Origin of the sequence: Pseudomonas cichorii, assembly GCF_015471405.1 — a bacterium.
Classification (GTDB): domain Bacteria; phylum Pseudomonadota; class Gammaproteobacteria; order Pseudomonadales; family Pseudomonadaceae; genus Aquipseudomonas; species Aquipseudomonas serbiensis.
The window spans coordinates 115,344-230,686 of the sequence record NZ_BLVZ01000001.1; the positions used below are offsets into that span (position 1 = coordinate 115,344).

Sequence of the window (115,343 nt, forward strand, 5' to 3'; positions counted from 1 at the left end):
TTCTTGCCGATTGCTCGTCTTCGTTGCCGCGACCACCCAGCTGCCGCAGCTTGGACTCGGCCGCTCCCAGGCGGTTGGGGTAGATGACGGCGCCGACAATGCTCGGGAATGTCCCGGTTGCAGGGTCGTAATCCAGATCCACCGAAACCACCTTGCCAATGTTCACACCCAGAAAGTCCACCGGGGAATTGACTGCAAGCCCGCGCAGCGACTGGTTGAAGCGCATGCGTATATAGCGCGGCTCACCGTCCGGCGGTGCCAGGGCAGTGGCCTGGTCATCGAATATCTTGAACTCGGCGTTTTCGTCGGCCGGCTTGGATTCCGGGCTCCAGTTCGGCTCGCGGAATGCGATGCCACCGGAAAGGATCGAGGTCAGTGACTGGGTATTGATTTTCAGGCCCGCAGTGCCGACGGTCACGTCCACGCCGCTGGCATTCCAGAATCGCGTGTCAGTGGTGATGTACTGGTCGTTCGGAGAGTTGATGAAAATCTGGACATCGACACCTTTGCCGTCCCTGGACAGCTCATAGGCCACTACCTGACCAACCTGAATGCGGCGGTAATAGACCGGTGAGCCGATATCCAGCGAGCCCAGATCGTCGGTGTGCAGGGTAAAGCGCTTGCCTTTCTCGCCGAAGGTCACCGGAGGCGGTGTCTCGAGGCCGGTAAAGTCGTTCTTGGTTTCCTGCGAGTTACCCGCGTCGGCACCAATGAATGCGCCCGACAGCAAGGTGTCGACCCCCGACACGCCATGGGCGCCGATGCGCGGCCGCACTACCCAGAACTGGCTGTCCACCCGGGTGAAAGGCGTTGCGGTGTTGTTGAGATCGACGGACGCCAGTACGTGTGTGCGGTCTTCGCTCAGGGTGATGGAAGTCACCATGCCGATCACCACGTTCTTGTACTTGACCTGGGTCTTGTTGGCCTCAAGGCCTTCAGCCGTCTGGAAGCTGATGGTGATGCGCGGGCCTATGTTCATCCAGTCGTGAAAGGCCATGGACAGGCCTATGAGCCCTGCCACGATCGGCACCAGCCAGATAAGCGAAACACGCATTCGACGACGTTTGACTTCAGGACGAAGTAACGGCGAAGGGGGGACGTTATTGTCAGACATCTTCAACCTCTGCATCCCAGATAAGCCGGGGATCGAAACTCATGGCGGCGAACATCGTCATCACCACTACCAGACCAAAAAACAGAATGCCGATCATCGGCTCGATGGTGCTCAGCTCACGGAACTGTACAAGAGAGGCGACCAGGGCGACGACCAGCACATCGAGCATCGACCAATAGCCGATCAGTTCAATGAACCGATAAAGCCGCGCACGCTCAAGCATGGCCCAGCGACTGCGCCGCTGGCAGGTGATCAAGAGCATGCCCAGGACCAGAAACTTCACACAAGGCACCACGACGCTGGCGATGAAAATAAGCAGGGCAATATCCCATGAGCCACTTTTGAAGAACTCCACCACGCCACTCATGATGGTGTTCTGGCTGCTGTTGCCCAGCAGAGTGGTGTACATCACAGGCAGCACATTGGCCGGGACGTAGAAAATCAGTCCGGCAATCAGGAACGCCCAGGTCCGGGCAATGCTGTTTGGTTTGCGTCGATGCACGGGCGAGTCGCAGCGCGGGCACTGATGGGCTTCTTGCGGGCAGGCATAGCCGCAGGTATGACACAGGCACAAATTCTGTTCATGGGCGAAGGGAATGCCGTTCATCCTGGCTGGACTCCCAGTTCATCCCACAGGCGGCGGATATCCTTGTTGGCGATCAGCAGGATCAGCACCATCAGCATCGCCATGGCCCACAGGCCAAGGCCGGGATGAACATCGAGCATCCCCGAGAGCTTGATGATGGCCACCAGAATGCCGAGCATGCACACTTCCAGCATGCTCCAGGGGCGCAAATGTTCCAGTGCGCGCATGCAGGCCTTGAAGCCAGGGGCAATGACCCCGTTATGAGCGTGCAGCAGCAGCCAGAACAGCAGGGCGATCTGCAACAGAGGTGCAAGGATGATCGACAGGCCTGCCACCAGTGCAATGATCGTGATGCGCCCCTGGGCAAGAGCTTCCACCGATTCCCATAAGGTCACTTCGTTGGTCAGGCCCTTCATGCTGATGCTGATCACCGGAAAGAAGTTGGCGAACATGAACAGCAGGGCGGCGGCAACGGTCAGGGCCAGCAATTGCTCGATGGTCAGGCGATGGCCGCGGCCCAGCAATGCCTTGCAACGCAGGCAATGTGCCGACTCGCCTGCCTTGAGGGGCTGGGCTTCATACAGCGAGTCACAGTGCTCGCAGATAATCAGGTCCGACAGAGGTTTCATGGAATGCACAGTGGTCATCGACGCCGTTGATGCAGGATTTGCCGGGTTGAAAAAAACGAGGACGGGAAGATACCTCGTTAATGGCATTACGGCATGTTTTTCTGTGTAAACAGCTGTTCTTTTATAAACAGCCAAGGTGAACCATTGACCTCATGTATCGGTTGTCGTTCCCATGTCATTGCGCCATTATTTTGTAACGCTGTTGTCATCTGGAAGACAGCGTGGAGAAACATTTCATTACATGATGGCAAGTTACGCCCGGCTTCATGCACAGCCAGCCCTGTAGCGGCGAACAGGGCGTCGATAGGTGCAAGGCCACCCTGCGTCACCTCGACACAGCGCCTCAAACCCGAAGGCAGTAATGCTAGACTCGCGCCACTTCAGACGAGGAGCAGACTTACGTGCGCAAGACGGTAATGATTATGGCAGCGCTGACGTTGGTGCTGGCCGGATGCGATGCAGGAAACTCTCGGCCATCGGCCCGCGACAAGGCCGAGCCGACAGCTCAGGCTCCACAGGTGTCGACTCCGCAGTGGTTCATTCAGATGAACTCCAAAGAGGCGGTCAGCGATATCAGTGCCTGGTTGCTCGAACGTAGCTATGCGCCGGTAGTGGTCACCATCGACGGCAAGCAGCAGTTGTTGATTGGTCCGTTCCAGAGCCCCGAGCAGGCAGAAGAACAGCGAGTCGGCCTGTTGGCCAAGGTTGCCAAGTCTCACCGGTTGGCTGCGCCGGTTGTCATCGAGCGTAATCAGTAATGCGTTGAGCCAGCGCGACCCGTATTGACGGGCCGCGCTGGTGTGAATCAGCGACGTCCCAGCAACAGCCCTACCACCAGACCGAATCCGGCAGAAATGGCCACGGTCTGCCATGGATGCCCGCCAATATAGGTTTCAGTCGCTTCGACCACAGGCTTTGTGCGATCACGCACGCTGGAAACCGATTCCAGTGCCTGTTTGAGCTTCAGGCTCAATTGGGCGCGCAGGGTTTCCGCTTCTTCGCCTACCAGTGCAGCGCTGTCCTTGAGCAGTTTGTCTGATTCTTCGATCAGAGCCTGCAATTCGCTGAATGCCTGATCCTTGATCTGATCGGCAGTACTTTGCGCAGCGTTTTTACGAGCCATGATGTTTTCCTTTCAGTTGATGGCAGTGTTCCTCAATGGAGTCCTGAGTGTTGCGGAAAGTTGCAATTGCACAAGTCATCATTCGCAAAGGGCCCGGTAGACCCCATAAAAGATTCACTGCCAGGTATGCCGCCTCGCGAATGAATTCGCTCCTGCACAGCCTTCACGCTGCAAAAACTGTAGGAGCGAATTCATTCGCGAAGGACCAGGGTGTAAGATGCAGCCGTTTTTAGTCGTAGGTAGTAGGTGAACGCTATGAGTTTCAATCTGGCCAACCGGTCTCTCCCCGAACGCGCTGCCATTGAGGATGAGAAGTCCCGCTTGTTCGAACTCTGGCAGAGCAACCTGGGCAAGGCCAAAGGTGAAGCGGCTCGCCTGATGGGTGAAAGATCCAAGCGCAAGGGAAAGTGGTCGGAATGGGTTCGTTCTGAACTGGATGCCATGAGCCCGCCGGAATACGCCAACATGGTCCGCAGTGAAGTGAATCGCCTCATGGCGGCAGCCAAGTAAATTCAGAACAGCTCGATGATTGCCTCGCGTACGGCATCGACAGCCGGATCGGGCAGGGTGCCGGTACGCCAGCCAAGCTCTATCGGATAGCGCGGCATCGTCAGCGGGCAAGGCAACAAGGCAAGGTCGGTCAGTTGCGCAATTGCCTGTGCTGCGTGAGTGGGAATGGTGGACAGTGCCTGTGTGCCCTTGAGCAGATAAGGCAATGCCGCAAAATGCGTGGTCGACGCACACACTCGGCGGTCAAGGCCCATGCTGGCCAGCCGTTCATCAACCATGCCGATCAGCCCGCCGGATGAAATCAGAATCTGTTCGCGCTCGATGAACTCCTCGACGCTCAGGGTCGTCTGGCCGGGCCTCAGGCTGGCCGGGTCCACCAGACACGAATAATCGCCTTCACCCAATACTCGCCGGGTCAGCAAGCGGTTGGCAAACCCGCCAGAGGCAATCGCCAGATCGATAGTGCGGTCCAGCAGGGCGGCTGCGACGATCTGGCTGTGGGTCTGACGGAAAATCAGGCGCAGCCCGGGCGCGCGAATCCGGATTGCAGCCATCAGGCGTTTGCCCAATGCCATTTCAAAGTCATCCGACAGGCCTGTCACCACGGAACGTCCTTCGTAGTGGCCGGGCACCGGCGCAACCATGGCAAGGCTCTGCCGGCATTTGTTCAGGGCGTCGGTGACCACCGGTTTGAGCTGATCTGCCCGCAAGGTCGGCGCCAGGCCTCGCCCGGTGCGGACGAACAACTGATCGCCATATAGCTCCCGCAGACGGCGCAAGGCCGCGCTGATGGCCGATTGCGTCACGCCCAGGCGCAGTGCTGCCCGACTGGCGCTGGACTCATCGTGCAGGGCTTCGAAGACCTTGAGCAGATTGAGATCGATGGTGCTGATATTCATGCTGTTCATATCATTAAGCATTGAGATGGGGTTTATCAATGTTGGGCGGCCAGCCGAGAATTGGCAACATCAATAGCCAGAGGAGTCTCGCCATGTTCAAGTCCATCGTTGCCGCACTACAGATAGGCGCATTGCCGGGTGGCAAGTCAGACACCCTGGAACTGATCCTTTCCTACGAGCAGGCCATCATCGAATCCGGCGCCCGTGTCGTGGTCATGCCCGAGGCGCTTCTGGGCGGTTATCCCAAGGGGGAAACCTTCGGCACTCAACTGGGTTACCGCCTGCCGCAAGGGCGTGAAGCATTTGCGCGCTATTTCGAGAACGCCATCGATGTGCCCGGCGATGAAACCCGGGCACTTGCGCAGATGTCGGCGCGTACGGGAGCGAGTCTGGTATTGGGTGTGATCGAGCGCTCCGGCAGCAGTCTGTATTGCACTGCACTGCTTTTCGAGCCCGAAGGCGGTCTGGTCGCCACGCATCGCAAGCTGATGCCGACCGGGACCGAGCGGCTTATCTGGAGCAAGGGTGATGGCTCGACCCTGCCAGTGGTACCGAGCCGTGCCGGTCGCCTGGGGACGGCTATTTGCTGGGAAAACCATATGCCGCTGCTGCGTACCGCCATGTATGCCAAGGGCGTGGATATCTGGTGTGCGCCTACCGTGGATGAGCGGGAGATATGGCAATGCTCGATGCGTCACATCGCCCATGAAGGCCGGATGTTCGTCATCAGTGCCTGCCAGGTGCAGCCATCGCCACAAGCGCTGGGGATCGATGTTGCCAACTGGCCAGCCGATCGCCCGCTGATCAATGGCGGTAGCGTGATTGTCGGGCCGATGGGGGATGTGCTGGCGGGGCCGCTGGTGGGTGAAACCGGGCTGCTGGTGGCTGAAATCGATGTCGATGAACTGGTCAAGGCCCGTTATGACTTCGATGTGGTGGGGCACTATGCGCGGCCTGATGTTTTTGAGCTGGTCGTGGATGAGCGCCCGAAGCCCGGCGTGCGTTTTATCACAGGCTGAGTGTTACCAGTCGCCAGCGGCGGGCTGCGGCAGGCTCAGGGTGCCGCTGTCCCTGAAACGCACGGTGCCAAATACACCGCCCGCCAGCTTGCCGCTCAAGGTGTAGGGCAGGTTGTCCAGGCGTTGGCTTTGCGTCAGGCCAACGGCCTGGCGCAGCGCTGAGAAGGCCGAGATGCTCACCGGTACCACCAGCACGGTTTCAGAGAACCGTCCGATACTGCCTTGCTGGTCACTGACACCGGAGGCCAGCAGCTTGCCATTCACTTCCAGGTCCAGTGCCACACCGTTGTAGTCGATGGCGGTTTCATTGGGGTTCTGTAGGCGCAACTTGACTGCCATGCGCATCTCCAGACCCTGACCGGGCAAGGGTTCGATGCCGACCACATTGATATTGACCGGGTCGCGACCGGCAAACAGCGCACAGCCGCTCAAGGTCAGAATCAACAGGCTGGCGAGCAGGCTGCGCAGTGTGCGTGATGGCATCCGGGGACTCCCCAAAAATGGCGATACTGGCTCAGACCGCAGGCTCTGCAAGAGATTCGCCTGCTGCGACCTTTGCCTCGGAATCTACAAAAGTCGATGATTTCTGCTATTCCAATAACAACAGTACTCTGGAAATCAGCCATGTCCATCGAGAAGACCACCTCTGCCCAAGACCCCGTCGTCATTGTCAGCGCCGCACGTACGCCCATGGGCGGCTTTCAGGGGGATTTGAAAAGCCTTACCGCACCGCAACTGGGTTCGGCGGCCATTCGTGCTGCTGTCGAGCGGGCGGGTATTGATCCGCAGGATATCGAAGAAGTGCTGTTCGGCTGTGTGCTGCCGGCCGGGCTTGGCCAGGCTCCCGCACGTCAGGCGGCTCTGGGTGCGGGCTTGAGCACTTCGGCTTTATGCACAACGGTCAACAAGATGTGCGGCTCCGGCATGCAGACTGCCATTCTGGCTCACGACCTGCTGCTCGCCGGCAGTGTCAGCGTGGCCATCGCTGGCGGCATGGAAAGCATGTCCAACGCACCTTACTTGCTGGATCGTGCGCGCAGTGGCTACCGGATGGGGCATGGGCGGGTGCTGGACCACATGTTTTTCGACGGCCTTGAGGATGCTTATGAACCTGGTCGGTTGATGGGCACCTATGCCGAGGAGTGCGCCCAGTTGAACGGTTTCAGTCGTGAGGCGCAGGATGCCTTTGCCATGGCCTCTCTGACTCGCGCTCAGGAGGCTATCGCCGAAGGCTACTTCGATGCAGAAATCGTTCCTCTGCAAGTGACGGTGGGCAAGGAGCAGAAATGGATTCGTCACGACGAGCAGCCGCCCAAGGCGCGTCTGGAAAAGATTCCCACCTTGAAGCCGGCATTTCGTGAAAACGGAACGGTCACTGCCGCCAATTCCAGTTCCATCTCCGACGGGGCCGCAGCCCTGTTGCTGATGCGTCAATCCGAAGCCAGGAGTCGTGGCCTGACCCCGTTGGCGAAGATTCATGCCCATGCCGCCTTTGCCGACGTTCCCGGCCTGTTTCCTACTGCACCGATAGGGGCGATTACCCGCTTGTTGGCCAAGACCGGCTGGTCGGTGGATGATGTGGACCTGTTCGAGATCAATGAGGCCTTTGCAGTGGTGCCGCTGGTGGCCATGAGTCGTCTCGAACTGCATCACGAGAAGGTCAATATCAGTGGCGGTGCCTGTGCATTGGGGCATCCGGTGGGGGCGTCGGGTGCGCGGATCATCGTCACCTTGCTGGCGGCATTGCGCCGCAAACAGCTCAAGCGCGGTGTGGCTGCAATCTGTATCGGCGGTGGCGAGGCGACTGCTGTGGCGGTTGAATTGATGTAATACGAGGTAGGAACGAGTTCATTCGCGAAGGTATTTCAAACGACCAGTTTCTGTCGGTCCTTTCGCGAATGAATTGGCTCCTACGGAGGAATAACAATGAGTTACGAGACAATTCTAAGAGAGATCAAAGGCCGGGTCGGTTTGATTACCTTGAATCGCCCGCAGGCGCTCAATGCCTTGAATGCTCAACTGATCGATGAGCTGAATGACGTTCTGGACGAGTTTGAACGCAGTCCGGATATCGGCTGCATCGTGCTTACCGGCTCCAGCAAGGCTTTTGCTGCCGGTGCTGATATCAAGGAAATGGCCGAACTGACCTATCCGCAGATCTATCTCGATGATCTTTTCGCGCAAAGCGACCGGATTGCGTCGCGGCGCAAGCCGATCATTGCTGCCGTGGCGGGTTTTGCGCTGGGTGGCGGGTGTGAGCTTGCCCTGATGTGCGACTTCATTCTGGCGGCTGAAAACGCCAGATTCGGTCAGCCTGAAATCAATCTGGGCGTGCTGCCCGGTATGGGAGGCACTCAGCGCCTGACTCGTGCAGTGGGCAAGGCCAAGGCCATGGAAATGTGCCTGACCGGTCGTTTGATGGATGCCCGCGAGGCCGAGAGCGCAGGCCTTGTCGCAAGGATTCTGCCAACCGAGAAACTGCTCGACGAAGCATTGGCGGTGGCTGCCGTGATTGCCGATAAATCCCTGCCGGTGGCGATGATGGTCAAGGAAAGCGTCAACCGTGCGTTTGAGGTCAGCCTGACAGAAGGCGTCCGTTTTGAGCGCCGGATCTTTCATGCCGTCTTTGCCAGCGAAGACCAGAAAGAAGGCATGCAGGCTTTCATCGAAAAGCGTGCGGCCAGCTTCAAGGGCCGCTGAGTACAAACGCCTTGCGTTGCTCTTCGGTCCAGTTCTGCTGGACGTAATCCTGCAGCCTGATGCATTGGCCGGGGTGTATCAGGCACAGGCTGCCGGGCGTTTTCCTGTAGTGCGCCGCCAGTTGCTGTAACTGTTCCTGGCTCAGCCCGAGATAGCCCCATTCATTGGTCTTGCCTTCAAACAGAAAGTCCTCGGGTTCGATATGGGCCAGATGTTCCAGGCCGGGTTTGGGCATGCGCACGATGTACCAGGTGCAATTTGCCAGCGGCGCGCCCTGCAGGCCCGGCTTTTGTGTCAGGCGCAGGTCGGTGAGTGTCACTACGCAACTGTCCTGTTGTTCGGGCGGCGAGGCTTTCATGGTTCGCGGGCCGATGATGGAAATGCCTTGCGGGGCTATCTGCAATGCGCCTTGTGCGCCATGCAGGATCAGGTCCTCTCGGGTATCGATGTGCAAGTGTTGCCCGCTACCCAGGCAAATGCTCCCTGCATCAGGGGCCAGGGGTGTGCCGTCGAGCTGGATGCGTGGCTGGGCATTGACCTCGTTGCCCGGTAGCAGGCTACAGATCACGGGTTGGTCCGGGTCATTGTGCAGATGGCGGATCAATACCCTGGCTCCGGCTTGTACCTTGTCGAAACCTGACTCGTCGATCCGGGCAATGCGTGCCATGGGCCAGCGGCGGGTATTGGGCGAGGGCTGTGCAATCGTCTGCCAGTCGAAGCGGATGGGCAGACGACCTTGCTCATCGATTTCGCCAGCCTCCATCAGGGTTGCCGTGTGATAACCGCTGACCATCGGGCGGGCGCGTTTGAGTGGCGGGCGAAAGGGCATGGCCCAGGGTATGACGCGGAAACTATTGCGATACCCGTCATCGAGCGTATTTGCGCAGGAGGACATCGAGGTGTTGACGATGGCGGCGATATCGTGGGGATCGTAGCCCTCCATGAGATGACGCTGCATGCCCGTATGCTCGACCTCGGTCAACAGCCAGTGATCATTGAGCGTCGGCTCGGGATGATCGAGCACTTGCATGACCTGACCGCTGCACAATGCAGGTTGATCGCTGCATCCCGTGATGTGCCGTCGTTCGCAACGCAGGCGCTCCAGCCTGCGGGCGCTGCGCTGCCGCTGAAAGGCTTCGTCATGGTCCATGGGGCGAGAGGCGATGGACTCCTCGAAGGGCTGGTTGATACCGTGGCTCTTCTCGATTTCGATGTGTTGCGATGCAGCAAGCGCAATCGCTCCATCCCGGTGTGCGCTGTGGCTGCTGTAACCGGGGAAGATCGACAGGCATTCGGTCAGATGAGTAATGGCAGGCCTTGCAGAGGCCTGCTCATCATGCGCCCTGAACCGCATCGGCTGTGGTTGCTCTGGAAAGCGGGCCGGATCGTCGGAGAACACCAGCCGATGGCCTGTAATACTGTGCTCGAAGCGAAAGTGAATACCTTCTTCTTCGCACAAGCGTTGCAGCAGGTGCAGATCGCTTTCATCGTATTGCACGCACAAGGGACGGGCCGGATACAGGCCGATGGTTTCAAAACGCCAGGCATCTTCTTCAATGCCATGCTGCTCAAGGAGCCGGGCAATCAACTGGAGAGCGCTGAGGTCCTGATAGGCGCGCCGCTGCTGGCGTTGAGCAAGCATCTGCAAGCGTGGCATCAGGCTGACCCGGTAATGACTCAGGCAAGTGCCAGCATATGGCTGGCTGGCGTGGAATATCTGGCCATGTACGCCTTCTTGCTGCGGTCCGAAACTCAGGAAGGCGTCACGTTTCAAGAGGCTGGCGAAATCCAGGTGCGGGTCGCTGCAGATCAGGTCTATGTCGAAACGATACACTTCGTTCAAGGCGTCCAGGCCGGTAAAGCTGATGACATGCAGATCCATCTGGCAGTCGGCAATCGCCAGAAATATGGGCATTTGCGGGTCTTCGCACATTCGCTGGCTCTCTCACCATGAAATTCAGGCTGCGAAGGGTACGAAATGCAAAGCCTCAAGGGCATCGTTGCTGGTTTTTTCAGAAAAGGACTACAAGCCAAGGCGTGATCCTGGTAATTGCCAGTACGGAATTCAGAGCCACGCAGAGCTGTCGTTCGATCAATGACGCATATTCAGGGGTTTCATATGGCGCCATCGCGTATAAAATGCGCCCGGCGTCTCAGGCGCGTCATTATCGGTAACCATTTTTCAGCGCTTTGCCATTCCTGCGGCCTGCTTGCCTGGCAAGCCAGGCGGCAAGGCGCAATCGGATCAAGAGAGCAAACATGGGCGCACAGTGGAAGGTCAAGCATAAAGAAGCGGCAGCCAACGCCAAGGGGCGTGTTTTTGGCAAGCTGTCCAAGGAAATCATGATCGCTGCGCGCGCAGGTGCCGATCCGGATATGAACTCGCGTCTGCGACTGGTGGTCGAGCAGGCGAAAAAGGCCTCCATGCCTCGTGAAACCCTGGAGCGTGCCATCAAGAAAGGCGCGGGCCTGCTTGGCGAAAGCGTCAACTTCGAGCGCCTGACTTACGAAGGCTTTGCCCCGCACCGGGTTCCGGTCATCGTCGAGTGCCTGACCGATAACATCAACCGCACCGTTTCGGAAATCCGCGTGCTGTTCCGCAAGGGGCAACTGGGCGCTGCCGGTTCGGTTTCCTGGGATTTCCTCTATCAGGGCATGATCGAAGCCGTACCGGTTTCGCCGGATGCCGATCCCGATGAAGCCGCCATCGAAGCGGGCGCTCAGGATTGTGAAGCCGGTGAAGAGGGCGCCACCCTGTTCCTGACCGAGCCCACCGACATGGATGCCGTGTGCAAGAAACTGCCCGAGTTCGGTTTTACCGTGCAATCGGCGCAACTGGGCTATCGCCCGAAAAGCACCGTCGACGGTTTGAGCGACGAGCAGATGGCTGAAGTCGAAGCCTTCCTTGAAGCGATCGACAGCCATGACGACGTGCAGAACGTTTATGTAGGTCTGGCAGGCTGATCAGGCTGCGTGGGCTGTTTCAGACAGCCCACGCTTGCAACTGCTGACACACCTCTTGCAGTGCCGGTCGTTTCCCGACTTCGGCGTGCATGCATCGCTCTTGCAGCGCCTGCAACCGCTCCATGAGCGGCCCGTCCTGCGGCCTTGTATCGCAACGCTCCAGCAATTCTCCCAGCAAGATCCCGAAAGCCCGTGTTTCTATGCGCTCCAGCGCCACGCCCTGCTCGAAGGAGGGGTGGAATGAGGCTGCGCCAAAATCCCCCAGCAAGCTGTCGCCATTGCTGCGCAGCAGAATGTTGTGGGCGTAAAGATCGCCATGTGTAATCCCGCAGGCATGCAGATGCGCTGTGACCGAGGCGATTGAGCCCGCCAGATGCAGCAGCGTGGCGGGCGAGAAGCGAGTCTGGGGCGGGTAGATGTCCCGTGTGCAGGACTCCAGGCTGGGCGGCCCCGCGAGATTGGCGAAGTCGGGCGCAATCAGTTGCATCACCAGACCCAGTTGTTCGTCCGGGTGCCCGGTAACCTGGCCCAGGACCTCGATCAGATTCGGGTGACTGCCCGCAGCGATACAGGCCGCCATTTCATTGTGCGGCGATCCGTCACTGGTGACATCGCCCTTGTAGAGCTTGATGGCCACCGGCTCGTTGCCATTTTCGTTCTGCCACGCACCTTGCTGGATAACTCCGGAGGCTCCTTCACCCAGACGTTGCTGAATGCTCAGTTGTGGCCATGGAATCTGTCGGATGGATTGCTCTTCGCGTGCAGGGCACAGCGGATTGCCTGCGTAAGCCAGCCAGGCAAGAGCGGGCAGGCGAAGCAACCAGTCTGGCAGTTCCACAAGCTGGTTGGCGGCAATGCGGATCAGTTCCAGTTGGTGGCAATTGGCAAGGCTGGCAGGCAGGCTGCGCAGTTGATTACCCGCCAGCATCAGTTTTTGCAGCTCAGGCCGCTGCCCCAGTTCCTCCGGGAGCGACGGAATCCGGTTGTCAGTGAGAATCAGCCAGCGCAGGCGCGGCGGCAGTGCCTTGGCCGGAACATGGCCGATCCGGTTGGCCTTGAAACCGATGATGCGCAACTGCTGGCACTGACCAATGCACTCCGGCAACTCGGTGAACGGGTTGTCGGATGCGAACAGTACTTGCAGGTGCTTGAGCCGGCTCAGGTCATCGGGCAGGCGATCAAGGGCATTGCCGCTGAGATTGAGCACTTGCAGCGAGTCGGCCAGATCGAATATTTCCGGTGGAAACTCGGTGAGGCCACAGGACAGATCGAGTCGTGTGATGCCCGCCAGCTTGCCGGAACGTAGGTCTTCAAGGGTATGCATAGGTAATTTTCAGTCACATGCGTAGGAGCGAATTCATTCGCGAAAGCGGCATGAAGTGCACATTTTCGCGAATGAGTTCGCTCCTACCGAGTTGTGTGGTCAGCGCAAGGTCGGCGCAATTTCTGCGGTCACGGTCAGCACATCCCTGGCCAACTGGCCGGAACGCTTGCCTGACCAGCCTGTATTGGCATCCGGGGCGTTGTCGTTATCCTTGAACGGCATCTCCAGGGTCAGGGACAAGCATTTGAAGCGTTCGCCAACGCTGTTGCAGGCCAGAGTCATATTGGCCTGGCCGGGTGCGCTGCGGGGATAGCCATATCGTGTCTGGAAGTCGACGGTGATTTCACTGAGGCGGCGACGGAAATGTTCTTCCAGTTGCTGTTGTTGTGGGGTGTAGCCCGGATTGCCTTCGCAGGCGGCAGTGAAGACGTAAGGAATTTCTTCATCGCCATGGACATCGATGAACATGTCCACGCCATATTTTTCCATCTGCTGGCGGATGAAAAAGACTTCCGGACTTTTTTCTGCGGTGCTGTTCTGCCAGGCGCGGTTCAGATCGTTGCCCTGCGCGTTGGTGCGCAAGTGGCCATGAAATGCGCCGTCCGGGTTCACGTTTGGCACCAGATACAGATCCGCGCTGTCCAGCAGTTGCTTGATGACCGGATCGTCCTGTTCTTGCAGGCGCCCGATCAGGCCCTCCATGAACCACTCGGCCATGTGTTCGCCAGGATGTTGCTGGGCAATCATCCATACCTTGCGCTTGCCTTCATCGCCATTGCCATGGCGCAGAAGTTGAATGTCCCGGCCTTCGACACTTTTGCCGGTCGCCAGCAGGCGGGCGCCTGCCTTTTCCAGCGCCTGCTCGATCAGCCAGTCATGGCGCTCGCGGCTATAGGGCCCGAAATAGGCAAACCAGATTTGCGGCGCGGTGGGCGAAATACTGAAGTTCAGAGCCTTGCCATCGAAGCTGGAAGGGACGCGAAACCAGGTCTTGTGATCGTAGGAGGCCACGGCGTTATAGCCGCTCCAGGCACGATTGAAGGTGGACCCGCTGGCGTTGGTCAGGCTGAAGCCGTGTGGCTGGCCGACATTCAGGCCCTCGACCTTGAAGTGGAACCACTGGAAATGGGCGCTTTGGGTGTCAGGCGCAATTGCCAGTTCGATCCGGGCCGGATTGCTGGCATCGATGACTTGAATATTGCCGCTGTCGAAGTCGGCACGGATGGTGAGGGCCACGGTGTATTCCTGTGTGCGTAAGGCCCGTACTTTACACCGTTCGATAGCTTCTATGACGAGTTGAATGCTATCGGCGGCTCAGGAAAACGCTTCGGCCGTCATCACCAGGCCGCATACGAATGCGGTGAACAGACACCATCCCAGATACGCGCGGCGTTTGCGGCGATGCCAGCCTGAACTGCCGAGCAGGGCGGCGGGTGCTTGCAGGCGACGCCACAGGCGTTCGCTGGTCTGGAAGGCCGCAAGGTGTGCCGGATCGGCATCCAGCCAGTGGCGGAACTCGATGCGCTGGCTGGCAGTGGTGGCCGGGCTTTGCAGGTGAACATACCAGCGGTTGGCCTGTTCCTGAGCCAGGTCGCCGGGGAAGTCTGCCGGGCTGTCGTCATGTTTGTGAGCATGTTGCAGCACCCGGAACATGGCGCGCTCGACCTTTTCCAGATCGATTTCCAGAAAAGCGGCGATCTCGGCGTAGGAAATGCCATCAAGACGGCTGAGCAGGAATATCCGTTGGCGGCGGCGCGAGAGCTTGCCCAGGCTGCGGCTCAGCTCGGCGGCATGCGGGGCTACGGGAACATCGGGCTGCCGTGTGGGCAGATGCAATAGAGGCGAGAGCTGGCTACTCATGATGTATCGCTCGCTGATCTTCCATGGAAATCATCCTTGTGAGGTGAGGGGTGTCATCCGTGACTGGTGGTCAGATTAGTGAATACGAGAATCATTCTCAAGTGAAAAGTGACAACAATTACTATTTTTAATGAAAGTTGGAGCTAAAATTTATGACCCCGTTCGATATTGTTTTGCTATGATCCGCGCCATTCAGATACATAAAGACTTCATTAGCCTGAAGCAGCGAAAAAAAACCAAAAAAAGACCCGGCAAAAAGCCGGGTCAAAAACCGTGATTAGCCTGATGAGGAGATAATCCGGGAGTCGACCTAAGACTCCTGGGTTATCCGCCAGTCTCGCGACCAGCTGATGCAATAATAATCATTATCATTTGCAAGTCAAATGTTTTTCCTGCATCCATTGAAATAAATAATCCTTCCGTTATTCCGGTTTCCGATCCGAGCGATAGCCTTGTGGGCAAGCGCGTCCCTACGAATCCTGCATTTCCACCAGCAACGCTCCTTCACCGACCATTTCTCCTTCACGGCAGTGCAGGGCGCTAATGACTCCTGCCTGCGCCGCACGGATGCTGTGTTCCATTTTCATTGCCTCAAGTACCACCAGCTGTTCGCCTGCCTCAACCGTTTGGCCTTCCTCGACCAGTATCCGCACGATGCTGCCGTTCATGGGGGCGGTAAAGCCGCCTTGCTGGGTGTGGCTGGCGTTGACGGCGGCGATGGGGTCCATGCGCCTGATGGCGTGTACTTCGCCTTGCCATTTGAGGTAAAGCGTATCGCCCTGGCGGATTGCCAGATGCTGATGACGGACACCGTTGCACTCGACGATCAACCGGTCTGCGGCCCATGTCATCAGCGTTTCGCTGCTATGGCGTAGCTGGACAACCTTGGTCCGGGCTCTGCACTGCAAATGCAGGTCGATCTGCCTGGGCAGCCCAAGTCGCAAGCCCGTGGTTGCAGACCATGGCGAGCAAGGCTCAGCCGCACAAATCCGTGAAGGCTCACTCTGGATGAAGGCTTCGGCAGCGGCCTGCCAGAACTCGTCGGCCAGCTCATCGACTGCCGGCAGCAATTGTTCCTGATAGCGCGGGATAAAGCCGGTATCAAGCTCGGTGGCGGCAAAGGCCGGATGGCCAATGATGCGTTGCAAAAAGGTCAGGTTGGTTTTCACGCCGCCCACCGCAAACTCATCGAGCATGGTCAGCAGGCGCAGGCGTGCTTCTTCCCGGTTCTCGCCCCAGGCAATCAGTTTGCCCAGCATGGGGTCATAGAACGGCGAGATGCTATCGCCTTCGCTCACGCCGCTGTCGATACGCTGGCCGTGGCGGGGAAGAGGTTCACGATAAAGGTTGAGGGTGCCGGTCGCGGGCAGAAAATCGTTTTCCGGATCTTCAGCATACAGGCGCACTTCGATGGCGTGCCCGTTCAGCGGGACTTGTTCCTGGGTGAGTGGCAGTGTTTCGCCACGAGCGACGCGGATCTGCCACTGCACCAGGTCAAGCCCGGTGATGAACTCGGTGACCGGATGTTCGACCTGCAAGCGGGTGTTCATCTCCATGAAGAAGAACTCGCCCCGTGAGTCCAGCAGAAACTCCACGGTGCCTGCGCCCACATAGTCAATGGCTTGGGCTGCCCGAACGGCGGCTTCACCCATGGTCTGACGCAATTGCGGGCTCAGACCGGGAGCCGGTGCTTCTTCGACGACTTTCTGGTGGCGACGCTGTATCGAGCAGTCGCGTTCGTTGAGATAGAGACAATGGCCATGCTGGTCGGCAAAAACCTGAATCTCGATATGACGCGGCCTGAGCAGGTACTTTTCCACCAGCATCCGCGAGTCGCCAAACGAGGATTGAGCTTCACGTTGCGCCGAAGCCAGTGCCTCGGCCAGCTCACTGGCTTTCTCGACAACTTTCATGCCCTTGCCGCCGCCCCCTGCGGTGGCCTTGAGCAGCACGGGATAGCCGATCCGCTCGGCAGCAGCGCGGAAGGTGTCCAGATCCTGGGCGGCACCATGATAGCCGGGCACCAGCGGGACGCCGGCAGCTTCCATCAAGGATTTGGCGGCGGACTTGCTGCCCATGGCCTCGATGGCTGAAGCGGGTGGGCCAATGAAGATCAGCCCGGCGTTTTCAACGGCGCGGGCAAATTCGGCGCTTTCGGACAGAAAGCCATAACCCGGATGAATTGCCTGGGCATCGCTGGATCGGGCGGCGGCGATCAGTTTTTCGATTTGCAGGTAGCTTTCTGCTGCCTTGCTCCCGCCAAGGTCCACCCGAATGTCCGCTTCACAGCTATGACGTGCTTCCCGGTCGATGGCGCTGTGGACTGCGACAGTGGTCAGCCCCAATTGTTTGGCGGTGCGCATGATGCGGCAGGTGATTTCGCCCCGGTTGGCAACCAGCAGCGTGGTCAGAACAGGCTTGGCCGGGGCATTCATGATTGCGAGTCCTTCTGTTTGTCTGCAGGTGTCTGCCAATAGGGTTGGCGCTTTTCCAGAAAGGCCCGCAGACCTTCCTGGCCTTCGGCACTGGTGCGAATCCTGGCAATGGCGCTTTCGCAGTAACGGCGCAGGGATGGCGTCAGTTCGCCGCTGCCGACTTCGCGCAGCAAATCTTTGCTGGCGCGCATGGCGTGGGGGCTGTTGAGCAGCAGATTGTTGATCCAGCGCTGGGTTTCGCCCTCCAGTTCCGCTAGCGGGTAACACTCGGCAAGCAGGCCGATCTCTCGTGCGCGCAAGCCATCGAAACGCTCGGCGGTAAGGGCGTAACGCCGCGCTGCACGCTCGCCGATGGCCTTGACCACGAACGGACTGATGACCGCAGGAGCCAGGCCGATCCGTACTTCTGACAGGCAGAACTGCGCCTCTTGCGCGCCAATCGCCAGATCGCAGCAACTGATCAGGCCCAGTGCGCCGCCAAATGCCGCGCCCTGGACCACGGCCAGCGTGGGGATTTTCAGTTTGGCCAGGTTGTACATCAGTTCGGCCAGTTCCCGGGCATCGTCCAGATTGGTGTTGTAGTCCAGATCCGCTGCCTGTTGCATCCAGCTCAGATCGGCACCCGCGCTGAAATGTTTGCCATGGCCGCGAATCAGCAGGAAACGCAGGCTGGCATTGGCCTGCACCTCATCCAGGGCCAGGATCAGTTCGCGAATCATCTGCGCATTGAAGGCGTTGTGCTTTTCCGGGCGATTGAGCCAGAGAGTGGCAAAGCCGCGTGGGTCGTCGATCAGGGTCACGGTGGTGAAGGGCGTCATGGTCTATCCCCTGGTTACATGCGAAACAGGCCGAAAGTAGTGGGTTCGATGGGCGCGTTGAGCGAGGCCGAAAGCGCCAGGGCCAGAATGTCGCGGGTCTGGGCCGGGTCGATGACGCCGTCGTCCCAGAGGCGGGCGCTGGAGTAGTAAGGGTGCCCCTGATGCTCGTACTGATCGAGGATCGGCTGTTTCAGTTCGGTCTGTTGCTGTTCGCTGAAGGTCTGGCCGCTGCGTTCGGCCTGTTCACGCTTGACCTGCACCAGCACGCCTGCAGCCTGTTCGCCGCCCATTACACCGATCCGGGCGTTGGGCCACATCCACAGGAAGCGCGGGTCATAGGCGCGACCGCACATGCCATAGTTCCCGGCCCCGAAGCTGCCGCCGATGATCACCGTGAACTTGGGTACTCTGGCGCAGGCTACAGCGGTCACCAGTTTGGCGCCGTGCTTGGCAATGCCGCCGCTTTCGTATTTCTGGCCGACCATGAAACCGGTGATGTTTTGCAGGAACAGCAGCGGGATGCCGCGCTGACAGGCCAGCTCGATAAAGTGCGCGCCTTTCTGCGCGGCTTCGGCGAACAGGATGCCGTTATTGGCGAGGATCGCGACAGGATAGCCATGCAGCCGGGCAAAGCCGCAGACCAGCGTGGTACCGAACAAGGCCTTGAATTCATCCAGTACCGAGCCGTCCACCAGCCGCGCAATGACTTCGCGTACATCGAAGGGCTGCTTGGCTTCGACCGGAATCACGCCATACAACTCGTCGCTGGCATACAAGGGCGCAATGGGCGTGGTGATGTTCAGTTGGCCCTGCTTGCGCCAGTTGAGGTTGGCGACACTGCGGCGGGCCAGTTCAAGGGCGTGTTCATCATTCTCGGCATAGTGATCGGCCACCCCGGAGGTCCGGCAATGCACATCCGCGCCGCCCAGGTCTTCAGCACTCACCACTTCGCCGGTGGCAGCCTTTACCAGTGGCGGCCCGGCCAGGAAGATCGTGGCCTGTTGACGCACCATGATCGCTTCGTCGGCCATGGCGGGCACATAGGCACCGCCAGCCGTGCAGGAACCCATGACCACGGCAATCTGCGGGATGCCCATGGCACTCATGTTGGCCTGATTGAAAAAGATCCGCCCGAAGTGTTCGCGATCCGGAAACACTTCATCCTGACGAGGCAGGTTGGCACCACCCGAATCCACCAGATAAATGCAGGGCAGGCGATTCTGCTGGGCGATGGCCTGGGCGCGCAGGTGCTTTTTGACGGTTAACGGGTAGTACGAGCCGCCTTTGACCGTTGCGTCATTGGCGACAATCATGCATTCCACGCCCTCAACCCGGCCAATGCCTGCGATCACTCCGGCAGCCGGCACCTCTTCGTCATAGACGGTATGGGCCGCCAGTTGCCCGATTTCCAGAAACGGCGAGCCAAGGTCCAGCAAGCGGTTGATGCGCTCGCGAGGTAACAGTTTGCCTCGGGAAGTGTGGCGTTCCTGTGCCTTGCTGCCGCCACCCTCATGAACCTTGGCCAGCAGACGGCGCAACTCATTGACCTGCTCCAGCAGGGCCGCATGGTTGCTGGCGAATTCGGGGGAGCGCGTATTGATTCGGCTGGTCAGAATGGTCATGAAACACTCCGGAAGTCAGCGGGTCTCGTTGAACAGTTCGCGGCCAATCAGCATGCGCCGGATTTCACTGGTGCCCGCACCGATCTCGTACAGCTTGGCGTCGCGCAGCAGGCGACCGGCCGGGAATTCATTGATGTAACCGTTGCCGCCCAGAATCTGGATGGTATCCAGCGCCATTTGTGTCGCCCGCTCGGCGCTGTAGAGAATGATCCCGGCGGCATCCTTGCGGGTGGTCTCGCCTCGGTCGCAGGCCTGGGCGACCGCATACAGATAGGCGCGGCTGGCATTGAGCTGGGTGTACATGTCAGCGACCTTGCCCTGAATGAGCTGAAATTCGCCAATGCTCTGGCCGAACTGCTTGCGGTCGTGGATATAGGGCAATACCACATCCATGCAGGCCTGCATGATCCCGGTCGGGCCGCCAGACAGCACGACGCGCTCGTAATCCAGGCCGCTCATCAATACTTTCACGCCACCATTGAGCGGCCCCAGCAGGTTTTCTTCCGGGATTTCCACATCATCGAAAAACAGCTCGCAGGTATTTGAGCCACGCATGCCGAGCTTGTCGAACTTGTTGCTGCGGGTGAAACCTTTCCAGTCGCGCTCGACGATAAAGGCACTGATGCCATGTGCAGCTTGTTCCGGGTCTGTCTTGGCGTAGATCACATAGGTGTTGGCGTCCGGGCCGTTGGTGATCCAGGTCTTGCTGCCATTGAGTACGAAGCGGTCGCTATGCCGCTCGGCCCGAAGCTTCATCGAAACCACGTCGGAGCCGGCATTGGGCTCGCTCATGGCCAGGGCACCGACATGTTCGCCACTGATCAATGCGGGCAGATAGCGGGCTTTCTGCGCCGGGGTGCCATTGCGATTGATCTGGTTGACACACAGGTTCGAGTGCGCGCCATAGGAGAGGGCGACCGAGGCCGACCCGCGGCTGATTTCTTCCATGGCGACCACATGGGCCAGGTAGCCAAGACCTGCGCCGCCATATTCCTCGCTGACCGTGATGCCCAGGAGGCCCATTTCCCCGAACTTGCGCCACATATCGGCCGGGAACAGGTTGTCCCTGTCGATCTGCGCGGCACGAGGAGAGAGTTCGGATGCGACAAAGGACTGAAGCTGGTCGCGCAGCATGTCGATGGTTTCGCCCAGGGCGAAGTTCAGGCTGGGGTAGATCATGAATAGCGCTCCAGTTTTATTTTTGGCGGATTGGCTATGACCTTTACGTTAACGTAAACCTGTAACTGCCAAAGTGTCAATGCCGGAGGCGCGAGAGGAAGGAGAAGGGCTGTAAAGCTGAATATCGGAAAGCACGAAGGGGAGCCTGGGCTCCCCTTCAAGGTTTCTTTGCATGCTCTTTTTTGTTTTTCGGGAGGCCTTTTATTGTTTTTGGCGACCTGGCCCTTCACATCTTTTTTGAGCGATCCCCATTCGGGATCAAGAGCAAACGTATTTTTTTGAGCGCTGATGTGGCTTTTATCTTGTCGATCCAACCAGTACTGGAGCTACCTGAAGGTAGTTTTATTGTTCTCTGTCCGGTTGCGAGCACCCTTGGTTACAAGGGCCTCTGAAAAGCTATCCACTCCAAAAAAATCTGTTAGCTGCGCCTCTGTCCGTGTTGTTCTTGTTATGTCAGAGCCGATACATATTGTTTTTATTGGATTGCTGCGTTTTCTTGTTCTTGTTGTACAAGAGATATAGCAGAACCCGTGCCAGTTTTTATGAAGCCCTTTAAAACCGGGGCTTTGGCGGGATTCCGGAGGCTGATGGGCTGGCCCGTCAGTCTCTGAATGTTTCCGTGTTACCCGTTTTCACTGAACTGATCAGTGGTGAGGGTAACACTCTGTGACAAGTTGCCGCACCGTCTCGCCGACCAATGACCTTTCTCAGATGTGCAGGCGGGCCAGGGCCACTTTCGATCCGTTTCGGCGTTCCAGCACCGTACAGATTCGCTGACCAGCAGTGATCAGCAGGTCCAGATCGATACCGGTGTCGATACCCAGGCCGCCGAGCATATACAGCACATCCTCCGTTGCGACATTGCCGCTGGCGCCCTTGGCGTAAGGGCAGCCGCCAAGTCCGGCGACCGAGCTGTCGAATACCCCGATTCCCTCCAGCAGGCTGGCGTAGATATTGGCCAATGCCTGGCCATAGGTGTCATGGAAATGCCCGGCGAGTTTGCCGCGGGGAATCTGCCCGGCGACCGCGTTGAACAATTCCCGGGTAGCGCCTGGCGTGCCGGTGCCGATGGTGTCGCCCAGAGAAACTTCGTAGCAGCCCATGGCGATCAGTTCGTTGGCCACGGACGAAACCTGCCGGGGCGAAACCTTGCCCTCATAAGGGCAGCCCAGCACGCACGAGACATAGCCTCGCACCGCAATGCCATGCAGGTGGGCCGCGGCCATCACTGGCAGAAAACGTTCCAGGCTTTCACTGATGGAGCAATTGATATTGCGCTGTGAAAAGGCTTCGGAGGCTGAGGCAAATACCGCTACCTCCCGAACGCCGGCCGCCAGTGCATCCTCGAAACCTTTGAGGTTGGGTGTCAGGGCTGAATAGGTGACATCGGGCAGGCGATGAAGACGGGCAAAGACTTCGGCGGAGTCGGCCATCTGCGGCACCCATCTGGGCGATACGAAGCTGCCGGTCTCGATATGTTTCAGTCCTGCCGTTGCCAGGTCTTCGATCAGTTGCACCTTGTCATTGAGGCCGACCGGGCGTGCTTCGTTTTGCAGGCCATCTCTGGGGCCTACCTCCACCAGGCGAACACGTTGAGGTAAATGCATGGCGCTTGGACCTCATATTTTGTCGAGGTTTATCATTCAGATAATTGATCTGAAAGGGTTTTATCCAATGCGGCGCGGCAGCGTTCCTCTGCCGTATCCAGCTCCAGCTGCATCTGCTGGATGTCCAGAAGTTGCTGCTCCAGCTGGCCGCGACGCTCTTCGATCTTGCCTAGCATGGTGTGCAATTGCTTGTGATTGCCGCCGTGGGGGTCATACAACTCGATCAACTCCTTGCATTCGGCAAGGGAGAAACCAATGCGCTTGCCACGCAGGATCAGCTTGAGGGTGACTTTGTCGCGGGCGGAGTAGATGCGTTCAAGGCCCCGTCTTTCGGGGCTCAGCATGCCTTGCTCCTCGTAAAAGCGAATGGCGCGGGTGGTGATGTCCAGTTCGCGGGCGAGGTCGGAGATGCTGTAGGTCGGGCTGGTCATGGCTTTGCTCGGCGGGGAAACCTTTGGGGTAACCTAAGGCTGGCTTAACGTATACGTCAAGCCAGTGCCGCTGTGAGATGGCGAAGTTAAAGCTAGAAATAGCTTTAACTTAAAGATAAAAATATATATTTATCAGTATATTGAGTTATGTTGTTAATTCTCTTTTTGGGTTGTTTTCCTGCGCCGTTACCCGCTGGCACAGCTCAATAAGCTGCTCGCGCATCCAGCGATTGGCCGGGTCCTGGTCAGTGCTTTCATGCCAGTAAAGATGGGTTTCGACCGCAGGCACATCACTGACGGGCAAGCAAACGTAGTGCAGATCGTGACGGCGGGAAAAACGTTCGGGCACAGTCATGACCATATCGGTCTGCTGGAGCACCTGAGTTGCCATCAAATAGTGCTGGGAGCGCAATGCGATCTTGCGCTGGATACCCATCTTGCCCAGTGCCAGGTCCACATGCCCCAGGCCACTGCGGCGGCTGGAAATATGAATGTGCGCCTGTGCCAGATAATCATCCAGGCTCAGGGTTGTCTTGCCTGCCATAGGGTGGCCCTTGCGCATGGCGCAGACGTATTTGTCTTCCATCAGTTTGACGTGACGCACTTGCGGGTCGGTATTGAGTGGTGCATCGACAGCAAAGTCCAGGCGACCGGCAGCCAGTTCCTTGGTGGTTTCGCGACGCTTTGACAGGAAGCTTTCGATGGTCACCGCCGGTGCCTGACGACGTAAGCGCTGGAATAGCAGAGGCAGGATCACCGCTTCGGTCAGGTCGGTCATGCTGATGCGGTAATTCTTGATGGCCTGCAACGGATTGAAGATGCGGCTTTCCTGCACCGACACACGCAGCAGTGACAAGGCATTGCGGACCGGGCCGATGATGTTCTGGGCCATGGGGGTAGGCACCATGCCTTGGGCCGTACGCACGAACAACGGGTCGTTGAAGGTTTCACGCAGTCGCGCCAATGCATTGGATACCGCTGGCTGGGTAATGCCAACGATCTGGCCGGCTCGTGTCAGATTGGCTTCGGTATAAATGGCGTCGAAGACAATGAAAAGATTGAGATCAACCTTGCTCAGGTTCATTGGAGGGCGCCTCTTGTCGTTCTTGTAGGATCACTGCTTATGCCGCAGCGTGGCTCGATCATATATTGGTTATGAATGTTTATATACGCCGAGAATAGATTAGATAAATGCCGATGGGTTCTTTAGCATCCTTCCATGACCTCGATTCCCTTGAGAAGGTAGCTGCCCATGGACTTTGCCTATTCCCCGAAAGTGCAGGAACTGCGCGAGCGTGTCACTGCATTCATGGACACTTACGTCTATCCCGCTGAACCTGTGTTCGAGCGCCAGGTGGCGGAAGGTGACCGCTGGCAGCCCACGGCAATCATGGAAGAGCTCAAGGCCAGGGCCAAAGAACAAGGCTTGTGGAACCTGTTCCTGCCCGAGTCGAAGCTGGGTGCGGGCCTGACCAATCTTGAGTACGCGCCCCTGGCAGAAATCATGGGTCGCTCGCTGCTCGGGCCTGAGCCCTTCAACTGCTCGGCTCCGGACACCGGCAATATGGAAGTGCTGGTCCGCTACGCGACCCAAGAGCAGAAGCAGCAATGGCTGGAGCCTCTGCTGCGCGGTGAGATCCGTTCGGCATTCGCCATGACCGAGCCCGATGTGGCTTCCTCGGATGCGACCAACATGGCGGCCCGCGCCGAGCGCGATGGCGACGAGTGGGTCATCAACGGCCGCAAGTGGTGGACCTCGGGTGCCTGTGACCCTCGCTGCAAGATCCTGATCTTCATGGGCCTGACCAGTCCCGACGGCCCGCGTCATCAGCAGCACTCCATGATTCTGGTGCCTGCGGACACGCCCGGCGTGAAAATCGTGCGGCCGTTACCGGTCTTTGGCTATGACGATGCGCCTCATGGTCATGCCGAGGTGCTGTTCGAGAATGTCCGCGTGCCTTACGGCAATGTCTTGTTGGGCGAGGGGCGTGGTTTTGAAATTGCTCAGGGCCGTCTGGGGCCGGGGCGTATCCACCACTGCATGCGTTCGATCGGCATGGCCGAGCGTGCCCTGGAGTTGATGTGCCAGCGAGCGTCCAGTCGCGTTGCATTCGGCAAGCCGCTGGGCCTGTTGGGCGGCAATATCGACAGGATCGCGGATTCGCGCATGGAGATCGATATGGCGCGCCTGCTGACCCTCAAGGCCGCTTACATGATGGATACCGTGGGCAACAAGGTGGCCAGGAGCGAGATTGCCCAGATCAAGGTGGTTGCACCGAACGTGGCTCTGAAAGTCATTGACCGTGCCATCCAGATGCATGGCGGCGCCGGGGTTTCCAATGACTTTCCGTTGGCTTACATGTATGCCATGCAGCGCACTCTGCGCCTGGCTGACGGCCCGGACGAAGTACACCGTGCGGCAATCGGCAAGTTCGAGCTGGGCAAGTACCTGCCGCAGAAGTGAGTGTGCCGGGGAGCGGGTTCAGTTCACCCAGACTTCAACCCGCCGATTCTTGATCCGGCCATCGTCGGCGTCGTTGCCCGCGACTGGCATTTCATCGCCAAAGCCCAGTATTTCACGGAAGGTCACGCCGTTTTTCTGCAGTTCCCGGCGTACCGCCATGGCGCGCAGCCGGGAAAGCAGTGTGGCTCGCGCCGAGTCATTCTTGGCGTCACCAAACCCTACCAGAGTGACTTGCTGATTCAGCTTTTCGTGGGTTTTCAGGTAGTCCACCACGCGCCTCAAGTCGAGTTTCGCCTTGTTGTCGAGCCGGGCGCTGCCCTGGGCAAAGCGGAAGTTGACCGACAGGCGCTCGGCCTGACGGGTCAATGCCTGATAGTCCTCGGGCATCTGCGCTGTGGCCTGGACTTTCATGGCCTGAACGGTCTGCGCTACAAAACCGTTGCGGGCCACGATGTCCTGGCCTTCGGCGCTTTGCGCAAACTGAACCAGTGCCTGAGCCCATTCATGCTTCACCTTGGGCGGAACGTACAGATACAGGCGCCTTGAGAGCGGGTAATCCTCGGTCGCAATCAGGCTGACAGTCGGGAGCATCGCTTTTGAATCACCGTCGGCAACCGCCACGGCCTTGGCATGACGCACATAGGGCAGGCCGATGAAGCCAATTGCGTTGCGATCCTTGCTGACTTCATCGGACAACTGCTCGCTGGACTCGAAGCGCTTGGCCTGACGCGACAGTGTCTTGCCGTTTCTGGCCAGGACCAGTTCCTTGAAGGTTTCATACGTGCCGGATTTCTCATCGCGCACATACAGATGGATCGCTCCGGCCTTGCCGCCGACTTCTTCCCAGTCCTGAACTTCCCCCGAAAAGATGCGCGCCAGTTCCAGGGTGGAGAGCTGACGCAGCGGATTGCCCGGATGCAGGATGACCGCCACGCCGTCGATGGCGATCACTTGCTCGCCTTCAGGGCTTTTCAGATCGCCAAGATTCGCCAGATCCAGTGCTTCCTGATCCTTGATCGGCCGCGAAGACGCGGCAATATCGGCATTGCCAGCCTTAAGGGCACTGAATCCGGTGCCTGAGCCATGAGCGGCAATTTCTGTGATGACGGACTGCCCGGCAGACGTCATGCCTGTCACGCGGGCTTCGTTTTGCTGGGTTCCGGGCAATGTTTGCAGTGATTGCAGGCCTTGCTGGCGCATCAGGCCTTCGACCAGTTCCGGGCCCAGTTGCGCATCGATGGTGTTGGAGCCCTGGATGCGCAGGGCCGGGCGACCATCTGCCGGAACGGGCAACGCTGCCTGGGTCATGCCGGGCAGGATGGCGCAAGAGATCGCCAGTGCGGAAAGCAGAGCGCGCAGCATCTGCGTCACCTTGTATTGTGGAAAGTGTCGGCAGAATAAGACAGATAGATTGCTGAAATATGACGATTGGTGGGGTGACAGGACTTGCGAGAGCCGACTTGTCTTGCAAGCCGGCATCTCGGCATTTGTCAGCTCAATTCAAGCCAGATCGGTGCGTGATCCGAAGGTTTTTCCATGCCGCGCAATTCGTAGTCCACACCGGCGGCCTTGATGCGCGGTTGCAGGCCGGTGGAGGTCATGATCAGGTCGATTCGCAGACCGCGCTTGGGGCTGTCCTCAAAGCCGCGGCTGCGGTAGTCGAACCAGCTGAACTGATCGGCCACTTCCGGGTTCAGGTGGCGGAAGCTGTCGACCAGGCCCCAGTTCTTCAGGCGCTCCATCCATTCGCGTTCTTCCGGCAGGAAGCTGCATTTGCCGGTTTTCAGCCAGCGCTTGGCATTATCCGGGCCGATACCGATATCGCAGTCCTGAGGAGAAATATTCACATCGCCCATGACGATCAGTGGCTGATCATTACTGAACCGGTTTTCCAGCAGCGCCTGCAAGTCGCTGTAAAAGCGTTGCTTGGCGGGAAACTTGGTGGGGTGGTCGCGGCTTTCACCCTGAGGGAAGTAGCCGTTCATGATGGTGACCGGCTGGCCATTGCTGTCGGCGTAGGTGCCCCAGATGAAACGCTTCTGTGCCTCTTCGTCATCGCCCTCGAAACCCTTGTGCAGGGCCAGCGGCATATTGCGCGAGAGCAGGGCGACACCGTAATGGCCTTTCTGGCCATGGAAGTGGACGTGGTAGCCAAGGGCTTCGATTTCGGCCTGGGGGAACTGCTCATCGGAGACTTTGGTTTCCTGCAGACCAATCACGTCAGGCTGATGTTTTTCGATCAGCGCCGCCAGCTGATGCGGTCGGGCACGCAGACCGTTGATGTTGAACGAGACAATTTTCATAAAGCGGCAGTCCTGGATTCATGCAAAGAAGCGATGCTAGCCGACCCGCTGATTTACGGCCAGCATGCCGTCGGCTGCTACGCTGGATGGATTGCTGGAACTGTACTGGCGCCATCCACTCTCATCCGTGCGTTGCCTTGGCGCCAGGGCTTTGTAGAAATAGCCGAAATAATTGTGGGGCCTGTCCGAAAGCAGGCTTTTTTCTGACCATATCCTCAGGTTTTACCGCCTGTAATGACGTAAGGGATTGAAAGTTCGACTTATTGACGTGTTCCAGCGCACCCCGTCGGTCGTGTTAGCATCCGTGCCCATATGAAGTTTTTAACAACGCTCAGTAGCGTGCTGCTGATGTCCTTGAGTGCAACGGCCCTTGCCCAAGCCAGCCTGGATGTCAGGATCAAGCCCGCGAATCCGGAACTCAAAGCCAACGTCGAAGGATATGTGGGCAGCCTTGGCGAGCGTGACGCCGAAGCCTTGCAACACTTCAGCCTGGGCGCCGAAGAGCAGGCGCAGAAGGCGGCCCAGGCGCTGGGCTACTATCAGGCTCGAATCGACAGTCAGGTGACAGGCGACAAGGACCCGAAGCTGGTCATCAATATCCAGCCGGGTGAGCCGATCCGCCTGCGCAATGTGACGGTGCGCATCGACGGGCCGGCTGCTTCCCTGAAGGCTTTTCAGGTTCCGAAAAGCCAGGCGCTGGCGCCGGGTGCGGTGCTTAACCATGGTCATTACGAAGACGCCAAGCGTCTGATCCAGAATCAGGCATCGCGCTACGGCTTTTTCAGCGGACGCTTCACCAGCCAACGTCTGGCGATAGATCCGCGGGCCGGGGTGGCGGACATCGATCTGGTCTATGACAGCGGTCCGCGCTATTCCCTGGGCAAAGTGGTGTTCAGTGGTGACTCGCCCCTCGACGATGACCTGCTCAAGCGCATGGTGCCGTTCAAGGAAAACACACCCTATGACTCGCAACTGATCGCCGAACTCAATCAGGCCATGCAGGCCAGCGGTTATTTCGAGGGTGTCCGTGTGGACGCTGCACCGACTGCCGCCGTTGGGCAAGTCATCCCGGTGACCGTGCAACTGGAAACCCGCAAACCGCGCACCATGGGGCTTGGGCTGGGCTTTTCCACTGACGTCGGGCCGCGGGGCAAGGCCAACTGGACTCGTCACTGGGCCAATCCCCAAGGGCACAGTTATGGCTTCGAAACGGAGCTGTCTGCACCTCGGCAGAACGTGGGCCTGTGGTACGACGTGCCGCTCGATCCACCGCTGACCGACAAGCTGCGTTTTGCCGGTGGCTATCAATATGAAGAAATCGCGGGCACCGACAGCCTCAGCAAGCTGCTCACGGTCGGCCCTGAATGGCACAGCAAGTTGCCCAGCGGCTGGGAGCGGGTGGTTTCCCTCAAGTGGCAGCGTGAAGAGTACCGACTGGGCGATGACAGTGGCCTGAGCACCTTGCTGATGCCCGGTATCAGTTATTCGTTCCTGCGCAGTGACAATCGCATCGACCCAAGCCACGGCTACCGACTGCAGTTCGATGCTCAGGTGGCCAAGGAGGGCGTGATGTCCGACGCCAACCTGTTCCATGGCAACGTGTTGCTCAAGGGCCTGACCACTGTGGCGCATAATCACCGTTTTCTTGGGCGTGTGCAGTTCGGGGGCAACCTCACCAATGGCTACAAGTCCATCCCGCCGTCGCTGCGTTTTTTTGCCGGTGGTGACCAGAGCGTTCGCGGTTACGACTATCAGACCCTGTCGCCGACCAACTCCGATGGCGATCGTATCGGCGGCCGCTACATGGTGGCTGGCAGCGTCGAGTATCAATATTCCATCGCCGAAAAGTGGCGTCTGGCGACTTTTGTCGATCAGGGCAACTCCTTCAATAACCTTGAGCTGCCGAGCATGAAGACCGGCGTAGGCTTCGGTGTGCGCTGGGTTTCACCGGTCGGGCCGTTGCGTCTGGATCTGGCCCGTGCGCTGGACGATGACGGCGGGATTCGTCTGCACTTCTCCATGGGACCGGAACTGTGAAGCGTCTGAATATGAAGCGCGCGGCGAAAATGGCCGGCCTGAGTCTGGTTACGGTGCTGCTGTTGTTGGTCGTTGGCACATGGCTGGCGGTGGGCACGCAAGGTGGCAGTCAGTGGCTGTTGGCGCGGATGCCCGGTGTGCAGGTGGATAATTTCAGTGGCCGGCTGGGCGGGCAATGGCGTGCTGACACAGTGCTCTGGCAGCAAGGCGAGGATCGTGTCGAAGTCACTGCCGTCGAGTTCGACTGGACGCCTGCCTGTCTCTTGAAAATGACCCTGTGTGTCGAACAATTGCATGCCGCTCAGGTTCGCATGCACTTCACCGCCAGTGATGAGCCTGCCAACGAAGGTCCTCTGACCTTGCCACAATTGAAGCTGCCACTGGCGATTCGCCTGAATGACGTACAACTGGGCAGTTTGCAACTGGACGGCGTCGAGCAACTGAACAATCTGAAGCTGGCGGCGCACTGGACTGCCGATGGGCTGCAAATCGATTCGGCCCATTTGCAGCGCGACAGCCTGGTCCTCGACCTTGCCGGCCTGTTGACGCCCGAGGGCAACTGGCCGCTGACTGCCAAAGGCACCTTGCAACTGCCACCTCAGGACGGAAAGCCCTGGGCACTGGCGCTGGATATCACCGGCGAACTGCTCAAGACCCTGCACCTCAAGGCGGACAGCAGCGGCTACCTGCAAGGGCAATTGAGCGGTGAGTTGCAAGCGCTGGCCGAGCATCTGCCAGCCAGGCTGAACATCACCTCCGAGCGCTTCAAACCCAGTGCCGGACTGCCGGATACCTTGCAGCTTGAGCAGGTGCTGCTCAATGCCCAAGGTAACCTCGACAGTGGCTACCAGATAACCGGCAGCGCCAGCCTGCCAGCCGAGCAAGGTCCGGTCGCTCTGGCGCTGCAAGGGCGGGTCGATGCCAAAGGCGCGGATATCGCGGCGCTGCAACTGACGGCCAGTGATCAACAACATCTCACCCTCAACGGTCAGTTGAACTGGGAAAACGAGTTCAAGGCCGATGCGAAAATCGACTGGCTGGATTTCCCGTGGCAGCGGCTTTATCCGTTGGCGAGCGAGCCTCAGGTCAGCTTGCGCAAGTTCACTGGCGAGATTTCCTATACCGATGGCCAGTATCTGGGCAATTTCAGCTCAGACCTGGATGGCCCCGCGGGCGCTTTCAGCCTGGGTAGCCCGTTCAGTGGCAATTTGCAGCGGGTGTACCTGCCGCAACTGGCACTGGTCGCAGGGCAGGGCAAGGCCAGCGGTCATCTGAACCTGCAATTCGCCGATGGCATCGGCTGGGACACGGCTCTGGACCTGGCATCTCTCGATCCGTCCTATTGGGTTGCAGAGCTGCCGGGCACTCTGGCGGGTGCGCTGCGTAGCAAGGGGCAATTGAAAAACGAAAGGCTTGAGCTCAATGCCGACCTCGATCTCAAAGGCCGTTTGCGTGGGCAACCCGCTGTATTGATGGCCAAGGCCGATGGCGCGGGTGAGCAGTGGAACCTCAGTGCGCTGGATATACGCCTGGGTGATAACCGGATTCAGGGGAGCGGCAGTTTGCAGCAGCGCCTCGCGGGTCAACTGGACCTCAATCTGCCACGTCTGGGGCAGCTATGGCCTAGGTTGCAAGGGCGGCTCAACGGAAAACTGAATCTGGCCGGGACGCTCCAGGCTCCCCAGGGCCAGCTTGACCTGCAAGGCGCGCAACTGGCCTTGCAGGACAATCGCCTGCAAAACCTGACGCTGGCGGCAAAGCTCGATCAGGCCCAGCGGGCAACGGTCGACCTCAAGGGCAGTGGTATTCAGGCGGGTAACACGGCGTTGGGAACCTTGACCGTCAATGGGCAGGGCACGCTCAAGAACCAGCAGATGAAGCTCGACCTGCAAGGCCCGCTGCTGAAAATGGCCCTGGCACTGGATGGTGCTCTGGATCAGGGTAACTGGCGTGGGCGTCTGGCCAGCGGTGCCATTCAGAGCGGCGGGCAGGACTGGCAATTGCAGCGGCCAGCGAAGCTTGAGCGTCTGGCTGACGGCAAGGTCAACTTCGGTGCCCATTGCTGGGCGTCCGGACAGGCCAGCCTCTGTGCTGAGGATCAGCGCCTGCTGCCCGATCCGCGCCTGCGCTATCAACTGAAGAACTTCCCTCTGGAAAGCCTGGCTCAATGGCTGCCCAGGGATTTCGCCTGGAAAGGTTCGCTCAACGCGGATGTAAAACTCGACATGCCTGCGGCCGGTCCTGATGGGCAAATCACGGTCGATGCCAGTAACGGTACGCTGCGGGTTCGGGAAAAGGACCAATGGCTGGATTTTCCCTATCGAAGCCTGAAGCTCAGCAGCACCCTGAAGCCCCAGCGTATTGACTCGCGGCTGGATTTCGATGGCGAGAAACTGGGCAGGCTGCTGCTTGATGTGCGTATCGATCCGTTATCGCGCAACAAGAGCCTGAGTGGCGATTTCAGTCTGTCCGGTCTTGATGTGTCCGTGGCACGGCCCTTCGTGCCTATGGTGCAGAAGCTCAATGGTCGTCTGAGCGGCAATGGCCGTCTGTCTGGTGGCCTGCTGGCGCCTCAGGTCAATGGCAGCATCCGCCTCGATGATGGCGAGGTTTCCGGTCCCGAGCTTCCGATGGAGTTGCAGGGTTTGAAGGTGCAGGCCCTGATTGCCGGGGAAAGCGTGCAGCTCGATGGCGGCTGGAGAAGCGGCTCGAACGGGCAGGGAACCGTGAGCGGGCAGGTGGCCTGGGGGCAGGCCTTGCTGGTGGATATCAACCTCAAGGGCTCGCGCCTGCCGATTACCGTCGAGCCTTATGTCGCCGTGGAAGCGGCGCCCGATCTGAAAATCTCCATGCACAACGACCGGCTGGGCATTTCCGGCAAGGTACTGGTGCCCAAGGGCACGATCACGGTGCGCGAGTTGCCGCCGTCTACGGTGAAGTTGTCGGGCGATACGGTCATCGTGGGGCAACAGACCGAAGAGGGCGCGCCGCCGCTGGCCATGGCGATGGATATCGATGTCGAGGTCGGTCAGGAAAAACTGGCATTCAGCGGCTTCGGGCTGACAGCGAATCTTGCTGGTCATGTGCATATTGGCGACAACCTCGATACCCGTGGCGAACTGAACCTCAATGATGGGCGTTATCGTGCCTATGGCCAGCGCCTGACCATTCGCAAGGCCCGCCTGCTGTTTGCAGGCCCCATCGATCAGCCATATCTGGATATTGAAGCGATTCGCCAGACCGACGACATCATCGCCGGTATCCGGCTGACAGGCAGCGCCGAGCAGCCCACCACCGAAGTGTTTTCCGAGCCGGCCATGAGCCAGGAGCAGGCGCTTTCATATCTGGTAATGGGCAGGCCCCTGGGCAATACCGGTGAAGACAACAATATGGTGGCCCAGGCGGCCCTGGCGCTGGGGGTAGCGGGAAGTGCTTCCACTACCGGAAAACTGGCCGACAACCTCGGGATCAAGGACTTTGAACTCGACACCACGGGGACCGGCAACAAGACCAATGTCGTGGCCAGCGGCAAGATCACCGAAAAACTCAGCCTGCGTTATGGCGTAGGCGTGTTCGAGCCGGCCAATACCATTGCGTTGCGCTATATGCTGAGCAAAAGGGTATATCTGGAAGCGGCCAGCGGTATTGCCAGTTCGCTGGATATTTTCTATAAACGGGATTTTTAGCGCGAAGGCTCTATCTCGTACCCGTTTCGGAAATATCCGATATAGGTACTTGGTCACTTTCGTGGTTAACTTCCGGCTCTTCCAAAACTCTGTAAAAAGGACTTGGTTTCATGGCTCAAGTAACGCTCAAAGGCAACCCTGTACAAATCGCTGGCGATCTGCCGAAGACTGGCAGTGTCGCTCCTGCCTTCACACTGGTGGGTGCCGGCCTTGCCGATGTGACTCTGGCGGACTTCGCGGGCAAGCGTAAAGTGCTGAACATTTTCCCAAGCGTCGACACGCCGACCTGCGCGACTTCCGTGCGCAAGTTCAATGCTCAGGCCAATGAGGTGAACAACGCGGTCGTACTGTGTATCTCCGCTGACCTGCCATTCGCCCAGGCTCGCTTCTGTGGCTCGGAAGGTCTGGAGAACGTCCAGAACCTGTCTTCTTTCCGCAGTGCCGATTTCGGCAAGAACTACGGCGTTGAAATCGCCGATGGTGCTCTGGCTCACCTGACTGCTCGTGCTGTTGTCGTCCTGGACGAAAACAACAATGTATTGCACAGCGAGCTGGTTTCGGAAATCGCCGAAGAGCCGAACTATGAAGCGGCTCTGGCTGTATTGAAGTAATACGTTGCAACACTTCAGCGGCCTGAATCCGTTCAGGCCGTTTTTTTATTTGTGCTTCAACCGTTTAACAAAAGTAAGCGCTTGGTAAAGGCGCTTTGCTTGCAGCTCATCTGTGCTTATTGTTCAGCCTCCTGAAGAACCCCACCTGTAATGGTTGATTTATTCATGCAATCGTCTGGCCCCCGTAATTCCCGTCGCTGGTTGATCAGTCTGTTGGTCCTGTTGGTTATCGTCGGTTTGTGCTGGTGGTTCTGGCCTGCGTCCTCTTCACACAAGGGAGCCGAGGCTGGCAAGGCTCCTGCCGCTGGCGGTGCGGCCGGGCCGGGCAGAGGCATGGCGCGTCCGGGGTTCGGCGGTTCGGCGGTAGCGGTTCCGGTGCGGGTCGCTCCGGTAACCCAGGGCGACTTCCCGATCTATTACAAGGCGCTGGGCACGGTCACCGCGACCAACACCATCAATGTGCGCAGCCGGGTGGCTGGTGAGCTGGTCCGGCTTCACTTCCAGGAAGGGCAGATGGTCAAGGCGGGCGATCTGCTGGCCGAAATCGATCCGCGTACCTATCAGGTCGCGTTGCAGCAGGCTGAAGGCACCCTGGCGACCAATCAGGCGCTGCTGAAAAACGCTCAGCTCGATGTGCAACGCTACCGCGGGCTGTTCGCTGAAGACAGTATCGCCAAGCAGACGCTGGACACTGCCGAGTCGCTGGTCAACCAGTATCAGGGGACGATCAAGTCCAATCAGGCCGCAGTGGCAGAGGCCAGGCTCAACCTGGACTTCACCCGTATCAAGGCACCGATTGCCGGTCGTGTCGGCCTCAAGCAACTGGATGTCGGCAACCTTGTCGCCGCCAACGACACCACGGCACTGGTAGTGATTACCCAGATCCAGCCGATCTCGGTCAACTTCACCTTGCCGGAGAAAGAGCTTTCGGCAGTCATCACCCGTTATCGCAGTGGCGACCAGTTGCCCGTGGAAGCCTGGGACAGGGGTGACATCAAGCTACAGGCCACTGGCGTGCTCGCCAGCCTGGACAATCAGATCGATGTCGCCACCGGTACGCTGAAATTCAAGGCACGCTTCGAGAACCGGGACGAAGCGCTGTTTCCCAACCAGTTCGTGAATGTGCGCCTGCGTGCCGACACCCTCAGACAAGCGGTGCTGGTACCCACGGCTGCTGTGCAGTTCGGCACCAACGGTACCTTCGTCTATGCGATGGACGGCGACAAGAAGGTCAAGATCAATCTGCTCAAGACCGGCCCGAGCGATGAGAACTCGACGGTGGTCCTGGAAGGCCTGGCCGCAGGTGCGCGGGTCGTGCTCGAAGGTACTGACCGCCTGCGCGAAGGCGCCGCAGTGGAAGTGGTCAGCGACAGCAAGGACGTGCCGTCCACGCCGGGCCAGCAGTTACAAGGCAAGCCTGACAAGGCCACCGATAAATCGGCCTCGGCCGACAAGGCGGAAAAAACCCAAGCATGAACATGTCGCGCCTGTTCATCCTGCGTCCGGTAGCAACCACCCTGAGCATGCTGGCCATTGTGCTGGCCGGTTTGATTGCCTACACCTTGCTGCCGGTTTCTGCCCTGCCACAAGTGGATTACCCGACCATCCGGGTCATGACGCTATATCCGGGTGCCAGCCCGCAAGTCATGACCAGTGCCGTGACGGCTCCACTGGAGCGACAGTTCGGGCAGATGCCGGGGCTGGACCAGATGGCGTCCACCAGTTCGGGCGGCGCGTCGGTCATCACCTTGCGTTTCAATCTTGAAATCAATATGGACGTGGCCGAGCAGGAAGTGCAGGCGGCCATCAATGCCGCAACCAACCTGTTGCCCAACGACTTGCCCGCGCCACCTGTCTATAACAAGGTCAACCCGGCGGACACCCCGGTCCTGACCCTGGCGATTACCTCTAAAACCATGCTGCTGCCCAAGCTAAACGACTTGGTGGATACGCGCATGGCGCAGAAAATCTCCCAGATCAGCGGCGTCGGCATGGTCAGTATCGCGGGCGGACAGCGTCAGGCGGTGCGGATCAAGGTGAACCCCGATGCCCTGGCCGCCAACGGCCTGAACCTGTCGGATGTACGTACGCTGATCAGTGCCTCCAACGTCAACCAGCCAAAAGGCAACTTCGACGGGCCGACGCGGGTATCGATGCTCGATGCCAACGACCAGCTCAAGTCCCCCGAGGAATACGCCAACCTGATTCTGGCCTACAGCAACGGCGCGCCGTTGCGCCTGAAGGATGTGGCGCAGATCGTCGATGGTGCGGAAAACGAGCGGCTGGCAGCATGGGCCAACCAGAATCAGGCCGTGTTGCTCAATATCCAGCGTCAGCCCGGTGCCAACGTCATCGAGGTGGTGGACCGGATCAAGGCCTTGCTGCCCAGCATCACGGACAACCTGCCGGCCGGGCTGGACGTGATTGTGCTGACTGACCGCACCCAGACCATCCGGGCTTCCGTCACCGACGTTCAGCATGAGCTGCTGATTGCTATCGTTCTGGTGGTGCTGGTGACCTTCCTGTTCCTGCGCCGGGTGAGCGCGACCATCATTCCGTCGATTGCCGTGCCGCTGTCCCTGATAGGGACTTTTGGCGTGATGTATCTGGCCGGTTTTTCCATCAACAACCTGACACTGATGGCCTTGACCATCGCCACCGGCTTTGTGGTGGACGATGCGATCGTGATGCTGGAGAACATTTCCAGGCATATCGAAGAGGGTGAAACGCCCATGCAGGCGGCATTGAAGGGCGCGAAGCAGATCGGCTTCACGCTGATATCGCTGACCCTGTCGCTGATTGCCGTATTGATCCCGCTGCTGTTCATGGCCGATGTGGTCGGGCGTCTGTTCCGGGAGTTCGCCATTACCCTGGCTGTGGCGATCCTGATTTCCCTGGTGGTCTCCCTGACTCTGACCCCGATGATGTGCGCCCGTCTGCTCAAGCGTGAGCCCAGGGAAGAAGAGCAGGGCCGTTTCTATCGTGCCAGCGGCGCCTGGATCGACTGGCTGATCCGCATCTATGCCGACAAGCTGCGCTGGGTGCTCAAGCACCAGCCCCTGACTCTGCTGGTGGCAATCGGCACACTGGGATTGACCGTCGTGCTGTATATGGCGGTCCCCAAGGGCTTCTTTCCGGTGCAGGACACCGGCGTGATCCAGGGGATTTCCGAGGCACCGCAGTCGGTGTCGTTCAAGGCCATGAGTGAGCGTCAGCAGTCTCTGGCAGAGATCATCCTCAAGGACCCGGCGGTTGTCAGCCTGTCTTCCTATATAGGTGTCGATGGCGATAACGCCACGCTCAACAGCGGTCGCCTGCTGATCAATCTCAAGCCCCATGGCGAGCGCGACCTGACCGCCATGCAGGTCATTCAGCGCCTGCAACCTCAACTGGACGGTCTGTCGGGCATTCGCCTGTTCATGCAACCTGTGCAGGACCTGACCATCGAGGACAGGGTCAGCCGGACCCAGTATCAGTTCAGCATGTCGTCACCCGATGCCGAGCTGCTCAGCCTGTGGAGCGGCAAGCTGGTGGATGCGTTGAGCAAACGCCCCGAATTGACCGATGTTGCCAGTGACCTGCAGGACAAGGGCCTGCAGGTCTACCTGATGATCGACCGCGATGCCGCCAGCCGTGTGGGTGTCACCGTGGCCAATATCACCGACGCGCTGTACGACGCCTTTGGTCAGCGACAGATTTCCACCATTTATACCCAGGCCAGCCAGTATCGAGTGGTATTGCAGGCGGCTGCCGGCAGCGAGCTTGGGCCTAAGGCGCTGGAGCAGATCCACGTCAGGACCACCGATGGCGCTCAGGTCAAGCTGTCGAGTCTGGCGAGGGTCGAGCAGCGTCAGGCACAACTGGCGATTGCCCATATGGGGCAGTTCCCGGCGGTCATGATGTCGTTCAACCTCGCGCCGGATGTGGCGCTGGGCGAAGCGGTGAAAGTGATCGAGCAGGTGCAGAAGGACATCGGCATGCCGATTGGCGTGCAGACCCAGTTCCAGGGGGCTGCCGCAGCCTTCCAGGCCTCGCTGTCCAGTACGCTTTTACTGATCCTGGCGGCGGTGGTCACCATGTACATCGTACTGGGCGTGCTCTACGAGAGTTACATCCACCCGATCACCATTCTCTCGACCCTGCCGTCGGCAGCCGTGGGCGCCTTGCTGGCCCTGATGATCAGCGGTAACGATCTGGGGATGATCGCCATCATTGGCATCATCCTGCTGATCGGTATCGTCAAGAAAAACGCCATCATGATGATCGACTTCGCCCTGGATGCCGAACGCAATCGCGGCATCGACCCCGAGACGGCTATCTATGAAGCGGCGCTGCTGCGCTTCCGGCCGATCCTGATGACGACGTTTGCAGCGCTGTTCGGTGCCATACCGCTGATGCTGGCCACCGGTTCCGGCGCAGAGCTTCGTCAGCCGCTGGGGCTGGTGATGGTCGGCGGCCTGTTGCTCAGCCAGATCCTCACGCTGTTCACGACCCCGGTGATTTACCTGTATTTCGACCGGCTGGGTCGTCGCTGGAGCAGCAAGCCTGACGCTATACAGGTTGAAGCATGAATCTCTCCGCACCTTTCATCCGCAGGCCGGTCGCCACCGTCCTGCTGAGCCTGGCAATCATGCTGCTGGGCGCGGTCAGCTTCAGGCTGCTGCCCGTTGCACCTTTGCCGAACATGGATTTCCCGGTGATCGTGGTGTCGGCCAGTCTGCCGGGGGCCAGCCCCGAGATCATGGCCTCCAGTGTCGCAACGCCGCTGGAGCGCTCGCTGGGGACCATCGCCGGCGTCAACACCATGAGCAGCAGCTCAAGCCAGGGTTCGACCCGTGTGATTCTGCAGTTCGATCTGGATCGGGATATCAACGGCGCGGCGCGGGAAGTGCAGGCTGCAATCAACGCCTCGCGCAATCTGTTGCCCAGCGGTATGCGCAGCATGCCGACCTACAAGAAGGTCAACCCTTCCCAGGCACCGATCATGGTGCTGACGTTGACTTCCGATGTGCTGGAAAAGGGGCAGCTTTACGATCTGGCCTCGACCATTCTTTCCCAGAGCCTGTCCCAGGTGACCGGTGTGGGCGAGGTGCAGATTGGAGGCAGTTCGCTGCCGGCCGTGCGCATCGAACTTGAGCCCAACATGCTGGACCAGTACGGCGTGTCGCTGGACGAAGTGCGGACGACCATCACCGGTTCCAACGTGCGCCGCCCCAAGGGTTCGGTGGAGGATGGCCAGCATAACTGGCAGGTCCAGGCCAATGACCAGCTGGAAAAGGCCAAGGATTACGCTCCGCTGATCATCCGCTATCAGGACGGCGCTGCGCTGCGCCTCAAGGATGTGGCCAAGGTCAGCGACGCGGTGGAAAACCGCTATAACAGCGGTTTCTTCAATGACAGGTCAGCGGTGCTGCTGGTCATCAACCGTCAGGCCGGTGCCAACATCATCGAGACGGTGGCGCAGATCAAGGAACAACTGCCCGCCTTGCAGGCCGTCCTGCCTGCCAGCGTGAAACTGAACATTGCCATGGACCGCTCGCCGGTCATCAAGGCCACACTGCACGAAGCCGAGATGACCCTGCTGATCGCCGTGGTTCTGGTGATTCTGGTGGTGTTTCTGTTCCTGGGCAGCCTGCGGGCTTCACTGATCCCGACGCTGGCGGTCCCGGTTTCCCTGGTGGGCACTTTCGCCATCATGTATCTGTGCGGCTTCTCGCTGAACAACCTGTCACTGATGGCTCTGATTCTGGCCACCGGGCTGGTGGTGGATGACGCTATCGTGGTGCTGGAAAACATTTCCCGGCACATCGATGAAGGTGTTGCGCCCATGAAAGCGGCTTTTCTGGGTTCCAAGGAAGTCGGTTTCACGCTGTTATCCATGAACGTTTCGCTGGTGGCCGTGTTCATCTCGATTCTGTTCATGGGCGGTCTGGTGGAAAGCCTGTTCCGGGAGTTTTCCATCACCTTGTCGGTGGCGATCATCGTTTCGCTGCTGGTTTCCCTGACCCTGACCCCGATGCTCTGCGCACGCTGGCTCAAGCCTCAACAGCAGGAGCAGAACGCCTTTCAGCGCTGGAGTCAGCGGGTCAACGAGCGCATGGTGGCTGGCTATGACCGGTCCCTTGGCTGGGTGCTGCGCCACCCGCGCCTGACGCTGCTCAGCCTGCTGATTACCATCGTCGTGAATGTCGCGCTGTATGTGGTGGTGCCCAAGACGTTTCTGCCGCAGCAGGACACCGGGCAGCTGATGGGCTTCATCCGTGGCGATGACGGTCTTTCGTTTACCGTGATGCAACCCAAGATGGAAATCTTCCGCCGTGCCGTGCTGACCGATCCGGCGGTGCAGAGTGTTGCGGGGTTCATCGGCGGCAGTGGCGGGACCAACAACGCTTTCATGATCGTACGCCTGAAGCCGATTTCCGAACGCAAGGTATCCGCGACCCAGGTGGTCGAGCGTTTGCGCAAGACTCTGCCTCATGTGCCGGGCGGGCGATTGTTCCTGGCTCCGGATCAGGACCTGCAACTGGGCGGTGGTCGTGAACAGGCCAGCTCCCAGTATCAGTACATTCTGCAAAGCGGTGACCTGCAAAGCCTGCGCGAGTGGTATCCGAAAGTCGTGGCGGCCCTCAAGGCCCTGCCGGAGCTGACGGCCATCGACGCCCGTGAAGGGCGCGGTGCCCAGCAAGTGACGCTGGTGGTCAATCGGGACGCGGCCAAGCGGCTGGGAATCGACATGAACATGGTTACTGCCGTGCTCAACAACGCCTATAGCCAGCGTCAGGTTTCCACCATCTATGACACCCTGAACCAGTATCAGGTGGTGATGGAGGTCAACCCCCGATACGCCCAGGACCCGGTCACGCTGCAACAGGTACAGGTCATTACCGCAGACGGGCAGCGAGTGCCGTTGTCGAGCATTGCCCATTACGAGCGCAGTCTTGCCAATGACCGGGTGTCCCATGAAGGTCAGTTTGCATCGGAGAGCATTTCCTTCGATCTGGCCGAAGGTGTCAGCCTGGACACAGCGACTGTCGCCATAGAGCGTGCCATTGCCAGGGTAGGCCTGCCTTCCGAAGTCATCTCCAAGATGGCGGGTGCCGCCAGTGCCTTTGCTGCAACCCAGAAAGGGCAGCCATTGATGATTCTCGGGGCGCTGCTGGCGGTTTATCTGGTGCTGGGGATTCTTTACGAAAGCTATATCCATCCGCTGACGATTCTGTCGACCCTGCCATCGGCCGGTGTCGGTGCCTTGCTGAGCATCTACGTGCTGGGCGGCGAATTCAGCCTGATTTCCTTGCTGGGGCTGTTCCTGCTGATTGGTGTCGTGAAGAAAAACGCGATCATGATGATCGACCTGGCCCTGCATCTGGAGCGTGAGTCCGGGATGACGCCACAGGAATCGATCCGCAGTGCCTGCCTGCAACGTCTCAGGCCGATCCTGATGACCACGATGGCTGCCATTCTTGGCGCATTGCCGCTGCTGCTGAGCAATGCCGAAGGTGCGGAAATGCGTCGCCCGCTGGGCCTGACCATTATTGGCGGGCTGCTCTTCAGCCAGGTTCTGACCCTTTACACCACGCCTGTGGTTTACCTCTATCTCGACCGGCTGCGCCACCGTTTCAACGGTTGGCGTGGCGTGCGCACCGATGCTGCTTTGGAAACCCCGCTATGACCGACCATCCGGCAATCAAATCCAACCCGCAATGGCTTGTCCGGCCAGTGGCAATGGGGCTTTGTGTCCTGCTGCTGAGCGCCTGCACCGTAGGGCCTGATTACCACAAGCCGTCAGTGACCACGCCTGTGCAGTTCAAGGCTGCTGAAGGCTGGCGTCAGGCGACACCGAGCGATGCCATGGCGCGCGGCGCATGGTGGGAGGTGTATGGCGACACGGAACTCAATGCGCTGGTGGAACGGCTCAACAGTTCCAACCAGACGGTCGCGCAATATGAAGCCCAGTACCGGCAGGCCAGGGCATTGGTGCGCAGTTCCCGCGGTGCGCTGTTTCCCACACTGGACCTGACCACCAGCAAGACCCGCTCAAGCCAGGGATCTTCCAGCAGCAGTACCTCCAATGCCGACAGCATCAACAATTCCTATAACGCCCAGTTGGGTGTGAGCTGGGAGGCCGATATCTGGGGCAGGCTGCGCCGAGGCCTTGAGGCCGATACCGCCAGCGCCCAGGCCAGTCTTGCTGACCTGGCAGCCATGCAGTTGAGCCTGCAGTCGGAACTGGTGCAGAACTACCTGCAATTGCGGGTGCTGGATGAACAGAAGCGTTTGCTGGAGTCCACGGTTGAGGCTTACCAACGCTCTCTGACCATGACCCGCAATCAGTATCAGGCCGGTATTTCCGGGCGCGAAGCCGTGGCTCAGGCACAGACCCAGCTAAAGACCACCCAGGCCGACCTGATCGATCTGACGTGGCAGCGCGCCCAGTTCGAGAATGCCATCGCGGTCTTGATGGGCATGGCCCCGGCCGAGTTCAATCTGCCAGCGACTATAACTATCCCGGAGTTACCGCAGATTCCGGTGGGCATTCCTTCACAATTGCTGGAGCGTCGTCCCGATATCGCTGCCGCCGAACGCTCGATCATGGCTGCCAACGCCAATATCGGTGTCGCCAAGGCCGCTTACTACCCGGATTTCACCCTGAGCCTGAGTGGCGGCTATAACAGCAATTCGTTCTCCAACTGGATCAGCCTGCCGAACCGTTTCTGGTCGGTCGGGCCGCAAATGGCGCTGACACTGTTCGATGCGGGCAGACGCTCGGCGGAAGTCGATCGCATTGAAGCCGTCTATGACCAGACAGTTGCGCAATACCGGCAGACGGTCCTGAACGGCTTCCAGGAAGTGGAAAACTACATGGTTCAGCTCAAGGTCTACGAGGAGGAAGCGGCGGTTCGGCAGGAAGCGCTGGATGCCGCTCGCGAATCCCTGCGCCTGACCAGCAACCAGTACAAGGCCGGAGTGATCGGCTATCTGGATGTCGTCAATGTACAAACCACAGCACTGAGCAACGAGCGTTCTGTATTGAATGTCCTGCAAAGTCGCCTGATTGCCAGTGTTCAGTTGATTGCAGCACTGGGCGGTGGCTGGGATGGGCAGAGCGGTCTGCAACTCAAGGACTGATCAACCTCTGGAGGAGGGCGGAGAGCATCATTGTGCTGTCCATCTGAAATTAATAATTTATATATGGCCAATAGCCATTTTTTTACGTGTCTGACGGGACATTCTGCCGTTTTTGCGTAAACTCTCCTGCAACTGTTTGGCATGGATGCGTTAACTCGATCCATGTCACAGGAGCGCCCATGTTGACTGGTCATTACACGCCCTCACTGGTCTTCATTTCCATATTCGTGGCGATTCTCGCTTCGTATACCGCGCTCGATCTGGCAGGCCGCATTGCTTCTGCCAAGGGTCGTGGCGTTTACATATGGATGTGTGGCGGTGCCTTTGCCATGGGCATCGGTATCTGCTCCATGCACTTCATCGGGATGCTGGCTTTCAAGCTTCCCATCGAACTCGGGTTCGATATCCCTCTGACCTTGCTGTCACTGCTGATTGCCATGCTGTCTTCAGGCATCGCTTTATGGCTGGTCAATCAGGTGCAATTACCTCTGTCACACCTGGCGCTTGGCGCCTTGTTCATGGGCGGCGGCATCAGCACCATGCATTACACCGGCATGGCAGCGATGCGCATGCAGCCAGGCATCGAGTACGACCCTTTCCTGTTCATCATGTCCCTGCTTATCGCTGTAGGGGCTTCGGCCGTTGCCATCTGGATTGCCTTTCGCTTGCGTCATCAGACCTCCAATGTGTTTCTGGTTCGGGCTGGAGCGGCGGTGGTCATGGGCATCGCCATTGTGGGCATGCACTATACCGGCATGGCGGCAGCCAGTTTTCCCGAAGGCAGTTTCTGCGGCGCGCTGGGTAACGGGTTGAAAAGCGATGGTCTGGACAAGCTGGTACTGGTCACCAGCCTGGCCGTATTGACCATCGTGCTGCTGACCTCGATTCTCGACGCCCGCCTTGAGGCCCGGACGGCTGTTCTGGCCAATTCGCTGCTGGAAGCCAACCGCGAACTCACCCATCAGGCTCTGCATGACAGTCTGACCAGTCTGCCGAACCGTGTATTGCTGGCTGATCGCATCGAGCAAGCAATAAGGAAGGTCAACGATAATGGCGGCTGTTTTGCGCTGATGTTCATGGACCTGGACGGTTTCAAGCCGGTCAACGATGCATTCGGTCACCATATCGGCGATCAGTTGTTGCGTCAGGTTGCGTTGCGCCTGCGGGAAAACCTGCACCGGCATGACACCCTGGCGCGAATCGGTGGCGATGAGTTCGTTCTGTTGATGGAATCCCAGGATATCGATGACGCCCTGGCCGTTGCATCGCGCCAGGTCGGCGTGATTGCCCAGCCGTTCGATATTGCCGAACACACTCTGCAGGTTTCGGTCAGCATCGGCATCTGCATGTACCCGGGCAATGGCGAGACTCAGCATGAGCTGCTGATGAATGCCGATGCAGCGATGTATCACGCAAAGGCTGCGGGAAAGAACTGCTACAGCTTCTTTGAATCCGCGATGAACACCAATGCCCGCAATCAGATGCAGCTCTTGCAAGGGTTGCGGTCAGCCATCAAGAACACCCATTTCTGCCTGTATTACCAGCCCAAGTTCGATGCCGTCAGCGGCTTGCCTGTAGGGGCCGAGGCCTTGCTGCGCTGGAATCACCCGGAGCAGGGGCTGCTTGGGCCGGATACGTTCATTGAACTGGCTGAAAAGACCGGCCTTATTATTCCTATCGGTGAGTGGGTGCTCGATGAAGCCTGCCGTCAGATGAGCGAATGGTATGCCCAGGGTTACACCCACTGGCGTATTGCAGTGAACCTTTCGGCCTTGCAGTTCTGTCATGCCGGGTTGGTCACGACGGTCGCCAATACCTTGTCCAGGCATCGGCTTGAGCCCAATTGCCTGACCCTGGAGATCACCGAAACCACCGCCATGAGCAATGCCGAGGTCACCATGGAGGTATTGCAGAAGCTTTCGGCCATGGGTGTCGATATTTCGATTGACGACTTTGGCACCGGTTACTCCAGCCTGATGTACCTCAAGCACCTGCCTGCCAATGAGATCAAGATCGACCGTGGTTTTGTCCGTGATCTCGACCACGACCGGGACGATGCCGCGATTGTCTCGGCCATTGTTGCCGTGGGCCGTGCCCTGGATTTGCGAATCGTTGCCGAAGGCGTTGAAAACAGTGTTCAGCAAAACTTCCTGACCGATCTGGGCTGCAATGCCTTGCAGGGTTTCCTGCTGGGGCATCCGCTGCCTGCGCAACAATTCATGAGCCATATCCTTTCGGTCGAGGGCCGCACACTCCCGAGGGCAAGTGGGGTGATAGCTGAAATACAGGATGGCGTTCATGCCAAAACGCTGGCAGGATCGATTCTGCATGCGGGCGCTGTGGGTCCGCTAGGCTCTGTATGAGCAACGGATCGCCATAGCGATCCTTGGCCCCTGAAAACATACGAGAGACATTCATGGATAAAGTCCTCCTCATTACCGGCGGCTCCCGCGGGATCGGTGCAGCCACGGCGCTTCTGGCAGCTTCACAAGGTTATCGAATCTGTATCAATTACCTGTCCGACCATGCCTCTGCCGAGAAAATATGCGGCAAGATCAGGGAGTTGGGTGCGCAGGCCATCACGGTACAGGCCGATGTCAGTAACGAGGACGAGATCATTCGCCTCTACGCGCGTATCGATTCGGAGTTGGGACCCATTACCCATCTGGTAAATAACGCCGGAACCATTGCCCATACCTCGCGGCTGGACGACATGTCAGAGTTCCGTATGCTCAAGATCATGATGACCAATGTGGTCGGCCCGATGCTGTGCAGCAAACACGCTTTGCTGCGCATGTCGCCGCGTCATGGCGGCAACGGCGGCAGTATCGTCAATGTGACCTCGGCTGCCGCGCGCCTGGGAGCGCCGGGCGAATATATCGACTATGCGGCTTCCAAGGGAGCACTGGATACCTTCACCACAGGCCTGTCCCTGGAAGTCGCGGGTGAGGGCATTCGGGTCAATGCTGTAAGACCGGGCTTCATCTTCACCGACTTTCATGCCCTGAGCGGCGATCCGTTTCGGGTCAGCAAGCTTGAAGGGAACATCCCCATGTACCGGGGCGGTAAAGCCGAAGAAGTTGCCGAGACCATTGTCTGGCTGCTGTCGGACCATGCTTCATACGTGACCGGCACCTTCATCGATGTTGCTGGTGGTCGCTGATGCTCGATTGTCCAGCAACGAACGAATGATCCGTCCCAGGGTTTCCATGGCCTTCTCGGAGGTTGTGGTCCAGGGGCTGCCGTAGTTCAGGCGAATGCAGTTACCAAAGCGTCGGGTCGGCGAAAAGATCGGCCCCGGCGCAATACTGATCCCCTGAGCGAGCGCCACCTGGAAGACTTTCAGAGAGTCGAGCTGTTCTGGCAGTTCCACCCACAAAAAGTAACCGCCTACCGGCTGGCTGACTCTGGTCTGCGCCGGGAAGTGTCGACCGATGGCACTCAGCATGGCCCGCTGCTGATCTTCCAGTGCGTAGCGCAGCTTGCGCAGGTGTCGGTCATAACCGCCGTGCTGCAGATAGTCAGCAATGGCGGCTTGAGCAGGCATCGAGGCGCAAAGAGAGGTCATCAGTTTCAAGCGTTCGATCTTCTGCGCATAACGTCCTGCCGCAACCCAGCCGATCCGATAACCCGGCGCAAGGCTTTTGGAAAACGAGCCGCAGTGCATGACCAGCCCCTCGGTATCAAAGGCCTTGGCCGGTTTCGGGGCCTGAGGGCCGTAGTACAGCTCGGCATATACATCATCCTCGATCAATGGCACCTGATGCTCGCGCAGCAGTTCCACCAGTTCACGTTTGCGCGCCTCCGGGACCTGCGCACCGGTCGGGTTCTGGAAAGTGGTCATGCACCAGCAGGCCTTGATTGGATGTCGCTCCAAAGCCTGCTTCAATACGCCCAGGTCGATACCGTCACGCGGGTGAGTCGGGATCTCCACGGCCTTGAGTTTCAGACGCTCCAGCACTTGAAGGCAGGCGTAAAAGGCGGGGGCTTCGATGGCCACAAGATCGCCAGGCTCGGTGACGGCCTGTAGACACAGGTTCAGAGCTTCCAGCGCGCCATTGGTAATCAGCAGCTCCTCCATGGGTAACACCAGGCCATTGACCATGTAGCGCAAGGCGATCTGACGACGCAGTTGCGGATTGCCCGGCGACATATCGGTGACCACCATGCGCGGGTCCATCTCGCGAGAGGCACTGGCCAGAGAGCGGGAAAGACGCGGCAACGGGAACAATACCGGGCTGGGAAAGGCCGAGCCAAAGGGCACCGTATTGGGGTCCTTGATCGAATCCAGCACTGAAAACACCAGCTCACTGACATCCACTTCAGTGGATTCATAGACCTGAGTGCTGGCCTGCGGCTCGCTGAACGGTCTGGGTGGCTTGTCGACAATGCCGTTTACGAAATACCCGGAACGCGCACGCGCCCGAATCAGCCCGCGACGCTCCAGCAGGTAATACGCCTGGAACACGGTCGAAGGGCTGATACCGTGGGTCTGGCTCGCATAACGAACCGAAGGCACCCGCTGGTCCGGTCCCAGCACGCCACTGCGAATCAACTCGGCTACATCGTCGGCATACTTCTCGTAACGCTTCATGGCATCACCGCTAATGAGGTAGCCGGACTATAAAGGCGAGACTGTTTTCAGAACAGATGCAGGTTCATGCTGAAAAAGCAGATCAGATAAAGCCGGTAGGAGAGAATGCATTCGCGAAGAGTCAGTACGCCCGACAGAGTAATGTCGTTTGAAATACCCTCTCGCGAATGAATTCGCTCCTACTCTCTAACCGTGTGATGCCGCTTGTCCTGCGCACCTTGCACTGTCAGCGCATCGGCATCCGCCTCGGTTATCGGTACGTGCTGTCCATCTATCAGCGCCTCGGACATATGGGTCGCATCGTTGGTCGTGATGATCACATCAGCCACGAGGCTGCGCAAAATCGTATCGTGAAAGGTCACGGAGCAGGATTGGTGAGCGCTATCGAATTCCAGTGTCATGGCACAACTCCTTGAGGTGTGCGTCAAAACTCTCAAACATTTCTGCCCGGCACATTGACTCGGGTCAGGGTTCGACGAAGGAGAAATGCGAGCCGGCCGCAACCGCTCACATCCTCCCGATTCCGGTCACTGCGACAAGTCATCCATCAGAATGGCCGGCGGCTCCTGGGTCGGAGGGTCGCCTGCAGGCGGCTGGATCACCGGCGGCAGGGTCGGTGGCGGCTCTTCGGCTGGCGGCGGCACGGGCAGGGTGGGTTTATCGATATTCGGGTCCGGCGTTTCGGCCGGGATTGGAATGTTCATTGAGCTTCACCTCGATACCAGATAAGTGGTGTTCGTGATGTTTGACCGCCGAGCGCGTTCTGGAATTCAGACGATTTTGTTTTGCCAGGATAACAATGTGGAATGAATAGTCAGCTCATCTATTACAGGTTCTGAAGCTTCATGAGCTTCTTTCAGTTCTTTCAATACACTCCATAGTGGCTCTGATGTTTTTTCTTTTTCAACGCTCGGGTTTATGTTTTCAAAAAATAAAAGTTCGTAATTAAATATCTTGAGCTGCATGGTTGGCCTTTTTATAGATTTATAGAGGGTGTAAACCCGGTGCAAAGAATTTTTATGAGTTGTAGTTGCCTGTAGAGCCTTGCAGGGTAGGGTGTTCGTGCGTGGGATTGTGCTGAGGGATCTGTTTTTATTTGTTTAATATGTTCGAGTCAATATGGTTTGCATATGCCAGGTTTGATTGATTTTTCTGTTGTGGAAGCGTCTTACGTTTCTTTAAGAAACTTCGGTGTTTTTGCTGATGGTTACTTAAGGTCTTTGATTGTTGTAAGAGTTTTCCGTAGGTGTTATCGACAGGCTTATGCTCACCATCGAAAATATCTGATTTGAGAAAGTACTCACATTTTTCGGCTAATAGTTTTCCAGTGGTTCAACTCTGGGATCTTTATATGCTCCCCTAAAAAAGCCGACGAACGGTCGTCCGGGTTTTGGTTCGCATGCCCATTCAGGCATTTCCTGCTGTTGCATGGCTCAGCCCTGAGCGAACAGATTCGTCTACGCTGAGGCTCGTTCTCAAACTTTTTGAACTTTGCCTGTACAGGCGGCATCGGAAAAACATGTGACAGATATTCAGGCGAATCAGGATTGTCTTTGTCTGTCCGCACCGCATCGATACAAAACCTTTTTCTGCATGGATCTGCACAGGAGCGTCCCAGGGGCGTGAGGAGTGATGCTCGATGAATGTGACTGCTGATCAGCCATACGGCCCGGATTCTCTGGCCTCTGATGTTCCACACCCAACCCGTCCACTGTCCCTGACCCAAGCCCTGCAATTACCGCGCATCGTGATCGAAGACACCATGCCGGTGATCGATGGCGGGTTGTTTGCTGCCAAGGGCATCGTCGGGCAGAAGGTCACGGTGACCAGCAAGGTGTTTGCCGATGGGCATGACAAGCTGGCAGTGCGGGTCTGTTGGCGGGTGGACGGTGACGGGGAGTGGCAGGACGCTTTGCTGCACGACCTTGGAAATGACAGCTGGATCGGCGAATTCACGCCGACGTCCGTTGACCGTTACGTATTTCGCCTGGAGGCCTGGATCGATCAGTACGCCAGTTATCGTTACGAACTGGAGAAAAAGTACGGTGCCGGTGTGCCCATCGAGCTGGAGCTGGAAGAAGGGCGTATTCATCTCGTTCATGCGGCCGAGCGAAGCCAGGGCGCGTTGCGTCAGCAGATCGAAAGTGTTCTGGAGCGCTTGGGGCAACTGGATTCCGAAGGCCGGGTTGCCTTGCTCTTGCACAGTGAAACTGCGGCCTTGATGGTCCAGGCGGACAATCGGACGTTTCTGAGTCGCAGTATCGAGTTCCCGCTGGATGTGGAGCGTCAGTTGGCGCAGTTCGCCAGTTGGTATGAATTGTTTCCCCGCTCTATTACCGATGATCCGGCGCGGCATGGCACCTTCAATGATGTGCACTCACGCCTGCCGATGATTCGGGACATGGGCTTTGACGTGCTGTATTTCCCGCCTATCCACCCCATTGGTCGCGCCCATCGCAAAGGCCCGAACAATTCGCTGACCGCAGGCCCGGACGATCCGGGTAGCCCTTACGCCATCGGCAGTGAAGACGGTGGTCATGAGGCTATTCATCCGCAACTGGGCACCCGCGAGGATTTTCGCAATCTGGTTGCAGCGGCTGCGGAGCACGGCCTGGAGATCGCTCTGGATTTCGCCATTCAGTGCTCTCAGGATCACCCTTGGCTCAAGCAGCATCCGGGCTGGTTTTCCTGGCGGCCGGACGGGACCATCCGCTATGCAGAGAACCCGCCGAAGAAATATCAGGACATCGTCAACGTCGACTTCTATGCGGCCGATGCGATTCCCGGCCTGTGGCTGGAGTTGCGGGATATCGTGCTGGGGTGGGTCGAGGAGGGTGTCAAGATCTTCCGGGTCGATAACCCGCACACCAAGCCGCTGCCGTTCTGGCAGTGGATGATCGGTGACATTCGCAGCCAGCACCCTGATGTGATGTTTCTGGCTGAAGCCTTTACCAAACCCGCGATGATGGCGCGTCTGGGCAAGGTCGGCTATTCACAGAGCTATACCTATTTCACCTGGCGCAACACCAAGGCCGAGTTGTCCGAGTACCTGACCCAGCTCAACCAGCCACCGTTGCGCAATTGCTACCGTCCCAATTTCTTTGTCAATACGCCGGATATCAACCCGCATTTCCTGCATGAGTCGGGGCGCGCGGGCTTTCTGATCCGGGCCGCGCTGGCGACTATGGGGTCGGGCCTGTGGGGCATGTATTCGGGGTTTGAGCTGTGCGAGTCGGCACCGATCCCCGGCAAGGAGGAGTATCTGGATTCCGAGAAGTATGAGATCCGGGTCAGGGACTTCACGGCACCGGGCAATATCATTGCCGAGATCGCCCAGCTCAACCGTATTCGCAGGCAGAACCCTGCATTGCATAGTCATCTGGGTTTGAAGCTGTATGCGGCCTGGAACGACAACATTCTGTATTTCGGCAAGCGCTCGGACGATGGCAGTAACTTCATTCTGGTGGCTGTCAGCCTGGATCCGTTCAATGCCCAGGAAGCGCACTTCGAGTTGCCGCTGTGGGACATGGGCCTGCCCGACGATGCTGCAACTTCGGGCGAGGACCTGATGACCGGGCATCGATGGACCTGGTACGGCAAGATTCAGTGGATGCGGATCGACCCTTCGTATCAGCCATTTGGTATCTGGCGTATCCAGGCCGCGAATTGAAGAGGCAGGAGCCCGTAATGGCGAAGAAGAAAGCTACTAACGCCACATTCATCAATGATCCGCTCTGGTACAAGGACGCCGTGATCTATCAGGTTCACGTCAAGTCGTTCTTCGATTCCAACAATGATGGTATCGGTGACTTTGCCGGCCTGATCGACAAGCTCGATTACATCGCCGAACTGGGCGTCAACACCATCTGGGTGCTGCCGTTCTATCCCTCGCCCCGGCGTGATGATGGCTACGACATTTCCGAATACCGTGATGTACACAGCGACTACGGCACCATGGCCGATGCCAGAAGGTTCATTGCCCAGGCCCACAAACGCGGCTTGCGGGTCATCAGCGAACTGGTCATCAACCACACCTCGGACCAGCATCCCTGGTTTCAGAAGGCGCGGCATGCCAAGCCCGGTTCCAAGGCCCGGGATTTTTATGTGTGGTCCGATACCGATCAGAAGTATGAGGGCACGCGCATCATCTTTCTGGACACGGAAAAGTCCAACTGGACCTGGGACCCGGTGGCCGGCCAGTACTTCTGGCACCGCTTCTACTCCCATCAACCGGATCTGAATTTCGACAATCCCTACGTGATGGACGCGGTACTGGAAGTCATGCGCTTCTGGCTGGACCTGGGTGTCGATGGCTTGCGTCTGGATGCGATTCCTTACCTGATCGAGCGGGATGGCACCAACAACGAGAACCTGCCCGAGACTCATCAGGTACTCAAGCGCATCCGTGCCGAGATCGACGCCCACTATCCTGATCGCATGCTGCTGGCCGAGGCCAATCAATGGCCGGAAGATACGCAACTGTATTTCGGTGATACCCATGGCCCCAATGGCGATGAATGCCACATGGCGTTTCACTTCCCTCTGATGCCGCGCATGTATATGGCGCTGGCCCAGGAAGACCGCTTCCCGATCACTGACATTCTGCGCCAGACACCGGAAATTCCGGCCAACTGCCAGTGGGCAATCTTTCTGCGCAATCACGATGAACTGACCCTGGAAATGGTCACCGACCGTGAACGGGACTACCTGTGGAATTACTACGCAGCCGACAAGCGCGCCCGCATCAATCTGGGCATCCGCCGACGTCTGGCTCCGTTGGTGGAGCGTGACCGGCGTCGGGTCGAACTGCTCAACAGCATGCTGCTGTCCATGCCCGGTACTCCGACGCTGTACTACGGTGATGAAATCGGCATGGGCGACAACATCTATCTGGGGGACCGCGATGGCGTTCGTACGCCGATGCAGTGGTCCATCGACCGCAATGGCGGTTTCTCCCGTGCCGACCCGGCCAGTCTGGTGTTGCCACCGATCATGGACCCGCTGTACGGCTACCAGTCGGTCAACGTCGAAAGCCAGGAAAAAGATCCTCATTCATTACTGAACTGGAATCGTCGAATGCTGGCGGTGCGCAAGCAGCAGAAGGCATTCGGGCGCGGCACGCTGAAAATGCTGTCACCGTCCAATCGTCGCATCCTGGCTTACATTCGCGAATACACAGGGTCAGATGGACACAACGAAATCATTTTGTGCGTAGCCAACGTTTCCAGTGCGGCCCAGGCGGCCGAACTGGAGCTGTCGGCCCATGCGGGCACTGTCCCGGTGGAAATGCTCGGCGGCAGTGCCTTCCCGCCGATCGGGCAACTGAGTTATCTGCTGACGCTGCCACCTTATGGTTTTTACTGGTTTCTTCTCGCCCCGGAGAATCAAATGCCCAGTTGGCACGTGGAACCTGCGCAAAGCATGCCGGACTTTCCCACGCTGGTACTCAAGAAGCGTCTTGAGGAATTGCTCGACGAGCCGTTGCGCAGCACGATGGAAAACACTTCCCTGGCGGTCTATCTGCCCAAGCGTCGCTGGTTTGCGGGCAAGGACAAGGCCATTGAACAGGTCAACATCGCCTATGCCGTTCGCTTCGGCGACCCGGCGCATCCGGTCCTGCTCAGTGAAATCGAGGTCACTGCCGGTGGTCAGCCAGAGCGTTATCAATTGCCTTTCGGGCTGTTGGCCGAAGATGACATCAGCAGCGCCTTGCCCCAGCAACTGGCGCTTGCCCGCGTGCGGCGCGGTCGGCAGGTGGGGCTGATTACCGATGCCTTTACTCTGGAAACCTTTATCCGGGCAGTGATTCAAGGCATGCAGGATCAGACCGTACTGACCTGCAACGACGGCGAATTGCGTTTCGAGCACACGTCGGAACTGGCGCCCTTGGGGCTGAGTGACGAGTCTGAGGTGCGCTATCTCTCCGCCGAGCAGTCCAACAGCTCTGTTGTGGTGGGCAGCAGCCTGGTGCTCAAGCTGATCCGCAAGGTCAGTGCCGGTACTCACCCGGAGCTGGAAATGGGGGCTTATCTGACCAATGCCGGTTACCGGAACATTTCGCCCTTGCTGGGGGCCGTGACGAGGGTCGGCAATGACGGGCAGCCGCATCTATTGATGATTGCCCAAGGCTACTTGAGCAATCAGGGCGATGCCTGGGAGTGGACCCAGAACAACCTTGAGCGGGCAGTGCGCGATGCGCTGGCACATGGCGTGTCCGAGCAGGAGCAGCATTACAACGCGCTGCTGGAACTGGCGGATTTTTCTCTTTATCTGGGGCAACGACTCGGAGAAATGCACCAGGTTCTGGCAGCACCGACCGATAATCCGGACTTTGCGGTGCAAGTCACCAGCATCGATGACAGTCAGGCGTCGGCGAAAAGCATCGGCGCACAGCTTGAGCGTGCCCTGCAATTGCTCGATCAGCGCAAGGACGATCTGGGGCCGGAAGACCGGCAACTGGTCGATGACCTGAGTGCCAGTCGCCAAGCCATTCAGAACCATGTGCAAGACCTGGCCAGACGCTCGGTGGGCGGTTTGCGCATGCGGGTCCACGGCGACCTGCATCTGGGTCAGGTATTGGTGGTCAAGGGCGACGCCTATCTGATCGATTTCGAGGGCGAGCCTGCCCGCAGCTTGCCCGAGCGACGTGCCAAACACAGCCCGTTCAAGGATGTCAGCGGCGTTTTGCGATCTTTCGACTACGCTGCCGCAATGGCCGTGCGCAGTGCTCAGAGTGTCGACACCTCGGCCGAGGCCGGCGTGGCCCGCCGTCATGTAGCCGAAACCTACCTCGCTCAGGCCCGCGAGGCGTTTCTGGAGGGTTATCGCAAGGCAACACTCGGCCTGGCTCATGCCTGGAAAGACGAGAACGGAGAGAGCGCTGCGCTGGAGCTGTTCACCCTGGAAAAAGCCGCTTATGAAGTGATCTACGAAGCCGAGAATCGTCCGAGTTGGTTGGCCGTACCTTTGCAAGGCTTGCGTGGGTTGCTGGAACTGTCTGATGGAGAAACCAAATGAATTTGCCTGACAAGATCGGTACGGGCCGCCAACCAATGCCTGCTGCTGTCGATATGGATGCTTTGATCCGTGCGGAGCACAGAGATCCCTTTTCCATTCTCGGGCCACATGACGATGGCGCCCACGGGCAGTTCATCCGTGCGTACCTGCCGGGTGCATTGAGTGTTCGTGTGCTTGCCCAGAACGACGGACGTGATCTGGGCGAGTTGCAGATGAGTGAAGTGCCAGGTTTTTTCGTGGGGCATTTCGAGCAGGCACAGCCTTATCTGTTGAAGATCAACTGGGCCGGTGGCGAACAGGTAACCGAAGATCCCTACAGCTTCGGTCCGCTGCTGGGCGAGATGGATCTGTATCTCTTTGCAGAAGGCAATCATCGCGACCTGAGCAGTTGCCTGGGCGCACAGCTCACCAATGTCTCAGGTATCGATGGCGTGCGGTTTGCGGTCTGGGCTCCGAATGCTCGCCGGGTCTCGGTGGTGGGCAGTTTCAATAACTGGGACGGGCGTCGTCATCCGATGCGCCTGCGGCATCCCTCGGGTGTCTGGGAAGTATTCGTGCCTCGCTTGCAGGCAGGCGAGATCTACAAATACGAAATCCTGGGCAGCCAGGGCATCCTGCCCTTGAAATGTGACCCGGTGGCGCTGGCAACCACCTTGCCACCCGATACCGCCTCAAAGGTCGCCCAGCCGTTGCAGTTCGACTGGCAGGACCATGACTGGCTGCAATCGCGCGGCGCCCGGCATGCCCAGACGGCGCCGCTGTCGATCTACGAGCTGCATGCCGGTTCCTGGCAGATGGAGCAGAACGAAGACGGGACGCAGTGGCGGCAATACAACTGGCGTGAACTGGCTGACCGGCTGATCCCTTACGTCAAGGAACTGGGCTTCACCCATATCGAACTGATGCCGATCATGGAGCATCCATTTGGCGGCTCCTGGGGTTATCAATTGCTGGCGCAATTCGCTCCCACGGCACGTTATGGCTCGCCCGAGGATTTTGCGTTCTTCGTCAACGCCTGCCATCAGGCCGAGATCGGCGTGATCCTGGACTGGGTGCCCGCGCATTTTCCAACCGATACCCATGGCCTGGCCCAGTTCGACGGCACGGCGCTGTACGAATATGGCAACCCGCAGGAAGGCTTCCACCAGGATTGGGACACCCTGATCTACAACCTGGGCCGCACCGAAGTGCATGGTTTCATGCTGGCCTCGGCGCTGCACTGGCTCAAGCACTTCCATATCGACGGCCTGCGGGTGGATGCTGTGGCATCGATGCTGTATCGCGATTACTCGCGCAAGGCCGGCGAATGGGTACCGAACCGTTTTGGCGGGCGTGAAAACCTCGAAGCCATTGACTTCCTGCGTCACCTCAACGATGTGGTCGCGATTGAAGCGCCGGGCACCATGGTGATTGCCGAGGAGTCCACGGCCTGGCCGGGCGTCACTCAGAATACCCAGCAGGGCGGGCTGGGGTTCTCCTACAAATGGAACATGGGCTGGATGCATGATTCGTTGCATTACATGCAGCAAGACCCGATTCACCGCGCCCATCACCATAACGAACTGAGCTTTGGTCTGGTGTACGCCTGGTCCGAGCGCTTTATCCTGCCGATTTCCCACGATGAAGTGGTGCATGGCAAGCACTCGCTGATCGACAAGATGCCGGGTGACCGTTGGCAGAAATTCGCCAATCTGCGCGCTTACCTGACCTTCATGTGGACGCATCCGGGCAAGAAGCTGCTGTTCATGGGCTGTGAGTTCGGTCAGTGGCGCGAGTGGAACCACGACGAGCAACTGGACTGGTACCTGCTGCAATATGCTGATCATATCGGCGTGAAAAAGCTGGTATCGGACCTCAACCGCCTGTATCGCCAGGAAAAGGCCCTGCACGAGCGCGATGCCGAGCCGATGGGGTTCCAGTGGCTGATCGGTGACGATGCGGCCAACAGCGTGTTTGCCTGGTTGCGCTGGAGCAAGGAGGGTGAGCCGCTGCTGGTGGTCGCCAACCTGACCCCGGTGCCCCGTGAAAACTATCGTGTTGGCGTGCCATTCACCGGGACCTGGGTCGAACTGCTCAACAGTGATGCTGAAACGTATGCAGGCTCGAATCTGGGTAATGGCGGCGGGGTGCATACCGAAGACAGCCCGAGCCACGGGATGCCTGCTTCTGTTTCATTGAGTCTGCCGCCTTTGGCGGTGCTGATTCTCAAGCCTAAGGTCGAGGAATAGTGAACCGTCGCGGCCAAGGCCCCTCCCACATCTGCGTGGGAGGGGCCTTGGCCGCGACAGCAACCTACCAGCTCACTCTGACCCCCAGATTTCCCCGCAACCCATCCAGGTCATTGTCATCCAGATTGCTGCTGTAATCGGCGCTCAGGTAGAGGCTGATCTCACGGGATAATCGGGTTGTCAGCCCAACGCCCAGGTCAGCCGTCGTCGATTTGTGTTCCGTCTTGATCCGGTCGTTGTGATCGAAGGTCAGTGTGTCCGCACCATCAAAGTTGTGCCACAGGTTACCTTGTAAAAACGGCTCGACCGGAACTCCCCGCACTTGATAGCGGCCTTCAAGCCGTCCACCCAGGCGTGCGGTGGTGTAGGGCTGTGAGTCGAACGCGACGTGTGAGATTCCATCGTTCTGGCTATCGAGGTCGATACGTTGATGGACCACTTGTGCCTGAGGTTCGATAACCCAGTGTGGCGCCAGCGCAATGGGGTAACCCGCCTCGACGGAGAAGCTCAGGACATGGCCGTCAGTGTCGATACGAATCCCCCGGTCTGAACGGCTGTTGCCATCGAGTCGAGTACCCATCGCCACGGTATCCAGATACCAGCCTTGCGGGTCGATCAGGGTCCAGTAGATGCCGAGGCTGTCACCCTGGATTTTCAGCTTGCCAGTACGGCGGCCCTCGAAACCCTCGGCAAAGCCTTTGACGTGGCCGTCCAGTTGCGTGTGGGCAACGAATAGACCGGTTCGCTGGGTGCGTCCGCTGCTGGTTTGCAGGGCCAACAGGTCATGGCCGACCTGATAGCCCTTGAGCGATGCATCCAGGCCAGGAGCTACCGTGCCTGACCAGTCTTGCTGGAAGTCGTTGCCAAATATGCGTGCCCAACCGGCAGCAAAGGCACCGGTCTCGTTCAGCAGGTTCTGGTCGCCTTGACGCTCATGGAAGGTCCCCAGGGATGACAGCGCCAGTTTTGCAGCGGCTGGAGGCACCACTGCGTAATTCGGAACCTCCAGACGATACAAGGGAACAGGCGCAGCACCACGTACAGGCGCGGGAAGCGGCGGGGTGCCAGGTGCGGGAACGGGCTGGGTAGCCGCCGGTTGAAAGGTTGGCGGTGTGGGCGCTGGAGCTTCGGGTGGCACAGGAGTTGGCATTGGCGTCGGCGTTGGTGTTGGTGTCGGTTCAGGAGAAGGCTCGACTGGCACAGTGACGAGCGCCTCAGGTACGGAAATCACCGATGAGCGCAGAAACCAGCTGTTCTCCGAGCCGGCAGTGGCTCCACCCTTGAACAGGTAGTACTGATAGGCGCCGACAGACAATGAGTTTTTCAGTGAAAAGGCTGAGTTATCGCTGGTCGCGCCATTGGCGGCCTCGACCACTTCGATCCCGTTTTGCAGGGTCAATGCACCGACTCCTCCTTGATTGTCGACTGTAATCTGAGTGCTGCCGCTGATCGATCCCCGGGATACCACCAGTTTGTCGCTGGGCGAGTTGTCTTCGCCCAGCACCGATTGCAGCCGTAGCTGCCCGTTATTGCCAACGTAATTGCCATTGACCGTCAGTGTGTCAGTCGCACTGCTGCTACCGGTGCTCATGTCCAGAGTGCCGGCGTTGTTGAGTGTGGCCAAACGAGCGCTGGTAAAAGGCGAAATGCTGCCCGATACGGATGTCAGGGTACTGCTGGCGTCGACATTCATGACTCCCGTTTCGCTGGTGCTATCCCCCAGCGTGAAAATGCCTGCCAGATCCAGCCGTGAACCATTGTTCAGATTGACCGTTTCCCAGTTGGTATAGCGTGCGGGATTTGCTGAGGTTGTTGCATCAAAGGCCAGTAGATCCGTGCCCGGACCACCATTGAGCAGCGGGTTGGGTCCCAGGTAGGTTTCATTCAGATTGCTCAGTGTCGCCGTGTCATTATCGTTCTCCATCAGCACACTGCCGCGTATGTAGCCGCCATTGAGCCAGGTGAAGGTGTCATTGCCGAAGCTGGTGCGAATCCCGCCGCGAATCTCGCCGCCACTGACGGTAACCCTGTCGTTGCCACCACTGACACTGACGATCCCGCCAATACTGCCGCCTGACAGAATGATCGTATCGCGGCCAAAGCCTGTGACCAGATTGTTGACGATGGCCCCGCCCGACATATCGAAGGTATTGTCATCCAGTTTCATGTCCACGCGGCCTATGGTGCCGCCGGTCATTCTGGCCTGATCACCATCCTCGAAGGCGTTACTGATCGTGCCGCCGGTCATGAGAAAGGTGTCCAGGCCATCGCCTTGAGTCAGCGAGCGCAGGGTGCCGCCACTCATGAAGAAATCATCACGGTCGGTACCTTGATTGACATCGCCCGTGATGTTTCCTGCCGTGATACGAAACTGATCCGGCCCCGCGCCCTGATTGACGCTGCCGGTGATGTTGCCGGAATTCATCTCGACCCTGTCGCTCCCTGGCCCATAGGTGACGCTGCCGTTAATCGAACCCGTACCTCCTGCCGGGAATATCAGCGTGTTATTACCGCCAGGTTTGTTCAAGGGACCGCTGCTGCCGCTGTCACAGACCTGTATCTCGTTGGCGATGGTGGCGGTGAGATCGCAGGCACCATGAGCGTTGGGGGAGATGAAGAAGGTCAGTACAGCCAGGGGAAGGATTCGAGCGATGAAGCGCAGTAACCGGTGGTTGATTTTCATGACTGCTCTCTCTGAACACGTGGTCAGGGAGGCGGTTCATGGTTCCAATGCTGGCCTGGCTACCACGCAAGTGACATCCATGAAGGGGTTTTATAAGCCTGATCAATGGCTAGCAGAAACAAGTCAAGATCCGATTGCGGGATGCGTCAATTAGTTGACCGACCGGCGGCATCAGGTTCCGTGCGAAAACAGGTTCAGGTGCCTGCTTGAGGGCGGCGTGATAACCAGAGTGTCAGGGCCAGGGCGGTTATCGACAGCAAAGAGGCATAAAAGAAAATCCAGCCATAGCCCTGACCCAGTGCAATGGCTCCCATCACGGGGCCTGCAATCGCCAGCGCCAGATCAAAGAACACGGCATAGGCGCTCAAACCTGCACCGCGACTGGTGGTAGGGACTTGCTTGATCGCCTCGACACCCAGAGCCGGATACACCAGCGACAGCCCCAGACCGGTAAGGCCCGCGCCCGCCAGGGCAAAACCGGTGTTGGGAGACAGCCACAGCATTACCAGCCCGATGGTTTCCACTGCCATGCACAGCATCGCCGCATTGAAGCCGCCCAAGCGATTGATGGCGCCGATAAAGAGCAGGCGGGCAAGGATGAAACATACCCCGAACATGCTCAGGCACCAGGCTGCTCCTTCCCAGCCACGGCTGATATAGAACAAGGTAATGAAGGTGGTCAGCGTCCCGTAGCCGATGGATGATAGCGTCAACCCAAGGCCATACGGAGCGATACGCCCGAACACCGACCAATAGGGCAGGCGCTCACCGGCAATCACCGGTACCGATGGCTTCTTGCGAATCATCAGCAAGGCCAGGGCCGCCATGGCGACAAGGGCAATGCCCAGGCTGTTGAACCCGGTGTGGTCGATCATCACGACCCCAAGTGGTGCGCCGATGGCAATCGCGCCGTAGGACGCGATGCCATTCCAGGAAATCGAGCGTGCCGTATGCTCCGCGCCGACCTTGCCGATACACCAACTGATGGTCCCGACCCCGATCATGCCCTGAGATACGCCGAGGAACAGCCGTGCAACGATCAAAATCCACAGGCTGGCCAGAGGAATGCTTTCAAGCAGCGTGGCGGCCAGCGTCATCACACCGCTGATGACTATCCCGCAAAGGCCAAGGACGATGGCGCGTTTACTACCCATATTGTCCGTCAGCCGGCCGGCAAAGGGACGGCTGAGCAGGGTGGCCAGGTATTGCGAGCCGATGGTCAGACCTGCGACCACCGCACTGAATCCGAGTTGGTCGTGTACATAGCCGGGCAGCACGGCAATTGGCAGGCCGATGCACAGGAAGGCGATGAAGGTATAGAAGACGATTGAGACAATTTGCAGCGTGATCGCCATGGAACTTGGCTGCGCTGAAGGTTTCTGGCTTGAGGCGGCAGGCATTGGACTCGTTCGCTGGCAGGCGGTTGGAATGGAATCATCATGGCGCGGTAAGGGCTTAAATGAAAGCACGCTAACAATCTGATCGGGTGTATTGCTGTTCTTCTCACGTAGTCATAGGATGACTGACCACAAACACAATAACAAAAGGTGCTTCATGAAAAAAAACCTCCTGCTGGCGGCTGCGGTTTCCTGCTCGTTCGGTCTGTCTGCTCATGCAGCGACTTTCGCTTATATCTCCAGCCCTGCTGACGGGCTCATTTCCCAATACCGACTGGACGCGGCAAGCGGGGCGCTTAGCCTGATAGAGCAGACCAAGGCAGGCGATCAGGTCAACCCTATGGCTCTCTCGCCAGATGGCAAGACGCTGTTTGCCGCATTGCGCGCCAAGCCTTATCAGGTGGTCGGTTTCGGCATTGAGCCCGGCACCGGGCATCTGAAACAGATTTCCCAAGGACCACTGGCCGAGAGCCTGGCTTACCTGTCCACTGACCGCAGCGGTCGATTTCTGCTTGGCGCGTCCTATGGCGGCGACCTGCTCAGTGTTCAGCCCATCGATGAGCAACAGCGCCCAGGCGACAGCATCAAGACCTACAAGACCGGCCTGCATGCCCATTCGGTGCGTACAGACCCGAGCAACCGATTTGTGTATGCCGGCAACCTGGGCGTAGATCACGTCCTGCAATATCGTCTGGAGAAGGACGGCACGCTTGCACCGATTGGCACGGGTTACGTCTCCGTTGCAGACAACACCGGGCCACGCCATCTGGCCTTCTCGCCGGACGGCAAGTACCTGTATGTGGTGGGAGAGATGAGCGGCACCGTGGACGGTTTTTCAATCAATGATCAAACCGGCGCGTTGACCGCGATCACCCGGGCAGCCGGAATCCCGGAACGCCTGAAACTTGCCCATGGCGAAGTTCGTGATGCCCGCAACAACGACCTGAAGGACGATCCGACTCCACGCATCTGGGCAGCAGATATCCGTATTGCGCCGGATGGCAAGTTGCTGTTTATCAGCGAGCGTACTTCCAGCAGCGTGTCGGTCTTCAAGGTCGAGCCTTCGAGCGGCAAGATCAGCTTCCTCGAGAACTACGCGGTCCAGGAAAAACAGCCACGCAATATCGCGGTATCGCCTGATGGCCGCTGGTTGCTGGTGACGGGAGAGAAGAGCGAGGTGGTGGGCAGTTATTCGATTGGCGCAGAGGGCGCATTGAAGCGTGTGGGCGAAGCGCCGTCGGGTAAAGGTGCGCTTTGGATCGAGGTGTTGAATCAGCCGGGGGCCTGATTGATAAGGCTTTCGCGAATGAGCGGAGCGCCGCACGATTCGCTCCTACGGGGAATTTTCAACACCGCAGGAGCGAATTTATTCGTGACAGGCGAGCTTAGATCACCACACCCTGGCTACGCAGGTAATCATCGTAGGTGCCGCTGAAGTCGATCACGCCGCTTGGGCTGAGTTCGATGATGCGGGTGGCCAGCGAGGATACGAACTCACGGTCGTGGCTGACGAAAATCAGCGTGCCCGGATAGTTTTCCAGCGCCAGGTTCAAGGCTTCGATGGATTCCATGTCCAGGTGGTTGGTCGGTTCGTCCATCACCAGCACGTTCGGTTTTTGCAGGATCAGCTTGCCGAACAGCATACGGCCTTGCTCACCACCGGAAATGACCTTGACCGACTTGAGGATCTCGTCGTTGGAGAACAGCATGCGGCCCAGAGTGCCACGCACCAGTTGCTCGCCGCCTTGGGTCCACTGGCCCATCCAGTCGAACAGCGTACTGTCGTCCTCGAAGTCGTGGGCATGGTCCTGGGCGTAGTAGCCGATTTCAGCCGATTCGGTCCACTTGATCGAGCCGGCATCCGGCGTCAGGTCGTTGACCAGAGTGCGCAGCAAGGTGGTCTTGCCGATGCCGTTCGGGCCGATGATCGCAACGCGCTCGCCAGCTTCTACGGTGAAGCTGAAGTCCTTGAACAGGATATTGCCATCGAACCCTTTGGCCATGTGCTCCACGACAACGGCCTGACGGTGCAGCTTCTTGGTCTGTTCAAAGCGGATGAACGGGCTGACACGGCTGGAAGGCTTGACCTCGGCGAGCTGGATCTTGTCGATCTGCTTGGCGCGGGAAGTAGCCTGCTTGGCTTTCGAGGCGTTGGCCGAGAAGCGGCTGACGAACGATTGCAGCTCGGAAATCTGTGCTTTCTTCTTGGCGTTGTCGGCCAGCAACTGCTCGCGGGACTGGGTCGCCACGGTCATGTATTCGTCATAGTTGCCAGGGAACAGGCGCAACTCGCCGTAGTCCAGGTCAGCCATGTGGGTGCACACGCTGTTCAGGAAGTGACGGTCGTGGGAGATGATGATCATCAGGCTGTTACGCTGGGTCAGAACGTTTTCCAGCCAGCGGATGGTGTTGATGTCCAGGTGGTTGGTCGGCTCGTCGAGCAGCAGCACTTCCGGATCGGAAAACAGCGCCTGAGCCAGCAGGACGCGCAGTTTCCAGCCCGGTGAAACTTCGCTCATCGGGCCGTTGTGCTGCTCGATGCCGATACCCAGGCCCAGCAACAGCTCGCCAGCGCGGGACTCGGCGGTGTAGCCGTCCATTTCCGCGAATTCGGTTTCCAGCTCGGCAACGGCCATGCCGTCGTCTTCGGTCATTTCCGGCAACGAGTAGATACGGTCACGCTCGGCCTTGACCTTCCACAACTCTTCGTGACCCATGATCACGGTGTCGAGAACGGTGAATTCCTCGTAGGCGAACTGATCCTGGCGCAATTTACCCAGGCGCACGTTCGGCTCCAGCATCACCTGGCCACCGGAAGGTTCGAGATCGCCACCCAGAATCTTCATGAACGTGGACTTGCCGCAGCCGTTGGCGCCGATCAGGCCGTAACGGTTACCGGCACCAAACTTGACCGAGACATTCTCGAACAAGGGTTTGGGGCCGAACTGCATGGTTATATTCGCGGTGGAGATCAATTGCCTTACCTATCAATAACTTGGGAAATGCCGATGTGAGCCGTACCCCGAAGGGCGGCTCGCTCCAGTCGGAGCTTGAGTGGTTCCAGCGAGGCATACGTCGATAGCAACCAGCCTGTCAGAGACGGGTTGCCGGAATATGAATGCGGGGTTCATGCCAGACTTTGGCGCGCATTGTCGCATAGGTGGGGCGGTAGTCATATGGGGGATCTTTGAAGGTGGCCGATCCAGTCGTCGGCCACCTCGAAAGCATGAACCTGCGTTATTTGCCAATGACGCTTTACAGCCTAGGCTTTCTGCCTGATGGACCGGATACCGGGTCCTTGCATTCAGGAGTAGTCCAATGTCGAGCAAACCACCGCTCTTTAACGACGAAATTCAGGCATGGGATCTGTATGCCTCTGCCGCGCTCAGTGCCACGATTGTGAAAGCCGAATCTGCCGAGCAGGCGGTCGAGGCTGCGGCCGATCTGGCGGACAGCCTTCTCAAGGAGCGGGCAAAGCGTATCAAGGCTGCGAAGGAGCATCTTTTTCAGCATTGAGGTCTTTCTCAAGCCCGGCCATTGTGCCGGGCTTTGACATTTTTCCTGATGCTCCTGTGTTCTGGAAAAAACAGAACTGGTACGGTCATGCTCCTTCTCTGTGATCCAAGAACTCGAAATGCTGCGAATACTCGGCAAGGCATCGTCAATCAACGTCAGAAAAGTACTCTGGGCATGCGCCGAAACAGGCCGGCCTTTTGAGCAGGAAGACTGGGGAAGCGGTTTTCGGGCGACGGATACGCCCGAATTCATGGCCTTGAACCCCAATGCCATGGTGCCCGTGATTCTGGAAGACGACTTTGTCTTGTGGGAATCCAATACCATCATTCGCTATCTGGCTTCTGCTCACCCGGATGAAGGTTTCTACCCGTCCCAGCCCAGAGCCAGGGCTCGCATAGATCAGTGGATAGACTGGCAGGCAACGGACCTCAACAAGTCCTGGACCTATGCGTTCATGTCGCTGGTCAGGCGTTCGGCCGGGTTTCAGGATCGAGATGCGTTGAAGGCATCCAGCAGCAGTTGGTCCCGGCATATGCAGATACTGGATCGACAGCTTGAGCTGACCGGCGCTTATGTGAGCGGCACGTCGTTTACCCTTGCGGATATCCCGATTGGCCTCTCGGTCAATCGATGGTTTGAAACCCCGCTGGACCATCCGGATTTTCCCGCAGTCGCTGCGTACTATGAGCGTCTGAGCGATCGCCCCGGTTATTTGCTGTATGGCAGAAACGGAACTCCGTGACCGGATATTCACCGAACCCCTTCGTAAACAGGAGTCGCAGTTGTGACCACCATAAAAATAACCGCCGGCGGATATGAGTTCCTGGCTGAGGCCAATCCCGATGCACCGCAAACCGTCGCGGCCTTCTTGAAGTTGCTGCCTTACCGGCAGAAGTTCATTCATGTGCGCTGGAGCGGAGAGGGGTGCTGGGTGCCGCTGGATGATTACCAGCTCATGCTCGACGACAAGCCGATCGGTTTCGAGAATGCGACCAGCCATCCTTCGGTGGGCGACATTCTGTTTTATCCGGGTGGTTACAGTGAAACCGAAATCATCCTGGCCTACGGCTCCTGCTGTTTTGCGAGCAAGATGGGGCAGTTGGCGGGCAATCACTTTCTGACCATCACTGAGGGCAAGGAAAACCTGCGCAAACTGGGCGTCAAGACCTTGTGGGAAGGGGCGCAGGATGTGGTTTTCGAGTTGGTCGAGAGTTGATCGGCAGTATGGGGTGCTAGAATCGGCTTTTTTCGACGAAGGCATGTCATGAAATTTCCGGTTTCTATCATCGCGGCCACTCTGTTGCTGGCCGGATGCGCGGCTCCCTCAGACTCCGCTCGTTCGGTCGGGCCTGCCAAGGTCCTGTCCAGCAGCAAGCAGGATGCTGCCGTCGCTCAATGCATCCAGGTTTCCTGGCAGAACGAAGCGATGTTCGGCACGTCCTCTGATGTGTTCATGCACAAGCTTTCCGGTGGCGGCTTTACGGTCTTCACCACTGAAGCCAGATACTTCGCCGACGTGCGCAGCAAAGGCCCGAGCACCGAGATCGAGTTCTATGCCCCGCAAGGCGACAGCCACTCCGCGTTGAGGGCAGCGGCAATTGCTACCTGTTTGTAAGATGGAAGCAGGCTGAAAGCTACAAGCTACAAGCTACAAGCTACAAGCTTGAGGCTTGAGGCTTGAGGCTTGAGGCTTACGGCTTGAAGCTTTCAGTTGTGAGCGGCTTGAAACTTGCTTGAAGCTTGCAGCTTGTAACTTTCAGCCCTGGAGCCCCTATGCCTATCCATGTCGCCGATAAAGGAACTGCCGAGCCGGGCCATAGCTTGTTGTGTGATGTAAGCCTGCCAGCACTGGTGATCCACAATCAGGCGCTGGAGCACAACATTCGCTGGATGCAGGCCTTTGCCATTAACAGCGGTGCGGAGTTGGCGCCTCATGGCAAGACCAGCATGGTGCCGGCCTTGTTTCGTCGTCAGTTGGAGGAGGGGGCCTGGGGCATGACTCTGGCCACGGCGGTGCAGACCCGCACCGCTTTTGCCCATGGCGTGCGTCGGGTGCTGATGGCCAATCAGTTGGTGGGTACGCCCAATATGGCAATCATTGCCGAGATGCTGGCCGACCCTCTGTTCGATTTTCATTGCATGGTCGATCACCCGGACAACGTGGCTGCCCTGGGCGAATTCTTCGCTGCGCGCGGGCTGCGGCTGAATGTCATGATCGAGTATGGCGTGCCTGGTGGACGCTGCGGTTGTCGCACCGAGCAGGAAGTACTGGCGCTGGCAGAGGCAATCAACGCTCAGCCGGGCCTGGCTCTGACTGGTATCGAAGGTTACGAAGGTGTGATTCATGGCGATCAGGCCATCGAACACATCAAGGCTTTTGCCGCATCACTGGTGCGTCTGGCTGTCGAGTTGCAAGACAAACAAGCCTTTGCCCTGGAGCGCCCCATTGTTACCGCCTCGGGTTCGGCCTGGTACGACCTGATTGCCGAAGCCTTCGATGCCCAGGCTGTTCGTCAGCGTTTTCTCAGTGTGCTGCGCCCCGGCAGCTATGTGGTGCATGACCATGGCATCTATAAAAGCGCGCAATGCTGTGTGCTCGACCGCCGTGCGGATCTGGGCGAAGGGCTGCGTCCGGCCATGGAGGTCTGGGCGCATGTGCAGTCATTGCCGGAGCCGGGTTTTGCTGTGGTGGCTCTGGGCAAGCGCGATATTGCCTATGATGCTGGCTTGCCAAACCCTCTCGTGCGCTACAGGGCTGGTGACCGGTCAGCCAAAGGCGATGACGTCAGCGCCTGCAAGGTCACGGCCTTGATGGATCAGCATGTCTTCATGACGGTTGCGCCAGGTTGTGAGCTGAGGGTCGGCGACATCATTTCCTTTGGTTCCTCTCACCCGTGCCTGACCTTCGATAAGTGGCGTTCCGGTTGTCTGGTCGATGAGGAACTGAAGGTGATCGAAAGCTTCAGTACTTATTTTTAATGGCACATTTACCATCAAACATGCAGTTGATCGCCTAAGGGACTGAAAGAAAAGCATTTCGCTGGAGCTTGCGGGCGAATCCGGCGACCATAGGCGTCCGACGATTCTCTATCCGGAGCCTGCGTGCCTGACGACCTGCCTTCTGCTCTTCCTCCCGACCTGGATGTCGAACTCAATCCGCCCGAGCGTCTGCCGTTGTTCAAGCGCTTGCTGTCACGCCTGATCGGTCGTGGTCTGACAGGGCTTGGTGCGCAGCACAGACCTTCATGGTTTCAGGGGCATGCTGACGGGTATCTGAGCGGGCACATCGAAGGTGTGAATGAAGGCTACGCCGAAGGTCGTCTGGATGGGCTGGAGCAAGGGCGCAATGTCTTGCTGATCCGTGACACACGGCCCAGCGAGCATCGTGGGCCGAAAGTCGATGATCATCTGTTCGATGACTGGCGGCTGGCGCTGACGCCAGAGCTGAAAAAGCGTATCAAAGCCGATGTCGCGCAAAAGCTGCCGCCCCATGCACAGCCCAGCACTGCTCAATGGAAAATGATTTTCAGCGACACGCCATCCACCTACGTGATTGCGGGCGCAGGGGCGGGCAAGTCCACGTCGCTGGTGCTGCGAATACTGTTGCTCCATCACTACCTGGGCTTCGAGCTGGAAGCGATGACTGTAGTGACCTTTACTCGCGAGTCTCGCAAGGACTTCATCGGCAAGCTGATCGAGATAATGGCTTTGTGGGGGCATACCCTGAGCCACAAGCAGGCCCGGGATCTGGTCCGCACCTTCCATTCGCGAATACTGCCGCTGGTTCGCAGCCTGCCGGGTTTCGAGCAACTGCGTGCTTTCGAGAATCTGGGTAATACCTCCGCTTCAGGCGACGAGGCCGACAGTAACCCGTTCGATCTGCGTATCAACGACGCCCAGCGTCAGCAATTGAACCTCTGCTATCGCGACCTGTATGCCAGTAACGAACGCTTTCGTGAGGTGATTGCGCCGCTGTACCGCCATGCGCTGCAACTGAAGGAGCTGGATCGCGATCATCCTGATGTGCAAAAGCGCATCACCGTGACCGAGCTGTCGGCCAAGCGCGATGAGGAACTGTGCGACATCATCGAGGACCTGTGGATTCGGGCAAAGGCATGGCCTATAAAAGGCATTGAGCCTATGCGCCAGACCATTGAAATAGATGGTTTTGCCTTTCACGTTCATGGCTATATCGCCGAACTGGATGCCTGGGTCGTGCTGGGGCTCGACTCCAGCGAAGACCAGCAGATGAAGCGCCCGGGCGCCAAGCTTCCGGTCTGGGCCGAATGGGTGATCAAGCGCACGCTGTTTCAAGCTTTCTGCCGCAAGCCGCTGATCTGGTTCGAGAACTACGAAGCGGCTGGCAAGGTGCTGAAATCGCTGGCCGGATCCGCCGTGGCCGGACCGGGTTTCGATTACAGGATCAAGGGCGAGTTGAGCGCAGCGCCGCTGCTGGATTGTTTTGTCACAGCGGCCAGCTTCATCGAGAACCTGGGGCTTGATGTACCCGGTGCCGTGGCTGAAATGAGTTTTGCCAGCAATGATCCTGACCGGTTTTTCTTTGAAGGCCTCAGCCTGTTCTGGAAGGCTTTCGAGAACCATCTGCTGGATCAGACGCCGCCGATCATGACCTACAACCGGATGTTTGCCTTGTTTGGCGAAACCTCACCGGAAAACCTCAGGCAGGTCAGCGATGAAGTGCTCAGGCCTCTGTCGCACCTGATGATCGACGAATTTCAGGACGTTTCGCCGCAGATTGTCTCCTGGATACGCGCCAGCCTGCGAGAGATCCGACGCCGTGGCCCGGCCATTCATGGCGGCCGTGTCGCCAGGCATTCATCGTTGTTGTGTGTGGGAGACGACTGGCAGTCCATCTATGGCTGGCGAGGCAGCTCGCCGCAATATTTCATGGAGTTTCCCAAGGAATTTTCCTCGCCTGCGACTACCAGGGTCATGCTCATCGATAACTTTCGCAGCCACCAGTACATCATCGATGCCGCCGAACATATCGTGCGGGCTGCGCCTGCCATTGCGGGCAAGAAGGCAAAGGCCAGTGGTGCCGTTCAGGAACTGCTGCCGGTGACGGTGCTGAACCGCGATGATAATGAGCTGGCCGAGCGTGTGGCCGAGCGCTACAACGCAGGTGATTCGATCCTGTTGCTGTATCGCAAGAACAGTGAAAAGGCCATGATTTCCGAGTCGTTGAAATCCCTGATTCAGGCCGACTCTGCAATGGGCCCGCAGTCTCGGCGGATCAGGACGCTGACCTATCACAGCTCCAAAGGGCTACAGGCCGATGCGGTATTTCTGCTGGGGGATTGTCAGCACTCGACACTGTCGCCCTACAAGAATCAGGTCTATCGTCTGGCCGGTCTGGGTAACGCAAGCGATACGCAGTCGTTCGACAATGCCCAGCAGGATGAAGTCCTGCGTCTGGCGTATGTGGCGATCACCCGCGCCATACGTTATTGCTACTGGTATATCGATGAAGGAACCGCAGGCAATGACAATGTCCAGGTGCCCAAGGCTTCTGACAGGGTTGCCCGGGACAAGCCTTTTTTTGAGGATCTGCGCAAGCATTGATGAGTGAGTGGGCGGGAGTCCAAAGCTCCCGCCGGTTCACATGAAGCCGACTGACTGATGGGCTCCGAACAGCTCCAGTTCGGCTTCGATGGCTTCGATGATCCGCTCTACGTCGGTAGCGTTCATGACGGTAGCGCAGGGCAGGCCGGCAATGGCCACGACCGTTTCACCGCTGGCCCGGTCGAACAGGCGGGCGATCATGCTGCTGGGTGCATCCATGGTGGCTTCAAAGCCAACCGGATGAAAGTGCCAGCGCATCAGTTGGCATGCATTGGGGAACGTGACTTTGTTCATGGAAGCGGCCCACCTGATTCAATCGAGCAATTCCTGCAGCCCCAATGGGTAGGAAGACCAGTCGAGATGCGACCGATAAAAGCCTGAGAGATCAAACAGTGCACAATCCTGAGTGATCGTACTGCTTTTCTGCGGGATGATCTGAACGGTCTGGCGAGACCTAAAAATAGCACCTGCCTGCACACATCTGGAAAATATTTTCAGGTGTTCCCCGAATTTTTTCAATTATTTGATGTACGTCAAAATCGTTTGATCCTTAAATCAGTCTGCTCCATCTATTGAGATACGCGCGCCGGTTAGGGCAAGCTGGTTCCATTGACCCCGGGAGTTGACAGATGCTGAGTAAATCCATTGCTGCACTGATGTTGCTGGCCTCCACCAGCCATGCAGCGCAGAGGGTCAATATTTACAACTGGACCGACTACATCGCCCCCGACACCGTCAGGAATTTTCAGGAGGCGACCGGCATAACGGCCGATTATCAGACCTACGAAACCAATGAAGTCCTGAACGCCAGGCTCATGGCCCGCCATTCGGGCTATGACGTCGTGGTGCCGTCCGTACACTTCATGGCACGGCAGATCGACAGCGGCGCCTTGAAAGTGCTGGACAAGCGCCAGCTACCTAACTGGAAGAATCTGAACCCGGTATTGCTCAAGGCGCTGGAGGTCAACGATCCCGGCAACCAGCATGGTTTTCCCTATCTATGGGGCAGTACCGGCATCGGCTATGACGTCGCCAAGGTCAAGGCCCTGCTCGGAGACAATGCGCCGCTGGATTCCTGGGACCTGATCTTCAAGCCCGAAAACATGAAGAAGCTTGCGCAGTGCGGCGTCGCCATTCTGGATAATGCTCCCGAAGTGCTGCCCATCACCTTGAACTACCTTGGCCTGCCTGCCCACAGCGAGCAGCCTGAAGACTATGCAAAGGCTGCGACTGTATTGAGCGCCATCCGGCCTTACGTCCGCTATTTTGACCCCGTCAAATACATTGCAGACCTTGGCAGCGGCAAGATCTGCGTGGCGCTGGGCTTTTCCGGCGATATTGCCCAGGCTCAGGATCTGGCGGAAAAAGCCGGTAACGGCATACAGATCGGTTACACCGTGCCCAGTGAAGGGGCACCAATGTGGTTCGATATGGTCGCAATGCCTGTCGATGCCCCCAATGAAAAGGCCGGGTATGCCTTCATGAATTACCTGCTGCGCCCGGAGGTGATGGCCCACATTACCAACGAGGTCAAGTACGCGAACGGCAATGAAAAGGCGGATGCCCTGATCAATCCGGCGCTTTGGGGCGATACCAATGTCTATCCAAATGCCGACATGGTCAGCCGGATGTTCGTGCTTGAACCTGTTCAGGTGAAAATCGAAGAACTGCGTGCGCGTATATGGGCGGATACCAAGGCAGGAAAGTGAATATCAAAGACTGTATTGATCATTGAATACGGCAATAAAAACGAACGGAAAGTCGTCACTTTGACGCCAGAAAATATTTTCTGTTTTTGACTCTATTTATTCTCAAGGTTGACCGATAACCGCTTTATGGAGCACAGGCTTAATGCCGTTGCTCTTCCCATTGGCGAGAGTTTTGACTCTCTCGTTTCGTTATGCATGGAGCGCATCGGGTTGTACTTCCCAAGAGAATCAGTTCATGTCACTACGAAGCATCAATATTGCGCCTCGTGCTTTTCTGGGCTTTGCCTTTATTGCCATTCTGGTAATAGGGCTGGGCATTTTTGCACTCAATCGCATGTCCATCATTCGTCAGGCCACCACGGATCTGGAAACCAACATGCTTCCCAGCATCGCCTATCTGGGCGAAGTGGACGAGAACCTGCTGCTGTTACGCATCATGGCGTTCCGGTACGTGATCAACCGCGAGCCTGATCAGATACAGGAAACTGAAACCCGTGCCCAGTTGTTGACCCAGAAGCTTAAAAAAGCGGAGTCCAACTACGCAGCCTTGCCTGCGGAGGGTGAGGAGAAAGATATATATAGAAAGTTTCAGGCTGCGCTGGCCGATTATCTGGACGTGCAACAAACGGCAATGATGCTGTCGCGCAGTAATAAACTCGAAGAGTTGAGAGCGTTGATCAATGGCCAGATGAAAGTCAGTACGGATCTGATCTCCTCGCAACTTGATCAATTGATAACTATCAATAAGAAATCGGCCCAGGAGGCATCCAACCGCTCAAGCCTCCATTTCGATAATGCCAATACAGCAATCATTCTGGTTTCGATTCTGGCTGCTGCCTTGACGGTTCTACTGGCCTGGTTATTGACCCGCAGTATTGTCATGCCATTGAGTCGGGCGGTACGCGCAGCGCAGGAAATCTCCGACGGCAACCTGACCCGGCATATCGAAGTGGACGGCAATGATGAGCCTGCACGCTTGCTGGAAGCTCTGGTGCTGATGCAGCAGAACCTGCGCAAGACCATCGAACAGATTTCAGGCTCGGCGACGCAACTGGCTTCAGCCGCTGAAGAGTTGAGCGCCGTGACTGAAGAGTCCTCTCGCGGCCTGCAACAGCAGAACGATGAGCTTGAGCAGGCGGCCACTGCCGTCAACCAGATGACCGCAGCAGTCGAAGAGGTGGCTCGCAATGCGGTATCCACCTCCCAGGCCTCGCAGCAGTCCAACGAAACGGCACGTCTGGGGCGTGACAAGGTTGTGGAAACGGTCAAGGCCATAGAGGTCATGACCCGTGACGTCCAGAGCACCTCCAGTCTGATTGAAGGGCTGGCCACTCAAGGTCGTGAGATCGGTAAGGTGCTGGATGTGATCCGTGCCATTGCCGAGCAGACCAACCTGTTGGCACTCAATGCTGCAATCGAGGCCGCACGGGCAGGCGAGGCGGGCAGAGGCTTCGCGGTCGTGGCCGATGAAGTCCGGGCGCTGGCGCATCGTACCGCCCAGTCTACCCGGGAAATCGAGCAGATGGTGGCGGGTATCCAGAGCGGCACGGGGCAGGCTGTCGAGTCCATGACGCTCAATACCGGCCGCACTCGATCCACGCTGGACCTGGCTCAGGCCGCAGGCGATGCGCTGGAGATGATCACGGATGCCATCTCGCAGATCAACGAGCGTAATCTGGTGATCGCCAGTGCGTCCGAAGAGCAGGCTCAGGTTTCCCGCGAGGTTGACCGCAATCTGGTCAACATTCGCGACCTTGCCAATCAGTCGGCCGCGGGCGCTAACCAGACCAGCGCCGCCAGCCATGAACTGTCGCGACTGGCTGTAGGCTTGAATACGATGGTGGGTCGGTTTGTGATCTGAAAGTGAGCGGGAGGCGGCAAGCTGCAAGCCGTCTCCCTCAGTCTTCTGAATGGCCAGAGATTGAGTTTTATGCACCGCAACGCGAATTTTGAAACAAAATTCCGCCTTCAAATACTTTGCCAATATCTGTTGATTTAGCGCAAAAATCCCTCGTTTTTAACCTTCTGGTGAGCTTTTAAATCTCTCCAGAGGGCTTTTCCTGGCTATCCGTCCTCTCGCGTCTTGTCTGTTTTTGCCTGCCCGATGCAACAAGAAGGCACTTTTGGACTCCTATCATCCGAATTCTTCATATCGAAACATATAGGTATTAGTCTTTAAACGTGATCAAGGGTACGTATTCGACTGATCCACAAAGGATTTCACGGGGGCTGCGAACCCGCTCATGGCTGGCACATTCGCATCAGTGACAAGCTGACTTTACTTAACACGTGCCGGACTCCAGACAATGAATATTTCCAGAATCCACTTAATCAGCCGCGTCTATCGTCGTTACGCCTGGCTTCTTTTTCCTGCTCTGTTGATTGCTTGCCTTGCCTTCTGGTTTGCCATCGGTAGCAGAGTGCATGCCGAACCGAAAAACGGTACGCAAACCCTCGTATTCCTGCGCCATGCAGAGAAACCTTCCATGGGCCTTGGGCAGTTGAATTGCCAAGGCTTGAACCGTGCCATCGATTTGTCCGAGCTATTACCCAGGACTTATGGCAAGGCCGATTTCATCTTTGCCGCCAACCCGAGCCGTCATGTGGAAGAGGGGGAAGGTGATCTGTCCTACAGCTACCTGCGGCCCTTGATGACCGTCGGACCCAGCGCGATCAAGTTGGGCCTGCCAGTCAATATCGACTTTGGTGCCAATGACACCGGTGCCCTGGCCGATGAACTGATGCATGACAAGTATCACAACGCAGTCATCTACACGGCCTGGTCCCACGGCTATCTGCCGGAACTGATCAACAAGGTCGCCCAAGAAGCATCGGGCCAGAAAATGAAACTGCTGGACGACTGGACGGGCGACGACTTCGATTCGGTGCTGGTGATTACCCTGAAATGGGTCAATGGCAAAGCCACGCTGGACTACGAGAACCACAGGCAAGGCCTCGATAATGGCACCATCGCCTGTCCGACCTGATCGAAACCGCCCATTCATGCCTGTGCGCGTCATGCTGGCTTGACGGTATGGCCGGGAAGTCTGTTATCTGTGGCCATTGCCCATGGCCGAGGAACAGCGCATGTACAAAGACTACCCAGCCGCTTATCAGGTCAGCAAAGGTGCTGCGCTGCAAGTGGACAAGCCGTTTTACGAACGCATACGTGCCAGCGTCGATCAGCGTACGCTGATCGAGAAGTTCGAGGTGCCGATTCGTACCGGGCGGGCCTGGAAGGTCAAGGCGGGGCAGGTGTTTCGTGTCACCACGCCGGTGGGGCCGCAGGTCGGCGACTTCAATGTCTGGAGTGCCGATGATCCTCGCGAGCGCATGTGGGCTTCCCGTACTCGCCAGTTGCAGGGGGCTCATGTCACGACTCACGACAGGCTCTGGTCGAACCTGCCATTCCTGCGTCCGATGGTGACCATCACCGACGACAGCCTGGCCAGTTACGGCATCGACGAACATGGCGGGCGCCTGCATGACCTGCTCGGCACCCGCTGCGATCCCTACGTAAACAAGATGCTGACCGGCGAAGACTTTCATCATCACTGCCACTCGAACCTGACCCGCGCCGTATTGCCTCATGGCCTGACCGAGTTCGATGTCCATGACGTGCTCAATATCTTCCAGTGCACGGGGCTCAATCATGACGACATGTATTTCATGAAGGCTTGTCCGGCCCGACAGGGAGATTATCTGGAGTTCTTCGCGGAAATCGACTTGCTGTGTGCCTTGTCCACTTGCCCCGGCGGTGACCTGTCATTGCCAATGTGGGGGCCGGACGCTCAGGACCCGTTGTCCGTCTGCCGGCCTTTGGGCGTGGAAATCTACAGCCTGGAAGACTCGCTGCTCGAAGGCTGGACGCCACCTCAGCGGGCAAGCTACGACGGCTTGCATGGGCTGAAGATTGCGCCCGCAGAGTGGGAAAAGTAGCCGCAGGCCATCAAGTTCATCGTTTACCCATGGCTTTACGGTTTGAGCCCGGATAATGTGTGAGCCCCTGTACTCATCTCAGCGCAGTACAGGGGCGCGAAGGGCCGAATGTCCCGCGCATGAGCCGATCACGGAGGAATGGCCGGGCATCTGACCGATGCATCACCGCTGGCTATCCGGACTCGAACTTACCCATGTGCTCTGTGTTTCGTACCTTGTCGGTACTTGTTGTCGTGCTTGGCCTTTCGGGCTGCATCGCCAACCCTGTTCCTCTTACGCCACAGACTGTCGAGCGGCTGCATCAGCAAGCGCCCGTCCGGTTTCTGCTGACCTTTGACGACGGCCCAAGTGCATCGAGCTTCTACAATCCGACGCTCACGGTGCTCGACAGCCTGGCCCGTAATCCGCTGCAACCGGATATCAAGGCCGTGTTCTTCGTTCAGACAGGTTCCAGCGGCGCAGGCGGCAGTGAGCAAGGGCGGGCAATCATGCAGCGTCAGCATGAGGAAGGGCATGTGCTGGGTTTTCATACCAGCACCCCACATCACACCAATCACCGCTCGCTGAATCCCGAAGAGCTTGAACAATCACTGACAGAGGGCAGTGCGATCATTGCCGGCATCACGGGCACACCGACGGTGCTGTTGCGTCCGCCATTCTGGAACTATGACAAACGCACCTTTGCGGCCTATCAGCAGCATGGCCTGCATGTGCTGCTGACCGACCTGAGTGCCAACGACGGCAAGATATGGGGCTACAACTTCAGCCTGCGCCGCCGCTCCAATATGGTCCGGCAACTATCGGAAGTGCGTGAGCGCATCGCGGCCGCCGAGCTTCCGACTGTCGATGGCGTCATACCGGTTGTCGTCACCTTTCATGACCTGAACCGCTACACCGCCCGACACGCTCGCGAATACCTGCAGATATTGGTCGACAGCGCCCATGAAACCGGCGTGACCCTGGCTGAAAAGCCTTTCTACGACGACAGCGCGCAGTTGAAGCGCGCTGCGCTGGCCCGTACGGTCAAGAGCAGCGATGAGAGCGTGCGCTTGCCGGGCATATGGAACTGGCTCTGGGATCAAAACTCACATTAGGTTTTTCATACAAAGCCTGGCCCTAAGCGAAATCATTCTTCATGGACTGGTTTCTCCGGTCCATCGCGCCGCACGCTCAGCCAGCCCTCGGCGATATTTTGATGGCCATAGTCGAGGTTGACCCTGGTGCCGTTGATGTCGCTCGGTGCCTGGCTGTGCCAGTCTTTCCCGGCTGTGCTGATCCAGTGCCATTCACCCTTGGCGACCCGCGGCAGGACCATCGACGCGGGGGCAGCAGAGTCGCTGCCAGTCAGTACCGGCAGGCAGTCGAAGGTTACGTCGAGCGAGGCGAGTGCGCTTGCGTAGTGCCTGGACGGAATGTCGATGGTCTTAGCCGGCAGGATGCCGCAACTGGCGTGTACGCTGCCGCGTGGGTCGAGTAGCAGGACCAGATCCTGCGCCTGGCCATCGGCGGTGACGTTCAGATGATCGTCCGTCTCACGGTCATCGCCCGAAACGGCGGGATGGTAGATGGCCTTGAAGTTCTGGTAGTCCGCGGCATCCTGCGGATTGATCCAGTAGCCCACGAGAGTGTCATCCAGCTTGTTCAGGGCACCCAGGCGGACCGGGAAGCGAACCTTGGTCAAGCCTCCTTCGTTGAGCGTTTTCGGGTCCTTCAGGGATTTCGCCAGGGCGTTCCAGGCCTGGTTTCGCGCAGGCGGGCCAAGCAGCTCCAAGGCCAGGCTGGCACGAGCCAGAACCAGCGGCTGCCCGCTCAGCACGACGTGCTCGGCGGTTTCGGCGAACTGGTCCGGCAGGCAGTAGCGCAGGGCAAAGTCGACGGGGGCCAGGAAATGTTCGAGGACACCCTTGTCGGTGTTGCTGTACATGGCCTTGGCGAAGCGCGAGAAGTCCGCGGGCTGGCCGACGAATACGTCGTCCAGGGGCGTGCCATAGACAAATCCGCCTAGTGGTGCGCAACTCCAGTGCACCTTGTCGTCCACCAGAGCCAGTTTGCCCAGTGGCCGGCCATTGGCAGCATGTAGCATCAGAGCGCGTTCGAGATGATTGGGGATGACCCAGCCCAGTATCGGCCCACTGTCGATGCTATCGTCACTTTCCCGAATAAGGTTGATAGCGGAACGCCAGCGGAACTGCAGGCGCGCGGGCTGGGCGAGGCGTGGGGCAAGCAGGGCGCTGCCGTCCTGGCGCAAGCCGGGTGGAGGCTGCATACCCTTGGCTACCCGCACTTCGGGTGCCGAATAGTCCTTGAAGCGACCGAAAACATCCACCAGGCGCAAACGGCGGATACGCAGCAGTTCAGCGCGCAGCGGGGTGTAGCTGGCGTCGGCAACGGGAGTGAAGCGGGTTCGCCCGCCGACAGCTTTGCTCACTGCCTTGATCAGATCGGCCTGTGCATGGGCTGCCAGTGGATCGTCCACCGTCAGTTGCAGGGCTGCGCGCTGCATGAGCAAGGCGTCGTTGAGGCCCGTGAGATTCTGCGCGAGCAGGGGCAGGTTCTCGATGTTTTTCAGCAAGTCGCGCAGGGCCTGGTTATCGCCACCGCGCTGCTTTGCATAACGCTCGATTTCCCGGGTGAGACCCAAGGTGGCGTCGGCGGCCAGCAGGGTGCTGCCCTTGAGAGTGCGTTTCATGCCCACTACGCTGCTGGAAGGCTCAAGGTCGAAGGCATCGAAACCGAAGCGGAAATGCTTCTGGATGAAGTCCTCTGGATAGCCGGTGGACGCATTACCGTCGCCCAGGGCGCAGAGTTCGATTTCGTATTGCAGCAGGAAGGGCAGCCAGGGGGTGCTCCATGCCTGGTAATAGCCTGGCCCAGGCTCCAGCCCCTGGTACTCGACCGTCACAGGCATCGTACGGCTTGGCAGCGTCTTCAGTTGTGGTAACAGGTTCTTGCTGAGAATTAGCGCCTCCGCCACCAGTGCTTTCAGCGCGGGAGTCAATGGCAACTGTGCGTGTAGTTGCAGCAATGAAATGTTGGCACTGTCCCACCTGAAATGGGCTCTTGGTGCAAGGCTCACTATGCTGAAACTGCGGATCTGACTGCCCAGCCTGCATTCGTCGGCATTGCCCTTGATGCGATCCGGTTCGTGCCGGGCCGGTGGCACGACATCTTTGCCAGCGAGCAGCAATATCGGCTCGGTCGGCTGGTAGAAACGCGGTGCGCCGGTGGTTTCGCGCAGAGTGCAGTCAGTGGCCAGTTTCTTACACAGTTGCTGTTCCAACTGCTTGATAGCCAAGCGCTGAGCGGCCAGGTCGGAAAGCAGCGCCATGATGTCGGCACTGCGCGCCAGCAGCCATTTGCGCATGTCCTCCCGGTCAAGTTGCAGGCCGGGCGTCACTTGTGCAGGGTCATGCAGCAGGATCTGGTATTTCTGCCAGTCGAGGAACAGTTGCGCCTGCAGCGCTCTGCGTTTGTGATCGCCCTCGTTCAACGTGCCTTGCAGCTCGTTCAGTTTTGCCAGCAGTAACGCCTGGTCGGCTGGCAGTTCCGGCGTATCGCTGCTCAGGCGCTGGTCTTGCCGTTCGACACTCCATGAGTTGCCTCCGGAAAGGGTGGCAAACCCTGCGTCATGCACCTCCTGCTCGAATTCGCGGCCGGAACCAGTGTCACTGTCAGCATCGGACAGCCGACCGAACTGCAGGGCGTTGAACAGGGCCTCGGCATTGTTTACGTCCGACCCTTTGGCCAGCAGCGCCGACAACGCCTCACGCGAGGTGCCGGCGATGGCCACGGTCAAGTCCTGCGGTGGCGTATCGAGGTAGCGAGCGCTGGCCTGCCAGGCGATGTCGTCCAGCATGCCAGCGCAGATCAGCCGTCCTGGCTGGCTGCCCGCCGGCACCTTCCAGTCGGCTAATATCTCGGCCGTTGCCTGGTGCAGTGGATCTTCGCTCTCCCGGGCATACCACCCACTGACCTGATAGCTGATCCGAACTCGCTCCTGCGGGTTCGGGAGGTCGGTCAGCGTATCGTGGAAACCGAATACCGACATGCAATTGGGGTAGAAGGCGGCAAAGGACGGCTCGCCATAACCGAGCGCGGTGAACGGTCGTGGCGCGCGCTGGACTCCGTCAGCGTCAAGGACTTCCTGCCAGATTTCTGCGTCGAACACTTGGCCGATCCAGGCCATCTGTGGCTGCTTCTGCTTGTTCTCGAAGAGGATGGTCGGGGACTCGGGGTTGGCAGTTTCACTGAGGCGGTCGCTTTCCACTACCCAGCTTTTCAGGAGCATCTTGTCGTTGTCGTACCGCAGCATGCGGGTCACCAGCCAGCGATCCGGCACGGGAGGGAACTTCAGGCCCTGAGCCGTGCTCCCGCCGCGGGTCAGTTGTCGTGGCAGGCTCCAGTGCAGATGGATACCGGCCTTCAACGGCTTACCTTCGGCAAAGGGTGAGCTGCCGCCGAGCACGGTCTGGCTGATGTAGGGCGCTGGATTGCCCTTGTGGGGCAAACGCGAGAAGTCAGCCATGGCGGGCAGCGCAAGAGCACCGGCTTCGATATCGCCCTTGCCTACGGCCAGGGCGGCGATATCGAGGTTGGCGATCAGGATGTCATCGCTCATGGCACGCTCCAGGTGAAGTCCACGGCATCGGCACTTTCAACCATCTGCAGGGCGAAGCCGGCTGCGTCGAGGGGGGTGTGCAGCGCTTCGCCCATGCTGGCGGCCAGACGCGCCAACGGTATGACCCGGCGGCCGTTGGCGCGCGGGCTGACCACGGTGGTCAGTTCGGTGAGTCTGCCGGGATCGTTGCCGAGAGTGCGCAGGGCCTTGTCGAAGCCCTTGTTTCCTGCGTTGCTCACACCAAAATGACTGGCCTCGGCAGGCAGCGTGAAGCGCACTCGGGTCAGTCGATCATTGAACAGGCACAGCAGCAGGCCTGGAGCCAGCAGTTCCATGCGCACGATGGACAGCGCCGCGGTGTCAGTGAAGCCTTGGACCTCCAGGCCCGGCCAGGCAGCCAGCAGGTTCGAGCGCAGCAGAAAGCCACTTAGCTTGTCGCCGGTTGCCACGGGCTGGCATTGGACTTCGGGTACGGCTTCGGCGTGCAGCTCCTGGCGCATCTCGCAGCTTTGCACCGCTTCCTCGGCGGCGGCGCGCAGCGCGTTGCAGGCTTGCTGTGCGGCTTGCGAATCGACGGTTGTACTGCCGATGCTGAGCGCTCCGTCAAGCAGGGCTGTGAGCCAGCCCTTGTCGACCTGAAAAAAGCGCAGGGACTCGGCCGGCAGCATAGCCATGTCCGCCACCAGGTAGTTGAACGGTACGCCCTTGAGCATCTGCAAGTCGCTCAACCAGGCGTGGATCAGTCCTGCGTCGGTATCGTTGCTGTCCCAGGTGACGATGGGTGGTGCGACGGGGACTCGCAAGCGCTGCGCCATCTCATCCAGGGTTATCCGTGTGCCGAATTGTCGTGCCATGCTCAGTTTTTCCCCGTACCGATGGATTTGCCCAGTTCATCGACGGCTTTCTTGAGCAGGTTGGACAATACCTGTTCGACACGGCTCTCGGTGGTTTGCCCCGGCGCTCCGCTCGATGACAGATCTGCCAGTGCCGCATCCAGATCGTTGTTTTCCCAGGCTTGCAGCTGTTGCTGAGTGTGGCCGAGCTTCCAGCGGTACAGGGCGCTTGCGAAACTGCTGTTCTGCAGGGCCAGCAGCCGCCCGAGCTGCCAGGCGGCGCTGTAGCTGACATCGAACATACCGCTGGCCGGGTCGTAGCGCAGCAGTTCGTCGGGATGGCTGGCCGAGGGTTTCGGCATGGCTGTGGTGCTGACCGGCAACAACGGGCCACGGTACCAGGACACGCTCTGCTCACCGTTACGCAAAGCATGGTTCATCGCGCTGTAGCCGAGGCCGAAGGCATTCTCGACCTGCTTGTCGCCGCCAGCGTCCTGTGCGCTGGCCTTGTTCCAGGGCATGCGCAGCGCTGCGGGTTCAAGGGCTCTGAACAGCTGGGTAAAGTCCTGCTGCCCGTCGCGACAATTGAAGGTCCAGTTGGCCAGGCTCACCAGGCGGACGGTGCGTGTGCCGTCCGGTAATGCCTTGGACGGCTCACCCTCGTCCCCCGGCAAGTAGGTGGCGAAATTCTCCAGCGACACCAGATGCGCTACCGAGGAGTGCCCGGGGGCAGGCAGGCGATTGCCAACCACCACCGCATAGTCGAGCGGTGGCAGGCTGCCGTCGAGGCTGGCCTTGGCCTGGGGGGCGACACGACGCACATGGGCGTTCCAGCGCAAATCGTTGAGCGATGGGGCGATGGCGTTGAACAGATCGATATCCACATCGATCACCGTGACCGGGTCTGTGCCCAGCTCTCCGGGTTCCTCGCTGCGCTGGGGAAAGAACAGTGTGTCTTTGCCAAGCAGATTGGCCACGGTCAGTTGCTGCGGGGCAGGTGGTGGATCGTTTTCATCGAACAGCAGCACGGCCAGCCAGCTTGGCGGGGGCTCGTCCTCAGCGGTCGGTTTTACGGAGGGCGAGCGCTGCCAGGGCAGGGTGGCAGTGTTCAGCACCACGTGGGGCAACTGTCGAGAGAAATCACCGCGAGCGCCATTTTGCGGTGACTGGCTGTTTAGGAATGTCGGGGGTAGACGATAGCGTTCTCCCAGAACCACGAAGCCCTGGGTCGACTTGAAGGTGTCCTGCTCCACGCCACCGATTTCTACGGTCTGGCTGGCACTGATGCAGTATTCGCCGCTGGCTAGTGGCGGCAACAGGCAGGGGATGAAGGTCAGGGACTGGTTGCCCGGATCCTGGTGGAGAAGGCGTTCGGGGGGAGTCAACGGCACGCTGGCGGATTCCTTGGGATACCGCCGACGGCGGTGTAGTCGAAGCGAGGGAAGCGTTGTTTCATTCGGCCCCCAGTGAACACAGGTGCGGTGCCACGCGGAAAATGGAGGGCGCGTCGCTGGAGTTCTTGCTCAGGTCGAGAGTGGTGGCGGTGGTCTTTTGCTGCCGCTGCAGTGCAGCAAGGATGTCGTTGCGCGCCTTGCTAGACTGCGGACTGCTCAGGGATTCGCCTAGCTGTGCCAGGGTATTGCCCGATTCATAGGGAGCATTGTCGGGTTTGCTGTCCGAACACGTGATTTTAAGTGGTATCGACGTGGGCGCCTGGAGGTTGCTGATCAGGATGCTCAGGCCATCTTGCGCGATAGGCTGCGCGGGGAGCAGATCAAGGCCGGTCAGGGCGTTGGCAAGCATCGCCGAACCTTGCAGGGTGGCACTCCCATTGCCCCAAAGGCCAGCAGGTACGTTACCGAGCAGGGCCTGGCTGCTCCAGTTACCGCCATCCTGTTCATCGGTGCGTTTGATGCTCAGGCATAACGTACTGGTCAGCGACCCCTGTGGTTTGTCCATGGGGGCCACGCCCAGGCTGCGATTCCAGTTGCCTTGTGCCGGTGCCAGGGGACCGCTCACATGGGTAACCGGCACCGGGTTACTTAGTACCAGGCGCAGATTGGCGGGGTCGACCTTCCATAACAACTTGCTTTCTTGCGTGACGGTGTTTTTTAGCTCGACGGTGCCGAGCAGCCCACTCGGTGCGCTGATACCGATCAGCGGGCTCTGCGTGGGGGCTGGCTTGTCGGGTTTAAGAACGGTGGGGGCCGGAAGGAACGACTCGCGAAACTCCCCCCAGTCGATTGGTGTATTGCCGGGACGTTTCTGGGCACCGAAGTCGATGGTGAAGGACACCACCGACAGGTCGACCAGCGCCAGGCCACCGAAGTCAGGACCCCACAGGTCAAGATTGGCGTTGACCCGCGCATTGAGGGTGTAGGAGCTCAGCCACAGATCGACCTTGACCGAGACACCGATGCTGACAGTGGCGCTGATTCGGTAAGTGAACGGTTTGAAGCGGATCAGGAAGTTGGTCTGTATCTGGAACCAGGCTTGCACGCCGCTGCTCTGCCAGGTGGCATCGAGCAGGCCGCCGGCCATGATCACCGAGGGCGTCAGGGCGAAGTACAGCTCGCCCTTGATTGTCAGCTGGTCCGAAACCCGCCAGTTCAGTCCCAGGCGCGGGACCTGCGGATAGTGCGCCGGCACCTTGAACTGTGGATGGTAGCCGCCCAGGGTGACGACGAAGTCACCGGCATAGGGGCTGTTGCCGAACCACAGGTAGAAGGCGAAGCCGCCGGTCAGCCGCGCATCGCGACTGAACACCCATGAGGTGGACGACAACTGCGCATTCACTGCCAGCAAACCTTCCTCCAGTTGCAGGCTGGCCTTGAGCAGCAACTCGGCGTGTACCATCGTCAACGCCGGTTTCGCCGCCGTGGAGGGAGGCAGGCTCAGGGTGCTCTGGCCGAGCAGGGCGACTTCGCTGCGTGCCCCGAAGGACAGGGTCAGCAAGGCAAAGCTTTCGATCATCTTGAACGAACTGAAGCGTACTCCGGCGGCGAACCAGTCCTGATCGGCCGCGGGCTCGATGTACTTGCCGAGGTCAGCCTTTGCCTGCAGCTCGGTCATATTGCCCATCGCCGCCTGGATCAGCGGGAATTGCCCGACCTTGTCCACCTCCGGCAGGCGTAGCGCACGGTTGAAACCGACCCCGGCGGCCAGGCCGGTGACGAAGAAACACGGTGGGCCACCCAGCGGCACGTCGATGAAGGTGAAGGCCGTGAAGGACGGTCGATTGTCCGTCCCGGTGGTGTAGCTACCCAGTGCCGTGGCACCGAAGCGTCCGGCGCTGACCGTCAGTTGGCCATCGTAGGTCGGCTTTTCCCGGGTCCCGAAGCGACCCAGGGCACCGCCGATGCTCAGCGCCTTGCTGCGGTATTGCACGGCCAGCCCTGCCAGGTCGAATTCCAGCTTTCCGGCGGCACCCAGCAGGGGAATGTTCGCTTGCAGCCCGTTGAGCATGATGCTCAGACCACGAGTATCGAGGCCGGCATCGAGCAACACGGCAACGGCACCGCTGTCGGTCATGCTCAAGCCGATGCGCTGAAGGCGCAAGGGGCCGAGGGCGCGTTTTATCTTGATCCAGGCGACCTTGTCGGCGCTTGGTTGTTCTTCATCCTCCGGGAGTTCCGGTGCGGCATCTTCTTGCGCGTCTGGTTTGACTGGTGCTGCTGGCTTGACGGGCTTGATTGGCCCTGCCTCCTGGGGGGCTTTCGCTTTGCCGCCGAAGCGTGCCATCAGGGTTTTGCTCGGCTCGTTGCCCACCTTCAGGTCCACCGCCAGGGACAGGCCGCCATCGAACGATTGCCCGGACAGAGTGGCCAGCGTGCTGCTTGCAGGGATAGGCGGCAAGACCTTGCTCGCCGCGATCAGGCGCACGCGCTCGATGCCGAGGCGGTCGCTGCCGGCGGGTACCAGCTTGCCCGCCAGGGGAATGCTGTCCATGCCCAGTTCCAGATTGAGGCCAAGGTCCATGGCATACAGGTATCCCCATGGATCGTCCTTCGACTGGCGTCCGGCTACCAGCACCGCATCGCTGATACTGCGGCCGGTCGGGTCTTGCGTAGTGCTCAGTAATGCCTTGAACTCAAGGGCGAAAGACAGCGCATCGGACTCCGCCAGGAAAGTGAAGCCGGCTTTGCTCAGGCGCAGTTGCAGGCCTGCGGGCAACTCGCCTATCTGTGGCAGGTGCAGGGCGCGCAGAAGGTCATTCAAAGCGGGCGGACTGTCGTGGTTGGCCCAGTCGCCGGTAACTTTCCTGGTTTCACTGGCCAGATCGATTGCGATATTGAATTCGTTGTATTCATTGATGCGGAAGCCGCCCGCCAGTCCACCTGTGAACCCTTGCAGGTCACGCTGCATGCTCATTTCCAGGCGATGGAAAGCGAGGAAACGTTCATGGCCGATGTCGAACCTGCAGTCACCCTCGATGCTCAGCGCCGCACCGTACAAGGACTGTTCGGTCTTGGCCCAGAACTCCAGGCGCTCGATGGTCATCTCTCCCGGAAGATCGTGCTTGAAGACCTCTTTCACGAAGGTCGTCAGCGACGGTGCTGGCCTGGCCGGATCAAGGCCACCACTGAGGATCTTGCCTGGCAGGTGCCCCTTGACCAGCAATGGCAGCCCGCCCAGGGTGAACACGCCCTGGAGAGCGAAAGACAGGATACTGTTCCGGTCCTTTGGCCGCAGAGTACTGAAGCGCAGTTGCACATCGCTGAGGTTGATCAGCCCGGGGCAGATATCCAGGCCCTTGTCGCCAACGGCATGCAGCGACAGATAGGCGTAGCTCACACTGTGGCTTTCCCGGTTGAAACCACAAAAGGTTTCGTTGCGCCGCAGCAGTTTGGAGCCATTGCGGTACTGTGCCGGCAGGTTGCCATCAACCAGAGCAGCGTTCTCATTCAGGGGATTTGCCGGTGCAGAGCCCACCAGCCCCATGGAGATGGCAACTTTCAGAGTGGGTTCCTGGAGCAGCGTCAACAGCGTGTCTACGCCGATCAGGTCGCTGGCGGCGCTGTCCCAGCCGAACAGGCTGGCACCTTGTCCGGCACTGAGGTGCTTGCCATCCACCGCAGGTTGCTCGTCAGCGGGACGTACCTCGCTGACCTGATGCAACCAGCCGAGCGGAGCGCTGATGTCGCTGCTGGCGATCAGCAGGCTGCGGCAGGCTAGGGTAGCGAGAATCGGATAGGGAGCGTTCGGGAAGGCATCAATGAACTGCCAGTTCACCGGCAGGTTGATACCCAGCAGCACCATGCACCTTTCGCCGTCTGGCTGCACGCGCAGAAACACCGAGGGCTTTTTCACGCCCAGCAATGTCTCCTCTGCGTATCCGCGCAGGACGAAGGCCTGATCACTTTCGATCCAGCCCTGCTTGCTGTGCAGCGTCAATAGTAAAGGCAGACCGAGCGGTGTGAAGACCGCGTCGCAGGGCGTGCCCGGCAGTTTCGAGGTGTTCAGTACGCCCGATCGTTGCGCCTCGGGAAATCCTTGCCGCAGTTGTGCGAGCAGGTCTTTTGCGTTCATTGCGTATGCCGCCAGTGTTCCGAAGGCTGGGTGTTGCGAGCAGTTCTGTTGCGGCTGATGTCAGGAGTGCTGTATCTATTTTGTGTTGAACCTGCGTTCATTAGGAACATATTCGCCTTCAGAGACCAGTACCTCAAGGTTTTGTACCACGTTGTGGACTCCGGCGGCCTCAATCAGCGACGTGGGTGGCTTGACCGCCACGTAGAGATGGTTCTTGTCACCAATGGCAACCTGTAGCAGTTTGTCGATGCTGCTTTCGTCGACAGTTTCCTTTTCATCCGGCTTGGTGGCGTCCTTCGCCTTGAACTTGAACTGTTCGACCCCGAACAAGAAAGGACTATCGACTGTTGGGGTGCTGCCGGGGAGATCCAGCTTGACGTCGTAATGGTCCTCACCGAGGGACAGACGGAGGTTGATCGATATCTTCATTGCGCACTTCTTGTGAGATTGATGTTATATAGCCATTATGCGTAATTTCCTGTTCAGGTGAAAGAGCGATATCGGGCGGCATGGTTTGCGGGCGGACGCTTGTGAGGGCCTTGTTTGTACGACTCGATATCGAGTCGTGCCCGACAGCTTCCCACGTCAGATTTTGTAACCGGTCACTGCTTCAGCGTATTTTTCCGGATATGACCATTCTGCAAGATCATCGCCAGACGCTCGCCTTGACCTACCAGACAATCAATATCGGTCAGCGGGTCGCCGTCCACGACCAGCAGGTCGGCCAGTGCGCCGGGTGCGATGCAGCCCAGTTCACCCTCGCGCTGAAGAATCTGTGCAGCCACTCTGGTGGCGCTGCGCAGGGCCGCAAGATTGCCCAGCAGTTCGGCACGAATCTTCAGTTCGTGGCTCTGGTATTCATGCATTTCACCGAGCAGGTCCGAGCCGTACCCCATGGGCACGCCCGCTTCGGCGAACAGCAACAGGGCATTGCGTCCGGCCTGACGCACGTCTTCGATCTTGGCGACCGAGTCTGCTGGCAATCCGAAGCGTTCCCCATACTGGGCGAGCATTTCATAGGTCACTTGAGTCGGTACTGCAAACGCACCTTTTTCTGCCATCAGGCGGGCGGTGTCGGCATCCACCAGATTGCCGTGCTCGATGGTGCGCACGCCGCATTCGATGGCCCGGCGAATGGCGCGTGCCGTGTAAGCGTGAGCCATTACATAAGTGTTGGCGGCTTCGGCCTCGTCGACGATGGCGCGGATTTCGGCTTCGCTGTATTGGGTGTTGGCAATCGGGTCGGTGGGTGAAGACACGCCCCCTGACGCCATGATCTTTATCTGGTTCGCGCCTTGTTGCAGTTCTTCGCGAACCGCCAGACGCACATTGTCGACCCCATCCACCACTCGAGCGATAGCCCCGGCGCGGAAGCAGCAGGAGCAGGGTTCATTCAGCAGAAGTTCGCCACGGGCGCGCATGTCGCCGTGGCCGCCTGTCTGCGACAAGGCCTTGCCCGACGCAAAGATCTTTGGCCCGGGGATAAGCCCCAACTGGATGGAGCGGGCCAATGCCCAGTCGGCACCGCCGGCATCACGCACGGTGGTGAAACCGCGTTGCAGCATGGCTGCCAGGATCGGCAGTGCGCGATACATGATGATGGCGTTGGGTTGCAGGGCATTGAAGCCCAGGTTGGCATTGGAGGCCAGAACGTGAACATGGCAGTCGATGAGGCCGGGCATCAGCGTCTTGCCACCCAGATCGATAATCCTGGCCCCGGCTTCGGCGGGTTCGCCGGCAGGGCGTACAGCGACAATACGCTCGCCCTCGATCACGACTTCCTGGCCGGCAATCAATTGACCCAACTGAAGATCAAGCAAGCGACCGTTGCGCAGTATCAGGCGGGAAGAGTCAGTGTGATTCATTGAAGGGCTCCAGTCAGAGGACGATGTGATACGTGCTTCCGGTCGCGATAGAGCATCGCGCCGGTGCCGCTGATGAGTGCTGCAAACATGATGTAGAACGCGGGGGCCACGTTGCTGCCGGTCGAGGCGATCAGCCAGGTGATGGTGAACGTGGCGAAGCCGCCGAAGATCGTCACGGCGAAGTTGTAGGCCACCGACAAGCCCGTCGAGAGCACGTGGCTTGGTAGCAGCTCGCCGAAGGCGGCGAGGATCGAACCGATGTAACCCGAAATCAGCAGGCCGAGCACCACTTCAAATACCAGCAGCGAAAACAGCCCCGGCATCTGGTTGATGAAAAGAAACATCGGGTAGGCGCTGAAGAAAATGGCCACTGCCGACCCCAGGAGCCATGGCCGACGACCATAACGATCAGCAAGCGCGCCGACTATTGGCGTTGCCACGATCAACACAGCGCCGCCCATCATGCCCGCGCTGAATCCCATCCATGAAGGCAGGCCGAGCACCCGTTGGGCGTAGGAAGGAATGTAGAACAGGACGGCGTAGGTACAGACTGTCCAGAGCACGACCAGCGAGAAACTGATCAGGGTCTGGCGTGGGTAAGTGCGAAAGACTTCACGCAGGGGCGACTCGACAGGTTTGCTGGCGCTGTAGACAGGCGTCTCATCGACGCGGCTACGAATATAGAAACCCACCGGGCCGATCAGGGTGCCAATCAGAAAGGGCACCCGCCAGCCCCAGCTTTCCAGTTGTGCCTGGGTCAGGTAGCTGGACAGGACGGCACCCAGCGCGGAGCCGAGCAATACGGCCACGCCAATGCTGGCTTGAATCCAGCTGGAGTAGAAGGCTTTCTTGCCTTCGGGTGCGTGCTCGGTCAGGAATGCCGTGGCGCTGCCCATTTCACCTCCGGCCGAGAAGCCTTGCAGCAGGCGCGCCAGCACAATCAGTACCGGCGCCATCAGGCCTATCTGCGCATAGCTGGGAGTGATGGCGATGATCAGTGTGCCAAGGGCCATGAGCAGAATGGTCAGCGAAAGTGCCGCCTTGCGCCCGTGCTTGTCGCCATAGATGCCCAGCACGATGCCACCCACCGGGCGCATGAAGAAGCCGACGCCGAAGGTTGCCAGGGCCAGAAGGTAGGAAGTCAGCTCATTGCCGGTGGGAAAGAACACCTTGGCGATGATGACGGAAAAGAAGCTGTAGACCGTGAAGTCGAACCATTCCAGGCCATTGCCGATGACCGTGGCGATAACGGCACGACGCGCCTTTTGATTGTGGGTGCGTGATGGAGAGGCGTGTTCAGTGCTCACTTTTTGACTCCTGCATGCAAGACATGCAGGAAGCAACCCTGCATTTATAAGGGGGCAGAGTTGAAAAGTTGAAACATTATTCGGATCTAATGCCCGGTTGCGTTCGAGATTAGGCTTCGGCCTGGATTTGAGAAAGCGATCATTACGCAGGTTTGCATGCGTATTGCGCATGCAAGTAACCGCGTGTCAGCTCGCAATCTCATTGGTCAGCCATTTCTCGAAGGCACGGGCGGCGCGTCTTGGAATCTTGCCGCTGGGGGTGAGCAGGTAATAGCCGCCGATGGCACCGATATCCGAGTTGCATGCAGGCACCAGGGCACCGGATTGCACATGGCGATCAATCATCGGTCGCCAGCCCAGCACAATGCCATGACCGGCGATGGCCAGATCCACGAGCACCGGGTAGAGATTCACGGTCATGCGCTGGTGGATCAGCGAAGCATCTACACCCTGGCGACCGAACCAGTCGTTCCACGACAACCACTGGCGTTGGCCGTCTTCGAGCATCAGCAGGCAATGGTCGAGCAATTGCACCGGCTCAAGCGTCTGTCCGTTCAGATAGTCCGGTGAGCAATAGGCGTTCACCGATTCGGCAAACAGCAGGCGGCTGTCCAGGCCGGGAGGTGATTGCTCGCGCAGGAAGTACAGTGCCAGATCAAACTCCGCCCGAACCAGAGAGTCCAGCCCATCGACCACGCGCAGGCGTATGTCCACTGCCGGGAATTCATCCTTGTAACGACCCAGCAAAGGGCCAAGCCACAGCGCCGCCACACCGCTGGAGCAGGCCAGCGTCAATTGCTGTTCACCGCTGTGGGTAATGACCTGAGCCGTAGCTTCGGCGCACTGAGTCAGTATCCGATGAATTTCCTCGGCATAGATTTGCCCCGCCACGGTCAGATGAATGCGCTTGTGCTCGCGACGAAACAGCGCCCGACCCAGAAAGTCTTCCAACTGCGCGACTTGTCGGCTGATTGCGCTTTGGGTCAGGTGCAGCTCGGCGGCTGCCCGGGTGAAACTGCCGTGGCGAACGGCGGCTTCAAAAGCAATCAGGTTCTGCAGTGGCGGAAGGGGTTCTATACGCACAGAGACTCCGTATTACAAACCGTCCGGGAACGGTGTCGACAGCAGCCAGTCGCGGAACACACAGAGCGCTGGCAGGTTCTGGAAACGTGTTGCGTACACCAGATAGTAATTGCGGCCACTGTCCATCGGCTCGAACAGCGTGACCAGCTCGCCGCTGTTGATTTCATCCTGCACCAGAATGCGCGGCACCAGAGCCACGCCGATACCTGCGGCCACGGCCTGAATCAGGTGCGCGGTCAGCTCGAAACTCGGACCGGGGCGCATGATGTGGTGATCGAGCTGGTTTCTGTCGAACCAGTCGGACCAGGCGTTGGGCCGCGAAACCACGCTCAGCAGCGAGTGCTGGGCAATCTGGCCTGGCGTCATGGACTCATGGCCAGCCAGTGCCGAAGGGCTGGCGATAAGCACCAGTTTTTCCGCAATCAGCGGATGGGCGATATAGCCCGGCCAATTGCCTGTGCCTGCACAGATGATCGCGTTCATGTCGCTGGCCGCAGGCATCAGGTCGGCATGCACGATGCGCGAGTGGATATGCACCACATGGCCCGGATGTCGGGCGTAAAAGTCATGCATGCGTGGCAGCAGCCACTTGGAGCCGAAGGTCGGCAGAACGGCGAGGTGCAGGGTTCCGCCTTCGGATTTGTGGGCGATGGTCTGCAGCGTTGCACTGCGGATTCGCCCAAGGGCTGCCGCCAGTTCATGCTGATACAGCGCGCCCGCCGTGGTCAGTTCGATACGTCGGCCATCACGCTTGAACAACTCGACTTCCAGTTGTGCTTCAAGGGCCTGCACCTGGCGACTGACGGCGCTTTGGGTCAGAGCCAGTTCATCGGCAGCCTTGGTGAAGCTGACATGACGCGCCGCTGCCTCAAAAGCGATAAGCAGCGACATCGAAGGCGTGAGTCTTCTCGGGTTCATTCATAAAGCTCATGGAAAAACTACAGGTTTTACATTTGCTCTCTTGGTCATCAAGCCTGAAAATCAGCGTAACCGTTGATAAAGCCTGGTTTCAGAGCGCTCTGAAGCATACGTGCTTTACCTATAAAAGTTTGCATATAAAAAGCCTCGCCTGTCAGGAAGCCACCATGATTGCCCTCTTGAAACCGACCTCCGCGCAGGTCGATCACTATGACCGTTTCCTCAATGCCCTGGCGCAGGAGGGGTTTCGAGGCGAAATCGCAAGGGATCATGGTTCGCGAACCGTTCTGGCCACCGATAACTCGATCTATCAGCGCATGCCCCAGGCCGCAGTGTTTCCTCTCGACAGTGCCGATGTCGAGACTCTGGCGCGACTGGCCGGACGTGCCGAGCACAAACAGGTCGTACTGACGCCACGGGGCGGTGGTACCGGAACCAACGGGCAATCGCTCACCGATGGCGTGGTGGTCGACCTCTCGCGGCACATGAACAGGATTCTGGAAATCAACGTCGAGGAGCGCTGGGTTCGCGTGCAGACCGGCGTGGTCAAGGACCAGCTCAACGCAGCACTCAAGCCTCACGGGCTGTTCTTCGCCCCGGAGCTGTCCACCTCCAACCGCGCAACGGTCGGCGGCATGATCAATACCGATGCCAGCGGACAGGGCAGTTGCACCTACGGCAAGACCCGCGACCACGTACTTGAGCTGTCGACAGTACTGCTCGGTGGCTCGCGCATACACAGCCTGGCCATGGGGTCCGATCAACTGGAGTCTGAGCAGGCCCGAACCGACCGGGCAGGGGACGCTTATCGCTGTGCCCGCGAAATTGCCGATACCCAGGCGCAGTTGATCAAGGACGTCTTTCCGCCGCTCAATCGCTGTCTGACCGGTTACGACCTGGCTCACCTGCGCGAGACCGACGGCCGTTTCAACCTCAATAGCGTGCTGTGCGGCTCGGAAGGTTCGCTGGGCTTTATCGTCGAAGCCAAGCTCAATGTGCTGCCTATTCCCAAGCATTCGATCCTGGTCAACGTGCGCTATGCCGGTTTCATGGATGCCTTGCGTGACGCCAAGGCACTCATGGCGCTCAAGCCGCTGTCCATTGAAACCGTGGACTCCAAGGTCTTGATGCTTGCCATGCAGGACATCGTCTGGCATGGCGTGGCCGAATACTTTCCTCAGGACCCGGATACCCCGACGCTGGGGATCAACCTGATCGAGTTCTGCGGCGACGAAGCCAGCGAAGTGGAGCAGCGCGTCCATGCCTTCGTTGAACATTTGCAGAACGACACCTCGGTGGTTCGGCTGGGGCACACGCTGGCGGTGGGCAGCGCAGCGGTCAATCGGGTCTACGCCATGCGCAAGCGTTCGGTAGGCCTGCTGGGCAACGTCAAGGGCGAGGCCAGGCCTCAGCCTTTTGTCGAAGACACCGCCGTACCGCCTGAAAACCTTGCCGATTACATTCAGGAATTCCGGGCATTGCTGGACAGCTACAACCTGCAATACGGAATGTTTGGCCATGTGGACGCCGGCGTGCTGCACGTGCGGCCGATCCTGGACATGAAAGACCCGGCGCAGGCCGCGTTGGTACGCCCGATTTCCGATGCGGTCGCGGCCCTCACCAAACGTTATGGCGGCTTGCTCTGGGGCGAACACGGCAAAGGCCTGCGTTCGCAATATGTGCCGGAATACTTCGGTGAGTTGTACCCGGCGCTTCAGGCACTCAAGGCTGCTTTCGACCCGTTCAACCAGCTCAACCCCGGCAAGATCGCGACGCCCGCGACCGTACCGGCTGCCCGGTTGACTCTGGTGGATGAAGTGAAATTGAGGGGCGATCTGGATCGCGGTATCGACGAGCGTGTCTGGCAGAGCTACGAAAGCGCCGTCCACTGTAACGGCAACGGTGCCTGCTACAACTACGACGCCGACGACGCCATGTGTCCGTCCTGGAAAGCCACCCGCAACCGCATTCATTCGCCAAAGGGCAGGGCCTCGCTGGTCCGTGAATGGCTGCGCCTGCAAGGTGAACATAATATCGATGTGCTGACCGCCAGCGCCCGTGCCCGTTCTGCCAATGTCATCAAGAGTCTGGTCAGCAAGACCGCCAACACTCTGGGCAGGCTACGCGGGCAGCAAGACTTTTCCCATGAAGTCTATGATGCCATGGCCGGTTGCCTGGCCTGTAAATCCTGTGCTGGGCAGTGCCCGGTCAAGGTCAATGTGCCGGAATTCCGCTCGCGTTTCCTGGAGCTTTACCACAGCCGCTACCTGCGTCCGCTGAAGGATTACCTGATCGGCTCACTGGAGTTCAGCATTCCGTATCTGGCTCGTTTCCCGAAACTCTACAACGCCATAATGGCTGCCAAACCGGTTCGTTACCTGCTTGAACATGTGGCGGGCATGGTGGACAGCCCCTTGCTGAGCCTGATGGATTTCCGCGCCGCCTGTGCCCGCTGGAATGTCGGCATCGCTACGCCGCAGCGTCTGGCTGCACTGTCTGAACAGGAACGCAAGCGTACGGTTATCCTCGTTCAGGACGCTTTCACTCGTTACTTCGAGACCCATCTGGCGGCTGACTGGCTGGAGCTGATTTCGCGTCTGGGTTATCAGGTTTACCTCGCGCCATTTGCACCAAACGGCAAGCCGCTGCAAGTGCAAGGTTTCCTGGCGGCCTTCGAGAAGGCTGCCAGTTTCAACAGCCAATCGCTGCGCAAACTTGAGGCTTATGGCATTCCGCTGGTAGGGCTTGATCCGGCCATGACGCTGGTTTACCGGCAGGAATACAGCAAGACACTGGGCAGCGAAAATGTGCCCACGGTGTTGCTGCCACAAGAGTGGCTGGCTGCTCAGCTGGAAGAGTCCGGGCAGGTTCAGTCGGGCGAAACCTATTACTTCCTGCCGCACTGCACCGAGAAAACCAACGAGCCGGGCAGCGTCGGTCTGTGGCAGAAAGCCTTTGCTCGCACCGGCCTCAAGCTTGAAGTGCTGGCCAGCGGCTGCTGTGGCATGTCAGGCACCTACGGCCATGAAACCCGGAATGCCAAACACTCCGACACCATCTACAGCCAGTCCTGGCAACCGTTGGTGGCCCGTCACAATGGTGAGGGGCGGCTGGTTGCCGATGGCTACTCCTGCCGCAGCCAGGTCAAGCGCCAGGACGGGCAAGTGGTGCAGCATCCGTTACAGATATTGCTGGCTCATGTAGGAGTAATGCCTGTCAGTCAAGAGACGGTGATTTCAAAAAACAGGTGATCCGTGGGAGGGGCCTTGGCCGCGACAGCAGTATGAAGGCGCTGAAAATGTGTTGCCTTCACACTGGTCGTCGCGGCCAAGGCCCCTCCCACAAATGGCATGTACGCCTTCTTCGCGAATGGCCTCAAACCAGATAGCGCCGAAACCATCCCACGGTCCTGTCCCAGGCCAGATTGGCGGCGGCTTCGTCGTATCGTGGTGTGGAGTCGTTGTGGAAGCCGTGGTTGGCGCCGGGATAGATATAGGTTTCGTAATTCGTGCCAGCGGCTTTCAACGCCGCTTCATAAGCGGGCCAGCCTTCGTTGATGCGCGTATCCAGCTCGCCGTAATGAATCATGATCGGAGCCTTGATTCGCACGACGTCTTCGGACTTGGGCTGGCGGCCATAGAAGGAAACCGCTGCTCCCAGCTCCGGATAAGCCACGGCTGCGGCATTGGCGACGCCTCCGCCATAGCAGAAGCCGGTGATGCCGACCTTTCCGGTGCTTGCGTCATGCTTCATCAGCCATTCGATAGCCGCGAAGAAGTCGTTCATGAGTTTTTCAGGATCGACTTTCTGTTGAAGCTCGCGGCCCTTGTCATCGTTGCCCGGATAACCGCCCACCGAGGACAGGCCGTCGGGTGCCAGCGCGATGAAACCTGCCTTGGCTACGCGCCGGGCGACATCTTCGATGTAAGGGTTGAGCCCACGGTTTTCATGGGCGACCACTATCGCAGGCAGCTTGCCGCTGGCTTTCGCCGGACGCACCAGATACCCACGTACTTGCCCATGACCCTTGGGTGAAGGGTAATTGACGTATTCGGCAATGATATCCGGGTCGGTAAATGCCACTTGTTCGGCCAGCGCATAGTTCGGGCTGAGCGAGGCCAGAAGGGCTGTGGCGGTCATGCCTCCCAGAGTGAACAGGGCGGCACGGTCAAGAAATTCTCGTCTGTTGATCTTGCCGTGTGCGTAGTAGTCGTACAGCTCAAGCAGTTCAGGGGCAAAGTCTTTGGCGGTGAGACGATCCATCTGCATGCTTCCTGTCAGATCATTGGGTTGTCTATTAAAGCAGCTTTGATGTTGAGGTGCCGTTCGTGACACCTCGACATCCGGTCAGGATCAGAACTCCAGCGTGACCCCGGTATACAAGGCACGTCCATCGCCCGGCGAGTGCAGGGAGTCGACGGCGCCGTCCGGGTCATACCAGACGTACTCGTAATAACGGTTGGTCAGGTTCTTGAGTTGCAGGTCGACACTGACCGACTCGCTTACCTTCCAGGTAGCGCCCAGGTTCATCAGCACATAGCCGCCATAGGTGCCCTGAGTGTTTTCCCGTTCCAGATAGTAGTTGGTCTGGCCGTTCATCCAGGCCGTCAGTTGCAGGGCCGGAGTCGCCTGATACGTCATGCCGGCGTTGTACACGTGATGGGGAACATGGTCGATTTCCCGGCCTTTGCTGTTGGGCAATGTAGCGCTGGGCTCAAGGATTTTCGAGTATTGCCATGAGTAAGCCATCCATATTTCCGTGCGCTCGTTCGGGTGCAGGTTCACCTGCAGGTCATAACCCCAGCGCCGGGTTTCACCGACGTTGTCCGATTCCCCGCTCGGGTCGTTGAGCCGACGGCTGACCTCGCCACTGGCTTCCTGCTGCCAGTAGGCGATCCGTCCATCAACCCAGCTGGCGGGAGTGAATTTGATCCCGGTTTCCCAGCCTTCGTTGATCGACGGTTCCAGATCGGTATCCCGTGGCGGAATCTTGTAGGCCGCAGCCCCTGTGCCTACCTGAAAGGTACGTCCCCAGTTGGCATAGAAACTGGCCACATCCCAGGGCGAATACACCACGCTGAGCTTTGGTTGCTTGATCAGGCCATAGTCATTGATGTCGTAATCCAGGCCGGTCATTTCATTGGTGAAGTCGCCCTGGATCTTGTCGACCCGATAGGCCGGGACAATCTTCAACGACTCGAAAGGCTTGATCTCGGCCTGGACATAAGCACCGTAGGTGTCGAAGTCGAATTGCTGGTCTCGGGTCTGGGCCTGGCGAACCCGATTCAGGGTCCGGTAGCGTTCGCTCTTGTTTTCCTGCTGCTGCATGTCCGCTCCGCCTTCCAGGGCAAAGTCGTACAGCCAGCTGACTTCCGGGCGCCAGGTCAGGGAGGTGAGGGCGCCGTACTGGGTTTCATAGGCATCCCGCTCCTGTTGCGAGGTGGTTCTCCAGTACTGGGTCCAGCGTCGGTCGTCAAAGGTGTTGATGTAGGTTTTCGCGGACCATGCCAGGGTGTCTGCAAGATCCGTATCGAAATGCAGGCTGACCTGATTCATGCGCCGCGTGCCCTTGTCCGTGGCGTTGTAGCTGTTGGTCATGGTCGGGTGGCGGCTGGCATTCTCTTCGCTCAGGTATCCGGGCTCCTGGGCTTCGGTTTCGTAATGCCGGGCAATCAGACCGATGCGATAGCTCTCGTCGTCCGGGGTATAGAACCACTTGCCGGACATCGAGAATTTCTCGGCATCGGAATGATCGCGATAGCCTTCGGATTTCTGATAGGCGAAGAAATAGTTCTGGCTCCAGTTACTGCTCTCGAAGCCTTTGGAAAGCTGGGTTTCCTGAGTATTGAAGCTGCCGTAGCGAATCCGGGCCTTGGTGTAATTGCCGCCGGTGCGGGTCAGCATGTTGACGTTGCCCGCGATATTGTTCAGGCCGTAACGCGCATCGCTGGTGCCGCGCACGACTTCGATGCTGTCCAGTTCCATGGGGAAAATCATGTCCATGAACGGCATGTTGCCGTCGTTGCTGTTGCTCGGAATGCCATCGATCAACAGCTTCACCGCGTTGATTTCGCCTTCACCGTTAAAGCCGCGAAAGGAAATCTTGCCGGAAGTCGTGCCTTGGTTGAATTGGGTAAGGATCACGCCTGGAGCACGGCTGAACAGCTCCCAGCTGTAATTGACCGGCATCTTTTCAAGGATATCGCCACCCAGAATATCCACCGAGCTGAGCACACTGCTGGTGCTCAGCGGGCCGCTGCTGTTGCCTTGAACGGTCACGGAGCCGAGGGTCAGGGTCGAGTTCTCGACCTGGGTTTCGGCCAGAGCGGCGGATAGCGGCGTCAAGACGAATACCCCGCAGGTCAGTGCCTGACAGACCGAGCGGGACACGGGAATATGCATTGCGCGTGGCAATGTAGAAAAAACAGGCATAACAAAAACTTCCTGATGACCAAGAGACTTCAAGGGCGCGAGATGGCCGATCAGGGCATTCCCGCGCCAGACAAGAAAAACCGCGCCAGAGTCGGCGGGCAGGCAAGGCGTGGTCAGGCCAAGGGAGAGGCGCGAGGGGTCAGACTGGGCCAGCGAACCCTGGGATGCAGCGTCGGCTGCTCGGGGTTGTCCAGTGCTGTATCAGGTGTGTAGCGGGGCAGGAAGTGCCGATAGTGATCGGCTGGCAGAGCGACCAGACCCGCATGGCCACAGCAGCAATCGCCATGCTGCATGGCCGCTTTCGATGAAGCGGGTTGCAGCGTATCGATCAACTTCTGGAAGCCTGGCGGCAGGGCGGTCGAACCGCTCCCGGAACAAAACCCGCCCCATAGCAGTAAATGCGCATCCGCCGGCTGCATGGCACGGCTCATCGGCATGGCCAGCATGTTGAGCAACACGGCCAGACAAGCGATCCAGGGACTGATGCGTTTCATTGAAGCCATGGGTGGGCCCGTAGCACGAAGGCCGCCATTTAGCCGTATTTGGTGAGGGAATGTAAATGCTTCTGTGGGCGGGATTTCAGGCAGGCAGAAGGGGATGCGGGAATTGCTGTGTGGCTATTTGACATCTTGATATTTTGTCATCTAGTGTCGTGGCCTGAGAAACGTTCTCAGAATATTTCACTTCAGCAGGGAGGCTACATCGCAATGGCCACTACCATCAGTACCGCGTCGATCAAGTCAGTACGTGTGCATCCGGGGCTTGGTATTGCCCGGGTCGGCAATGCGCTGGGGCATGACGAATATGTCCTGGCCGCAGAGGTTCCGGGAGCTGTTGCGAGTAGCGCGGACGGAGAGTTTCGCGATGCCAAGGGGCATTTGCGACGCCAGGCTGTGCGCTTTCGGATCTACGCTGAGCTGACTGATGGTTCGGTCCGCGAGCTTACCCTTGCCGATGGCGTGAAGATCGACTGGACCGTGGAACTCGCCAACCTCAAGGCTGGCTGGTACGACTTCGAGAATGCCATGGACCTGCCTGCGCCATACGCCAAGAAAGCCGGTCGACGCAATCCGGCAGTCATTGGCCCTCAGCGCAAGGCGCTGGACATTCGTCCGGGCCCCAGAACCATCGGCGGTCGCAACAAGCAGGGCAAGGCCTTCCATTTCGATACGGGCGAGTTCTACAGCAAGCCGGTCTATCTGGGCGAGTTGCGCACCGACGAAGAAGGTCGGCTCATTGCGCTGGGTGGCCATGGGCATTCCGCACCGCTCAAGGCGGGTACCGCGCCTGTCACCTTTGCCAACAACGAAGACTGGCATGACGACATCTCCGATGGTCCGGTCTACGCTCGCGTGACCTTCGCCAATGGCGACACCCTGGAGGCCGAACCGGGCTTCCTGGCCGTCACACCGCCCAACTATGCACCGGGACTGTTCGGTGTCGTCACCATGGAAGACGTGGTGCGTGATCTGTACGTGCGCAACGGTCAACTGCCTGCCCACACAAGCACCGAGTTCACCCGCGACATCTGGCCGATCTTCGACCGCCTGACCAATATGCAGTGGACCAACCATGGCATTTACCTGCTCAGCGGTTCCGGCTCGCCACTGGATACCAAGAACAAGGCGGTCTTGAAGAAGCTTGCCGACCCGTCTGCAAAGAATGCCGAGTTCCGCAAGAGGGTCTTCGAGCTTTTCCGTATCCCGGATGGCGCCGGAGCGTTCACGGCTGCGCTGTTGCCGTTCTACGGCGATTACTACGGTGATTACTCCGATGCCGAAGGTGCAGGCCTGGCCGTCACGCCTTTGATGTACAAGGCACTGGAAAAATGGGTGAAGGGGGATTTCGTCTCCGACTGGAAAGGTGAACCGGTTATCCCTGCGTTCTCGTCGCTCAGTCCAAAACAGCAGACCGAAGCGCTGGATCGAGTAGGGCTGCATGAGTGCCTGGGCGGGCCGTTCCACCCCGGCATCGAGCTGACCTGGTTCATGCGTGTGTCCAGCGTCTGGAAAAGTCCGTATCGCCTGGCCGTTCTGCCCCAGGGTCATGTCGTTCGCCAGGACTACGGCAGCAAGCTGACACCGGAAATCTGCCTGAGCAAAGGTGGCCCGCTGGACGGCGTAGGTCCGGGCTCCCTGACCCGCGCACTGGGCGTGCCATGGCAGACCGACGGCGCATCCTGCCTGTCCGATGCGGAATACGAACCTGGCTCTTATCTGTCCTTCCCCAGCTACTGGGGTGCCCGCGTGCCCAACAGCGTGCTCAGCAACGAGGCCTGGCAGCGTGTCGGTTCAACGCAGTCGAGTGAACCGCAACAGCTCAAGAATTTCTCCTACCGCGAAGACTGGTTGCGCGACCTGAAAGGTTCCTACCTGGCGCGTATCAACAAGATGGTCAGCCAGTGGTGGGAGCTTGGCGTTCTGGTCAGTAAAGAGACATCGCCCGAGCTACAAAAGAAGCTGGGGCTGCCAGCCCAGGCCTGGATTGAAACCGGTCGCCCGGAAAGTGCCGTTGGCCCCAACACCAAGGTTGCCCTGCTGGCGGCCATCGAGGCTCTGGACCATCCACAACCGTTGCTCAAGGGGGCCGAACTCGACAAAGCCAAGCCACGCAAGGATGTGAAACCTCGTCGTCTGCGCAGGGACGAGATTTGACCCACGTGTACGACGTTCTGGTCGTGGGCGCCGGGCCAGCAGGTTCGGCGCTTGCCATCTGTCTGGCCCGGGCAGGGCTTGACGTATGCATGGTTGATCGCGATGACGCGAGTCAGCCACGGCCCGGTGAATGCCTGTCGCCCGAAGCGGTGCCGGCGTTGGCCGCGCTCGGGCATGCCGATTTGCTGGGCGACATATCGGCTGCCCGGCGCTGTTGCGGTGTGCAAGCGATCTGGATGACGCCTGAACGGGCTTTTCGCGATTATTTCGCCGAACGCTCATCCCATGGTTATTTCCTGGACCGTCAGGTGTTCGATTCCCGTCTGCGGGACAGGGCACAGGCTGAAGGTGTGGTGCTGGAGCGGGGCGTGCGGGTGACCGAGGCCGAGTTTGCTGCAATCACCACCCTGAGCGGCTTGCGTGGCGAGGACTGCTGGAGTGGTCAAGCCCGTTTCGTGGTCGATGCTTCGGGCAAGTCCAGCGCTATTGCGCGCCTGGGCGGTGCGGGCAGGCGTCGCTTGAGTCGTCAGGTCGCCGTTGCAGCCTGTTTGCCTGCCGGTACTTCTGAACTTGCGTCAACCGACTGGTTGTTGATCGAGGCGGACACACAGGGCTGGTGGTCCGGTGCGACTTCGGCCAGCGGCCAGCGCCATCTGGTGCGATTCTTTCCCGAAGGCGGTGAAGTCTTCCGTAGCCCGGCCGAACTTGCCCGGCAACTGGAACAGACAAAATTGATGCAGCAGTATGTTGCCGCCGGCGAACTGTCGGCGGCACCTTTGCAGGTGCTCGATGCAGGCTGTTCTGCGCTGGATTGCGTCGCAACGTCGCAATGGCTTGCGGTCGGTGAAGCGTCAATCGCTTTTGATCCCGTCACGTCACAGGGCCTTGCTCATGCATTCGGGGCGAGCCAGCCAGCGGCCAGCGCCATATTGGACTACCTGCATCACGGTCGTACGGCCAAGCTTGAACGTTATGACCAGCAGACCCGCATAACCCTGGCGCATTCCCTCAAAGGGCTCATGAGCCACTACGCGCAGTGCCATAGCCTGGCGAGTTTTGGCTGATCAGCCAGAGATAGACAAATAAAATGATTTATTTTTATCATTTGAATATTCATATATTTGAATCTTTTATTCCTGTCTGATCTATCGATACAACCGATCTTGCAGGCCACCTTCGCTCAGGAGCATCCGCGTGCAAGCAGCCATTTTGATTGCGTCCTCTTCATTCAATTTCCGAGTCACTTCATGAGCCAGACTGAGCGACAGATGCGCCTGGGCCTTTTCATTCAGGCCGCAGGTCACCACTCGGCTGGCTGGCGTTATCCGGGTGCCGAATCCGGGAGCGAAAACTTCCCGCTGATCCGCCGCCTGACCCTGGCAGCCGAAAAGGCCAAGCTGGACATGGTGTTCTTTGGCGACAAACTGGTGACCGGCCCCAAGGAACATCCCTCCATGATCGTGCGCCTGGAACCCGTGGCGCTGTTGGGCGCGCTGGCGGCGATCACCGAGCGCATCGGGCTGGTGGCGACGGCATCGACCACCTATAGCGAGCCGTACACCATCGCCCGGCAGTTCGCGACCATCGATCATCTGTCAGCAGGCCGTGCCGGCTGGAACGTGGTAACCACCGGCTACGACAGCGCGGCCAACTTCACCCGTGCCACACATCCCGACCATGCTCAGCGTTATGCGGTGGCCGAGGAATTCGTCGATGTGGTGCGGGGCCTGTGGGACAGCTGGGAAGAGGGCGCCTATGTTCGCGACAGCGAAAGCGGCGTGTATCTGGACCCTGAAAAACTGCATAGCCTGGACCACAAGGGCGAGTTCTTCTCCATTGCCGGGCCACTCAACCTGACCCGTGCGCCGCAAGGTCATCCGGTACTGGTCCAGGCCGGCTCATCCGGGCCGGGCATGGCCCTCGCGGCGCGCATCGGTGAAGTGGTGTTCACCGCCCAGCAAGGTCTGGAAGAAGCCGGGCAGTTCTATCGCGACCTCAAGGCGCAAGTCGTTGCTCAAGGCCGCTCGCCTGATCATTGCCTGGTGATGCCCGGTGTCATGCCGATCCTTGGCAAGACCGCCGCCCAAGCCCAGGCGCGCTTCGATCACCTGCAAAGCTGGACCGACCAGGAAGCCGCCTTGCTGATGGTTGCGGATCGTTTGGGGCAGGACCTCTCCGGTTTCGATCTGGACCAGCCACTGCCGGACTTGCCACTGCCGCAAAACATGCAAAGCCGCGCTCGCCTGCTGCTGGACCTTTCACACCGCGATGGCCTGACCCTGCGCCAGATCTGCAACCTGGCGGCCGGAGCACGAGGTCATAAGATCGTCGTCGGCACCCCGCAACGTGTAGCGGACGAGCTGATTGCCTGGTTCGAGGGCGGAGCCGCAGATGGCTTCAATCTGATGCCCGCGTACTTCCCCGAAGGCCTGGACGACTTCATCGAAGGCGTATTGCCAATCCTGCGCAAGCACAAACTGTTTCGTGAGGAATATAGCGGGAGCACATTGCGCGAGCATCTGGGGTTGCCTGTCCCGGAGAATCGATACACATAAGCTACAAGCGGCAGGCTGTGAGCTTTTAACTTGCAGCTTGCAACTTTCCCCCATTACATCTCACCCCTTGATCCCATATCCAATGCAAATCCCGCAAATAACTTTTGCGGTTCTTACATAACCTCCAGGCACTGCATTCCTGCTTGTTTATGCTTTTCAGGAATAATCATGAGGGGTTTCGGTATTTACGAAGAGCGCTGTCGTTGTGGTTAAACGTCATCGCCTGCTGGCCAGACAGTGCCAGTGGTTTTCTACGGAGTCCGAAACCGCCCATGTCATTGCGTTCTCATTTTCTTGTTTCTCTGCTGCTAAGCCTGGGCCTGACGCTGGGGCCATTGACTGCTGTGAGTGCGGCGCAGCTCAATATTGCGGTGTCCGATATCGGGGCAGGCAGCAAGCCTGCCGGTGGAGGTCTGGTGGATGTCATTCATGCCCAGCAGCGTCTTGAGCAGGCGTTCAGCGCCGAGGGTGTCACGGTCAAATGGCACTTCTTCAAGGGCGCGGCGCCCCTGATTAACGAAGCCTTTGCCAATGGCCAGCTGGATATGGCCTATCTCGGCGATCTGGGCAGCATCGTCGGCAAGTCGGGCGGGCTCGATACGCGGGTGGTTGCCGTCGCTGCCCGTGGCGTCGCGCATTACCTGGCGGTACCGGTCGGTTCGTCGATTCATTCCCTGGCAGACCTCAAGGGCAAACGTGTCGGTCTGTTTCGCGGGACCGCCGCGCAGCTTTCGTTCATCGATGCCCTGCGCACTGCGGGGCTGACCGAAAAGGATATCAGCGTCATCAATCTGGACTTTGCTGCCGCCAGCGCGGCTTTGGCAGCCAGGCAGATCGATGCGACCTGGGGCGGCATCAACATCCTGGCGCTGCGCGAACGTGGTCAGGCTCAGGTGCCTGTCTCTACCCGGCATCTGGATGGCGCGGGTGAGTTGTCCGGCCTGGTGCTGGTATCGCAAAAGTTGCTCGACGAGCATCCGGAGTGGGTCAGCAGGATCGTTCAGGTCCAGCGTGAGGCATCGGACTGGGCCAGCGACCCGCACAACCGCGAGGCCTATATCCAGTTACTGGCCGATCAGGCGTCTTACCCGGCCAATCTGCTGAAGGCCAACCTGGAAGGTGCGCCGCCGTTATCGGTACTGCTGTCACCGGAGCTGGACAGCGGTTTTGTCGAACGCCTCAAACAGTCCATCGGCAGCGCCAGGGAGGCGCGCCTGATTCGTCGTGACATCGATGTGGATCAGTGGCTCGCGCCGCAATTTCTGCAACAGACCCGACCTTGAACCTTATCTGCCGACAGCACATCGCTGACGGCACGGCATCCATTGCTCGCTGGAACACCCCATGAAACTTGAAACTCAGCAAAAACACCTCCCTTGGGTCACCGGCATGGCACTGGTCATTGCAGTAGCGCCCGCGATGGCTGAAACCACGACCCGACTGGACACCGTACAGGTCGAGGGCGTGCGTCAGGCCGATCCCCAGCAGCCACCTTCGTCAAAGCGTGAGCTGAGTGGCAAGACCCTTGAACAACAGGGCATTTACCGGCTTGAAGACCTGCAACAAGTGGCCTCCGGCCTGGATGTGGCCACGGTGGACTCCTATGACACACGCATGACCATTCGTGGCGTGGGCGATGGCGGCGGCACCGAAATCAATATCGGCATGCCCAGCAGCGTTGGTCTGTTTCTCGACAACGTTTACCTGAGTCGACCGGGCATGATGTCCAACGACCTGCTGGATATCGAAAGCGCCGATGTGTTCAGCGGGCCGCAAGGGACGCTCAAAGGCTTCAACACCACGGGCGGGGCGGTGGATATCCATAGCCGCAAACCCACCTTCACGCCTGAAGGCTCGTTGCGCCAGTCCATCGGCCAGCGCGGCTATACCCAGACTCAAGCGATGTTTTCCGGTCCCTTGGCTGAAACCCTGGCCGGGCGCATCAACTTGTCGCACACCGAAAAGGGCGGCTACATCAAGAACATCTACACCGGCCATGACCTGGGTGGCAGCAATCAGGATGGCATTCGCGGGCAGTTGCTCTGGCAGCCCGCGGACGATTTCAGCCTGCGGGTGATTGCCGACTACAACAAGGCGACCAGTGAGCCGGTGTCCGTGCTGGACAAGGCCAATACCGTCAATGGTACGGTGCCTTATCTGAACCGGACTGCATTGGTTGGTGCGACGGTGATAGGCGGGGGCTACAAGGTCAACGCCGACAATGAAAACCAGGCGTACGTGCGCCAGGGTGGCCTGTCTGCGGAGGCAAACTGGAAGCTGGCCAACGGTTACAACCTGCGTTCGGTGTCGTCGTTCCGCTATTTCGGTTTCCAGCCCAACAATACCGATGCCCTGGACATTCCTCTGTATGCGGGCAGCGGCGCTGACGTGCGTGACCGCATCTGGTCCCAGGACATTCGTCTGGATTCACCCAAGGGCGAGCTTTTCGACTACGCCATCGGTGCCACTTACTGGGGCGAAAACCTCGACACCTTTGCCCATGACTACTACGCCGCGGGCACTCGCACTACGCAGTATTACGGCAACACGTCCAACACCGGCAAGACAGTAAAGCGCTGGGGCGAGATCAACGACACCGTGTTTTCGCTCTATGCACAGGGCACCCTGCACGTTACCGAAAAATTCGATATCACGGCCGGGATACGCGACAGCTACAACAAGAAATCGGGCTCGTTTCGCCGGGTCAACAAGAACGATTTCGACTCTGGAGAGCTGAACCAGTACAGCCAGTTGCCTGCCGGTATGCTCAATTTCAGCTACTTCTTCATGCCCAACCTGCAAGGCTATTTCACCGTGGCCTATGGCGAGAAGGCAGGAGGCCTGAACGTCTCCTCGGGAGCTGCCAACACCGCAGGTTTCGACAGCCTGTTGATCGAGCCCGAGGAAACCCTTGGCAGCGAACTGGGGCTCAAGAGTCACTGGCTCGATAACCGGGTGACGGTGGATGCGGCCTTGTTCTGGTCGAAGGTGCGTAAATTCCAGACCACCGCCTATGACCTGGAAAGCCAGAGCAGTTACCTGATCAACGCCGGCACCATGCAATCGCGTGGCCTGGAAACCAATCTGACACTCAAGCCACTGGATGGCCTGAGCATCAACTTCAACGGCACGTTGCTGGACAACACGTATCTGGACTTCAAGGGCGGCAGATGCCCGGCGGAAGTGACGCTTGCGCCTCGTCCGCCAGCCTCCTGCGACCTGACCGGCAGCCGGGTGTTCCGCTCGCCGAAACTCACCTACAACCTGAGCAGCCGCTACGAGTGGCAGGCATTCGAGGGCCTGGAAGCCTTTGTCGCCGGGCGCTATTCGTATCGCACCTGGGCCTACGGCACCGTGGACAACTCCGAATTCACCCGCATTCCGGGCTATGGCCTGCTGAGTCTGTCCACCGGCCTGAGCGGCAAATATGACGAGGGCACCTGGAATGCTTCGTTGTGGGCCAACAACGTCACGGACAAACGCTATTACCGCTCACTGAATGCTGGCGACTATGGCTCGGCCTTTGGTGTGGTGGGTGAGCCGCGTACCTTGGGCATGACCGTTGGCTACGACTTCTAAAGGCCCTGACCGATGAGCAGATTTTTACTCGATCGCCGAAGCTTCATGCGAGTCGGTGCTGCACTGACAGGCTCCGCGCCCTTTATCGGCAGCGCTCTGGCTGCACAGCCGGCCCCCAAGGCCGAGGCCCGACTCGGTTGGCTGGGCAAGCAAACCCCGGCGTCGTTCAGCGGCGTGACCTGGGGCACGCCATGGCCCTGGGGGCAGGTTGCCGCTGGCAGCCAGTTTCAGATTCACGGCAGCGATGGATCGGCGCCGTCATTGCAAAGCTGGCCGCTGGCTTACTGGCCTGACGGCAGCCTGAAATGGACTGCCCATGCCATGGGACCGCAGCAGGGTGTTGCAGAATATTATGATCTGCGCCCGGCCAGTGTCGTGGCACCTGAAGGACGTGCGCTGGCCAGTGAAAACGATGAGCAGATCCGCATCGACACCGGCGTGCTGCAATGTGTGATCCCGCGCCAGGGCGAAAGCGTGTTGAGCAGTGTCAGCCGTAATGGCCGCATCACCTTGCAGAGCGGACATCTGGTGCTGCAAGTGCAGGGCGACCCTGACCAGCCCGCAACGCCGACCCGTCAATATCGCAGTGAAATACAGCGTGCCGTGCTGGAACAGAATGGCCCGGTACGCGCGGTGGTGGCCTTGCACGGCACCCATCGGTTGCTGGACGGCGACGGGACTTTGCTGCCTTTCATCGTGCGTATCTATGCCTATGCCAACAGTGAAAACCTGCGCCTGATTCACACCTTGCTGATCGATATCGATGAGCAGCATGACTTCATCAAAGGCGTGGGCCTGCGTTTCGATACGCCTCTCGATCAACCCTTGCATGACCGGCATGTGCGCTTCGTCGCTGCCAACGGCGGGGTCTTTGCCGAAGCAGTGCGTGGCCTGACCGGCCTGCGCCGCAATCCGGGCGACGGAATCATGCGCGCTCAGGTCGAAGGAAGAAGCACCGGCCCTGTGGAAGGCTTTGCCCCGGAAGTTGCCAATCGACTGCACTACATTCCCGCGTTCGGCAGCTATCGCTTACTGCAGGCGCACCCGGACGGTTTCCAGATCAGCAAGCGCACAACGTCCGGCCAGAGCTGGCTCAACAGTGCCACGGGGCAAAGGGCGGCAGGCGTGGGGTATATCGGCTCGCCTCAGGGTGGCGTGGTATTCGGCCTGCGCAATTTCTGGCAGAGCTACCCGGCGCAGCTGGATATCGAAGATGCGCAGACCGAAAGGGCGCAAGTCACTCTCTGGCTATGGGCGCCTCAGGCTGCACCGATGGACCTGCGCAGCTACCACGACGGCATGGGCCAGGACAGCTTCGTCAAACAGCGCGAAGCCCTGGAAATCACCTACGAAGATCATGAACCCGGCTTCGGCACTCCCTCGGGTGTTGCGCGGACCAGTGAGCTGGAGTTGCAGTTCGTTGCTGCCACGCCCAGTGGCGCAGTGTTGCAACAGATTGCCCAGCGCATTCAAGAGCCGCCACTGCTGCTGGCATCCCCCGAGCGCCTGCATGCAGCAGGCGTGTTCGGGCCTGACTGGGCACCGGTCAGGAAAGAGACCGGGCGCAAGCAACAGATCGAGCAGCAACTGGCGTGGTATTTCGATTTCTATCGCGACGAAGTCGAGCAGCGAAAATGGTACGGGTTCTGGGATTACGGCGATGTCATGCACACCTATGACGAGCAGCGGCATGTATGGCGCTATGACGTGGGTGGTTTTGCCTGGGACAACTCGGAGCTGAGCACCGATCTTTGGCTCTGGTATTACTTCTTGCGCACCGGCCGCCAGGACGTGTTCCGCATGGCCGAAGCGATGACCCGCCATACCGGCGAGGTTGACGTGCATCATATCGGGCGGTTTGCGCCGCTGGGTTCGCGGCATAACGTTCAGCACTGGGGCGACAGTGCAAAACAGTTGCGCATTTCGACTGCCGCCAATCGCCGGTTCTTGTATTACCTGACCGCCGATGAGCGCATCGGTGATTTGCTCAATGAGCAAGTCGAGGCCTTGCGCACCCTGCGCGAAGTGGTGCCCGGCCGCAAGATCGGCCAGCAACGCGACCCTCGCGACGGCTATGCCAGCATCACGTTCGGTACCGATTGGGGAGCCATTGCTGCCGCCTGGCTGACTGACTGGGAGCGCAGCGGCGATCCGGCCATGGCTCGCCGCCTGCTCAACAGCATGGAGACGATTGCCGCGCAGCCCCATGGCTTTTTCACTGGGCTTGGCAACATGCAACTGGACAGCGGACGCTTCGATATCGACACCAGTGGCAAGCTGTCGGTGTCGCACCTCTCGGCAGTATTCGGTCTGGCTGAAATCTGTAGCGAGCTATTGCAGCTTTTGCCCTCGGCCAGTTTCGAGCGCGCCTGGCTGGATTACTGCCGGTTGTACAACGCCCCGGCCGCTGAGCGGAAAAAAGCCCTGGGCGCACCACTGGCCAATCTCAATCTCGCCCAGGGCCATGCACGGCTGACGGCATTCGCGGCCTATCGATTGCGTGACCGTGGCTTGAAAGACCGGGCCTGGAAGGAGTTCTTCGGCGGTTCGGGCGGTATCCCGAAACCCAACCGAAGCCTGCATGTCGTGCAGCCGCCAGCCTATCTGTATCCGTTGAATGAGCCTGATCCCGTGTCGGTGATCGATGAGCATTCCGGAACGTCCGCTGCGGCCAATCTATCGACCAATGCCGTGGCCCAGTGGGGCCTGACCGCTATCGCCTTGTTGGCGCTGGATAACTAGACGGTCCTTTATTCATCTGTTTCGAGACTGTATTCATGCCTCACCCGAATGCTGCACCCCTCGCGCCTGCAAGCGTGGTTGTCCAGGATGACTTCCAGACCTTCAACACTCGACTCTGGATCGCCGAAACCGAATTGCCGGAGCAATCCCGTGTCTGGGCCGAACACGGCCGCCTGATCATGGATACCCGCGCCGGAATGACCGTCTGGCTGCGCCAGCGCCTGAGCGGAGCCTACCGCATCGAATTCCTGCGTCAGGTGCTGGTGGCAGGGCAGGCCAATGATCGCCTGTCGGACATGAACGTCTTCTGGGGCGCTCATGATGGAGGGGCCAGCGAACTGATCGAGCGTGACGGCGTGCTGGAATCCTATGACTCGCTGGCGACCTGGTACGTGGGCATGGGCGGCAATAGCAACAGCACCACCCGGTTTCGTTACTACGACGGTCAGGGCAATCGTCCGTTACTGGGCGAGAAACTGGATGCTGCCCATCTGCTGGAGGCGGGGAGGATTTACCGGATTCGTATCGACGTGACCTCTTCATCGACTCGCTACTGGGTCGATGAAGAGCTGGTGTTCGAGCAAGCGCTCAATGGGCTGCCGGTTGCCGGGTATTTCGGCTTGCGGTCGGTCTGGTCGCGTCAGGCAATCAGCCGCTTCAGTGTGCAAGCCCTGTAAGGGGCAGGTCGGCGAGTTCGTCTTGCGGCGGATTCGCTTCCAGCGCCTGCATCGCCTGATCCGCCTCATGAAAGGCGTCGATCAGGTTTTGCGCCAGGAATGACAGCTTGTAGCCGGCACGGCTGACGATGCCGTAATGGGTGAAGAACTCCGGCGCCTGAGGGTCCAGCCCCGTGACGTTGAGCAACTTGAGGCCCTGACGCAAGTAAGGGTTATTACGACTGACGTTGGTGGTACCGATGGCATCGGAATGCTGGATGACACTGATCAGGCTGTAGCCGTTATCGCATTCGATGCTGGTTTGAAAATCCGGCCGCCCGCTGAGTTCGACCAGCGCCTTGCGCAGATTGGGCGGGCGTACGGTGCCTGCCAGCGGGTAGCTGAACAATTGCTCTACGGTGACTTCATCGAACGCGGCCAGAGGATGCTCGCTGCGGCAGCAGAAACCCCAGCGGTGCTGGCTGAGCAGTTGGACCCGGTAATCCGGGTCGTGCTCGAAGTTACGGGCGTCGGCCACGAAGAACTCGCATTCCTCAGCCAGCAGTCGCTGCCCCAGGGCTTGCCAGTTATCGACATGAAAACGCAGCCGGACCTTGGGCAAGCGACGGGTGAAAAGCCCCAGTGCCTGTGGCATCAGCCAGGCTGCCGGAGCAGGGCCGCAAGCGAACGACAGCTCACCGTCCTCGTTTTCGTTGAACTGATGAACTGCATTGATCAGATCGTGGGCGTTGCCAATCATCAGTCGTGAATGTTCCAGCACGATCAGGCCTTTCTTGGTGGGTGCCAGGTTGCGGGTTCGATCGATCAGGCGGGTTCCGAAACTCTGTTCAAGTGCCTGGATACTGCGGCTGAATGCCGACTGGGACAGGCTGACCGACTCGGCGGCAAGGCCGAAGTTGCGATACTCCACCAAGGCAATGAAGTGCCGCAGTTGACGTAGATCCAGATGCATTGGCAGCAATGACTCATAGGAACAAGCGCATGACTTTGCCGGATTTGTCGGGTTTTTAAAAAGAACTAAAAGCATGTTGCCGATCATCATCCGGCATAAGGCCAGTGATGAAAGTGCTTCTATGGATATTTCAATTGGTTATTTATCGCCGGATAACCCGTCCATTAGGCTATATGCGATTTCGTCTCTCCTGAAGACGTCGTTTATCGCAGTGTTACCCGTGCGCGGCCTGCTTTTCTCTGATTCCTTGTGTTGAGTTCTCCATGAAAGTGCCCGTAACGGTCCCTCATGATCCTCTGGTCAGTACCCGTGGGCTGGGCAAGTCATTCGGCTCAAGCCGGGTCTTGCAGGATATCGACCTGAACCTTTATCCCGGTGAGGTTGTTGCCTTGCTCGGTGCCAATGGTGCGGGCAAATCCACCCTGGTCAAAATCCTCTCTGGCAGCCATGGCCATGATGCGGGCGAGTTGCGGGTCGAGGGCAGGGCGCTTGGTTTTGCTTCCCCCCATGAAGCGCGGCGCGCCGGTATCGTTGCCGTTCACCAGCAGGTCGACGAGGCGGTGGTGCCGGGGTTCAGCGTGGCCGAGAATCTGGTCCTGGACGAGTTGTGCCAGCCCCAAGGTTCCATCTGGAGCAAGCGACGACATCTGCATGAACGGGCTGCACAGATCGCCGCAGGTCTGGATTTGCATCTGTCGCTGGACGCCGCCATCGAAAGCCTCGGCACGGCTGAACGGCAACTGGTGGTGCTGGCTCGTGCGCTGGCACTCAAGCCCCGCTTGCTGGTGCTGGATGAGCCCACCGCTTCATTGTCTTCTGCCGAAGCAGAGCGACTGTTCGAGTTGATCGACGTGCTGCGTGGGCGCGGGGTCAGCATTCTCTACATTTCCCATCGCTTGTCAGACCTGCAGCGTATTGCCGACCGTGCGATTGTGCTGCGCGACGGGCGCCTCGCTGGCGAGTTCGCGGCACCGCTGGACCTTGCCGCTGCCGTGCGGGCCATGCTCGGCAGTGAGCTGGCGCCTGTGGTTCACCAGCAGACCGAGCGCGGGCGTGAAGTGGTGCGGATGCGCGATTGTCGACTCAGTGAAGCCAGCGCGGCTTTCGATCTGAATCTGTACAAAGGCGAAGTGGTCGCCATGACTGGCCTGCTTGGGGCCAGCAAGAGTGAGATAGCCGAACTTCTCTTCGGCCTGCGTCAGCCTGTGACGGGCGTTATCGAACTGGATGGCCAGCACTGGGCTCCGGCATCGCCACGCGAGGCCATTGCGGGCGGTGTATTCATGGCCTGCGAGGACCGCGTGCGTGGCTCGTTGGTGCCGGGCTTTTCCCTGACGCGAACCCTGACCTTGCCGTTTCTGCAGCGATTCAGCCGTGGCGGTTTTATTCATGCTGGCGCAGAGCGCGAAGCGGTGCAGGAGCAAGTGCAAACTCTGGGCATCAAGTGTGCGGGCCTTGATGTGCCGATGGAGACGCTTTCTGGCGGCAATCAACAGAAAGTGGTACTGGCCCGCTGGCTGCTGGGTAATGCCCATCTGCTGATTCTCGACGAGCCGTTCCAGGGTGTGGATATCCGCGCTCGCCGGGAAATCGGTGCGCGAATTCGTGCCAGCGCCGGGCAGCGCGCCATGCTGGTGATCTGCTCCGATCCCGACGAAGCATTGGAAATCGCCGACCGGATTCTGGTGGTGCGTGACGCCAGTGTGGTGGCCGACTACCCACGTGCCGGTCTGCAACGGGAGCAACTGGTCGCGCAAATGGCGGGCGTCGCGCCGCAACCTGACATCAACCCTCTGCATCGCCAAGGAGCCACGCTTGCCTGAGTCGACTTCTTCACATTTCCTGAAGCCACGGCCATGGGAGCCATTGCTGCGCTTCACCATTCATTACGGCCTGTTGTTGCTCCTGGCGTTGGTGGTCGTGCTGTTTTCGGTACTGGAACCTGCGTTTTTGCGGGTCGGCAACCTGTTCATCATTCTTCAGTCGGTGTCCATCGTCGCGCTGCTGGCTCTGGGTGTGACCCTGAGCATGTCGGTGGGCGGGCTCGACTTGTCCATCGGTGCGGTGGCCGCCATGAGCCTGATGTGTGCCAGCTACGTAATGGTGGTTCTGGACTGGGGGCCGCTGCCGGCGATTTTCATCAGTCTTGCCTGTGGGGCGCTGGTGGGATTGCTCAACGGATTTCTGATCGTACGCATGGGCGTTCCGGACATTCTGGCGACCTTGGGCAGCATGTTCCTGATCATCGGCCTGCAACTGATTCCTACCGGTGGCCGCTCCATTGCGGTCGGCATGACCTTGCCCAACGGCGACGAAGCTTCCGGCAGCTTCAGTGCGGCTTTTCTGGCGATTGGCCGTGCGCGGCTATGGGACACGGTGCCGGTTCCGGTGCTGGTCATGCTGGTGGTCGCGCTACTGGTCTGGGGCTTTCTTGAGCTGACCCGCTTTGGCCGGGTGTTCTACGCCATCGGTGGCAACGAGCGGGCGGCGCGGCTGGCCGGTGCCCCGGTGGAAAAATACAAACTGCTGGCCTATGTGCTCTCGGCGTTGCTGGCTTCACTGGGCGGCCTGTTGCTGGCGGCCCGGCTGGGACGTGGCGATGTCAGTTCCGGCAATGGTCTGGTGCTGGATGCGCTGGGTGCGGCACTGATCGGTTTCGCCGTGCTCGGTGCCCGCAAGCCCAATGCCTTTGGCACTCTGGTGGGCGCGTTGCTGGTTGCAACATTGCTCAACGGCCTGACCATGCTCAATGCCCCTTATTACACCCAGGATTTCGTCAAGGGCGCGGTACTGGTCCTGGCGCTGATGTTTACCTTCGGCCTCGCGCAACGGGCGCGCTGAGCCTCACTGTCAGAGAAGGAACACTCGATGCATCGACTCATCACACGCGGGCTGCGACGCCTGCTCGCCGCCACGCTGGTCGCTTCCCTGGCCACCGGTGCCAGCGCTGCCGGAATTGCCGGTGCGCCAGCACCATTCGACAAGGGCGGAGTCAATATCGCGCTGGTGGGGTATCTGTTCTCGGGGGACTTCCCCGAGGCTTACCTGCGTGGCGTCGAGAAACAGTCGGAAGCGCTGGGCATCAACCTGCGCCTGTTCGATGCGCGACAACAGGCGGCGACCCAGCGTGAGATGCTGGAGCAGGCCATCGACCTGGGCGTCGATGGCATCATCGTGCAACTGGGCCTGGCCGAAACCCTCAAGGACACCGTGGCCAAGGCCGTCGCCAAAGGCATCAAGGTGGTTGCCTTCGATATCGACCTGGGCAATCCGCAAGTGACCCAGATTGAACAGGATCACCATCAACTGGCGCGTCTGGCGCTGGATCAGGCACTCAAGGACAACGGCAACGCATTCCAGGCGGGTTATGTGTTCATCGGTGGCTTTACGCCGATGGAGCGTCGCGATGAAATCTGGCGGCAGGTCAAGGCGGACAATCCCGGTATCGTCGAGAAGGCACGTTTCGGCACCCTCAATCCGCCCATCGCCAACTCGGTCGCGGATCAGGCCAGTGCGGTGCTGCGGGCCAATCCCGGTTTGCAGGTGATCTTCGCGCCCTTCGACGAGTTCGCCAAAGGGGCCAAGATCGCAGTCGATGAGGCTGGCCTGGGCAAGCAGATCAAGATCTACAGTGCCGACATTTCCACGGCCGATATCCAGATCATGAAAGAGCCCGGCAGCGCCTGGGCTGCCACGGCTGCCGTAAACCCTGAGGTGGCAGGCGCAATCAGCGTGCGCAGCCTGGCCATGCGTATTGCCGGTGAAGATCCGGGAGCCCGTGTACTGGTGCCGCCCACCCTGATTACCCGCCAGCAGTTGCTGGACCTGGATGTGAAGAATGTCCGCGACCTGGCCAAGAAAGTACCTGCGTTCGGTGAAGCAG

General features: G+C 58.9%; 82 protein-coding genes and 1 pseudogene (2 of these 83 cut by a window edge). 43 read left to right on the forward strand and 40 right to left on the reverse strand.

Annotated elements, in window-relative coordinates; all coding sequences use genetic code 11:
• The 3 genes in view from JL015_RS00475 to JL015_RS00485 are tightly spaced (each overlapping or abutting the next) and all read right to left on the reverse strand, a layout consistent with a single transcriptional unit that may run on beyond the window.
• Nucleotides 1–1,114, reverse strand: partial view of a PqiB family protein gene (locus tag JL015_RS00475; RefSeq protein WP_201000398.1) — the 5' portion only. The gene continues 563 nt to the left of window position 1, outside the view; the window shows 1,114 of its 1,677 coding nt (coding positions 1–1,114); the start codon lies at nucleotides 1,112–1,114; its stop codon lies beyond the left edge, outside the window.
• Nucleotides 1,107–1,721, reverse strand: coding sequence for a paraquat-inducible protein A (locus JL015_RS00480; protein WP_201016969.1), 615 nt, complete (start codon nucleotides 1,719–1,721; stop codon nucleotides 1,107–1,109). Before JL015_RS00480 ends, JL015_RS00475 begins: the two co-directional genes overlap by 8 nt.
• On the reverse strand, nucleotides 1,718–2,329 hold the full coding sequence (locus tag JL015_RS00485) for a paraquat-inducible protein A (protein ID WP_374063352.1): 612 nt from the start codon (nucleotides 2,327–2,329) through the stop codon (nucleotides 1,718–1,720). Before JL015_RS00485 ends, JL015_RS00480 begins: the two co-directional genes overlap by 4 nt.
• Nucleotides 2,330–2,730: 401 nt before the next feature.
• Between JL015_RS00485 and JL015_RS00490 the strand changes: the two genes are divergently transcribed.
• A complete protein-coding gene (locus tag JL015_RS00490) occupies nucleotides 2,731–3,087 on the forward strand; it encodes an SPOR domain-containing protein (protein WP_201016971.1) in 357 nt (118 codons plus the stop codon).
• Nucleotides 3,088–3,134: 47 nt separating this feature from the next.
• Here JL015_RS00490 and JL015_RS00495 read toward each other — a convergent pair whose 3' ends face one another.
• Nucleotides 3,135–3,452, reverse strand: a complete 318-nt coding sequence (locus tag JL015_RS00495) for a DUF883 family protein (protein ID WP_201000402.1) — start codon at nucleotides 3,450–3,452, stop codon at nucleotides 3,135–3,137.
• A gap of 255 nt (nucleotides 3,453–3,707) precedes the next feature.
• Between JL015_RS00495 and JL015_RS00500 the strand changes: the two genes are divergently transcribed.
• Nucleotides 3,708–3,962 (forward strand): hypothetical protein, encoded by a 255-nt coding sequence (locus JL015_RS00500; protein WP_201000403.1) that lies wholly within the window; start codon nucleotides 3,708–3,710, stop codon nucleotides 3,960–3,962.
• 2 nt (nucleotides 3,963–3,964) lie between these two features.
• Here the strand turns inward: JL015_RS00500 and JL015_RS00505 are convergent, their stop codons facing one another.
• Entirely contained in the window at nucleotides 3,965–4,870 is a 906-nt protein-coding gene (locus tag JL015_RS00505) for a LysR family transcriptional regulator (protein WP_201000404.1), read from the reverse strand.
• An 83-nt stretch (nucleotides 4,871–4,953) separates the two neighbouring features.
• Between JL015_RS00505 and JL015_RS00510 the strand changes: the two genes are divergently transcribed.
• Entirely contained in the window at nucleotides 4,954–5,880 is a 927-nt protein-coding gene (locus JL015_RS00510; RefSeq protein WP_201016972.1) for a carbon-nitrogen hydrolase family protein, read from the forward strand.
• A 3-nt stretch (nucleotides 5,881–5,883) separates the two neighbouring features.
• Here the strand turns inward: JL015_RS00510 and JL015_RS00515 are convergent, their stop codons facing one another.
• Nucleotides 5,884–6,363, reverse strand: a complete 480-nt coding sequence (locus JL015_RS00515; protein ID WP_201016973.1) for an LEA type 2 family protein — start codon at nucleotides 6,361–6,363, stop codon at nucleotides 5,884–5,886.
• Nucleotides 6,364–6,504: 141 nt separating this feature from the next.
• On the opposite strand from JL015_RS00515, the gene JL015_RS00520 reads away from it, so the two are divergent.
• Both JL015_RS00520 and JL015_RS00525 read left to right on the forward strand, forming a co-directional pair.
• A complete protein-coding gene (locus JL015_RS00520; protein WP_201016974.1) occupies nucleotides 6,505–7,710 on the forward strand; it encodes an acetyl-CoA C-acyltransferase in 1,206 nt (401 codons plus the stop codon).
• 96 nt (nucleotides 7,711–7,806) lie between these two features.
• Nucleotides 7,807–8,580: an enoyl-CoA hydratase gene (locus JL015_RS00525; RefSeq protein ID WP_201016975.1), complete on the forward strand. Its 774-nt coding sequence runs from the start codon at nucleotides 7,807–7,809 to the stop codon at nucleotides 8,578–8,580.
• Here JL015_RS00525 and JL015_RS00530 read toward each other — a convergent pair.
• On the reverse strand, nucleotides 8,567–10,495 hold the full coding sequence (locus tag JL015_RS00530) for a type VI secretion system Vgr family protein (protein ID WP_236250119.1): 1,929 nt from the start codon (nucleotides 10,493–10,495) through the stop codon (nucleotides 8,567–8,569). The two genes, JL015_RS00525 and JL015_RS00530, sit on opposite strands and share 14 nt — an antisense overlap.
• 344 nt (nucleotides 10,496–10,839) lie before the next feature.
• On the opposite strand from JL015_RS00530, the gene JL015_RS00535 reads away from it, so the two are divergent.
• Nucleotides 10,840–11,544 carry a YebC/PmpR family DNA-binding transcriptional regulator gene (locus JL015_RS00535; protein ID WP_201000415.1) on the forward strand — a complete coding sequence of 235 codons (705 nt, stop codon included), beginning with the start codon at nucleotides 10,840–10,842 and terminating at the stop codon, nucleotides 11,542–11,544.
• 19 nt (nucleotides 11,545–11,563) lie between these two features.
• On the opposite strand, the gene JL015_RS00540 is transcribed toward JL015_RS00535, so the two are convergent.
• The 7 genes from JL015_RS00540 to JL015_RS00570 all read right to left on the reverse strand — a co-directional run bounded on the left by JL015_RS00540 (nucleotide 11,564) and on the right by JL015_RS00570 (nucleotide 20,782).
• Nucleotides 11,564–12,868 (reverse strand): leucine-rich repeat-containing protein kinase family protein, encoded by a 1,305-nt coding sequence (locus tag JL015_RS00540; RefSeq protein WP_201016977.1) that lies wholly within the window; start codon nucleotides 12,866–12,868, stop codon nucleotides 11,564–11,566.
• A 99-nt stretch (nucleotides 12,869–12,967) separates the two neighbouring features.
• Nucleotides 12,968–14,104: a M14 family metallopeptidase gene (locus JL015_RS00545; protein ID WP_201016978.1), complete on the reverse strand. Its 1,137-nt coding sequence runs from the start codon at nucleotides 14,102–14,104 to the stop codon at nucleotides 12,968–12,970.
• A gap of 78 nt (nucleotides 14,105–14,182) precedes the next feature.
• Nucleotides 14,183–14,728, reverse strand: coding sequence for a DUF4880 domain-containing protein (locus JL015_RS00550; RefSeq protein ID WP_201000418.1), 546 nt, complete (start codon nucleotides 14,726–14,728; stop codon nucleotides 14,183–14,185).
• Between the two features lie 470 nt (nucleotides 14,729–15,198).
• Complete coding sequence (locus JL015_RS00555; RefSeq protein WP_201016979.1) at nucleotides 15,199–17,163, reverse strand: acetyl/propionyl/methylcrotonyl-CoA carboxylase subunit alpha; 1,965 nt, start codon at nucleotides 17,161–17,163, stop codon at nucleotides 15,199–15,201.
• Nucleotides 17,160–17,981, reverse strand: coding sequence for a gamma-carboxygeranoyl-CoA hydratase (locus JL015_RS00560; RefSeq protein WP_201016980.1), 822 nt, complete (start codon nucleotides 17,979–17,981; stop codon nucleotides 17,160–17,162). The genes JL015_RS00555 and JL015_RS00560 overlap by 4 nt, the downstream gene beginning before the upstream one ends.
• 14 nt (nucleotides 17,982–17,995) lie before the next feature.
• Nucleotides 17,996–19,603 carry a carboxyl transferase domain-containing protein gene (locus tag JL015_RS00565; protein WP_201016981.1) on the reverse strand — a complete coding sequence of 536 codons (1,608 nt, stop codon included), beginning with the start codon at nucleotides 19,601–19,603 and terminating at the stop codon, nucleotides 17,996–17,998.
• 15 nt (nucleotides 19,604–19,618) lie between these two features.
• Nucleotides 19,619–20,782, reverse strand: coding sequence for an isovaleryl-CoA dehydrogenase (locus JL015_RS00570; RefSeq protein WP_201016982.1), 1,164 nt, complete (start codon nucleotides 20,780–20,782; stop codon nucleotides 19,619–19,621).
• A gap of 182 nt (nucleotides 20,783–20,964) precedes the next feature.
• On the opposite strand from JL015_RS00570, the gene JL015_RS27935 reads away from it, so the two are divergent.
• Nucleotides 20,965–21,174 carry a hypothetical protein gene (locus JL015_RS27935; protein ID WP_307726261.1) on the forward strand — a complete coding sequence of 70 codons (210 nt, stop codon included), beginning with the start codon at nucleotides 20,965–20,967 and terminating at the stop codon, nucleotides 21,172–21,174.
• A 315-nt stretch (nucleotides 21,175–21,489) separates the two neighbouring features.
• Here the strand turns inward: JL015_RS27935 and JL015_RS00575 are convergent, their stop codons facing one another.
• The 3 genes from JL015_RS00575 to JL015_RS00585 all read right to left on the reverse strand — a co-directional run bounded on the left by JL015_RS00575 (nucleotide 21,490) and on the right by JL015_RS00585 (nucleotide 23,904).
• Nucleotides 21,490–22,389, reverse strand: a complete 900-nt coding sequence (locus tag JL015_RS00575) for a hydroxymethylglutaryl-CoA lyase (RefSeq protein WP_201016983.1) — start codon at nucleotides 22,387–22,389, stop codon at nucleotides 21,490–21,492.
• A 32-nt stretch (nucleotides 22,390–22,421) separates the two neighbouring features.
• Nucleotides 22,422–22,820, reverse strand: coding sequence for a MerR family transcriptional regulator (locus JL015_RS00580; RefSeq protein ID WP_201016984.1), 399 nt, complete (start codon nucleotides 22,818–22,820; stop codon nucleotides 22,422–22,424).
• A 145-nt stretch (nucleotides 22,821–22,965) separates the two neighbouring features.
• Entirely contained in the window at nucleotides 22,966–23,904 is a 939-nt protein-coding gene (locus JL015_RS00585) for a LysR family transcriptional regulator (protein WP_201016985.1), read from the reverse strand.
• Between the two features lie 168 nt (nucleotides 23,905–24,072).
• Between JL015_RS00585 and JL015_RS00590 the strand changes: the two genes are divergently transcribed.
• A complete protein-coding gene (locus JL015_RS00590) occupies nucleotides 24,073–25,284 on the forward strand; it encodes an acyl-CoA dehydrogenase (protein ID WP_201016986.1) in 1,212 nt (403 codons plus the stop codon).
• An 18-nt stretch (nucleotides 25,285–25,302) separates the two neighbouring features.
• On the opposite strand, the gene JL015_RS00595 is transcribed toward JL015_RS00590, so the two are convergent.
• Both JL015_RS00595 and xthA read right to left on the reverse strand, forming a co-directional pair.
• Complete coding sequence (locus JL015_RS00595) at nucleotides 25,303–26,646, reverse strand: substrate-binding domain-containing protein (RefSeq protein WP_201016987.1); 1,344 nt, start codon at nucleotides 26,644–26,646, stop codon at nucleotides 25,303–25,305.
• Nucleotides 26,647–26,774: 128 nt separating this feature from the next.
• Nucleotides 26,775–27,587, reverse strand: coding sequence for an exodeoxyribonuclease III (gene xthA / locus JL015_RS00600; protein WP_201016988.1), 813 nt, complete (start codon nucleotides 27,585–27,587; stop codon nucleotides 26,775–26,777).
• A 348-nt stretch (nucleotides 27,588–27,935) separates the two neighbouring features.
• Here xthA and JL015_RS00605 point away from each other — a divergent pair, with 348 nt between their 5' ends.
• The 9 genes and pseudogenes from JL015_RS00605 (at nucleotide 27,936) to JL015_RS00645 (ending at nucleotide 46,213) form a co-directional block, all read left to right on the forward strand.
• Nucleotides 27,936–29,624, forward strand: a complete 1,689-nt coding sequence (locus tag JL015_RS00605) for an autotransporter assembly complex protein TamA (protein ID WP_374063354.1) — start codon at nucleotides 27,936–27,938, stop codon at nucleotides 29,622–29,624.
• Nucleotides 29,625–29,635: 11 nt separating this feature from the next.
• Complete coding sequence (locus JL015_RS00610; protein ID WP_374063355.1) at nucleotides 29,636–33,310, forward strand: translocation/assembly module TamB domain-containing protein; 3,675 nt, start codon at nucleotides 29,636–29,638, stop codon at nucleotides 33,308–33,310.
• 110 nt (nucleotides 33,311–33,420) lie between these two features.
• Entirely contained in the window at nucleotides 33,421–33,921 is a 501-nt protein-coding gene (tpx, locus tag JL015_RS00615; protein WP_201016990.1) for a thiol peroxidase, read from the forward strand.
• 150 nt (nucleotides 33,922–34,071) lie between these two features.
• The gene (locus tag JL015_RS00620) at nucleotides 34,072–35,397 is read left to right on the forward strand and encodes an MdtA/MuxA family multidrug efflux RND transporter periplasmic adaptor subunit (RefSeq protein WP_201016991.1); all 1,326 of its coding nucleotides are present in this window, start codon (nucleotides 34,072–34,074) and stop codon (nucleotides 35,395–35,397) included.
• Nucleotides 35,394–38,492: an MdtB/MuxB family multidrug efflux RND transporter permease subunit gene (locus tag JL015_RS00625; protein WP_201016992.1), complete on the forward strand. Its 3,099-nt coding sequence runs from the start codon at nucleotides 35,394–35,396 to the stop codon at nucleotides 38,490–38,492. Before JL015_RS00620 ends, JL015_RS00625 begins: the two co-directional genes overlap by 4 nt.
• Nucleotides 38,489–41,593, forward strand: coding sequence for an efflux RND transporter permease subunit (locus tag JL015_RS00630; protein ID WP_201016993.1), 3,105 nt, complete (start codon nucleotides 38,489–38,491; stop codon nucleotides 41,591–41,593). The genes JL015_RS00625 and JL015_RS00630 overlap by 4 nt, the downstream gene beginning before the upstream one ends.
• Nucleotides 41,590–43,050, forward strand: coding sequence for an efflux transporter outer membrane subunit (locus JL015_RS00635; protein WP_201016994.1), 1,461 nt, complete (start codon nucleotides 41,590–41,592; stop codon nucleotides 43,048–43,050). The genes JL015_RS00630 and JL015_RS00635 overlap by 4 nt, the downstream gene beginning before the upstream one ends.
• A gap of 179 nt (nucleotides 43,051–43,229) precedes the next feature.
• Nucleotides 43,230–45,317, forward strand: a pseudogene (locus JL015_RS00640) (putative bifunctional diguanylate cyclase/phosphodiesterase); the annotation flags it as partial.
• Between the two features lie 149 nt (nucleotides 45,318–45,466).
• Nucleotides 45,467–46,213, forward strand: coding sequence for an SDR family oxidoreductase (locus JL015_RS00645; RefSeq protein WP_201000456.1), 747 nt, complete (start codon nucleotides 45,467–45,469; stop codon nucleotides 46,211–46,213).
• Here the strand turns inward: JL015_RS00645 and mapR are convergent.
• From mapR to JL015_RS00665, 4 genes are all read right to left on the reverse strand, one after another.
• Nucleotides 46,169–47,644: a GntR family transcriptional regulator MpaR gene (gene mapR / locus JL015_RS00650; protein WP_201016996.1), complete on the reverse strand. Its 1,476-nt coding sequence runs from the start codon at nucleotides 47,642–47,644 to the stop codon at nucleotides 46,169–46,171. The two genes, JL015_RS00645 and mapR, sit on opposite strands and share 45 nt — an antisense overlap.
• 179 nt (nucleotides 47,645–47,823) lie before the next feature.
• On the reverse strand, nucleotides 47,824–48,045 hold the full coding sequence (locus JL015_RS00655; protein WP_201016997.1) for a DUF3203 family protein: 222 nt from the start codon (nucleotides 48,043–48,045) through the stop codon (nucleotides 47,824–47,826).
• 126 nt (nucleotides 48,046–48,171) lie between these two features.
• Nucleotides 48,172–48,348, reverse strand: a complete 177-nt coding sequence (locus JL015_RS00660) for a hypothetical protein (protein ID WP_201000459.1) — start codon at nucleotides 48,346–48,348, stop codon at nucleotides 48,172–48,174.
• A 66-nt stretch (nucleotides 48,349–48,414) separates the two neighbouring features.
• The gene (locus JL015_RS00665; RefSeq protein ID WP_201016998.1) at nucleotides 48,415–48,609 is read right to left on the reverse strand and encodes a hypothetical protein; all 195 of its coding nucleotides are present in this window, start codon (nucleotides 48,607–48,609) and stop codon (nucleotides 48,415–48,417) included.
• A gap of 674 nt (nucleotides 48,610–49,283) precedes the next feature.
• Between JL015_RS00665 and JL015_RS00670 the strand changes: the two genes are divergently transcribed.
• Genes JL015_RS00670 through glgB form a run of 3 tightly spaced genes read left to right on the forward strand, consistent with a single transcriptional unit; the run spans nucleotide 49,284 to nucleotide 56,889 of the window.
• Nucleotides 49,284–51,314 (forward strand): alpha-1,4-glucan--maltose-1-phosphate maltosyltransferase, encoded by a 2,031-nt coding sequence (locus JL015_RS00670; RefSeq protein ID WP_201016999.1) that lies wholly within the window; start codon nucleotides 49,284–49,286, stop codon nucleotides 51,312–51,314.
• A gap of 17 nt (nucleotides 51,315–51,331) precedes the next feature.
• Nucleotides 51,332–54,661, forward strand: coding sequence for a maltose alpha-D-glucosyltransferase (gene treS, locus JL015_RS00675; protein ID WP_201017000.1), 3,330 nt, complete (start codon nucleotides 51,332–51,334; stop codon nucleotides 54,659–54,661).
• Nucleotides 54,658–56,889: a 1,4-alpha-glucan branching protein GlgB gene (gene glgB / locus JL015_RS00680; RefSeq protein ID WP_201017001.1), complete on the forward strand. Its 2,232-nt coding sequence runs from the start codon at nucleotides 54,658–54,660 to the stop codon at nucleotides 56,887–56,889. Before treS ends, glgB begins: the two co-directional genes overlap by 4 nt.
• A 64-nt stretch (nucleotides 56,890–56,953) precedes the next feature.
• On the opposite strand, the gene JL015_RS00685 is transcribed toward glgB, so the two are convergent.
• Together JL015_RS00685 and JL015_RS00690 are read right to left on the reverse strand one after the other, a co-directional pair.
• Entirely contained in the window at nucleotides 56,954–59,572 is a 2,619-nt protein-coding gene (locus tag JL015_RS00685) for an autotransporter family protein (RefSeq protein WP_201017002.1), read from the reverse strand.
• 194 nt (nucleotides 59,573–59,766) lie between these two features.
• Nucleotides 59,767–60,972: an MFS transporter gene (locus JL015_RS00690; RefSeq protein ID WP_201017003.1), complete on the reverse strand. Its 1,206-nt coding sequence runs from the start codon at nucleotides 60,970–60,972 to the stop codon at nucleotides 59,767–59,769.
• 154 nt (nucleotides 60,973–61,126) lie between these two features.
• Here JL015_RS00690 and JL015_RS00695 point away from each other — a divergent pair, with 154 nt between their 5' ends.
• Nucleotides 61,127–62,257 (forward strand): lactonase family protein, encoded by a 1,131-nt coding sequence (locus JL015_RS00695; protein ID WP_201017004.1) that lies wholly within the window; start codon nucleotides 61,127–61,129, stop codon nucleotides 62,255–62,257.
• Between the two features lie 97 nt (nucleotides 62,258–62,354).
• On the opposite strand, the gene JL015_RS00700 is transcribed toward JL015_RS00695, so the two are convergent.
• On the reverse strand, nucleotides 62,355–63,944 hold the full coding sequence (locus tag JL015_RS00700; RefSeq protein WP_025260106.1) for an ABC-F family ATPase: 1,590 nt from the start codon (nucleotides 63,942–63,944) through the stop codon (nucleotides 62,355–62,357).
• 343 nt (nucleotides 63,945–64,287) lie between these two features.
• Between JL015_RS00700 and JL015_RS00705 the strand changes: the two genes are divergently transcribed.
• From JL015_RS00705 to JL015_RS00730, 6 genes are all read left to right on the forward strand, one after another.
• On the forward strand, nucleotides 64,288–64,485 hold the full coding sequence (locus JL015_RS00705) for a hypothetical protein (protein ID WP_025260108.1): 198 nt from the start codon (nucleotides 64,288–64,290) through the stop codon (nucleotides 64,483–64,485).
• 118 nt (nucleotides 64,486–64,603) lie between these two features.
• Nucleotides 64,604–65,227 carry a glutathione S-transferase family protein gene (locus JL015_RS00710; protein ID WP_201017005.1) on the forward strand — a complete coding sequence of 208 codons (624 nt, stop codon included), beginning with the start codon at nucleotides 64,604–64,606 and terminating at the stop codon, nucleotides 65,225–65,227.
• A gap of 42 nt (nucleotides 65,228–65,269) precedes the next feature.
• Nucleotides 65,270–65,701 carry a DUF3830 family protein gene (locus JL015_RS00715; RefSeq protein WP_201000481.1) on the forward strand — a complete coding sequence of 144 codons (432 nt, stop codon included), beginning with the start codon at nucleotides 65,270–65,272 and terminating at the stop codon, nucleotides 65,699–65,701.
• A gap of 48 nt (nucleotides 65,702–65,749) precedes the next feature.
• Nucleotides 65,750–66,100, forward strand: coding sequence for a 2-oxoacid ferredoxin oxidoreductase (locus JL015_RS27630; RefSeq protein ID WP_236250120.1), 351 nt, complete (start codon nucleotides 65,750–65,752; stop codon nucleotides 66,098–66,100).
• A 158-nt stretch (nucleotides 66,101–66,258) separates the two neighbouring features.
• Nucleotides 66,259–67,464: an amino acid deaminase gene (locus JL015_RS00725; protein ID WP_201017006.1), complete on the forward strand. Its 1,206-nt coding sequence runs from the start codon at nucleotides 66,259–66,261 to the stop codon at nucleotides 67,462–67,464.
• A 123-nt stretch (nucleotides 67,465–67,587) separates the two neighbouring features.
• Nucleotides 67,588–70,068 (forward strand): UvrD-helicase domain-containing protein, encoded by a 2,481-nt coding sequence (locus JL015_RS00730; RefSeq protein ID WP_201017007.1) that lies wholly within the window; start codon nucleotides 67,588–67,590, stop codon nucleotides 70,066–70,068.
• A gap of 36 nt (nucleotides 70,069–70,104) precedes the next feature.
• On the opposite strand, the gene JL015_RS00735 is transcribed toward JL015_RS00730, so the two are convergent.
• A complete protein-coding gene (locus tag JL015_RS00735; RefSeq protein ID WP_201017008.1) occupies nucleotides 70,105–70,362 on the reverse strand; it encodes a DUF1652 domain-containing protein in 258 nt (85 codons plus the stop codon).
• Nucleotides 70,363–70,697: 335 nt separating this feature from the next.
• On the opposite strand from JL015_RS00735, the gene JL015_RS00740 reads away from it, so the two are divergent.
• The 5 genes from JL015_RS00740 to JL015_RS00760 all read left to right on the forward strand — a co-directional run bounded on the left by JL015_RS00740 (nucleotide 70,698) and on the right by JL015_RS00760 (nucleotide 76,810).
• A complete protein-coding gene (locus JL015_RS00740) occupies nucleotides 70,698–71,777 on the forward strand; it encodes a polyamine ABC transporter substrate-binding protein (RefSeq protein ID WP_201017009.1) in 1,080 nt (359 codons plus the stop codon).
• 235 nt (nucleotides 71,778–72,012) lie between these two features.
• On the forward strand, nucleotides 72,013–73,638 hold the full coding sequence (locus JL015_RS00745) for a methyl-accepting chemotaxis protein (RefSeq protein ID WP_201017010.1): 1,626 nt from the start codon (nucleotides 72,013–72,015) through the stop codon (nucleotides 73,636–73,638).
• 445 nt (nucleotides 73,639–74,083) lie between these two features.
• On the forward strand, nucleotides 74,084–74,764 hold the full coding sequence (locus JL015_RS00750; RefSeq protein WP_201017011.1) for a hypothetical protein: 681 nt from the start codon (nucleotides 74,084–74,086) through the stop codon (nucleotides 74,762–74,764).
• A 100-nt stretch (nucleotides 74,765–74,864) separates the two neighbouring features.
• Nucleotides 74,865–75,716 (forward strand): urea carboxylase-associated family protein, encoded by an 852-nt coding sequence (locus JL015_RS00755; protein WP_201017012.1) that lies wholly within the window; start codon nucleotides 74,865–74,867, stop codon nucleotides 75,714–75,716.
• A gap of 194 nt (nucleotides 75,717–75,910) precedes the next feature.
• Nucleotides 75,911–76,810, forward strand: coding sequence for a polysaccharide deacetylase family protein (locus JL015_RS00760; RefSeq protein ID WP_201017013.1), 900 nt, complete (start codon nucleotides 75,911–75,913; stop codon nucleotides 76,808–76,810).
• A 32-nt stretch (nucleotides 76,811–76,842) separates the two neighbouring features.
• Here the strand turns inward: JL015_RS00760 and JL015_RS00765 are convergent, their stop codons facing one another.
• The 9 genes from JL015_RS00765 to JL015_RS00805 all read right to left on the reverse strand — a co-directional run bounded on the left by JL015_RS00765 (nucleotide 76,843) and on the right by JL015_RS00805 (nucleotide 91,869).
• Complete coding sequence (locus JL015_RS00765; protein WP_201017014.1) at nucleotides 76,843–80,334, reverse strand: hypothetical protein; 3,492 nt, start codon at nucleotides 80,332–80,334, stop codon at nucleotides 76,843–76,845.
• Nucleotides 80,331–81,188, reverse strand: coding sequence for a hypothetical protein (locus JL015_RS00770; protein WP_201017015.1), 858 nt, complete (start codon nucleotides 81,186–81,188; stop codon nucleotides 80,331–80,333). The genes JL015_RS00765 and JL015_RS00770 overlap by 4 nt, the downstream gene beginning before the upstream one ends.
• 2 nt (nucleotides 81,189–81,190) lie before the next feature.
• Nucleotides 81,191–82,558 (reverse strand): hypothetical protein, encoded by a 1,368-nt coding sequence (locus tag JL015_RS00775; RefSeq protein WP_201017016.1) that lies wholly within the window; start codon nucleotides 82,556–82,558, stop codon nucleotides 81,191–81,193.
• A 61-nt stretch (nucleotides 82,559–82,619) separates the two neighbouring features.
• On the reverse strand, nucleotides 82,620–86,696 hold the full coding sequence (locus tag JL015_RS00780) for a DUF6603 domain-containing protein (protein WP_201017017.1): 4,077 nt from the start codon (nucleotides 86,694–86,696) through the stop codon (nucleotides 82,620–82,622).
• 75 nt (nucleotides 86,697–86,771) lie between these two features.
• Nucleotides 86,772–87,125 carry a hypothetical protein gene (locus JL015_RS00785; RefSeq protein ID WP_201017018.1) on the reverse strand — a complete coding sequence of 118 codons (354 nt, stop codon included), beginning with the start codon at nucleotides 87,123–87,125 and terminating at the stop codon, nucleotides 86,772–86,774.
• A 173-nt stretch (nucleotides 87,126–87,298) separates the two neighbouring features.
• Nucleotides 87,299–88,561 carry a metal-dependent hydrolase family protein gene (locus JL015_RS00790; RefSeq protein ID WP_201017019.1) on the reverse strand — a complete coding sequence of 421 codons (1,263 nt, stop codon included), beginning with the start codon at nucleotides 88,559–88,561 and terminating at the stop codon, nucleotides 87,299–87,301.
• Nucleotides 88,558–89,868, reverse strand: coding sequence for an MFS transporter (locus JL015_RS00795; protein WP_201017020.1), 1,311 nt, complete (start codon nucleotides 89,866–89,868; stop codon nucleotides 88,558–88,560). The genes JL015_RS00790 and JL015_RS00795 overlap by 4 nt, the downstream gene beginning before the upstream one ends.
• A 186-nt stretch (nucleotides 89,869–90,054) precedes the next feature.
• The gene (locus tag JL015_RS00800) at nucleotides 90,055–90,951 is read right to left on the reverse strand and encodes a LysR substrate-binding domain-containing protein (protein WP_201017021.1); all 897 of its coding nucleotides are present in this window, start codon (nucleotides 90,949–90,951) and stop codon (nucleotides 90,055–90,057) included.
• A 12-nt stretch (nucleotides 90,952–90,963) separates the two neighbouring features.
• Nucleotides 90,964–91,869 carry a LysR substrate-binding domain-containing protein gene (locus JL015_RS00805; RefSeq protein ID WP_201017022.1) on the reverse strand — a complete coding sequence of 302 codons (906 nt, stop codon included), beginning with the start codon at nucleotides 91,867–91,869 and terminating at the stop codon, nucleotides 90,964–90,966.
• Between the two features lie 167 nt (nucleotides 91,870–92,036).
• On the opposite strand from JL015_RS00805, the gene ydiJ reads away from it, so the two are divergent.
• Nucleotides 92,037–95,120 (forward strand): D-2-hydroxyglutarate dehydrogenase YdiJ, encoded by a 3,084-nt coding sequence (gene ydiJ / locus JL015_RS00810; protein WP_201017023.1) that lies wholly within the window; start codon nucleotides 92,037–92,039, stop codon nucleotides 95,118–95,120.
• A 124-nt stretch (nucleotides 95,121–95,244) separates the two neighbouring features.
• On the opposite strand, the gene yghX is transcribed toward ydiJ, so the two are convergent.
• From yghX to JL015_RS00825, 3 genes are all read right to left on the reverse strand, one after another.
• Nucleotides 95,245–96,132, reverse strand: a complete 888-nt coding sequence (gene yghX, locus JL015_RS00815) for a YghX family hydrolase (protein WP_201017024.1) — start codon at nucleotides 96,130–96,132, stop codon at nucleotides 95,245–95,247.
• A 90-nt stretch (nucleotides 96,133–96,222) separates the two neighbouring features.
• Nucleotides 96,223–98,271, reverse strand: coding sequence for a TonB-dependent receptor (locus JL015_RS00820; RefSeq protein ID WP_236250136.1), 2,049 nt, complete (start codon nucleotides 98,269–98,271; stop codon nucleotides 96,223–96,225).
• Nucleotides 98,272–98,414: 143 nt separating this feature from the next.
• Nucleotides 98,415–98,804 (reverse strand): DUF2946 domain-containing protein, encoded by a 390-nt coding sequence (locus JL015_RS00825; protein ID WP_201017025.1) that lies wholly within the window; start codon nucleotides 98,802–98,804, stop codon nucleotides 98,415–98,417.
• Nucleotides 98,805–99,008: 204 nt separating this feature from the next.
• On the opposite strand from JL015_RS00825, the gene JL015_RS00830 reads away from it, so the two are divergent.
• From JL015_RS00830 to JL015_RS00860, 7 genes are all read left to right on the forward strand, one after another.
• On the forward strand, nucleotides 99,009–100,955 hold the full coding sequence (locus JL015_RS00830; protein WP_201017026.1) for a LodA/GoxA family CTQ-dependent oxidase: 1,947 nt from the start codon (nucleotides 99,009–99,011) through the stop codon (nucleotides 100,953–100,955).
• 5 nt (nucleotides 100,956–100,960) lie between these two features.
• Nucleotides 100,961–102,019: an NAD(P)/FAD-dependent oxidoreductase gene (locus JL015_RS00835; protein WP_236250137.1), complete on the forward strand. Its 1,059-nt coding sequence runs from the start codon at nucleotides 100,961–100,963 to the stop codon at nucleotides 102,017–102,019.
• Between the two features lie 183 nt (nucleotides 102,020–102,202).
• A complete protein-coding gene (locus JL015_RS00840; protein WP_201017028.1) occupies nucleotides 102,203–103,510 on the forward strand; it encodes an LLM class flavin-dependent oxidoreductase in 1,308 nt (435 codons plus the stop codon).
• Nucleotides 103,511–103,782: 272 nt separating this feature from the next.
• Nucleotides 103,783–104,793, forward strand: coding sequence for an ABC transporter substrate-binding protein (locus JL015_RS00845; RefSeq protein ID WP_201017029.1), 1,011 nt, complete (start codon nucleotides 103,783–103,785; stop codon nucleotides 104,791–104,793).
• A 61-nt stretch (nucleotides 104,794–104,854) separates the two neighbouring features.
• A complete protein-coding gene (locus JL015_RS00850) occupies nucleotides 104,855–107,089 on the forward strand; it encodes a TonB-dependent receptor (RefSeq protein ID WP_201017030.1) in 2,235 nt (744 codons plus the stop codon).
• 12 nt (nucleotides 107,090–107,101) lie between these two features.
• Nucleotides 107,102–109,831: an exo-rhamnogalacturonan lyase family protein gene (locus tag JL015_RS00855; RefSeq protein ID WP_201017031.1), complete on the forward strand. Its 2,730-nt coding sequence runs from the start codon at nucleotides 107,102–107,104 to the stop codon at nucleotides 109,829–109,831.
• Between the two features lie 35 nt (nucleotides 109,832–109,866).
• The gene (locus JL015_RS00860; protein ID WP_201017032.1) at nucleotides 109,867–110,508 is read left to right on the forward strand and encodes a DUF6250 domain-containing protein; all 642 of its coding nucleotides are present in this window, start codon (nucleotides 109,867–109,869) and stop codon (nucleotides 110,506–110,508) included.
• Here JL015_RS00860 and JL015_RS00865 read toward each other — a convergent pair.
• Nucleotides 110,489–111,460 carry a LysR family transcriptional regulator gene (locus tag JL015_RS00865; RefSeq protein ID WP_201017033.1) on the reverse strand — a complete coding sequence of 324 codons (972 nt, stop codon included), beginning with the start codon at nucleotides 111,458–111,460 and terminating at the stop codon, nucleotides 110,489–110,491. The genes JL015_RS00860 and JL015_RS00865 overlap by 20 nt on opposite strands.
• A gap of 263 nt (nucleotides 111,461–111,723) precedes the next feature.
• On the opposite strand from JL015_RS00865, the gene JL015_RS00870 reads away from it, so the two are divergent.
• The 3 genes in view from JL015_RS00870 to JL015_RS00880 are tightly spaced (at most 27 nt apart) and all read left to right on the forward strand, a layout consistent with a single transcriptional unit that may run on beyond the window.
• A complete protein-coding gene (locus JL015_RS00870) occupies nucleotides 111,724–113,283 on the forward strand; it encodes a sugar ABC transporter ATP-binding protein (protein ID WP_201017034.1) in 1,560 nt (519 codons plus the stop codon).
• Between the two features lie 19 nt (nucleotides 113,284–113,302).
• Complete coding sequence (locus JL015_RS00875; protein WP_374063356.1) at nucleotides 113,303–114,301, forward strand: ABC transporter permease; 999 nt, start codon at nucleotides 113,303–113,305, stop codon at nucleotides 114,299–114,301.
• A gap of 27 nt (nucleotides 114,302–114,328) precedes the next feature.
• Nucleotides 114,329–115,343: the 5' portion of a substrate-binding domain-containing protein gene (locus tag JL015_RS00880; RefSeq protein ID WP_025260133.1), read on the forward strand. Its footprint extends 41 nt past the window's final position; the window shows 1,015 of its 1,056 coding nt (coding positions 1–1,015); it begins with the start codon at nucleotides 114,329–114,331; its stop codon lies off the right edge, out of view.

What these genes read in the sequence shown, in the direction of transcription:
- JL015_RS00620 (WP_201016991.1), top strand. Translation starts at nt 34,072, where the DNA reads ATGGTTGATTTATTCATGCAATCGTCTGGCCCCCGTAATTCCCGTCGC.
- JL015_RS00525 (WP_201016975.1), top strand. Translation starts at nt 7,807, where the DNA reads ATGAGTTACGAGACAATTCTAAGAGAGATCAAAGGCCGGGTCGGTTTG.
- JL015_RS00555 (WP_201016979.1), bottom strand. Translation starts at nt 17,163, where the DNA reads ATGAATGCCCCGGCCAAGCCTGTTCTGACCACGCTGCTGGTTGCCAAC.
- JL015_RS00645 (WP_201000456.1), top strand. Translation starts at nt 45,467, where the DNA reads ATGGATAAAGTCCTCCTCATTACCGGCGGCTCCCGCGGGATCGGTGCA.
- JL015_RS00855 (WP_201017031.1), top strand. Translation starts at nt 107,102, where the DNA reads ATGAGCAGATTTTTACTCGATCGCCGAAGCTTCATGCGAGTCGGTGCT.
- JL015_RS00705 (WP_025260108.1), top strand. Translation starts at nt 64,288, where the DNA reads ATGTCGAGCAAACCACCGCTCTTTAACGACGAAATTCAGGCATGGGAT.
- JL015_RS00820 (WP_236250136.1), bottom strand. Translation starts at nt 98,271, where the DNA reads ATGCATATTCCCGTGTCCCGCTCGGTCTGTCAGGCACTGACCTGCGGG.
- JL015_RS00860 (WP_201017032.1), top strand. Translation starts at nt 109,867, where the DNA reads ATGCCTCACCCGAATGCTGCACCCCTCGCGCCTGCAAGCGTGGTTGTC.
- JL015_RS27630 (WP_236250120.1), top strand. Translation starts at nt 65,750, where the DNA reads ATGAAATTTCCGGTTTCTATCATCGCGGCCACTCTGTTGCTGGCCGGA.
- JL015_RS00630 (WP_201016993.1), top strand. Translation starts at nt 38,489, where the DNA reads ATGAATCTCTCCGCACCTTTCATCCGCAGGCCGGTCGCCACCGTCCTG.
- JL015_RS00500 (WP_201000403.1), top strand. Translation starts at nt 3,708, where the DNA reads ATGAGTTTCAATCTGGCCAACCGGTCTCTCCCCGAACGCGCTGCCATT.
- JL015_RS00540 (WP_201016977.1), bottom strand. Translation starts at nt 12,868, where the DNA reads ATGCATACCCTTGAAGACCTACGTTCCGGCAAGCTGGCGGGCATCACA.
- JL015_RS00785 (WP_201017018.1), bottom strand. Translation starts at nt 87,125, where the DNA reads ATGAAGATATCGATCAACCTCCGTCTGTCCCTCGGTGAGGACCATTAC.
- JL015_RS00850 (WP_201017030.1), top strand. Translation starts at nt 104,855, where the DNA reads ATGAAACTTGAAACTCAGCAAAAACACCTCCCTTGGGTCACCGGCATG.
- JL015_RS00805 (WP_201017022.1), bottom strand. Translation starts at nt 91,869, where the DNA reads ATGAACCCGAGAAGACTCACGCCTTCGATGTCGCTGCTTATCGCTTTT.
- JL015_RS00760 (WP_201017013.1), top strand. Translation starts at nt 75,911, where the DNA reads ATGTGCTCTGTGTTTCGTACCTTGTCGGTACTTGTTGTCGTGCTTGGC.
- JL015_RS00495 (WP_201000402.1), bottom strand. Translation starts at nt 3,452, where the DNA reads ATGGCTCGTAAAAACGCTGCGCAAAGTACTGCCGATCAGATCAAGGAT.
- treS (WP_201017000.1), top strand. Translation starts at nt 51,332, where the DNA reads ATGGCGAAGAAGAAAGCTACTAACGCCACATTCATCAATGATCCGCTC.
- JL015_RS00535 (WP_201000415.1), top strand. Translation starts at nt 10,840, where the DNA reads ATGGGCGCACAGTGGAAGGTCAAGCATAAAGAAGCGGCAGCCAACGCC.
- JL015_RS00570 (WP_201016982.1), bottom strand. Translation starts at nt 20,782, where the DNA reads ATGATCTACCCCAGCCTGAACTTCGCCCTGGGCGAAACCATCGACATG.
- JL015_RS00520 (WP_201016974.1), top strand. Translation starts at nt 6,505, where the DNA reads ATGTCCATCGAGAAGACCACCTCTGCCCAAGACCCCGTCGTCATTGTC.
- JL015_RS00605 (WP_374063354.1), top strand. Translation starts at nt 27,936, where the DNA reads ATGTCCTTGAGTGCAACGGCCCTTGCCCAAGCCAGCCTGGATGTCAGG.
- JL015_RS00590 (WP_201016986.1), top strand. Translation starts at nt 24,073, where the DNA reads ATGGACTTTGCCTATTCCCCGAAAGTGCAGGAACTGCGCGAGCGTGTC.
- JL015_RS00505 (WP_201000404.1), bottom strand. Translation starts at nt 4,870, where the DNA reads ATGAACAGCATGAATATCAGCACCATCGATCTCAATCTGCTCAAGGTC.
- JL015_RS00710 (WP_201017005.1), top strand. Translation starts at nt 64,604, where the DNA reads ATGCTGCGAATACTCGGCAAGGCATCGTCAATCAACGTCAGAAAAGTA.
- JL015_RS00480 (WP_201016969.1), bottom strand. Translation starts at nt 1,721, where the DNA reads ATGAACGGCATTCCCTTCGCCCATGAACAGAATTTGTGCCTGTGTCAT.
- JL015_RS00690 (WP_201017003.1), bottom strand. Translation starts at nt 60,972, where the DNA reads ATGCCTGCCGCCTCAAGCCAGAAACCTTCAGCGCAGCCAAGTTCCATG.
- JL015_RS00670 (WP_201016999.1), top strand. Translation starts at nt 49,284, where the DNA reads ATGAATGTGACTGCTGATCAGCCATACGGCCCGGATTCTCTGGCCTCT.
- JL015_RS00655 (WP_201016997.1), bottom strand. Translation starts at nt 48,045, where the DNA reads ATGACACTGGAATTCGATAGCGCTCACCAATCCTGCTCCGTGACCTTT.
- JL015_RS00550 (WP_201000418.1), bottom strand. Translation starts at nt 14,728, where the DNA reads ATGAGTAGCCAGCTCTCGCCTCTATTGCATCTGCCCACACGGCAGCCC.
- JL015_RS00595 (WP_201016987.1), bottom strand. Translation starts at nt 26,646, where the DNA reads ATGCTGCGCGCTCTGCTTTCCGCACTGGCGATCTCTTGCGCCATCCTG.
- JL015_RS00515 (WP_201016973.1), bottom strand. Translation starts at nt 6,363, where the DNA reads ATGCCATCACGCACACTGCGCAGCCTGCTCGCCAGCCTGTTGATTCTG.
- JL015_RS00830 (WP_201017026.1), top strand. Translation starts at nt 99,009, where the DNA reads ATGGCCACTACCATCAGTACCGCGTCGATCAAGTCAGTACGTGTGCAT.
- JL015_RS00695 (WP_201017004.1), top strand. Translation starts at nt 61,127, where the DNA reads ATGAAAAAAAACCTCCTGCTGGCGGCTGCGGTTTCCTGCTCGTTCGGT.
- JL015_RS00565 (WP_201016981.1), bottom strand. Translation starts at nt 19,603, where the DNA reads ATGACCATTCTGACCAGCCGAATCAATACGCGCTCCCCCGAATTCGCC.
- JL015_RS00780 (WP_201017017.1), bottom strand. Translation starts at nt 86,696, where the DNA reads ATGAACGCAAAAGACCTGCTCGCACAACTGCGGCAAGGATTTCCCGAG.
- JL015_RS00745 (WP_201017010.1), top strand. Translation starts at nt 72,013, where the DNA reads ATGTCACTACGAAGCATCAATATTGCGCCTCGTGCTTTTCTGGGCTTT.
- tpx (WP_201016990.1), top strand. Translation starts at nt 33,421, where the DNA reads ATGGCTCAAGTAACGCTCAAAGGCAACCCTGTACAAATCGCTGGCGAT.
- JL015_RS00510 (WP_201016972.1), top strand. Translation starts at nt 4,954, where the DNA reads ATGTTCAAGTCCATCGTTGCCGCACTACAGATAGGCGCATTGCCGGGT.
- ydiJ (WP_201017023.1), top strand. Translation starts at nt 92,037, where the DNA reads ATGATTGCCCTCTTGAAACCGACCTCCGCGCAGGTCGATCACTATGAC.
- JL015_RS00575 (WP_201016983.1), bottom strand. Translation starts at nt 22,389, where the DNA reads ATGCATTTACCTCAACGTGTTCGCCTGGTGGAGGTAGGCCCCAGAGAT.
- JL015_RS00740 (WP_201017009.1), top strand. Translation starts at nt 70,698, where the DNA reads ATGCTGAGTAAATCCATTGCTGCACTGATGTTGCTGGCCTCCACCAGC.
- JL015_RS00735 (WP_201017008.1), bottom strand. Translation starts at nt 70,362, where the DNA reads ATGAACAAAGTCACGTTCCCCAATGCATGCCAACTGATGCGCTGGCAC.
- JL015_RS00665 (WP_201016998.1), bottom strand. Translation starts at nt 48,609, where the DNA reads ATGCAGCTCAAGATATTTAATTACGAACTTTTATTTTTTGAAAACATA.
- JL015_RS00580 (WP_201016984.1), bottom strand. Translation starts at nt 22,820, where the DNA reads ATGACCAGCCCGACCTACAGCATCTCCGACCTCGCCCGCGAACTGGAC.
- JL015_RS00485 (WP_374063352.1), bottom strand. Translation starts at nt 2,329, where the DNA reads ATGAAACCTCTGTCGGACCTGATTATCTGCGAGCACTGTGACTCGCTG.
- glgB (WP_201017001.1), top strand. Translation starts at nt 54,658, where the DNA reads ATGAATTTGCCTGACAAGATCGGTACGGGCCGCCAACCAATGCCTGCT.
- mapR (WP_201016996.1), bottom strand. Translation starts at nt 47,644, where the DNA reads ATGAAGCGTTACGAGAAGTATGCCGACGATGTAGCCGAGTTGATTCGC.
- JL015_RS00765 (WP_201017014.1), bottom strand. Translation starts at nt 80,334, where the DNA reads ATGAGCGATGACATCCTGATCGCCAACCTCGATATCGCCGCCCTGGCC.
- JL015_RS00845 (WP_201017029.1), top strand. Translation starts at nt 103,783, where the DNA reads ATGTCATTGCGTTCTCATTTTCTTGTTTCTCTGCTGCTAAGCCTGGGC.
- JL015_RS00870 (WP_201017034.1), top strand. Translation starts at nt 111,724, where the DNA reads ATGAAAGTGCCCGTAACGGTCCCTCATGATCCTCTGGTCAGTACCCGT.
- JL015_RS00755 (WP_201017012.1), top strand. Translation starts at nt 74,865, where the DNA reads ATGTACAAAGACTACCCAGCCGCTTATCAGGTCAGCAAAGGTGCTGCG.
- JL015_RS00840 (WP_201017028.1), top strand. Translation starts at nt 102,203, where the DNA reads ATGAGCCAGACTGAGCGACAGATGCGCCTGGGCCTTTTCATTCAGGCC.
- JL015_RS00530 (WP_236250119.1), bottom strand. Translation starts at nt 10,495, where the DNA reads ATGCCCATATTTCTGGCGATTGCCGACTGCCAGATGGATCTGCATGTC.
- JL015_RS00660 (WP_201000459.1), bottom strand. Translation starts at nt 48,348, where the DNA reads ATGAACATTCCAATCCCGGCCGAAACGCCGGACCCGAATATCGATAAA.
- JL015_RS00625 (WP_201016992.1), top strand. Translation starts at nt 35,394, where the DNA reads ATGAACATGTCGCGCCTGTTCATCCTGCGTCCGGTAGCAACCACCCTG.
- JL015_RS00610 (WP_374063355.1), top strand. Translation starts at nt 29,636, where the DNA reads ATGAAGCGCGCGGCGAAAATGGCCGGCCTGAGTCTGGTTACGGTGCTG.
- JL015_RS00790 (WP_201017019.1), bottom strand. Translation starts at nt 88,561, where the DNA reads ATGAATCACACTGACTCTTCCCGCCTGATACTGCGCAACGGTCGCTTG.
- JL015_RS00635 (WP_201016994.1), top strand. Translation starts at nt 41,590, where the DNA reads ATGACCGACCATCCGGCAATCAAATCCAACCCGCAATGGCTTGTCCGG.
- JL015_RS00685 (WP_201017002.1), bottom strand. Translation starts at nt 59,572, where the DNA reads ATGAAAATCAACCACCGGTTACTGCGCTTCATCGCTCGAATCCTTCCC.
- yghX (WP_201017024.1), bottom strand. Translation starts at nt 96,132, where the DNA reads ATGGATCGTCTCACCGCCAAAGACTTTGCCCCTGAACTGCTTGAGCTG.
- xthA (WP_201016988.1), bottom strand. Translation starts at nt 27,587, where the DNA reads ATGAAAATTGTCTCGTTCAACATCAACGGTCTGCGTGCCCGACCGCAT.
- JL015_RS00750 (WP_201017011.1), top strand. Translation starts at nt 74,084, where the DNA reads ATGAATATTTCCAGAATCCACTTAATCAGCCGCGTCTATCGTCGTTAC.
- JL015_RS00865 (WP_201017033.1), bottom strand. Translation starts at nt 111,460, where the DNA reads ATGCATCTGGATCTACGTCAACTGCGGCACTTCATTGCCTTGGTGGAG.
- JL015_RS00825 (WP_201017025.1), bottom strand. Translation starts at nt 98,804, where the DNA reads ATGGCTTCAATGAAACGCATCAGTCCCTGGATCGCTTGTCTGGCCGTG.
- JL015_RS00725 (WP_201017006.1), top strand. Translation starts at nt 66,259, where the DNA reads ATGCCTATCCATGTCGCCGATAAAGGAACTGCCGAGCCGGGCCATAGC.
- JL015_RS00585 (WP_201016985.1), bottom strand. Translation starts at nt 23,904, where the DNA reads ATGAACCTGAGCAAGGTTGATCTCAATCTTTTCATTGTCTTCGACGCC.
- JL015_RS00560 (WP_201016980.1), bottom strand. Translation starts at nt 17,981, where the DNA reads ATGACGCCCTTCACCACCGTGACCCTGATCGACGACCCACGCGGCTTT.
- JL015_RS00770 (WP_201017015.1), bottom strand. Translation starts at nt 81,188, where the DNA reads ATGGCACGACAATTCGGCACACGGATAACCCTGGATGAGATGGCGCAG.